This window comes from Zwartia panacis (assembly GCF_030410395.1).
In the GTDB taxonomy this organism is placed as follows: domain Bacteria; phylum Pseudomonadota; class Gammaproteobacteria; order Burkholderiales; family Burkholderiaceae_B; genus Zwartia; species Zwartia panacis.
In genome coordinates this window covers 1-107,265 of record NZ_JAUHHF010000012.1, presented here as the reverse complement: position 1 = coordinate 107,265, position 107,265 = coordinate 1, and the positions used below count along the sequence as shown (strand labels likewise).

94 protein-coding genes are annotated in these 107,265 nt (G+C 47.8%); 56 read left to right on the top strand and 38 right to left on the bottom strand.

Annotated elements, in window-relative coordinates; all coding sequences use genetic code 11:
- The coding region (locus QWY30_RS13895; RefSeq protein WP_494338498.1) for an excinuclease ABC subunit UvrA at positions 1 to 1,086 on the bottom strand (1,086 nt) is incomplete at its 3' end.
- Positions 1,087 to 1,171: 85 nt separating this feature from the next.
- On the opposite strand from QWY30_RS13895, the gene QWY30_RS13890 reads away from it, so the two are divergent.
- The gene (locus QWY30_RS13890) at positions 1,172 to 2,368 is read left to right on the top strand and encodes an MFS transporter (protein ID WP_290241965.1); all 1,197 of its coding nucleotides are present in this window, start codon (positions 1,172 to 1,174) and stop codon (positions 2,366 to 2,368) included.
- 14 nt (positions 2,369 to 2,382) lie between these two features.
- Here QWY30_RS13890 and QWY30_RS13885 read toward each other — a convergent pair whose 3' ends face one another.
- From QWY30_RS13885 to QWY30_RS13875, 3 genes are read right to left on the bottom strand one after another with little or no spacing between them, the layout of a single operon-like run.
- Entirely contained in the window at positions 2,383 to 3,540 is a 1,158-nt protein-coding gene (locus QWY30_RS13885) for an alpha-hydroxy acid oxidase (RefSeq protein ID WP_290241964.1), read from the bottom strand.
- Positions 3,541 to 3,543: 3 nt separating this feature from the next.
- Positions 3,544 to 4,521 carry a Bug family tripartite tricarboxylate transporter substrate binding protein gene (locus QWY30_RS13880; protein ID WP_290241962.1) on the bottom strand — a complete coding sequence of 326 codons (978 nt, stop codon included), beginning with the start codon at positions 4,519 to 4,521 and terminating at the stop codon, positions 3,544 to 3,546.
- Positions 4,522 to 4,578: 57 nt separating this feature from the next.
- Positions 4,579 to 5,454 (bottom strand): TauD/TfdA dioxygenase family protein, encoded by an 876-nt coding sequence (locus QWY30_RS13875; protein ID WP_290241960.1) that lies wholly within the window; start codon positions 5,452 to 5,454, stop codon positions 4,579 to 4,581.
- Positions 5,455 to 5,580: 126 nt separating this feature from the next.
- On the opposite strand from QWY30_RS13875, the gene QWY30_RS13870 reads away from it, so the two are divergent.
- From QWY30_RS13870 to QWY30_RS13845, 6 genes are all read left to right on the top strand, one after another.
- The gene (locus QWY30_RS13870; RefSeq protein WP_290241958.1) at positions 5,581 to 6,492 is read left to right on the top strand and encodes a LysR family transcriptional regulator; all 912 of its coding nucleotides are present in this window, start codon (positions 5,581 to 5,583) and stop codon (positions 6,490 to 6,492) included.
- 120 nt (positions 6,493 to 6,612) lie between these two features.
- Positions 6,613 to 7,092 carry a single-stranded DNA-binding protein gene (gene ssb / locus QWY30_RS13865; RefSeq protein WP_290241957.1) on the top strand — a complete coding sequence of 160 codons (480 nt, stop codon included), beginning with the start codon at positions 6,613 to 6,615 and terminating at the stop codon, positions 7,090 to 7,092.
- Between the two features lie 178 nt (positions 7,093 to 7,270).
- The gene (locus QWY30_RS13860) at positions 7,271 to 8,050 is read left to right on the top strand and encodes an SDR family oxidoreductase (protein ID WP_290241955.1); all 780 of its coding nucleotides are present in this window, start codon (positions 7,271 to 7,273) and stop codon (positions 8,048 to 8,050) included.
- A 68-nt stretch (positions 8,051 to 8,118) separates the two neighbouring features.
- Entirely contained in the window at positions 8,119 to 9,885 is a 1,767-nt protein-coding gene (locus QWY30_RS13855) for an IlvD/Edd family dehydratase (RefSeq protein WP_435433412.1), read from the top strand.
- Positions 9,886 to 9,940: 55 nt separating this feature from the next.
- Positions 9,941 to 10,222: a nucleotidyltransferase domain-containing protein gene (locus QWY30_RS13850; RefSeq protein WP_290241954.1), complete on the top strand. Its 282-nt coding sequence runs from the start codon at positions 9,941 to 9,943 to the stop codon at positions 10,220 to 10,222.
- Positions 10,219 to 10,674, top strand: coding sequence for a hypothetical protein (locus QWY30_RS13845; RefSeq protein ID WP_290241952.1), 456 nt, complete (start codon positions 10,219 to 10,221; stop codon positions 10,672 to 10,674). Before QWY30_RS13850 ends, QWY30_RS13845 begins: the two co-directional genes overlap by 4 nt.
- A gap of 49 nt (positions 10,675 to 10,723) precedes the next feature.
- On the opposite strand, the gene QWY30_RS13840 is transcribed toward QWY30_RS13845, so the two are convergent.
- Positions 10,724 to 12,829: an acetate--CoA ligase family protein gene (locus tag QWY30_RS13840; RefSeq protein ID WP_290241950.1), complete on the bottom strand. Its 2,106-nt coding sequence runs from the start codon at positions 12,827 to 12,829 to the stop codon at positions 10,724 to 10,726.
- A 121-nt stretch (positions 12,830 to 12,950) separates the two neighbouring features.
- Between QWY30_RS13840 and QWY30_RS13835 the strand changes: the two genes are divergently transcribed.
- Both QWY30_RS13835 and QWY30_RS13830 read left to right on the top strand, forming a co-directional pair.
- On the top strand, positions 12,951 to 13,304 hold the full coding sequence (locus QWY30_RS13835) for a RidA family protein (RefSeq protein ID WP_290241948.1): 354 nt from the start codon (positions 12,951 to 12,953) through the stop codon (positions 13,302 to 13,304).
- 27 nt (positions 13,305 to 13,331) lie between these two features.
- Positions 13,332 to 14,582, top strand: a complete 1,251-nt coding sequence (locus QWY30_RS13830; RefSeq protein WP_290241947.1) for a TIGR03862 family flavoprotein — start codon at positions 13,332 to 13,334, stop codon at positions 14,580 to 14,582.
- A gap of 13 nt (positions 14,583 to 14,595) precedes the next feature.
- Here QWY30_RS13830 and QWY30_RS13825 read toward each other — a convergent pair whose 3' ends face one another.
- From QWY30_RS13825 to QWY30_RS13815, 3 genes are all read right to left on the bottom strand, one after another.
- Positions 14,596 to 14,907 carry a nucleotidyltransferase family protein gene (locus QWY30_RS13825; protein WP_290241945.1) on the bottom strand — a complete coding sequence of 104 codons (312 nt, stop codon included), beginning with the start codon at positions 14,905 to 14,907 and terminating at the stop codon, positions 14,596 to 14,598.
- The gene (locus tag QWY30_RS13820) at positions 14,904 to 15,314 is read right to left on the bottom strand and encodes a nucleotidyltransferase substrate binding protein (RefSeq protein ID WP_290241943.1); all 411 of its coding nucleotides are present in this window, start codon (positions 15,312 to 15,314) and stop codon (positions 14,904 to 14,906) included. The genes QWY30_RS13825 and QWY30_RS13820 overlap by 4 nt, the downstream gene beginning before the upstream one ends.
- 73 nt (positions 15,315 to 15,387) lie before the next feature.
- Complete coding sequence (locus QWY30_RS13815) at positions 15,388 to 16,185, bottom strand: IclR family transcriptional regulator (RefSeq protein ID WP_290241941.1); 798 nt, start codon at positions 16,183 to 16,185, stop codon at positions 15,388 to 15,390.
- Positions 16,186 to 16,386: 201 nt separating this feature from the next.
- Here QWY30_RS13815 and QWY30_RS13810 point away from each other — a divergent pair, with 201 nt between their 5' ends.
- The 8 genes from QWY30_RS13810 (at position 16,387) to QWY30_RS13775 (ending at position 25,414) form a co-directional block, all read left to right on the top strand.
- Positions 16,387 to 16,881 (top strand): GAF domain-containing protein, encoded by a 495-nt coding sequence (locus QWY30_RS13810; RefSeq protein WP_290241969.1) that lies wholly within the window; start codon positions 16,387 to 16,389, stop codon positions 16,879 to 16,881.
- A gap of 35 nt (positions 16,882 to 16,916) precedes the next feature.
- Positions 16,917 to 18,563 (top strand): GMC family oxidoreductase, encoded by a 1,647-nt coding sequence (locus QWY30_RS13805; RefSeq protein ID WP_435433414.1) that lies wholly within the window; start codon positions 16,917 to 16,919, stop codon positions 18,561 to 18,563.
- Between the two features lie 126 nt (positions 18,564 to 18,689).
- Positions 18,690 to 19,961 carry a putative Na+/H+ antiporter gene (locus QWY30_RS13800; protein WP_290241937.1) on the top strand — a complete coding sequence of 424 codons (1,272 nt, stop codon included), beginning with the start codon at positions 18,690 to 18,692 and terminating at the stop codon, positions 19,959 to 19,961.
- A 16-nt stretch (positions 19,962 to 19,977) separates the two neighbouring features.
- Positions 19,978 to 21,393 (top strand): amidase, encoded by a 1,416-nt coding sequence (locus QWY30_RS13795; protein ID WP_290241936.1) that lies wholly within the window; start codon positions 19,978 to 19,980, stop codon positions 21,391 to 21,393.
- A gap of 164 nt (positions 21,394 to 21,557) precedes the next feature.
- The gene (locus tag QWY30_RS13790; RefSeq protein ID WP_290241934.1) at positions 21,558 to 21,980 is read left to right on the top strand and encodes an FmdB family zinc ribbon protein; all 423 of its coding nucleotides are present in this window, start codon (positions 21,558 to 21,560) and stop codon (positions 21,978 to 21,980) included.
- A gap of 49 nt (positions 21,981 to 22,029) precedes the next feature.
- Positions 22,030 to 22,659 (top strand): DUF502 domain-containing protein, encoded by a 630-nt coding sequence (locus QWY30_RS13785; protein WP_290241932.1) that lies wholly within the window; start codon positions 22,030 to 22,032, stop codon positions 22,657 to 22,659.
- 82 nt (positions 22,660 to 22,741) lie between these two features.
- The gene (gene aspS, locus QWY30_RS13780; protein WP_290241930.1) at positions 22,742 to 24,538 is read left to right on the top strand and encodes an aspartate--tRNA ligase; all 1,797 of its coding nucleotides are present in this window, start codon (positions 22,742 to 22,744) and stop codon (positions 24,536 to 24,538) included.
- Entirely contained in the window at positions 24,539 to 25,414 is an 876-nt protein-coding gene (locus QWY30_RS13775; protein WP_290241929.1) for an endonuclease/exonuclease/phosphatase family protein, read from the top strand. It abuts the gene before it with no gap.
- A 19-nt stretch (positions 25,415 to 25,433) separates the two neighbouring features.
- Here the strand turns inward: QWY30_RS13775 and clsB are convergent, their stop codons facing one another.
- Together clsB and QWY30_RS13765 are read right to left on the bottom strand one after the other, a co-directional pair.
- The gene (gene clsB, locus QWY30_RS13770; RefSeq protein ID WP_290241927.1) at positions 25,434 to 26,780 is read right to left on the bottom strand and encodes a cardiolipin synthase ClsB; all 1,347 of its coding nucleotides are present in this window, start codon (positions 26,778 to 26,780) and stop codon (positions 25,434 to 25,436) included.
- A gap of 234 nt (positions 26,781 to 27,014) precedes the next feature.
- Positions 27,015 to 27,890, bottom strand: coding sequence for a DMT family transporter (locus tag QWY30_RS13765; RefSeq protein ID WP_290241925.1), 876 nt, complete (start codon positions 27,888 to 27,890; stop codon positions 27,015 to 27,017).
- A gap of 131 nt (positions 27,891 to 28,021) precedes the next feature.
- On the opposite strand from QWY30_RS13765, the gene galE reads away from it, so the two are divergent.
- Entirely contained in the window at positions 28,022 to 29,053 is a 1,032-nt protein-coding gene (galE, locus tag QWY30_RS13760; RefSeq protein ID WP_290241924.1) for a UDP-glucose 4-epimerase GalE, read from the top strand.
- Positions 29,054 to 29,086: 33 nt separating this feature from the next.
- On the opposite strand, the gene QWY30_RS13755 is transcribed toward galE, so the two are convergent.
- Positions 29,087 to 30,475, bottom strand: coding sequence for an MFS transporter (locus QWY30_RS13755; protein WP_290241922.1), 1,389 nt, complete (start codon positions 30,473 to 30,475; stop codon positions 29,087 to 29,089).
- 217 nt (positions 30,476 to 30,692) lie between these two features.
- On the opposite strand from QWY30_RS13755, the gene QWY30_RS13750 reads away from it, so the two are divergent.
- On the top strand, positions 30,693 to 31,796 hold the full coding sequence (locus tag QWY30_RS13750; RefSeq protein WP_290241920.1) for an MraY family glycosyltransferase: 1,104 nt from the start codon (positions 30,693 to 30,695) through the stop codon (positions 31,794 to 31,796).
- A 2-nt stretch (positions 31,797 to 31,798) separates the two neighbouring features.
- The gene (locus QWY30_RS13745; RefSeq protein WP_290241918.1) at positions 31,799 to 32,920 is read left to right on the top strand and encodes a glycosyltransferase; all 1,122 of its coding nucleotides are present in this window, start codon (positions 31,799 to 31,801) and stop codon (positions 32,918 to 32,920) included.
- A gap of 11 nt (positions 32,921 to 32,931) precedes the next feature.
- Here the strand turns inward: QWY30_RS13745 and QWY30_RS13740 are convergent, their stop codons facing one another.
- Genes QWY30_RS13740 through gmd form a run of 6 tightly spaced genes read right to left on the bottom strand, consistent with a single transcriptional unit; the run spans position 32,932 to position 38,967 of the window.
- Positions 32,932 to 33,540 (bottom strand): hypothetical protein, encoded by a 609-nt coding sequence (locus QWY30_RS13740; RefSeq protein ID WP_290241917.1) that lies wholly within the window; start codon positions 33,538 to 33,540, stop codon positions 32,932 to 32,934.
- Positions 33,541 to 34,530, bottom strand: coding sequence for a hypothetical protein (locus QWY30_RS13735; protein WP_290241915.1), 990 nt, complete (start codon positions 34,528 to 34,530; stop codon positions 33,541 to 33,543). It abuts the gene before it with no gap.
- On the bottom strand, positions 34,527 to 35,798 hold the full coding sequence (locus QWY30_RS13730; RefSeq protein WP_290241913.1) for an NAD-dependent epimerase/dehydratase family protein: 1,272 nt from the start codon (positions 35,796 to 35,798) through the stop codon (positions 34,527 to 34,529). The genes QWY30_RS13735 and QWY30_RS13730 overlap by 4 nt, the downstream gene beginning before the upstream one ends.
- 35 nt (positions 35,799 to 35,833) lie before the next feature.
- Positions 35,834 to 36,958, bottom strand: a complete 1,125-nt coding sequence (locus QWY30_RS13725; protein WP_290241912.1) for a glycosyltransferase family 4 protein — start codon at positions 36,956 to 36,958, stop codon at positions 35,834 to 35,836.
- A gap of 2 nt (positions 36,959 to 36,960) precedes the next feature.
- Positions 36,961 to 37,878: an NAD-dependent epimerase/dehydratase family protein gene (locus QWY30_RS13720; protein ID WP_435433413.1), complete on the bottom strand. Its 918-nt coding sequence runs from the start codon at positions 37,876 to 37,878 to the stop codon at positions 36,961 to 36,963.
- A gap of 21 nt (positions 37,879 to 37,899) precedes the next feature.
- On the bottom strand, positions 37,900 to 38,967 hold the full coding sequence (gmd, locus tag QWY30_RS13715) for a GDP-mannose 4,6-dehydratase (RefSeq protein ID WP_290241907.1): 1,068 nt from the start codon (positions 38,965 to 38,967) through the stop codon (positions 37,900 to 37,902).
- A 244-nt stretch (positions 38,968 to 39,211) separates the two neighbouring features.
- Between gmd and QWY30_RS13710 the strand changes: the two genes are divergently transcribed.
- The 11 genes from QWY30_RS13710 to QWY30_RS13660 all read left to right on the top strand — a co-directional run bounded on the left by QWY30_RS13710 (position 39,212) and on the right by QWY30_RS13660 (position 52,949).
- The gene (locus tag QWY30_RS13710) at positions 39,212 to 40,627 is read left to right on the top strand and encodes a mannose-1-phosphate guanylyltransferase/mannose-6-phosphate isomerase (protein ID WP_290241905.1); all 1,416 of its coding nucleotides are present in this window, start codon (positions 39,212 to 39,214) and stop codon (positions 40,625 to 40,627) included.
- A 48-nt stretch (positions 40,628 to 40,675) separates the two neighbouring features.
- A complete protein-coding gene (locus tag QWY30_RS13705) occupies positions 40,676 to 41,467 on the top strand; it encodes an ABC transporter permease (RefSeq protein ID WP_290241903.1) in 792 nt (263 codons plus the stop codon).
- Positions 41,467 to 42,687 (top strand): ABC transporter ATP-binding protein, encoded by a 1,221-nt coding sequence (locus QWY30_RS13700; protein ID WP_290241901.1) that lies wholly within the window; start codon positions 41,467 to 41,469, stop codon positions 42,685 to 42,687. The genes QWY30_RS13705 and QWY30_RS13700 overlap by 1 nt, the downstream gene beginning before the upstream one ends.
- The gene (locus QWY30_RS13695) at positions 42,684 to 43,952 is read left to right on the top strand and encodes a class I SAM-dependent methyltransferase (RefSeq protein ID WP_290241900.1); all 1,269 of its coding nucleotides are present in this window, start codon (positions 42,684 to 42,686) and stop codon (positions 43,950 to 43,952) included. Before QWY30_RS13700 ends, QWY30_RS13695 begins: the two co-directional genes overlap by 4 nt.
- Entirely contained in the window at positions 43,952 to 46,474 is a 2,523-nt protein-coding gene (locus QWY30_RS13690; RefSeq protein ID WP_290241898.1) for a glycosyltransferase family 4 protein, read from the top strand. The genes QWY30_RS13695 and QWY30_RS13690 overlap by 1 nt, the downstream gene beginning before the upstream one ends.
- Positions 46,475 to 46,482: 8 nt before the next feature.
- Positions 46,483 to 48,525: a hypothetical protein gene (locus QWY30_RS13685; RefSeq protein ID WP_290241896.1), complete on the top strand. Its 2,043-nt coding sequence runs from the start codon at positions 46,483 to 46,485 to the stop codon at positions 48,523 to 48,525.
- A 172-nt stretch (positions 48,526 to 48,697) separates the two neighbouring features.
- Complete coding sequence (locus QWY30_RS13680; protein ID WP_290241894.1) at positions 48,698 to 50,050, top strand: UDP-glucose dehydrogenase family protein; 1,353 nt, start codon at positions 48,698 to 48,700, stop codon at positions 50,048 to 50,050.
- A gap of 2 nt (positions 50,051 to 50,052) precedes the next feature.
- Positions 50,053 to 50,994, top strand: a complete 942-nt coding sequence (locus QWY30_RS13675; RefSeq protein ID WP_290241967.1) for a UDP-glucuronic acid decarboxylase family protein — start codon at positions 50,053 to 50,055, stop codon at positions 50,992 to 50,994.
- On the top strand, positions 50,991 to 51,950 hold the full coding sequence (locus tag QWY30_RS13670) for a glycosyltransferase (protein WP_290241893.1): 960 nt from the start codon (positions 50,991 to 50,993) through the stop codon (positions 51,948 to 51,950). The genes QWY30_RS13675 and QWY30_RS13670 overlap by 4 nt, the downstream gene beginning before the upstream one ends.
- Positions 51,951 to 51,963: 13 nt before the next feature.
- On the top strand, positions 51,964 to 52,356 hold the full coding sequence (locus tag QWY30_RS13665; protein ID WP_290241891.1) for a GtrA family protein: 393 nt from the start codon (positions 51,964 to 51,966) through the stop codon (positions 52,354 to 52,356).
- Positions 52,353 to 52,949: a hypothetical protein gene (locus tag QWY30_RS13660; protein ID WP_290241889.1), complete on the top strand. Its 597-nt coding sequence runs from the start codon at positions 52,353 to 52,355 to the stop codon at positions 52,947 to 52,949. Before QWY30_RS13665 ends, QWY30_RS13660 begins: the two co-directional genes overlap by 4 nt.
- 37 nt (positions 52,950 to 52,986) lie before the next feature.
- Here QWY30_RS13660 and QWY30_RS13655 read toward each other — a convergent pair whose 3' ends face one another.
- The 3 genes from QWY30_RS13655 to rfbA are packed head-to-tail and all read right to left on the bottom strand — an operon-like array spanning position 52,987 to position 56,526.
- Entirely contained in the window at positions 52,987 to 55,071 is a 2,085-nt protein-coding gene (locus QWY30_RS13655; RefSeq protein ID WP_290241888.1) for an O-antigen ligase family protein, read from the bottom strand.
- Positions 55,064 to 55,615, bottom strand: coding sequence for a dTDP-4-dehydrorhamnose 3,5-epimerase (gene rfbC / locus QWY30_RS13650; RefSeq protein ID WP_290241886.1), 552 nt, complete (start codon positions 55,613 to 55,615; stop codon positions 55,064 to 55,066). Before rfbC ends, QWY30_RS13655 begins: the two co-directional genes overlap by 8 nt.
- A 26-nt stretch (positions 55,616 to 55,641) precedes the next feature.
- Positions 55,642 to 56,526, bottom strand: coding sequence for a glucose-1-phosphate thymidylyltransferase RfbA (gene rfbA, locus QWY30_RS13645; protein ID WP_290241884.1), 885 nt, complete (start codon positions 56,524 to 56,526; stop codon positions 55,642 to 55,644).
- Between the two features lie 157 nt (positions 56,527 to 56,683).
- On the opposite strand from rfbA, the gene QWY30_RS13640 reads away from it, so the two are divergent.
- The 24 genes from QWY30_RS13640 to QWY30_RS13525 all read left to right on the top strand — a co-directional run bounded on the left by QWY30_RS13640 (position 56,684) and on the right by QWY30_RS13525 (position 85,580).
- Positions 56,684 to 57,622, top strand: a complete 939-nt coding sequence (locus QWY30_RS13640; protein ID WP_290241882.1) for a glycosyltransferase family 2 protein — start codon at positions 56,684 to 56,686, stop codon at positions 57,620 to 57,622.
- A gap of 25 nt (positions 57,623 to 57,647) precedes the next feature.
- On the top strand, positions 57,648 to 58,481 hold the full coding sequence (locus QWY30_RS13635; protein ID WP_290241880.1) for a DUF5672 family protein: 834 nt from the start codon (positions 57,648 to 57,650) through the stop codon (positions 58,479 to 58,481).
- 241 nt (positions 58,482 to 58,722) lie between these two features.
- Positions 58,723 to 59,685 (top strand): MraY family glycosyltransferase, encoded by a 963-nt coding sequence (locus QWY30_RS13630; RefSeq protein ID WP_290241878.1) that lies wholly within the window; start codon positions 58,723 to 58,725, stop codon positions 59,683 to 59,685.
- A 100-nt stretch (positions 59,686 to 59,785) separates the two neighbouring features.
- The gene (fcl, locus tag QWY30_RS13625) at positions 59,786 to 60,754 is read left to right on the top strand and encodes a GDP-L-fucose synthase (RefSeq protein WP_290241876.1); all 969 of its coding nucleotides are present in this window, start codon (positions 59,786 to 59,788) and stop codon (positions 60,752 to 60,754) included.
- A gap of 41 nt (positions 60,755 to 60,795) precedes the next feature.
- Positions 60,796 to 62,640: an ABC transporter ATP-binding protein gene (locus QWY30_RS13620; RefSeq protein WP_290241874.1), complete on the top strand. Its 1,845-nt coding sequence runs from the start codon at positions 60,796 to 60,798 to the stop codon at positions 62,638 to 62,640.
- A gap of 5 nt (positions 62,641 to 62,645) precedes the next feature.
- Entirely contained in the window at positions 62,646 to 63,611 is a 966-nt protein-coding gene (locus tag QWY30_RS13615; protein WP_290241872.1) for a glycosyltransferase family protein, read from the top strand.
- Between the two features lies 1 nt (position 63,612).
- Positions 63,613 to 65,595, top strand: a complete 1,983-nt coding sequence (asnB, locus tag QWY30_RS13610; RefSeq protein ID WP_290241870.1) for an asparagine synthase (glutamine-hydrolyzing) — start codon at positions 63,613 to 63,615, stop codon at positions 65,593 to 65,595.
- 95 nt (positions 65,596 to 65,690) lie between these two features.
- Complete coding sequence (locus QWY30_RS13605) at positions 65,691 to 66,848, top strand: hypothetical protein (protein WP_290241868.1); 1,158 nt, start codon at positions 65,691 to 65,693, stop codon at positions 66,846 to 66,848.
- On the top strand, positions 66,845 to 68,119 hold the full coding sequence (locus QWY30_RS13600) for a glycosyltransferase (RefSeq protein WP_290241866.1): 1,275 nt from the start codon (positions 66,845 to 66,847) through the stop codon (positions 68,117 to 68,119). The genes QWY30_RS13605 and QWY30_RS13600 overlap by 4 nt, the downstream gene beginning before the upstream one ends.
- A 17-nt stretch (positions 68,120 to 68,136) precedes the next feature.
- On the top strand, positions 68,137 to 69,351 hold the full coding sequence (locus QWY30_RS13595) for a hypothetical protein (RefSeq protein WP_290241865.1): 1,215 nt from the start codon (positions 68,137 to 68,139) through the stop codon (positions 69,349 to 69,351).
- A 14-nt stretch (positions 69,352 to 69,365) separates the two neighbouring features.
- On the top strand, positions 69,366 to 70,292 hold the full coding sequence (locus QWY30_RS13590) for a glycosyltransferase family 2 protein (protein ID WP_290241864.1): 927 nt from the start codon (positions 69,366 to 69,368) through the stop codon (positions 70,290 to 70,292).
- Positions 70,289 to 71,425 (top strand): glycosyltransferase family 4 protein, encoded by a 1,137-nt coding sequence (locus QWY30_RS13585; RefSeq protein ID WP_290241863.1) that lies wholly within the window; start codon positions 70,289 to 70,291, stop codon positions 71,423 to 71,425. Before QWY30_RS13590 ends, QWY30_RS13585 begins: the two co-directional genes overlap by 4 nt.
- A 3-nt stretch (positions 71,426 to 71,428) precedes the next feature.
- A complete protein-coding gene (locus QWY30_RS13580) occupies positions 71,429 to 72,520 on the top strand; it encodes a glycosyltransferase (RefSeq protein WP_290241862.1) in 1,092 nt (363 codons plus the stop codon).
- A 185-nt stretch (positions 72,521 to 72,705) separates the two neighbouring features.
- The gene (locus QWY30_RS13575) at positions 72,706 to 73,467 is read left to right on the top strand and encodes a glycosyltransferase family 2 protein (protein ID WP_290241861.1); all 762 of its coding nucleotides are present in this window, start codon (positions 72,706 to 72,708) and stop codon (positions 73,465 to 73,467) included.
- A 6-nt stretch (positions 73,468 to 73,473) separates the two neighbouring features.
- Entirely contained in the window at positions 73,474 to 74,712 is a 1,239-nt protein-coding gene (locus QWY30_RS13570) for a glycosyltransferase family 9 protein (RefSeq protein ID WP_290241860.1), read from the top strand.
- Positions 74,713 to 74,727: 15 nt separating this feature from the next.
- Positions 74,728 to 75,885 (top strand): glycosyltransferase family 4 protein, encoded by a 1,158-nt coding sequence (locus QWY30_RS13565; RefSeq protein ID WP_290241859.1) that lies wholly within the window; start codon positions 74,728 to 74,730, stop codon positions 75,883 to 75,885.
- Entirely contained in the window at positions 75,885 to 77,600 is a 1,716-nt protein-coding gene (locus QWY30_RS13560; RefSeq protein WP_290241858.1) for an O-antigen ligase family protein, read from the top strand. Before QWY30_RS13565 ends, QWY30_RS13560 begins: the two co-directional genes overlap by 1 nt.
- 189 nt (positions 77,601 to 77,789) lie before the next feature.
- Complete coding sequence (locus QWY30_RS13555) at positions 77,790 to 79,010, top strand: glycosyltransferase family 4 protein (protein WP_290241857.1); 1,221 nt, start codon at positions 77,790 to 77,792, stop codon at positions 79,008 to 79,010.
- Positions 79,011 to 79,031: 21 nt separating this feature from the next.
- Positions 79,032 to 79,940 carry a dTDP-4-dehydrorhamnose reductase family protein gene (locus tag QWY30_RS13550; protein WP_290241856.1) on the top strand — a complete coding sequence of 303 codons (909 nt, stop codon included), beginning with the start codon at positions 79,032 to 79,034 and terminating at the stop codon, positions 79,938 to 79,940.
- A 6-nt stretch (positions 79,941 to 79,946) separates the two neighbouring features.
- Positions 79,947 to 80,957: a polysaccharide biosynthesis protein gene (locus QWY30_RS13545; RefSeq protein WP_290241855.1), complete on the top strand. Its 1,011-nt coding sequence runs from the start codon at positions 79,947 to 79,949 to the stop codon at positions 80,955 to 80,957.
- Complete coding sequence (wecB, locus tag QWY30_RS13540) at positions 80,950 to 82,086, top strand: non-hydrolyzing UDP-N-acetylglucosamine 2-epimerase (protein ID WP_290241854.1); 1,137 nt, start codon at positions 80,950 to 80,952, stop codon at positions 82,084 to 82,086. Before QWY30_RS13545 ends, wecB begins: the two co-directional genes overlap by 8 nt.
- Complete coding sequence (locus tag QWY30_RS13535) at positions 82,087 to 83,055, top strand: UDP-glucose 4-epimerase family protein (RefSeq protein WP_290241853.1); 969 nt, start codon at positions 82,087 to 82,089, stop codon at positions 83,053 to 83,055.
- Entirely contained in the window at positions 83,055 to 83,615 is a 561-nt protein-coding gene (locus QWY30_RS13530; protein ID WP_290241852.1) for a sugar transferase, read from the top strand. Before QWY30_RS13535 ends, QWY30_RS13530 begins: the two co-directional genes overlap by 1 nt.
- Before the next feature lie 12 nt (positions 83,616 to 83,627).
- Positions 83,628 to 85,580, top strand: coding sequence for a polysaccharide biosynthesis protein (locus QWY30_RS13525; protein ID WP_290241851.1), 1,953 nt, complete (start codon positions 83,628 to 83,630; stop codon positions 85,578 to 85,580).
- Positions 85,581 to 85,946: 366 nt separating this feature from the next.
- Here QWY30_RS13525 and QWY30_RS13520 read toward each other — a convergent pair whose 3' ends face one another.
- From QWY30_RS13520 to QWY30_RS13460, 13 genes are all read right to left on the bottom strand, one after another.
- Positions 85,947 to 86,828 (bottom strand): transketolase family protein, encoded by an 882-nt coding sequence (locus tag QWY30_RS13520; protein ID WP_290241850.1) that lies wholly within the window; start codon positions 86,826 to 86,828, stop codon positions 85,947 to 85,949.
- Positions 86,821 to 87,639, bottom strand: coding sequence for a transketolase (locus tag QWY30_RS13515; protein WP_290241849.1), 819 nt, complete (start codon positions 87,637 to 87,639; stop codon positions 86,821 to 86,823). The genes QWY30_RS13520 and QWY30_RS13515 overlap by 8 nt, the downstream gene beginning before the upstream one ends.
- A 1-nt stretch (position 87,640) precedes the next feature.
- Positions 87,641 to 88,705 carry an NAD-dependent epimerase/dehydratase family protein gene (locus tag QWY30_RS13510; RefSeq protein WP_290241848.1) on the bottom strand — a complete coding sequence of 355 codons (1,065 nt, stop codon included), beginning with the start codon at positions 88,703 to 88,705 and terminating at the stop codon, positions 87,641 to 87,643.
- A gap of 3 nt (positions 88,706 to 88,708) precedes the next feature.
- Positions 88,709 to 90,061: a lipopolysaccharide biosynthesis protein RfbH gene (rfbH, locus tag QWY30_RS13505; protein ID WP_290241847.1), complete on the bottom strand. Its 1,353-nt coding sequence runs from the start codon at positions 90,059 to 90,061 to the stop codon at positions 88,709 to 88,711.
- A complete protein-coding gene (gene rfbG / locus QWY30_RS13500) occupies positions 90,058 to 91,131 on the bottom strand; it encodes a CDP-glucose 4,6-dehydratase (protein ID WP_290241846.1) in 1,074 nt (357 codons plus the stop codon). The genes rfbH and rfbG overlap by 4 nt, the downstream gene beginning before the upstream one ends.
- Positions 91,128 to 91,901 carry a glucose-1-phosphate cytidylyltransferase gene (gene rfbF / locus QWY30_RS13495; protein ID WP_290241845.1) on the bottom strand — a complete coding sequence of 258 codons (774 nt, stop codon included), beginning with the start codon at positions 91,899 to 91,901 and terminating at the stop codon, positions 91,128 to 91,130. Before rfbF ends, rfbG begins: the two co-directional genes overlap by 4 nt.
- 14 nt (positions 91,902 to 91,915) lie before the next feature.
- On the bottom strand, positions 91,916 to 92,926 hold the full coding sequence (locus tag QWY30_RS13490) for a 2Fe-2S iron-sulfur cluster-binding protein (protein ID WP_290241844.1): 1,011 nt from the start codon (positions 92,924 to 92,926) through the stop codon (positions 91,916 to 91,918).
- A gap of 210 nt (positions 92,927 to 93,136) precedes the next feature.
- Positions 93,137 to 94,138, bottom strand: a complete 1,002-nt coding sequence (locus QWY30_RS13485; protein ID WP_290241842.1) for a glycosyltransferase family 2 protein — start codon at positions 94,136 to 94,138, stop codon at positions 93,137 to 93,139.
- 25 nt (positions 94,139 to 94,163) lie between these two features.
- Complete coding sequence (locus QWY30_RS13480; protein ID WP_290241840.1) at positions 94,164 to 95,048, bottom strand: alpha-1,2-fucosyltransferase; 885 nt, start codon at positions 95,046 to 95,048, stop codon at positions 94,164 to 94,166.
- Entirely contained in the window at positions 95,045 to 95,794 is a 750-nt protein-coding gene (locus QWY30_RS13475) for a class I SAM-dependent methyltransferase (RefSeq protein ID WP_290241839.1), read from the bottom strand. The genes QWY30_RS13480 and QWY30_RS13475 overlap by 4 nt, the downstream gene beginning before the upstream one ends.
- Before the next feature lie 82 nt (positions 95,795 to 95,876).
- Positions 95,877 to 96,914, bottom strand: coding sequence for a hypothetical protein (locus QWY30_RS13470; protein ID WP_290241837.1), 1,038 nt, complete (start codon positions 96,912 to 96,914; stop codon positions 95,877 to 95,879).
- 2 nt (positions 96,915 to 96,916) lie between these two features.
- Positions 96,917 to 97,903: an FkbM family methyltransferase gene (locus QWY30_RS13465; protein ID WP_290241835.1), complete on the bottom strand. Its 987-nt coding sequence runs from the start codon at positions 97,901 to 97,903 to the stop codon at positions 96,917 to 96,919.
- A 4-nt stretch (positions 97,904 to 97,907) separates the two neighbouring features.
- A complete protein-coding gene (locus tag QWY30_RS13460) occupies positions 97,908 to 98,834 on the bottom strand; it encodes a hypothetical protein (RefSeq protein ID WP_290241833.1) in 927 nt (308 codons plus the stop codon).
- 101 nt (positions 98,835 to 98,935) lie between these two features.
- On the opposite strand from QWY30_RS13460, the gene QWY30_RS13455 reads away from it, so the two are divergent.
- Positions 98,936 to 100,735 carry an ABC transporter ATP-binding protein gene (locus QWY30_RS13455; RefSeq protein ID WP_290241831.1) on the top strand — a complete coding sequence of 600 codons (1,800 nt, stop codon included), beginning with the start codon at positions 98,936 to 98,938 and terminating at the stop codon, positions 100,733 to 100,735.
- A 37-nt stretch (positions 100,736 to 100,772) separates the two neighbouring features.
- Here the strand turns inward: QWY30_RS13455 and QWY30_RS13450 are convergent, their stop codons facing one another.
- The 5 genes from QWY30_RS13450 to QWY30_RS13430 all read right to left on the bottom strand — a co-directional run bounded on the left by QWY30_RS13450 (position 100,773) and on the right by QWY30_RS13430 (position 106,971).
- Positions 100,773 to 102,356: a hypothetical protein gene (locus QWY30_RS13450; RefSeq protein ID WP_290241829.1), complete on the bottom strand. Its 1,584-nt coding sequence runs from the start codon at positions 102,354 to 102,356 to the stop codon at positions 100,773 to 100,775.
- 333 nt (positions 102,357 to 102,689) lie between these two features.
- Positions 102,690 to 103,631 (bottom strand): glycosyltransferase family 2 protein, encoded by a 942-nt coding sequence (locus tag QWY30_RS13445; RefSeq protein ID WP_290241826.1) that lies wholly within the window; start codon positions 103,629 to 103,631, stop codon positions 102,690 to 102,692.
- Complete coding sequence (locus QWY30_RS13440; protein WP_290241825.1) at positions 103,628 to 104,794, bottom strand: class I SAM-dependent methyltransferase; 1,167 nt, start codon at positions 104,792 to 104,794, stop codon at positions 103,628 to 103,630. The genes QWY30_RS13445 and QWY30_RS13440 overlap by 4 nt, the downstream gene beginning before the upstream one ends.
- A 12-nt stretch (positions 104,795 to 104,806) precedes the next feature.
- Positions 104,807 to 106,237: a protoporphyrinogen/coproporphyrinogen oxidase gene (locus QWY30_RS13435; RefSeq protein ID WP_290241823.1), complete on the bottom strand. Its 1,431-nt coding sequence runs from the start codon at positions 106,235 to 106,237 to the stop codon at positions 104,807 to 104,809.
- A complete protein-coding gene (locus tag QWY30_RS13430; RefSeq protein ID WP_290241821.1) occupies positions 106,228 to 106,971 on the bottom strand; it encodes a WbqC family protein in 744 nt (247 codons plus the stop codon). Before QWY30_RS13430 ends, QWY30_RS13435 begins: the two co-directional genes overlap by 10 nt.
- Positions 106,972 to 107,265: the final 294 nt, after the last annotated feature.

The window sequence follows — 107,265 nt, the reverse complement described above, 5'->3', positions numbered from 1 at the left end:
GTTTTCATTCAAATAGAAAAAGGGAATCTCGACATCGCCAGAACCATAAAGCACGATCTGACGGATTGCCTCGGGCAAGCTTTCCCAGCTCGCCTCAATATCGAACTCATAGTGTGTCGATAAGCTCGACAGCATTGAAAACGTGAAGGCATTGCGTTTATCCCAGCCTCTGATCGCACCGGAACCAAGACTGAGCTCTGGAAAGGCCACCACACGTTTGGGATCAAAAAAGCCCACATGTCCCAAACCGTCACAGCTAGGACAAGCGCCGACCGGATTATTAAAGCTGAACAGACGCGGCTCGAGTTCAGGCAGACTATGGCTGCAGACTGGACAGGCATAGCGACTGGAAAACAGGTGCTCTTCGTTGGTGTCCATGTCGAGCGCGACAACGCGCCCCTGCGCCAAGGTCAGCGCGGTCTCAAAACTTTCGGCGAGGCGTTGCTTGCTCTCGGGTTTGATGCGCAAGCGGTCAATCACGACATCGATGTCGTGTTTTTCATTTTTATTGAGCTCGGGCATGCTGTCGAGGTCGACCATCTGACCGTCGACGCGCACGCGAACGAATCCTTGCGCCTGCAAGCTGGCGCATTCGTCATCAAAACTACCTTTGCGCGTCCGGGCGATGGGGGCGAGTATGGCGAGCCTGCGTTCTGCCGGCCAGTTCAGTACGCTGTCGACCATCTGGCTCACGCTTTGCGCGGCGAGTGGCAGGCCATGCGAGGGACAATAAGGCGTACCGACGCGGGCATACAACAACCGCAGATAATCATGAATTTCGGTGATCGTGCCAACGGTCGAGCGAGGATTGTGACCCGCGGCTTTTTGTTCGATTGAAATCGCAGGCGATAGACCCTCGATCAGGTCCACATCCGGCTTATCCATCAACTGCAAAAACTGCCGGGCATAGGCCGAGAGACTCTCGACATAGCGGCGCTGCCCTTCGGCGTACAAGGTGTCAAAGGCGAGCGAAGATTTGCCCGATCCCGACAGGCCCGTGACGACCACGAGCTTGTGTCTGGGCAGGTCCAGAGACACGTTTTTGAGATTGTGGGTGCGGGCACCCCGGATTCGGATTTCGTCCATGACACGTTTTTGAAAGCCAACTTGGTACTATACCGTGCTGGCGCGACAATCGCCGGATAGCCCTTCACTCTGATTCAAGTCTTTGATGTCCGAACCAACGCCTTTGCCTTTGTCTTTGACCCCGACTGAACGCCGTGCCAGCGTGGCGCTGGCCGGTCTGTTTGCCGCCCGCATGCTTGGCTTGTTCTTGTTGTTGCCGGTTTTTGCCGTGGCGGCACAAGGGCTCAAAGGCGGTCATGACCCCTTGTGGGTAGGCGTAGCCCTCGGCATGTACGGCTTGACCCAGGCCTTCATGCAAATCCCTTTCGGCCTGGCCTCGGACCGTTGGGGGCGTCGTCCGGTGGTGTTGGCGGGTCTGTGTCTGTTTGTTGCCGGGAGTGTCGTCTGTGCCGTATCCGATGACATTTTCTGGGTCACCATTGGTCGTGCGATTCAGGGTTCGGGTGCCATTTCCGCGGCTGTCACGGCATGGCTGGCTGATGCCACCCGGCCAGAGGTGCGCACCCGCGCTATGGCGATGGTGGGCGGCTCGATTGGTCTGTCCTTTGCCTTGTCACTGGTCATCGCCCCCCTGATCGTGGGCTCGACCGGACTGGCAGGACTGTTTTGGACAATCGCCCTTTTAGGCGTGGTTTGTCTGGCGGTTGCCCGGTTTGTCGTACCAGTCGTGGCACCTGCTCCCAAGCCTTTACATCCTGCTCGGCCGATGCAAGTGCTTACTCACACTGATTTATTGAGACTGAATTTTGGCGTGTTTTGCCTTCACCTGATTCAGATCGCGATGTTTGTGGTGATCCCGCCGCTTCTGCTCAGACTGGGCAACTTGGACGCCGCAGAGCTCTGGAAGGTGTATCTCCCTGTTATTTTTGGCTCCTTTGTTTTCATGGTGCCGGCAATTTTTGTCGCGGAAAAGCGTCGCGCGCATCGTGCCATGTTGCGCATGGCTGTGGCGGGACTGGTGCTGGTCTGTGCGTTTTTACCTTGGGCAAGCCACAATTTCTATTTGTTGGCTTTTGGACTGACGGGCTTTTTTGTCATGTTCAACGTGCTTGAGGCCTTGCAGCCGTCGCTCGTATCCCGCGTGGCCCCGCCCGAGCTCAAGGGACTCGCATTGGGCCTCTACAATACTTCGCAGGCCGCCGGATTATTTTTGGGTGGCATGCTCGGTGGCACGCTTGCCGTCTTGGGCGGTGCGAGCAGCGTATTTTGGGCAGCCTGTGGGTTGTCAGCGCTCTGGCTTTTGGTCACGTGGGGCTTAAAGCCGCTCGGACCTAAGCACTGAGCAGCACTCGGACATCAACGCTTAAAAATTAGCTCCTGATCAATTTCTGCGACTCTGCTCACGCCGCTGAGCTGCATTGACCGGACAAACTCATCCTTCAAAATCTCCAGCGCTCGGGTGGCACCTGGCAATCCGGCTGCGGCTGCGCCAAATAGCGTTGCCCGCCCGGTCAGCACGCCTTGCGCACCGAGTGCACGCGCTTTCAAAATATCCACGCCGCGCCGGATGCCGCCATCGACCAACACAGGGACGCGACCGGCCACGGCTTTCACCACTGCAGGCAAAGCTTCCACCGTCGCAGGCGCGCTGTCGAGCTGACGCCCGCCATGGTTGGACACCACGATCGCATCCACACCCATTTGCACTAAACGTTCGGCGTCGCTTGGACGCATGATCCCTTTGACGATTAATTTGCGCGGCCAGTTGTCGCGCATGATTTGCAGTTGTTGCCAGTCAAAAGCGGGATCGTAATTTTTCCCTACCGACGAGGCGAGTTTCTTGCCACCCTGATTGTCGCGTTTGAGTTCTTTGATGTTTTCCATTTCAGGCGCGCCTTTGAACAACATGGGCAGCGACCAGCCTGGATGCAGGGCAAAGTCCAGCACGTTGCGAGGCGTGTACTTGAACGGAAAGACCAGATGATTGCGGAAATCACGTTCCCTCTTGCCGCCAACTGGCAAGTCCACTGTGATCATCAAGCCTTCATAATCCGCCGCATGCGCGCGGTGAATCAAAGAGGCGAGTTTTTCTTTATTGGCCAGGATGTAGGCCTGAAACCAAAGTCGCCCGGGAGCGGCATCGGCGATCTGTTCGATGGACGCCGTCGCAGAGGTCGAAAGCGAATACGGAATCCCCATGGCGGCGGCCGCGCGGGCAATCGAAATATCCGCGCCATGGCGACCAAACGCTGCCGCACCGGTCGGAGCGATCGCCAACGGCATGGCGGAGGGACCGCCAACAAGCTCGGTCGACGTGTCGACCTTGGAGACATCGTTCAGTACTTTTGGCGCAATACGAATGCGACGAAAAGCCTCGATGTTGTCGCGTAGCGTGACTTCTTCTTCGGCACCGCCGTCAAAAAATTCAAAGATCGCGCGCGGCAAACGGCGTTTAGCCACCGCGCGCAGATCTTCCACACTAAACGCACTTGCTGCTGTGCGGTCCAGGCTCACGATTTATTCTGCTTTGATACCAGAGGCCTTGATCACACGGTCCCAACGTTCCTGATCCTTGACCAGGAATTCACGGAACTGAGCGGGAGAATCGCCAACAGGCTGTGCACCCAGGTCTTTCATGCGCTTGATGACTTCGGGATTGGCCATGGCTTTTTTGATCGAAGCATTGAGCTTGTCGACGATGGGCTGTGGTGTGCCAGCAGGTGCGAGCATGCCGACCCAGGGTGCGGTTTGTTCAAAATCGGGAAAGCCCGAAGCATCCATCGTGGGCACACCGGGAAACTCAGGCATGGGCTTGGACGAACCCACCGCCAGAACACGGATGCGCTTGTTTTCAACATGACCTGCGATACCAATCATCGGATAGAACATGAACGACACACGACCTGACATCACCTCGGTCAGCGCAGGCGCATTGCCGCGGAAAGGAACGTGAACCATTTTGACTCCCGCAACCGTCCCCATCATGGCTGCGGCCAAGTGAGCAGAGCCGCCATTACCGGCTGAGCCGTAGCTGATCGCGTCGGGGGAGCTCTTGGCTTTATCCAGAAGCTCTTTGAGATTTTTATATGGAGAGTCGTACGCAGTGACAATCACGAGTGGCAGGTTCGCGACGAGTGAAATCGGCGCAAAGTTTTTGAGCGGATCGTACTCGGACTTATCGCCAAGCAAGAGCTTGTTGACGTTGTGCGAAAGTGAGGCGAACAACACGGTGTATCCGTCAGGCTTAGCTTTGGCGACTTCGCGCGTGGCGATCAGCGAGTTGGCGCCTGTCCGGTTTTCAACCACCACCGATTGGCCCAGATCAGCCGACATGTGTTGTGCCAGTATTCGACCAATCACATCAGTTGGACCACCCGCAGCAAAACCGATCACGACTTTGATGGGTTGAGTCGGATAGGCCGCTGTTTGCGCCACACCTGTCAATGGCAGCACTGAGGCAAGCGCCAGGCAGGCGCTGATAAGGGTCTTTTTCATTTGTCTTCCAGTGATAAAAATAATGCGGTGAGCTTAACAGTCCGCTCACCCGCCGCGCTACGCTGCCAAGGGAAAATACCGATCCGCCATGACTTGGCAACGCTTGATAAAGCGATGCTCGTCCGGGCCGTAATCGGCGACAGCGTTGTGGATCGTGCCCATGTTGTCCCACATCAGCACGTCCCCCGCCGTCCAGCGATGCTGATATCGAAACTGTGGTTGCAACTGGTGCGCGAATAAAAAGTTCAGAATCTCGTCGCTCTCTTTTTGTGGCAACTCATTAATCTGAATGGAATAACCAGGGTTGGCATACAAAATTTTGTCGCCCGTAATCGGGTGCGTCAAAAAGATTGGATGCGAAACCGGTGGTTTGGCCTTGCGCTGCGCTTCTGTCAATGGTGGGCGGGTGCAACCGGGTTGCTTGCGCATGTTTTCCCAAAACTTGTTGAAATCATGCAGCACCGTCATGCCATCGAGTTTTTTCTTGAGTTCTTCGGGCAATGCCAGATAGGCGGCCCGCATATTTGAAAATTCCGTGCTACCCAATGGCTGTCCATTGCGATGTGGAATTTCGATGCCATACAACACGTTGGTGAAGGCGATCATCTTGCTGTAGGACATATCCGTGTGCCAGTCTTGTCCCGCATCACCGAGGCCAATGGGTTTGCCGTCCACTTTTTTATTCGACAGGATCATGACCTCGGGGTGACCTGGCTCTTGATACATGTTGGCAACGTTGACTTCGAGGGTCCCGAACTTGCTGCTGAAATCCTTGAGCTGAGCACCGGTCAGGTTCTGTTTTGAGAAACACAGAACACCATATTGACCCAGCAAACTCTCGATTTTCTTGTAGTCCTCATGGGACAGGGGTTTTGAGACGTCAAACCCCTCAACGCGTGCGCCGAGTCCTTGTCCACTTGGTGTGACTTGCATGATCGTTCCCCTGCTGATGTCTGAAAGATGCGAAAGTCTAGCGGTTTAGTGCCGTCCAGAATAGCGTTGAATTGTGAAATGAGTGTTCTCGAAATGGAAACAATGCGGCTACAATTGCGCTAGATCATGGACAAACTCAAAGCAATCGAGGTTTTTATCGAGGTCGCACAGGGCTTGAGCTTTTCAGGAGCAGCCCAGAGACTTGGCATGGCCAAGGGAAACGTGACCAAGCATGTCGCCTGGCTCGAGCAAACCCTGGGTGTCCAACTTTTAACGCGCACGACTAAAAGCGTGAGCTTGACCGAATCTGGGCTGTCGCTGCTTGAGAACGGTCGCGAGCTGCTTGACCGCGTTGAGAGCATCGATGCCGCTGTGCGACAGTCCGTCAAAGAGCCCAAGGGCATGCTCAGATTGGGGGCGCCGCCTTCATTCGGCGCGTTTCATCTTGTGCCGATCATCACCGCTTTTTCCTCTGCACATCCCGACATTCAAGTCGTGCTCTACCTCGATGATGGGCGTACCGATCTGGTCGCCGAGGGGTTGGATATGTCCGTGCGGATCGCGACTTCGCTCAAAGATACTTCACAGGTGGCTCAGCGCCTGGCTGTCGTGCCTCAGCTCCTGGTGGCATCGCCTGCCTATTTGAAACGGCGCGGAACGCCGCAGACGATTGCGGACCTTGCGGATCATGAGTGCATGGTGCATGCGCTCAAGTCACCGACGAACATCTGGACCTTCATGGGTGAGCCAAAAGGTGTTCGCGTCCATGGGACGATCCGTGCGAATTACGGCGATCCGTTGCGCCATGCCGCCTTGCTAGGCCATGGAATCTCCATGCATCCTACATATATGGTGATGCAGGATATTCAGGAAGGCCGGCTCGTGAGTGTTTTGCCGCAGTTTCGTCCCGTAGGCGTTGATATTTATGCAGTTTTCCCCAGCCGTAAAAACCTGCCTGTTCGCGTGCGGACATTTTTAGACTTTTTGCGTCAATGGTTTGCCGCCGAGGACTGGCATGCCTATCAAAACGTGCCGTAAACTGTCTGCAATGCGTAGTTTTGCGTCTGGCGTTGAAAGGCGGACTGGACAATGATGGCGCCTCGTACGAGCCCCACAGGGCATTGATGAATCACGATATTTTTTAAAACGGAGATCGGCATGGCATCGGTCAATAAAGTAATACTGGTTGGCAATCTTGGGCGCGACCCCGAAGTCCGCTACAGCCCGGATGGCGGCGCCATTTGTAACGTGTCGATTGCAACGACCAGCAGCTGGAAAGACAAAACTTCCGGCGAGCGTCGCGAAGAAACCGAATGGCACCGTGTGGTGTTTTACAACCGCCTGGCCGAAGTTGTCGGCGAGTACATGAAAAAAGGTCGCCCCATGTATATCGAGGGTCGACTGAAAACACGCAAGTGGCAAAACAAAGAAGGGGTTGATCAGTACACCACAGAAATCATCGCCGACCAGATGCAGATGCTGGGTGGCCGCGATGGTAGCGACGGTGGCTCGATGGGCGGTGGCGGTGGTGGCGAAAGCGCGCCACGTCCGGCACGTGCGCCTCAGGCGCAGCGTCCAGCGGCTCCGGCTGCGAGCGGCGCGAATCTGACGGACATGGATGACGATATTCCGTTCTGATCGATAGTTGGAGTGTGTTCAGTCTTTGTTGATGCAGTAAGTAGGCGGTGTGACTCTCGGGTTGCACCGCTTTTTTACGATCGATCAGCTCGATGATTAGACTCGCACACCTCTTTTGAACTCTTTTGAATTAAGCTGCTGTATCAACAAAATAAATCAAAAACTCAGGAGACAAAACATGGACTTAGGCATTCGTGGACGCCGCGCGATCGTGTGCGCCTCAAGTAAGGGCTTGGGTTTGGGCTGCGCCCAGCAACTCGCGCGTGAGGGCGTCGAGCTTGTGATGCTCGCCCGCGGGCAAGAAGCGCTTGAGGCAGCGGCAGCAGCTATTCGCGCTGAAACCGGTGTCAAGGTGACGACGGTTGCCACCGACATCACGACGCCGGAAGGGCGCGCCAAAGTCCTGGCGATTTGTCCGAACCCTGACATCCTGGTGACAAACGCGGGTGGGCCCAAACCAGGTGATTTTCGTGACTGGAGCCGTGACGACTGGATCGCCGCGGTGGATGCCAATATGCTGACGCCGATCGAGCTGATCAAAGCGACAGTCGACAAGATGATCGCACGCAAGTTTGGTCGCATCGTCAACATCACCTCCGCTTCGGTTAAACAGCCGATCGAGAGCCTGGGCATGTCCAACGGTGCACGCGCAGGATTGACAGGATTTGTGGCGGGTCTGGCGCGTCAGATTATTTCGCATAACGTGACAATCAATAATCTTTTGCCTGGCCCTTTTGCAACGGATCGTATTTTACAAACGGCGGCCGCGCGTGCTAAAGACAGCGGACAGACGGTCGATGAGATTTTGAACGCGCGCATGGCGGCGGTTCCAGCCAAGCGCTTTGGTACGCCCGCCGAGTTTGGTCAGGCGTGCGCATTTTTGTGTAGCGCGAGCGCTGGTTTTATGACGGGACAAAACCTTGTGCTGGATGGCGGTATTTATCCCGGTACACTTTAAATCCATTACACAATTACTCAATTACTTAATCAATCATTCATTCATTCATTCATCATCAGGTGCGCACCATGTCGGACGACAAGAATAAAGAGAATAAAGGCCACTCACTGAATCCCGCCGCGAGCAGCGAAGGGATGTCCAAAGGTTTGGCGAATTATGGCGATCGCGGTTTTTCCTTGTTCTTGCGCAAGGCGTTTATCAAAGGTGCGGGCTTTACCGACTCCGCGCTGGAGCGTCCGGTCATTGGCATCACCAACACAGGGAGTGCCTACAACCCCTGTCATGGCAATGCGCCTCAGCTGATCGAAGCCGTCAAGCGCGGCATCATGTTGGCGGGCGGTCTGCCAATGGACTTTCCGACGATCTCGATTCACGAGAGTTTTTCCAACCCCACCAGTATGTATCTGCGTAACCTGATGTCGATGGACACAGAGGAGTTGTTGCGCGCTCAACCGATGGATGCGGTGGTGTTGATTGGTGGCTGTGACAAAACAGTCCCTGCCCAATTGATGGGTGCGGCCTCCGCAGGTTTACCTGCCGTGCAGTTGATCACGGGTTCGATGTTGACGGGCTCGCATCGTAGCGAGCGTGTGGGTGCTTGTACGGATTGCCGTCGTTACTGGGGAAAATTCCGCGCCGAGGAAATCGACGCTGAAGAGATCGCCGATGTGAATAGCCAGCTCGTGGCCAGTGTCGGAACCTGTTCGGTGATGGGGACCGCGAGCACGATGGCCTGTATTGCAGAAGCGCTTGGCATGACCGTGCCCGGTGGTGCTTCCCCACCAGCTGTGACAGCCGACCGTATCCGCGTGGCTGAGCGCAGCGGTGCACTGGCCGTGGAAATCGCACGCAAGCGTTTGACGATCGACAAGATTCTGACGGAAAAAGCTTTTGAAAACGCGATGCGAGTGTTGCTCGCAATTGGTGGTTCGACCAACGGTATCGTGCATTTGACAGCGATCGCGGGCCGGATGGGTTTTGAAATGGACCTCAAGGCGCTTGATCGCATGGGCCGCGATACGCCAGTGCTGCTGGACCTGAAGCCTTCGGGTCAGCACTACATGGAGGACTTCCATCATGCCGGCGGAATGGCGACATTGCTTCGCGAGCTCAAGCCTTTATTGCATCTGGATGCGATGACCGTCACAGGTCGCACGCTGGGTGAGGAAATCGAGGCCGCAGGTCCCGGTTTCAAACAAGACGTGGTACGTACTGCGAAAAATCCGATCTACCCGCAGGGTGGCATCGCAGTGCTGCAGGGCAACCTCGCGCCAGGCGGTGCGATTATCAAGCAGTCTGCCGCGCATCCCAAGTTGATGGAGCACGAAGGTCGCGCGGTCGTATTTGAAAACCTCGAGGATATGGCCAACCGCATTGACTCGCCTGATCTGGATGTGACTGCGGACGACATTCTGGTGCTCAAGCATATCGGCCCCAAGGGGGCGACCATGCCTGAAGCTGGATATATGCCGATCCCTAAAAAGCTCGCCACAGCTGGCGTCAAGGACATCGTTCGCATCTCTGATGGTCGCATGAGCGGGACGGCCTTCGGGACGATCGTGTTGCACGTCACACCCGAGTCGGCGATTGGCGGACCCTTGGCCTACGTGCAAAACGGTGACCGTATCCGACTGAGCGTGGAGAAGCGCGAGCTGGCGTTACTGGTCAGCGACGAAGAGCTCGCCAAGCGTCGCGCGGCGAAACCTGTCGTGATCCCGACCGCGCAACGTGGCTATCGACGGCTATTCCTCGAAAGCGTGACCCAGGCAGACAAAGGCGTCGACTTTGACTTCCTGATGCCGCCGATGACGGGTAAAGTGCCTAAGGCGAAGTAAAATCAGGCACGGTAGTGATTATTTTATTGTCAGCACTGATTGTGGGAGGATTGAGATGCGCTTAGCCATACCAGAACAAGTTGCGATCCATGATGCCATCCATCAGGCTGACATCGATGCAGAGGTCTATTTGTTTGGCTCCCGAATAGATGACACTGCGCGGGGCGGTGACATTGACCTGCTTGTCTTATCAAAGCGTATTGGGTTGATGAAAAAACTCGAGATTTTGGCGCAGCTGCACGAAAAACTTGGTGAGCGGAAAATTGATTTAGTCGTTTTTCCTGACTCCAACAGGCCGTTTGCAAAGATCGCACTTGAAAGGGGCATTCGATTGTGAGTGCGGCCAATGTTCAATTCCTTAAAGAAGAGCTCGTTGGGCTTTCTCTGGCAGCTCAGCATCTAGAGTATTCACTCGAGCGTTGTACCGAGCTTATTGGTCAGAAGGACTTGCCTCCAGAAAAGCTCGAGCGTTTGGAGTCTCTGACCAGCCGTTTTGCCAGATTGGCTGACTTGTTGATTCAACGGATTTTTCGATTAGTGGATGAAATCGAACTGGTTGGCATTGGAACTGTGCGAGACCGTATTGATCGAGCTGAAAAACGTGGGTGGGCTGACGCGAGCAAGCTGGTTAAAATCCGCGAACTGAGGAATATGATTGCGCACGAGTACGCAGCAGAAAAAATGCTCGAGATTTATTCTGTTGTTTATCAATTAGCAAAAGAGCTTTTGGCGATCGTGCCAAAAGTCACTCAGGACGCTCAAGCGTTAATGAACAAGTACCCGAGTTAATTTGAAGCGGACGAGATCATCATCATCTCGCCCACTCCAGTCAAAATGATTACCCCTGCGTGACCTCAATCACGGCATCCACGGCGTACGCGCCCTGTCCTTGCGGCATTGCGAGGACAGGATTGAGGTCGATGGATTGCAGGCGCGGGCCAGCGGCCACGGCAAAGGCCGACAGCTGAGAGAGCATCTCAGAAAGTGCTTTGATGTCCGCCACGGGGCGTCCGCGCGCACCGAGTAGCAACGGCGAACCTTTGATCGAACGAATCATTTCCTCGGCGACATCGGGTCCGAATGGACAGCGGTGCAGCACAACGTCTTGCAAGATTTCCACAAAAATCCCGCCGAGTCCAAACATCGCGACTGGGCCGAACACGGGGTCTTGATGAATCCCGAGGATGCATTCGACACCGCCTTTGAGTTGTTTGGCGACTAGCACACCCTCCAGACGTGCTTGAGGCGCTGCGGTTTTGCCACGTTGCATCAACAGCGCGAAACCCTCTCGCACATCCGCTTCATGATGGATATCGAGCAGTACGCCGCCGATCTCCGATTTATGCAGAATATCGGGCGAGACGATTTTCATGACAACGGGAAAACCGATCTTTTGCGCGGCGGTGACGGCAGCTTCGATCGTTGTGCACACCTCTTCAGGAGCAGAAGCAATGCCCGCTTGCGCAAGGAGTTGTTTGGCCTGTGCCTCGGAGGGGTTGTGAGTGGGCAAGGAGATCGGGGCAAGCTTGGGTGCGGGCAAAGCAGGTGCCTTGGCAAATGCGCGACCAAATTGTCCCATCGCTTCGATCGCCACAACGGCGCGCGAGGGATCTTCGAAGACGGCAAAGCCATCGTTTTCATATTCCCGGATTTGTTCACGCGAGGCCATCAACGACAATGCAAAAATACAATCAGGATGTTTGCTGCGGGTGATCTTGAGCTGTTCACGCAAGCGTGGTGCGACGCTTGCGACGCCGCCTGTGTAGGTAAAGAAACCGAGTATGGAGGTGTATTTGCCTTCGGCGATCAGCGCATCGGTAAAGGTACTGATCAAGGACATCTCGTTGAGAAACTGAGCCGTGACATCGACGGGATTACGTGGAGCGGCGAAGGGCAGCAGCTTGAGTAGTCGCTCTTGCGCGTCCAGTGGCATTTCAGGCATGGGTAAACCGACCGCATCGGCCGCATCCGAGATGATGACCCCAGCGCCACCGCTGACGGTAATGACACCGAGCGTGTTGTGAGCGGGATAGATGCCGCGCGTCGCCAGACGTGCGATATCGAGCATTTGCTCGGTCGTTTGTACGCGCACGACGCCAAACTCTTTCAAGACTGCATCGGTGACACGATCGTCTCCTGCGATGGAGGCAGTATGGGATTGCGCAGCTGCACTGCCGATTGCGCTGCGACCGACTTTCATCATCAGGACCGGTTTGCGGGCGCGCCGGGCGGCGTCCAGGCCCGCGAGCAAACCTGCAGACTCTTTGATGCCTTCGGAGTAAAGCATGATGACTTTGGTTGCCGGATCCTCGACCACCATTTGCAACATATCACCGACTGTCAGGTCGGCTTCGTTACCCGTCAAGATCACGGCCGAAAGACCAATATCGTTTGCGGTCGATACCGCCATCAAGTGCGCACCATAGGCGCCGGACTGACTGATGATCGCGACACCGCCCGCTTTGGGAAAGGCCAGTTCACAGCCTGTCGCAAACGTGCCATAAAAATGATTGCAGGGATTGATCAGGCCCAGCGAGTTCGGACCAATCAGGCGCATGCCGTGCTTGTGCGCGGCATCGACGAGTTTTTGTTGCTCACGCGCACCCTCAGGTCCTGTTTCCGCAAAACCCGCTGTGAATAAAATGGCCGCCGCACAGCCTCGCTCGGCGAGCGCTGTGACGGAGTCGAGTGCCGCGGAGGCCGGCACGATCACGATGGCGATATCAGGTGTTTCAGGCAATGCGGCGACACTGGGGTAGGCGGTCAGACCCTGCACTGTCGTCCGATTGGGGTTCACAGGAAAAATTCTGCCTTGATAGCCTTGGCCCAGCATGTAGGAAATGGGTCGTCCACCAATGCGCGAGGGGTCATCGGAGGCGCCGATGACGGCGACGGATTGTGGGTTGAGGAGTTTGGCAATTCGGGCAGGATCGTGTGGGCGCATCGTTGTCTCAGTTTTATCTTTGCGTAAATATTACAGCTACACTGCATGCAGGTTTTAAGTTTGCCGCGGTTTTGAGTTTTATTTTTTAAGTTGTATTTTTTATTCAATCAGGAGAATAACGATGGGTGCAATTACTCGCATTGATTCCAATGAACGTTTGAGCCGTGTCGTGATCCATGGCGACACCGTGTATGTCGCAGGCATCACCTCGAGCGTCAAGGGTGACATCGTTGCCCAGACACGCGACGTGTTCGCAAAAATCGACGGTCATCTGGCAAGCGCAGGAACAGATAAACATCATCTGTTGACTGTACAGATCTGGTTGAAAGACATCACCAAGGACTTCGAGGGCATGAACTCGGTTTGGGCCGAGTGGGCGCCTAAAAACGCGTTGCCCACCCGCGCGACCGGTGAAGTCAAACTGGCCGCACCGGACTTGCTCGTTGAAGTCATCGTGACCGCGGCCAAAAAGTAATCATAAAAATATCCATCAGGAAATCACTTGTCATCAGAAAAACGCTTGGTTGTCGCCGTCATCGGAGCAGGTCCCGCAGGTTTAATGGCTGCGGAAACACTTGTCCGCAAGGGTTTGACGGTGCAGGTCTTTGAGGCAAAGCCTTCGGTGGGTCGCAAGTTCCTGATGGCAGGACGGGGTGGGCTCAACATCACCCACTCCGAACCCTCTGATAAATTTGTCACGCGTTATGGTGCCCGCTCGCCGGAAATGGGACGTATGCTCGAGCAGTTTGATGCCCAGGCGCTGCGTGACTGGGTGCATGCGCTTGGCATCGAGACTTTTGTGGGCTCTTCGGGCCGGGTGTTTCCTGATGAAATGAAAGCCGCACCGCTTTTACGAGCCTGGATGCATCGCTTGCGCGTCGAGGGCGTGCAGTTTTTGATGCGGCATCGCTGGTTGGGTTGGGATGATGCGCAACAACTGCGTTTCGATACTCCCAAGGGTGAGATCACGACATCCCCCGATGCCACAATCCTCGCGCTCGGAGGCGGGAGCTGGGCCAGGCTGGGTTCGGATGGCGCGTGGTGGCCATGGCTAAAAGAGCAAGGTGTGCCGCTGAGTCCTTTATTACCCAGCAATGGTGGCTTTGAGACAAACTGGTCCGCACATTTTCTGGAAAAGTGTGCGGGAGAGCCCATTAAAACCGCACAGTTCCGAATTGAAGGCAGCAAAGCTGCGCCGTTGCGTGGCGAATGCATGGTGACGCAGCATGGACTCGAGGGTGGCGCGATTTACGCCTTGTCAGCCAGCTTGCGAGATTTGATTTTGACGCGCGGCAAAGCGACGTTGTTGCTGGATTTGTTGCCTGACCACAGTCCCCAACGCGTGCTTGATGAGGTCTCACGTGCGCGCGGGACACGATCGATGTCATCTCATTTGCGCACACGACTAGGTTTACAAGGTGTGCGTGCTGCGTTGTTGCGCGAGCGTTTATCTGCAGAGGTATTCAACGCTCCACAAAAACTCGCGTATGGTATTAAAAATCTGCCTATCGTGTTGTCTGCGTGTCGTCCAATCGATGAGGCCATTAGTACGGCAGGTGGTGTTCAGTTTGAAGGGATGACAGAACACGGAATGCTGAAAAATTTGCCAGGCGTGTTTTGTGCCGGCGAGATGCTCGATTGGGAAGCCCCGACAGGTGGGTATTTGCTCAACGGCGTGATGGCGTCAGGGCAATGGACAGCCAGAGGGGTGTTGAGCTGGCTTCAGAGCCGGTCTTGTGGTGAAACAGATTAAGGTTGGGATAATTTCAAAGTTGAATGACAAGTTTTTGTTTTTCAATGATTTCTTTAAATGCCTCAGAAGTGGATGCCCAATCGACGATATCCACTTTGAAAGGTAAAGTAGAGTTTGAAAGAGCCTCGTTAAGCGCAGCACGCGTTTCGATTGCAATTGGCTCATCACCGACTAAGGCTAAATCTAGATCAGAGAACGGTTTGTGCATTCCAGTCACTCTTGATCCAAAAGCCCAGACTTTGAAGTCTGGAACATAACGCTTCAGAATGCTTTGTAGCAAATTCAGCTCTTCTGCCGTTATGGCTAAGCTAGTGCTGGGGATCATGCGATACGCTCCTGAAGTGATTCAAGAAGGGCTTTAGCCTCATCTAAAAAGGCTGGGATTCCCCTTACGACTTGAACGGCTATTGCTTCATCATAGGTATGGCTTGTCTTGCTGCGCATCTCACGGTAGGTACGCCAGTCGCTCCAGTCGCCCTTGAGCAGACCTTGCTCGTTGGCAGTGCGTATCAGGTCCGCAAAAGGCATGCTGTCGAACTGACTTGGATTAGCAGAGCTCATTTCAAGGTAGCGTTTCAGCATTTTGTGGCTAATTTCATAGGTGAACTCAAAACGTTGCACCAAGCCATCGCGTAATTGCGTGTCAAGAGGTTCAGAAAAATGCCGAGTCAAGCCAGCATCCAGTCGGCTCACAGCATTCTTTAAGGCAGACAAATCAAGTGGTATCGGCATTGTTTGCAGCCCAAGTAGCAAATCGTTGTCAATAATCGATTTTAGGCCAAGCAATGCATTTCACCTTTAGCCTTTAATTTTCAGTTTCAATATTTAACAAATTCGGTTGAATCTGTTCAATCGCTTTGTTGATGCAATCCAGAACGAGTTCGCTGCGGTCTTTGTCCAGGCGGGTGTTGAGCGTGGCGACGCTGATGGCGGCGACGGGATGACGGTTTTTGTCAAAGATGGGGGCGGCGATGGTTCGCACACCCGGTAGTTCGACGACGTCGCTGACCACATGGCCGCGAGCTCGGGCGCGTGCGATATTTTTGCGAACCTCAGCTTCGGAGTAGTTGGGAAATTTCTCCATGCAGCGATCTTTGTTGATCTTGAGGATGCGTTCGATCTCGTTGTCGTCGAGAAAGCTCAAAATGGCCAGCGCACCGCCGCCGATGTTGATCGGACGACGACGGCCAACCTCGAGGACAAACACCTTGATGGGAAAGGCGCCCTCGGCGCGATCGATACAGACACCATCAAAGCCCGCGCGAATCGTCAAAAAGACAGTGTCACCTGTGCACTGCGCGATTTGCTGCAGGTGAGAGTGACAGAGATCGCGCATGTTCGTGCGGGGGCTGGCGGCCAGACCCATTTCGTAGACCACGTTACCCAGAAAATAACGTTTGGTGGACTCGTCCTGACGAATGAGCCCTTCGGACACTAGGCCTTGCAAAATCCTGTGCGCTGTCGGACGCTCGATATTGATTTCGGTGCAGAGATCAATGAGTCGGGCGCCGACCCGGTTGCGTGCGGAAACTCCGCGCATGAGTGCTGCGACGCGTTGAACGACTTGGGTGCCGGATTTGATGGCAGGGGTAGGAATTGTCATGATGGTTCAATATATGGACGAATGTGCAAGGCAAAACTCGGCGTCAATCCTTTAAAGGCCAACGTTATTCCCATCGTGCGGGCTCAAGCAGACTTTCGGTTTGATCATATTTGTTCCACATTATGGCTTGTGGTTTCGCTGCTGTCCATACGTTTCGAGGTGGATAAAATCAAAGCTCCTGTAGCCCACCCCAAAGTGATCATGTTCGATACAACACCTCTCTTTTCTTTGCCAAAAGTCGAGCAATATCAGCGGCTTGCCCAACAAGCGCGGGTGCTGATGGAGGGGGAAAAGGACCGAATCGCCAATGCGGCGAATTTGTCCGCGCTGGTGATGCACGCTTTGCCGGATTTGAATTGGGCTGGTTTTTATTTTTATGACGGCACCGAGCTCGTGCTTGGACCGTTCCAGGGCAAGCCTGCGTGTTTGCGTATCCAGCTCGATCGTGGCGTGTGCGGTGCAGCGGCGCGGACACGAACGACACAGCTCGTGCCCGACGTCCATGCTTTTCCCGGCCATATCGCCTGCGATGCTGCTTCGCGCTCGGAAATCGTGGTACCGCTGGTACACCAGGGCCGTTTGGTGGGTGTCTGGGATGTGGATAGTCCCATTCCGGCTCGCTTTGATGTACAAGATCAAAGCGGCATGGAGACGCTGTGCCAAATTTATCTCGACTCGGTATTTGGTGTTCGATGAGTACAACAAAAAATAATCACACTGACTCTCAGCTGATGTTTGACTACGTGATCGTCGGCGCAGGTTCTGCCGGTTGTCTCTTGGCCAATCGCTTATCCGCGGATCCGAACAATCGAGTGTTGCTGCTCGAAGCGGGCGGTCCTGATAACTGGCACTGGATCCATATTCCTGTCGGGTATTTGTACTGTATTGGCAATCCGCGCACGGACTGGTGTTATCGCACCAAAGCTGATCCTGGACTGAATGGCCGCGAGCTGGGCTATCCCCGGGGGCGCGTGCTCGGCGGTTGTTCGTCGATTAACGGCATGATTTATATGCGAGGCCAACGCGCGGACTACGATGGTTGGGCCGCGCTGGGTAACAAAGGATGGGGCTGGGAAGATGTGCTTCCGCTTTTTAAAGGCATGGAAGACCATCATGCTGGCGAGAGCCCGTTTCATGGTGCGGGGGGCGAGTGGCGTGTCGAGCCCGCGCGCCTGTCTTGGGAAATCCTAGATGCTTTCCGCGAGGCCGCTGCGCAGGCGGGCATCGCACCAACACCAGATTTCAATCGTGGTGATAACGAAGGCAGCAGTTATTTCGAGGTTAATCAGCGCGCTGGTTTTCGCTGGAATGCGTCCAAGGCTTTTTTGCGTCCTATCAAACACCGCCGCAATCTGACGGTGTTGACCGGTGCGCGGACAACGCGCTTGTGCATGCAAGGCAAACACGTCACGGGTGTGGAGTTTATCCGCGAGGGTCAGATCCATATCGCCCAAGCGCAGCGCGAGGTCGTCATGGCGGCGGGAGCGATTGGCACACCGCAGATATTGCAAGCGTCCGGCGTGGGTCCTGCGAATGTACTCAGCCCTCTGGGTGTCCCACTGGTGCATGACCTGCCCGGTGTGGGTCAAAACCTTCAGGATCACCTCCAGCTGCGCATGATTTATCGCGTGGAGGGCGCTCGCACGCTCAATACCCTGGCGAACTCCTGGCTTGGAAAGGCGCGGATCGGACTTGAGTATCTCTTGACGCGCCGCGGTCCGATGAGCATGGCGCCCTCTCAGCTCGGCGTGTTTGCCAAGTCAGGCCCTGAACAGACGCGGGCGAACGTCGAGTATCACGTGCAGCCTTTGTCGCTTGAACGCTTTGGTGAGCCGCTGCATGATTTTCCGGCGTTTACGGCATCGATTTGCAACGTGCGTCCGACAAGCCGCGGTCATGTCAATATTGTTTCGCCTGACACCGCCGAGGCTCCTGAGATTTTGTGCAACTACCTGTCAACGCCAGAGGACAGGCATGTTGCGGCGGACAGTATTAGATTGACCCGCCGCATCGTCTCGCAGTCTGCTTTGGCGCGCTTCAAGCCAGTGGAAATTAAGCCCGGGCTGACGGACTCGAGTGGCAATAACGGTGCAACGAACGAGGAAGAAGCAAAAGAGGAAGAAGCAAAACAGGAAGAAGCACTTGCCCGCGCAGCCGGAGACATCGGCACGACGATTTTTCATCCCGTCGGGACATGCAAAATGGGCCATGACGCGATGGCGGTCGTGGATGACACCTTACGTGTGCATGGGCTGACGGGCTTGCGCGTGGCCGATGCCTCGATCATGCCAACGATCACCTCAGGCAATACCAATTCGCCCACGATGATGATTGCCGAGAAAGCCGCTCGCATGATCTTGAATGGAACTGCCCGCTAGCCCCGAGCGTGTAACTGTATGCAAAATACTTGGGCGAAAGTGTCTTGCTACGGTATAGTCATTAGCACCCAAGGCAGCCGCACGTGGTCAGCGGCTGTGCCCATTGACTTTTTGTAAGTTGAGCTCATGACCGTTCCACATTCCGTTCAAATTCTCGCGACCGTTTTATTCGCGATCGCGATCATCCACACGTTTTCAGTTCCCGTTTTTGCCCGCCTGGCGCATAAAAACGGACCTCATGCGGGCGTGTGGCATTTCTTGTCCGAGGTCGAAGCGGTATTTGGCGTCTGGGCGTTTGTGTTGCTCGTGCTGATGGCTGTGGTGGCAGGCATCCCCACCATGGTCGAGTACATGGATACGCGCAACTTTACCGAGCCCTTGTTTGTGTTTGCCATCATGGTGGTGGCCGGCAGTCGCCCGATTATTGAGCTTGTGAGCATGATTGTCCGATGGATCGCGCATGCCTTGCCCGTTCCCCGGCAGCTCGCCACGTTTTTTGTGGTGCTGACGTTTGTGCCACTCGCCGGCTCGTTGATTACAGAGCCTGCTGCGATGACTCTCGCGGCCTTATTACTGCGCGATGGCTTTTACAAGCGTCCAGGCCATCAAGGTTTCAAATACATGGTGCTGGGCGTGTTGTTTGTGAACGTTTCAATTGGTGGCGTGCTGAGTGTCTATGCCGCGCCGCCCGTCCTGATGGTCGCTAAAACCTTTGGCTGGGACACGAGCTTTATGCTGGCAAATTTTGGCTGGCGCGCGGTTGCGGCTGTTGCGCTGAACGCGCTGCTGTTGACGCTTATTCATCGCAAGCTACTGTTGAGCGGAGAGGCTGAGACACATCGTGGCGTGACGCAAAACCACAGCGCCCGCATGCCCGCTTTTGTGATCCTGGTTCACGTACTTTTCCTGATTGGCATCGTCGTTGCTGCACACCATCCCGCGATTTTCATTGGTCTGCTTTTGCTCTTTATTGGCTACTGCCAAGCGTATAAAACCTACCAGTCGCCACTGATGATTCGCGAGGGTCTGATGGTGGGCTTCTTTCTGGCGGGTTTGGTGTTGCTGGGTGGTTTGCAAAAATGGTGGCTCCAAGACCTGCTCGGCAGTCTTTCGCCGTTCGTCTTGTTCTGGGGCTCCACTGCGTTGACCGCGATTACAGACAATGCAGCGTTGACGTATCTGGGTTCACTGGTGGATGGCACTTCCGCCGAGTGGCGCTATATGCTGGTCGCGGGTGCGGTCACGGGTGGTGGTCTGACCGTGATTGCCAATGCGCCCAATCCCGCTGGCTTTGCGATCTTAAAGTCCAGTTTCAAGGACGAGACCATTGCGCCCGGTCCTTTGTTTTTATCCGCCTTTGTTCCTACCATGATCGCCGCGACCTTCTTTCTGATTTAACGCACACGGAGTCACCATGTCTGATCTCGCTTTTTCGTCCCTCACCCAGCTTGCGCAGGGTTTACAGCAAAAAAAATATAGCTCCGAAGAAATCACTCGCGAGTATTTGACGCGGATTCAAAAAGCGAACGGCAAGCTACACGCCTATGTGAGCGTGAACGAAGAAAGCGCCCTGCAGCAAGCGCGTGCGGCCGATACGCGTCGCGCTTCGGGCTATACCCTCAGCCCAGTTGACGGTTTGCCACTTGCGGTCAAGGATTTGTGCGACATCGAAGGGCAGATCACGACAGGTGGTTCGCAGGACTGGATCAATCGTCGCAGCCCGACGACTTGTACTGCAGTCGAGCGCCTGATGCGCGCCGGGATGGTGATGCTGGGCAAGGTCCACATGGTCGAGTTTGCCTTTGGCGGTTGGGGGACCAACCCTGTCATGGGCACGCCCTGGAACCCCTGGGATCTCAAGACACATCGTGTGCCGGGTGGTTCGTCCAGCGGCTCGGGTGTGGCGGTTGCTGCCGCGCTTGCGCCCGCTGCGCTGGGCTCTGACACCGGTGGTTCTGTGCGTATTCCTGCTGCGCTCAACGGCATCACTGGGCAGAAAACCACTCGCGGCCTCATCAGTTTGCACGGCGCGCTCGCCTTGTCCGGGACGCTGGATTCGATCGGACCGATGACGCGTGACGTCCGGGACTCGGCGATTTTGACCGGGCTCATGGCAGGTGAGGATCCGCTTGATCCCACCAGCTGCAACCGCCCCATGTTTCATTGGAAAGCACCGGCCGCGGGTCCCAAGCCTCTGGCAGGTTTCCGCATTGCCATGTTTCCGCCCGAGCACTATCCGATTGCTCTGGGCAAGGATGTCATCAAGATGCTCGACGACACCCGTCGCGTCCTGGTAGATCTCGGCGCGCAGATCGTTGAGAAGCCTTTCCCGTTTGATTTCAACGATATGATGATCCGCAATGGTCAAATCATCGCCTCCGAGGCCTACGCCATCCACCGTGCCTACATCGACGATGCCTCGCGACCCTTTGGGGAATTTGTGCGCAAGCGTGTGCAGTCGGGCCGTAACATTTCCAGCGCCGACTACATCGACGCGATCGCCGATCATCGCCGCACGATCGCGGCCTGGACCGACTGGATGAGCAATGTGGACGCCTTGTTGTCGCCCAGCGCACCGATTGGCGCGTGCCCGCTGACCGAGGTGGACGAGTCCAAAACACCGATGGCCGCGTTCACTCGTGCCGGTAATTACATGGGCTGCTCGGGTATGTCCCTGCCAGCCGGTTTTGCCGACAATGGCATGCCGCTGGGTGCGCAATTGCTGGGCAAGCCTTTCGATGATGGCACGCTTGTCACCGTCGGGATGGCTTTCCAGCAAGCGACGCAGTGGCATCTCAAGCGCCCTGATTTGTCGTCCCTGGGTCTGTAAGGAACACCAAACCCTAAAAAAGCCAGTGTTTGAGGGTAATTTGGGCAGGATTGCACGGTAAGCGGGCGTGAAATCAGAGTTTGCTTTGTATGGACTGAGGGTTTTGGCTGAAAAACCGTTAAAATACAAAGCTTTCCCTCGTTTTCGCGTCTAAGAGTTTTATCGTGCCAATCTACGCTTATAAATGCACTGCCTGTGGTCATGCCCAAGACGTGCTGCAAAAGATTTCAGACAAGCCCTTAACGGTCTGCCCCGAGTGCCATCAGGAGACCTACGCCAAACAGGTCACTGCCGCGGGCTTTCAGCTCAAAGGCTCCGGCTGGTATGTCACTGACTTCCGTAATAACGGCGGTGGGGACAAGGGCAGCTCCAAAACCAGTGAACCCGCACCTGCGGTGACGGCGGCTGATAGCGCCGCGACATCGTCAGCCTCGACGGGTTCAGAGGGTGGATCAGCTGGTTCGGGTGGTTCGGGTAGTTCGACTTCCGCGCCTGCCGCAGCCTCCGCCTCGAGCGCTTCGACGACCGGCGCATCCACATCCAGCGCTGCGTCGAGCAAGCCCGCGACAGGTGGTTCGGCGGCTTAGTTTTCGCTGACAATCAAGCATTAGCTCTCATTCAAAGCCCACCCACATCATGCGATCCTTTAAAAAGTACTTCATCACTGGTTTGCTGATCTGGGTGCCGTTGGTCATCACCCTTTGGGTCTTGAGTCTGGCGGTTAATACGCTCGAGAGCGTGGTGCCGACTTTTTTGTCGCCCCAGGCGCTTTTTGGTCGCGATATCCCCGGCTTTAGGGTGCTGCTCGTCATTGTGGTGGTATTGGCCACGGGTATTTTGGCGGCCAACTTTCTGGGGCGCGGGATTCTGCAGCTCTGGGAAAATATCCTAGGCCGCATCCCGCTTGTGCGTTCAATCTACAACTCGGTCAAGCAGGTCAGCGACACACTGCTCGCGCCCAATGGTCAGGCCTTTCGCCAGGCTGTGCTGGTGCAATATCCCCGCCCGGGCAGCTGGACGATTGGCCTGTTGACAGGCACACCGAGCGGAGAGGTCGCTAGCTATCTACCAGGCGAGCATGTGAGTGTTTACATACCCACAACGCCCAATCCTACCTCGGGTTTCTTTTTGATGATGCCGCGCAGTGAAGTCCAGCCGCTGGAGATGTCGGTCGATGCCGCCTTGAAATATATCGTTTCGATGGGTGTCGTGGCGCCAGTATCCAATACGGCCGGAAAGAAAAAAGCCCTGCCGCCAAATGAGTAATATCTAAGTATCAGAATTTACCGAATCAGCATTTACCGATTAATTATTGTCAGATCTTTTTGTACGATCTTTTGGAGTTTGCATGCGTACCTGCTACACCGGTCAGGTTTGTCGTGACCACCTTGGTCAAACTGTCACCCTTTTTGGTTGGGTGCATCGTCGCCGCGACCACGGTGGCGTGATTTTTATCGATCTGCGCGACCGCGCTGGTCTGGCCCAGATCGTGTTTGATCCTGACAATGCCGAGGGCTTTGCCACGGCAGAGCGCCTGCGTAACGAATTTTGCATCCGCATCACTGGTCTCGTGCGCGAGCGCCCCGCTGGCACGACCAACGCCGACCTCGCTTCCGGCGAAGTCGAGATCCTGTGCCGCGAGGTCGAGATCCTCAATCCGTCGGTCACGCCACCGTTCCAGCTCGATGATGAAAACCTCTCCGAGACGACGCGCCTGACCCATCGTGTGCTGGACCTGCGTCGTGGCCAGATGCAACGCAACATGATGCTGCGCTATCGCGTGTCGATCGAGGTGCGCAAGTTCCTGGACCAGCTCGGTTTCATCGATATCGAAACGCCCATGCTCACCAAGAGCACGCCCGAAGGCGCGCGCGACTATCTCGTGCCCTCGCGCGTCAATGCCGGCGAGTTTTTCGCGTTACCCCAATCCCCCCAGCTCTTTAAACAGATGCTGATGGTGTCCGGTTTTGACCGTTACTACCAGATCACAAAGTGCTTCCGCGACGAAGACCTGCGTGCGGATCGTCAGCCTGAATTCACCCAGATCGATTGCGAAACCTCATTTCTGAACGAAACCGAGATCCGCGCGATTTTCGAGGACATGATTCGTCACGTCTTTAAGTCTGTGCAAAACGTCGACTTGCCCGCAAGCTTCCCCATCATGGCCTACAGCGAAGCCATGAGACTGTATGGTTCGGACAAACCCGACCTGCGCGTCAAGCTCGAGTTTACGGATCTGACCGACGTCATGAAGGACGTGGACTTCAAAGTGTTCGCACAGGCGGCCACTACTGAAGGCAGCCGTGTCGTCGCCCTGCGTATTCCTGGTGGCGGCGCGATCTCGCGTAGCGAAATCGACAACTACACCAAGTTTGTTGCGATCTACGGTGCCAAAGGTCTGGCTTGGATCAAGGTCAATGACACTACTGCTGGTCGCGATGGCTTGCAGTCACCCATCGTTAAAAACCTCCACGATGCCGCACTGTCGGAAATGATCAAACGCACGGGCGCACAAAATGGCGATCTGATTTTCTTTGGTGCCGATCGTGCCAAAGTCGTCAACGATGCGATTGGTGCCTTGCGCGTCAAGATCGGCCATAGCGAGTTTGGCAAAGCCAACGGCTTGTTCGATGACGTCTGGAAGCCACTGTGGGTCGTGGACTTTCCGATGTTTGAGTACGACGAAGAAGCCGATCGTTACGTTGCCGCTCACCATCCGTTTACCAGTCCTAAAGACGGTCACGAAGATCTCCTCACTACCGACCCATCCAAGGCGATCGCAAAAGCCTACGACATGGTGCTCAACGGTTGGGAAATCGGTGGCGGTTCCGTGCGTATCCATCGCGAAGAAGTCCAGAGTAAGGTGTTCCGTGCCCTGAAAATCGACGCAGAGGAAGCACAGCTCAAGTTTGGTTTCTTGCTCGACGCCTTGCAGTATGGCGCGCCTCCACACGGTGGTATCGCCTTCGGTCTGGATCGTATCGTCACCATGATGACCGGTGCCGAATCGATTCGCGACGTGATTGCTTTCCCCAAGACACAGCGCGCGCAGTGCTTGCTCACGCAAGCGCCCTCACCCGTCGACGAGAAACAGTTGCGCGAACTGCATATCCGCTTGCGTCAGCCAGAGGTTAAGCAGGGGTAAATGTCACTGCTCCGCGTCGTCAGCTACAACATCCACAAAGGTCGCTCCCTCGCGGGACGCGACTCGATGGGAGAGCTGCGACTCGGGCTGCATGGCCTTAGACCCGATGTGATGTTTTTGCAAGAAGTACAGGGCCGCAACGACAAACATCTTCGCTTGCATGCACAGCACGAATCGCTCGCCGCGGCTTTGCACATGGAATGCGCGTATGGCTGTAACGCCATACGGAGCAAAACCGATCACGGCAACGCGCTGCTTTCGCGCCACCCCATCCTCACCTACGAAAACCAGGACATCTCGGACCATCGGCTCGAGCAGCGCGGCTTGCTGCATGGCGTGATCGACGTCGGGGGGCGAGAGGTGCATTGCTTTGTCGTGCATCTGGGTTTATTCGCTGGCGGGCGCCGCAGACAGATTGAAGTGATGGCCGAGCGGATTAATCGCATGGTTCCCGAAGGCGCACCGATCTTGATCGCCGGTGACTTTAATGACTGGAAAGACACGCTCGCGCCATTCTTTGTTGAACAGCTCGGCGTGTACGAGGTGTTTGCCAATTCACCGCGCACCCACGGAGTCGCACCCAGGCTCAAAGAGTCCATGCATCATTTAAAGGGCGTCTGGCGTGGAGAGAGCATTGAGGAAATCCGCGCGGGTGTTGTCGGTCGACAGCTGGAGCGACGCAATCAGCTCATGATGCCGGGACAGCAGAGCATGTTGCCACCACCCAGGACGTTTCCATCTGCATTTCCGATGCTGAGACTGGATCGTATTTATCAGCGCGGCTTTGCGGTGAGGAGTGCGCGCGTGTTAAGGGGTAAGCCCTGGTCACAGCTGTCTGATCATTCGCCGATTTTGGCGGAGCTCGAGTTGCCTTGAGTTTGATTCTGAGGACTGATCAGTAATGATCGCTTTTTCCAGAAAGCGCAACACCGATTCGCAGTAGCAAATAGCTTAGCCCATCTGCAATGCGCCCAAGAAATGGTCGGCGTCCATAGAGTGTGAGTTCAATAATACGGCTGCCGCGTGTCATCGCATTTTCAAGAGATTGGCGCAGCTGAGCGGTAAATCCCGTATCGTTAATCAGTACATTTGCCTCACGCGCGAGAAGCAAGCTAAAGGGATCGAGGTTGGAAGAACCTACAAACGATACGCCATCGATCACGGCGACCTTTGCATGGAGAAAGCTTGGCAGGTACTCATAGATCTCAATGCCTTCACGCAAGAACAAGTCATAAATCCAGCGCGTGGCGTGATATTGCATTTGATACTCGATTTTGCCTTGTAAAAGCAGACGAACCTTGACGCCACGCTTTGCTGCGTCGATCAATGCGCGCCGCAGTTTCCCGCCGGGTAGGAAATACGCGTTCGCGATGATGATTTCGGATTTGGCCGCATCAATATGAAATAAATAGGTTCGTTCGATCGTGCGTCTGTAGCGCAGGTTGTCACGCAAGATCACAGCGGCACGCATATTGACAGGGGTGGTGAAGGGCAACGCAGGCGAAGATGGACTCGTAGCGGATAAATGCGTTGTTTTGGATGGCCTTGAAGATCCTCTGTTTCTTTTAAAGTACCTCAGCCGCGTCCGCAAATGCTTTAAATGCATATGTCGCCAGCTACGTGCCTTTTTTGGTGTGCGATGACTGGACTTAATGTCAGGAGAGTTCCCACCGTTGTTGCTTTTATAGTACTTGGGCGTACGCAGCCACAGGAGATCTATTGCCTCGACCAGATCCGTCACAATCGGACCGGTTACACGGACTGCATAGTCATAGCGCGGGTCGGTGGTGCGAACATCGGGATCCGCAGTGGAGTAGTCGTCCTCAAAATTAATCCCTCCAACAAAGCCGACATTTCCATCGACCACCACGATTTTGCGGTGGAGCCTGCGTAGTCGCATGAAATCAAAAGACTTCAACGTCAAGCTTTTTGGTTCGGGTCGATAAATCCTGCACTGCCCTCCTGCAGCTCTTAATGCACGAGCGATCGTCTCATCCTCGGCCGCACTGCCATAACCGTCAATCACTACCCTGACCTTGAGCCCGCGTTTGGCGGCTTGCATCAAATGGTGGAGAAGTTGTTTGCCTGCAATATCGAGTCTAAAAATGTACATCTCGACATGGATGCTCGTCGTTGCAGCGTCAAAAGCTTCGCATAGAGCAGGAAAAAGTTGAACTCCGTTCTCTAAAAGTGAAACATCATTGCCAGCTTTCCAGCGCAGATGAGGATGGGCCAGCTGCATGTTGGATTAGTGACCTAGCAGCTGTTGATAGGCGCTATACAGTACGAGTAGCTCGGTTTGAGTCATATAGCAAGCAAGACGGTTGGACACTTGAATGGCTCCTTTAGTCAATACAATGCCTTCAGTCTGAGCCAACAAACCCTCAGATTCAATCCTTTCGAACAATTACGTACGTAAACACCACAGTAGCAAAATTGTAAGTAAATTTTGCTAGGTTATTGACACCACCAGAACTTAGGTATTTTTTCTCTTAGCCAAAACTCCCGTCGCCAGTGCTGTCCCCAGTAAAATCACCCCGCCGCCAAGTACCACCCTCAGGGTGATAATCTCCCCTAAAAACAACGTACCCCACAGCACGCCAAACACTGGGATTAAAAATGTCACGGTCATGGCGCGTGGAGGGCCGATGCGGATGAGCAGGCGGTAGTAGAGGACGTAGGCGATCGCCGTGCAGAGCATGCTCAAGCCAAGCAACGACGCCCATGATGAGCTGGAAATCGGCTCGGCAGGCCAGGTATAAAGGGTCAGAGGCAGCATCACGATGCCCGCTGCGATCAGCGAGCCCGCCGCGGTGGCGATCGGGTCGGCGTCCATGAGATGTTTCTTGGTATAGCTTGCCGCGATTCCATAAAAAATCGGCGCAGCCACGCCGGCTATCACCGCATAGGTCGAGGTCGTGTCGCTAAACGACAGTTTGTCCCAGACCAGTACCAAAATCCCCGTAAAACCGACCATTAGTCCAAACATACGTAGAGGTGGCAGCCGGTCCTTGAGCCAGACCCACGCAATCGCCGCACCCCAAAGCGGAGTCAGGGCGTTGATGATCGACATCGTACCGACCGGTAGAGTCATGGTCGCGAAATTAAAAAAGATGAAGGGCAGCGCGGAATTAAAAAGCCCCACGATGATGATCGAGCGCCAGTAGCGACGGATCACAGAGAGTTTGTCATTAAAAAAAAGGATAGGCAGAAGTGCAAGCCCTCCGATCAGGGTACGTGTCCCCGAGAGCGCGACAGGACCAAAGTCCTCTACCGAGAGCCTGATAAACAGAAACGAACCTCCCCAGATCGCAGCAAGTAACAACATGGTGTAGACATCGGTACGGCGCATAAGAGGGGTGAGGCTTTTGAGTGAAGATTCAGCTTTAAAAGTGCCTTGAATAGGCACAAAGCCACTATAAACTACAAGCAATTACAATCGGGCGCATAACCCATAACACTTTATTTGTTGAAATTAAAAAAATGACTTTTCAGGGAACAAAGAATATTCTGCTGACTGGTGGTGCCGGTTATATCGGTAGTCATACCGCCGTGGCTCTGTCCCAGACTGGTCATCGAATTTTCATTTTTGATAATTTTTGCAATAGCGACCGCGGCGTGATCAGGCGTCTGGAAACCATTTTGGGGCAACCCGTTGTGGTGATCGAGGGTGATTTGCGCGATACGCAATTATTAACTCAGACTCTTGATACGCATCAGATTCATGCGGTGATGCATTTTGCCGGGCTCAAGGCTGTTGGGGAATCCAGTCAAATCCCGGTTGAGTATTACGCCAACAATGTGCAAGGTACGATCAGCTTGTTGCAGGCGATGCAACGGGTCAGTCATCAGCCCCGGACACTGGTCTTTAGCTCGAGCGCCACCGTCTACGGAGATCCTCAATATTTGCCCATCGACGAAACGCATCCTTTATCCGCCACAAATCCCTACGGCCGCACGAAGGTGCACATCGAAGAAATCCTCGGCGATGTCGCAAAGTCCGATCCTTCCTGGCGGATTGCTTGCTTGCGTTACTTTAATCCAGTTGGGGCGCATGAGTCCTGCCTCATTGGCGAGAATCCCAATGGCCTTCCAAACAACTTGATGCCTTTTGTCGCCCAGGTGGCGGTTGGCAAGCTGGCGCAGTTGAATGTTTATGGCGATGACTACGATACGCCCGACGGTACAGGCGTACGCGATTACATTCATGTGATGGATTTGGCTGAAGGCCACGTCGCCGCGCTTGCATATTTGTCGGCGCATCAGGGATTAAACATTTTTAATCTGGGTACCGGTCGTGGCTACAGCGTGCTGGAAATGATCCGGGCCTTTGAGGCCGCAAGCGGCAAGTTTGTGCCCTACCAGATCGTGCCCAGGCGTCCGGGTGATGTCGGCACCAGTTTTGCAAGCGTTGCGCAGGCACATGCCGAGCTGAAATGGCATGCTCGTCGCGACTTGAAAGATATGTGCGAAAGTGGCTGGAAGTTTCAGCAAATGACAGCAGCGCAGCGCTAATTCGCTGCCCGGGCTTGCGGCGATTTAAAAGACTCAGGATCGCTCGACGTTCTTCATTTTTATTTGTGTCGAGATCCAGCCTACGATCACGCACAGGCAAACACAGAAGATTAAACCCATCTGCAAACCCAAAGAAATTGACATTCTGGCAATCAGCATACCGACAATCGCCGTGCCCAGCGCACTGCCCAGTGCGCGCATCGTTTGCACCAGCGCCGAGGCGGCGCCGACGTCCTGTTGAGCTGAAATCATCTGCATAAACAGAGTGAAGTTGGGCAGTAAAAAGCCTAATCCGATTCCTGTTGTCGTTAAAACGGTCAGTACCCACCAGGTTGGACTCGTCGCGTTGAAGGTCATGGTGAGCAGACACCCGAGCCCCAGCAAAATACTGCCGAAAATCAGCAGTCGTTCGGGTTTGTTCTGACGGGGCACGAGTTGAGCGTTTATCATACTGCCCATCGGCATGGCTGCGACCAGGGGAGTCATCAGCAGACCCGCATGCGTTGGTGAATAGCCGAAGACATCCTGTAACAGTAGTGGCAGATAAAAAATCAGTATGTACATGATGCCACCGGTTAGCAGGCCCGCCAGATTCAACAGAATCGATTCACGAGAATCCAGTATCCGTAACGGAAAAATCGGCATTTCAACGCGACGCTCGACTGGCACGAGCAACATCCCCGCGACCAAACCAGAGGTAATCAGTCCCAGCGCCCAAGCGCGCAAGTGTTGCGTTCCCTCGGCGGTCAACAGTTCTAGCCCCGCAAGTGGTGCTCCGACCGTCAACGTCAACAGAAATGCGCCTAGCCAATCCAGTCGTTTACCTGACGCATGGTTAGGACGGATCCGTGGAAAGTACTTCCAGGTGAGATAGAAGGAGATGACGGCTGCACCGGGCGTGATGAAGAAAGCCGCTCTCCAGCCCAGCGCTTCGGTGACCAAACCACCCAGCATCGGACCGATTCCGCTCGCAAAAGCGTAAGAGGCAGACGTAATCACCATCCAGCGCACGCGCTTGCGCGGATCGGGGAATAAATCAGCAGGGGCCGTAAACGTCGTCGCCACCATCATGCCGCCCCCAAGTCCTTGCAAAACCCGAAAGGCAATCAGTTGCAGCATATTTTGCGATAACCCCGCCAGCACGGAGCCGATTCCGACAATCGCCAGTGATGTCAGCATCATCGGCTTGCGCCCATATAGATCGCCCAGACGCCCAAAAATCAGTATGGTGATTGCCGAGGCCAGAAAGTAGGCCGTGCCCACCCAGGCATACAGCGCTTTGCCATCCAGAGCTTGCGCCACCTCGGGCATGGAAGTACTGACGATGGTCGAATCAAAGGCTGCCACGATCAGTGCCCAGGCGACACCAGACATCGCTAATAGCAATTCTTTGCGCGACAATTCGTCGCGAGGGGGAATCATGCTCGTACGCACTCAAAAACCTCGGGTTACTACTCGGTCATGACAGGATAGCATCGCTTTATATTTCCGGTCCGTCGAGCTTTAAGGTGCTTGTTGCGGTTGCGGTTGAGGATTGAGTAGATTTCAATGCAAAAAATGTAAAAATGCCCGCAAAACAGGGATTCCTAGCCAATCAGACAGGTAAAATGAGAAAATTGATTGATTGGGTAATCCAAGAATGGCCTACGTTTTAGGCGCTTTTATCGTTTCGTTGGTAATCACGCTGCTGTTGGTGAGATATCGCCGACTACATGCTGAATACACGGCCGATACAGATCTTTTGGGCGTACAAAAGTTTCATGCCCTTGCTGTACCGCGTGTCGGCGGGGTTGCGCTTGTCTTGGCGATGGCCTTTGTGTGCGTGATTGCCGCATTTCGGGACAGTGAAGTAGTCAGTGCCTTGACTCTGTTAATGATCTCAAGCATGCCCGTTTTTCTAGGGGGGCTCGCAGAGGACATTTCAAAAAAAGTACGTGCCCGTGTACGTTTAAGCCTTGCCTTGGCTAGCGGAGCCATCGCTTATCTATGGCTTGGAGCAGCCGTGACCAAGGTCGGTATCATTGGTTTGGACTGGGTTTTACAGTTTGGTCTGGTGTCTTTTCTCTTCAGTATCTTTGCAATTGCTGGCGCAGCCAACGCAATCAATATTATTGACGGCTACAACGGTTTGGCTTCTGTCGTATCGGCCATGATCCTAGCCGGCCTTGCTTATGTGTCTTATTACCTCGGTGATCGGCTGATTCTGGTGGCAGCGGTTGGTATGCTGGGAGCCATCGGCGGCTTTCTGATCTGGAATTATCCCCGAGGCCTGATTTTTCTGGGGGACGGGGGCGCGTATTTCATTGGGTTTGTTATCGGTACGCTTTCGATCCTGATGCTGGCGCGCCATCCGAACGTGTCGCCCTGGTTTCCGCTTTTGCTGTGCATCTACCCGGTCTTTGAAACCCTGTTCTCGATGTATCGCAAAAAGCTCGTTCGAGGTAAATCTCCCGGTGCGCCTGATGGTGTGCATTTGCACATGCTGGTCTACAAGCGACTGGTTCGTTGGGCAGTTGGCTCAAGCGAAGCCCGCCTGATTACTCAGCGTAATGCGATGACCTCGCCGTACCTGTGGGTGTTGTCTTCGATGGGTACTATCCCTGCCGTTCTGTTTTGGCAATACGAATACGTGTTGATGTTTTTCGTTGCCCTTTTCTCAATCAGTTATGTCGTCCTCTACCGGCGCTTGGTATTGTTTCGCATGCCTCGCTGGCTGGTTCTGCAAAAAAAGCGGCGCCGGTAAAGATGCGGGTTCTACATGTATTGAAAACGTTTTTCCCCGACACATACGGTGGAATTGAACAAGTGGTACATACGCTTGCAAGCCACACCCAACCGTTGGGTATTGAAAACCGTGTGTTAGTGCTGACTCCTGGCAATCCTCGAAGAGATATCCAGCCTTCTGGCTACGAAGTGATTCGCTACAAGCGCGATTTGTATATCGCCTCAACTGGATTTTCGCTTAGCTTTCTGGCGAATTTTAAAAAAGAAGCTGCCTGGGCGGATGTGATGCACATGCATTTTCCGTGGCCATATGCGGATTTTTGCTATTTGTTGTCGGGTATTAAAAAGCCTAGTCTCTTGAGTTATCACTCAGATGTTGTCAATCAAGTGCAGCTGAACAAGTTGTATGCCCCCTTGCGTGACCGTTTTTTTGCCAAGATGGATAAAATTTACGCCGCTTCGCCAGGGATCATTCAATCCAGTCCGGTGCTGCAAAAATTCAAGAATAAGACACAACTCATCACCTATGGTATCGAGCATTTTGCCCAGTTGCCTGCAGAAGATCCTGCTGTAAAGGTTTGGCAGGAAAAGTTTGGCCCACGTTTCTTTTTATTTCTGGGTGCTTTACGTTACTACAAAGGCTTACATGTTTTGCTGGATGCATTAAAAGGCCGTGACTATCCTACAGTGATTGTTGGACGTGGGGATCAGCATGATGCATTGCTGGCTCAGTCTCGGCAACTGGGATTGACGAACTTGCATTTCGTACCAGAGGTCACTAACCAAGAAAAGCGCTCGATCATGCGTGCTGCGTACGGTTTTGTTTTTCCATCGCATATGCCGTCAGAGGCCTTCGGTGTTGTTTTGGCTGAGGCTGCACAGCAAGGTACACCGATGATTAGCTGTGAGATTGGTACAGGGACGAGCTATGTCAATCTCGCTGAGCAGACTGGGTTGATTGTTCCGCCTTCGGATGCCGTGAGCTTTGGTCAGGCACTGGATACCTTTTGGCAACAGCCCGAGCGGGTCTCTCTGTGGGGCAGGAATGCGCTGGTTAGGTATGAGCAGAACTTTAAGGCTGAGACGATGGCGCGGAGGTATGCGGACGCGTACCAGGATTTACTAGGTTCTCACTCAGAATAGAAGTGGCAGTTTCAAAGTAATTTTTTTACCAATACCCGTCCAATCCGATCAGCATTAGCCATGATTGTTAACGTATGCGATTTTTCGCTTAAGGCTGACAAACTCGCCCCATCTACAACATGCACGCCCGCTAATCCAAATAGCTCACCATCGCGATTGGTTTCACCCACCCCGGGACGAATGCGCATAGGTAAGCTGCCAGCATGATGAATGTCGCCTCCGGGCTGACTTAATGTGAAGCTGCCAGGTAGTATCAACGCCCCGAGTTTCCTAAAACCTTTCCCTAGACGAACTTTTGCTTCTTGCATCAGTTGTGGTACATCATTTTTATACACACCACTAACATAAAGGATTTGATCTCTATCAAGTCGTAAACTGGCACTGGTAAAAGATCCAGGCAAATACACATTACCCACTACACAGGATGTCAGTAGTGACTTTAATACACGCAATCCAGATGGTTTGGAAAAGGGCATGTATTTTGCAAACTCAGAAATCGGGATACCTGTCGTATTAAACAGAGATCCAAAGCCAGAAACCTGGTTGTTGAGAGAAACTGAAAAAGACAACTGACCCAGGCCAAATGCAGCTGTGCGTGCTGTTCCTAATGCCGCTGGCACCTAAAGCATAAAGGCTGCTACAGGGGTTGCTTGCATTTGAAGCGGCCGGTCTATTTTGAGAGCAAGCATGGCTAACCGTGATGTTGCAAGAGTGCCCGCTGCCAGAACGACTTTGCGTGCTGACAGTGTCGGGCTATCTGTTGTTGAGTTGGATAAACGTTGACCTTGAATGCTAGGCAGGCCGTCTTTTAAAAAAACACGCTCTACAACAAATCCAGGACGATAAAAGAAATTGGAAAATGTTCGAAGTGTCTGAAGATCATCGCCGGCTGAGTACAAAGCCTTGCGATGACAGCCCCACAAACAGTTCCCAGAAAGATCGCAAGCTTTTCGATCGCCACGATCCGTACTTAAAGCCGCAACACGTGAGCGACCAAGTTTGACCCCGAGGCTGTGAAGTTGGGTGGCTTTTTTCTGATATTTTGACAAGAGACTTGCTTGAACTGAATCTATTGCAATCGGTTTGTCTGCGTAGGCATCCAAGCCAAAATATGCCGATAAATCATCTTGGACGGCACCACTCACACCCATACGACGCGCCACACTTTCGTAGGAGGGTTCGAGCTCTTCGGGAGTAAAAGGAAAATCCTTTAGTTCAGAAGCAGAGAGCTTTGCGACACCGCAGCCCCAGGCGTTCGATAGGCCGCCTCGCGCTAAGGAGCCAGTTGCCACAAATCCCTCACCCACAATTTGATTCGATTTTTCGAAGCCCTCAAAAACATGAGAATGGGTCGGCGTACGAAACTTAGGAGAGGATGCTGCAGCGAAGTGAAGTGCATGAAAATCTCGTCCGAGCATCCACTCAGATTGGCCTGAGCTACTCGCTCGCGAGTTTAGATAAGAGTTCGCAGGAGGGGGGATTTTCGCTTCGCGCCCACCATCGACCATCAACACTTTTAGACCTGCCTCAAGCAATGGAAAAGTAGTAGAAACGCCAGCAGGACCGCTTCCTACAACGATGACGTCGAAATCAGGCGCAGCTTGGGTCATGCTTGATCCTCATCTATCGCTTTATGACCAAAAGGGTTTCTGATAAAAGGCGCAGCAAGCATTCGCAATAGGCGCCAGGAAGCCTCCTGTAAAACAGCAATTGCGATGTTGATGCTACTACTTAAAAATCCGTAGGACTGACCTAACCCCAGTAATCGTTTTGCTCCAAGGGTAGATGCCTCGGCAATGACGACAGCAGCATTTAAACGCCAGACAAATTCTTGAATGTCGGTGGACTTGGCCGTTTTAGAGGTGTCAATCAAATGAAGAAGCGAAGTCCATCGTAAATAATAGGGTTTTAACTTTAGGGATCGACCATGACGTAGTAACTCAACACAGCGGACATATTTTCGTATCAGACCTTGTGTTGGGCGCACCCCTAGTACATAACGTAATAAGCCATGGCCTTCCAGTGCCAGATCGCGCTTTATTGAGTATCCAGAACGATGCAATCCACTTTCTAGCATTCTTAACTGAATACCCAGACGTTGTAAATCAGCTCGCGTCTCCATGGGTTTTAAGTCGAAAAGCGAAATCAGTCTTTCAAGCCCGAGCTTTGTTCTTAGATTGTGTCCAATCAAGTTGATCGCAAGTCTTACCAGACCAACGGGTACTGGGACAGGTATACGAAAGCGACGAACCCAGTAACGTTGAATTCCCCGCAGGAATCCGGTAAAGGAAACAGGCTGCTCAGCTCCGATGCTGAGTATGGCTGACTCAAGACCTTTCGTAGTCGCGCAGCTTAGAAGCGCTGCAACCAAATCATCAACATGAACAGGCTGGATTCGTGGGGCGGGTAAAAAAGCGGGATAGGCAGGTAGCTTGCGTACAAGAGTGGCTAGTACTCCAAAAAGACCGCTCTCAAAACCGCCGTAAACCTGGCCTGGACGTAAAACGTAGCCATTTGAAGCGATGGCAAGTTGTTCAATAAGCCATTTCGTACGGCCATAATCTGTAGGCGCGTCTTCACGCGATACTTGGCTAGATACAAAAATAATGCGAGCATCCTGCTGGACAGCTGCTTGAAACAAGTACTGAGCGGCATTAATCTCTGCTTCTGGGTTCGAGGTGCTAGAAGAGGTGACTGCAGCGAGATGAAAAACCGCATCAAAACTTTCATCCAGCTTGAGAGGTTGCGGATTGGATAAATCAAATATTACTTTGGTTGAGGAGCGTCCCGTGGTAACAACTTGATGCCCACCCTCTTTAGCCGCGCGAACAAGTCGTTGGCCAATATATCCTGTTGCACCTGTAATAAGCAGCTTCATGAGACTCCTTAGTCAGCCCTGCCGAGCTGAGATTTTCAGGCAAGCATTTTTCGATAGACTTGAAGTGTGGCATCCGCACACGCCTGCCAAGTAAATTCCTTTGCGCGCGCCAGACCTCGTTGCTTGAGTATCAAGACAAGCTTTTGATCGTCAAGAACCTGTTGCATCGCTCGTGCAATCGCATCTACATCCAGCGGATTAAGCGTGATGGCCGCATCTCCAGTCACTTCTGGTAATGAAGTCGTATTCGACGTAATCACAGGTACGCTTGCAGCAAAGGCTTCAAGTACTGGCAAACCAAAGCCCTCGCCAAGCGAAGGAAAGACAAGAGCAGAGGCCAGTTTTAGCACAGGCAATAAATTTGCATCAGGAACATGTTCAAGCCAGCGCACTGCACCAGAGACAGAGTCTTCGTTAATGAGCTGCATGACTTCTTCGCATTTCCAGCCTTCTCGACCAATAATGACTAGTGGAGTGCGTAAACGTTCGACCGGACTCAAAGTACGATGCGCGCGGATTATGCTTTCAACGTTTTTCCGAGGCTGGAGCGTACCGACAGATATAAAAAAAGTCTCAGGTAACTGGTACAACTGACGAACACGTGCAAAATCCACATTGCTTACTTCTTTAAACCATCGCTCATCTACAGCTAATGGGATGACTGTGATTTTGTTCAGTGCGATACCAGTCCATTTAGAAAGTTCATTTTTTGAATAATCCGAAATCGTAATGACTTCATCTGCCCAGTTTGCCGCTCTTTTCCATAAAAAGTTTTTGATGCCACGAAACTCACTGCGTGACCACTGAGGGTGCGAAAGAGGGATCGCATCCATCAAGGTCGCAACCATTGGCACGGGTTTGCAGCGTGGGACGTAGTGATCTGTTGCGTGAATTAAATCCACACGGCTGACTAAATCGCCCATACCAAAGAAATTAGTGCCTGTTGCAACGGATAAAGCTGTATTGACTGAGTAACGACCGAACTGAACGCTATGGCCCATGTCAGAGGGAATCGCGGCTCGAAACGAGAAGGGGACCAACTCAACCTGAGGCTCAGAGACCATTCGCGACATGATTTCGCGCGTGTAGTTGCCGATGCCATCTAATCCGCCACCCGACAAACCATTGCACAGGGCGGTGACTCCAAAGCCAATGCGCATATCTAGGCCTTGTTGACGTTTGTTTCAGCAGCAATCATCCACGCGAGCGTTTCGCGTAAAGGGCGAGGGTGCCAGTCTGCAACAAAAGTTTCAAGCAGCGCCGGATCGCCCCCAAGCTGGAGAACTTCGTTGGCGCGCACAAAAACTGGATTGACGCACGCCTTGAGTTGATGACCAGTCAATTCGGATGCTAAAACTAATGCATCGCGCAAGGAGACCAGATTGCCCGAGCATACATTAACTGTTTGACCCACCGGTGCTGCTTCGATCAGCTTGCGATAAGCGTGCACCACATCACGCACATCATTGAACTCACGCCAGACATCCATATTGCCAAGTTCGATTGTGTCGCGCTTGTGAACAAAATGAGAAATGATCTTGGGGATTAAAAAGCTGTCGGACTGACCCACACCGGTATAGTTAAAAGGGCGAGCGATGACGACTGGAATGCGCGGGATCCAAATCCTGGCCATGTATTCCATTGCCAGTTTGCTGACGGCATAATCGTTGGCGGGATTTGTTGGGTTGAGTTCACTTAGCAAACCACTTTGCAGGTTACCGTAAACGTTTGCACTGCTTGCGAGTAGGACACATTTGAGTTTGTCAGCCACAGACGCGAGCGCTTCGAGCAAGTTTCGCGTTCCAACTAAATTGATGTCGTAGAAAGCTTTCGGCTGTCCGTGACCTACAAATGCAATACCCGCAAGATGGATGACATATTGCGGTTGAATTGTCTGAACCGCTGCAAGGAGCGAGGCAGTATCAATCAGGTCTGCCTCTAAGGTCCGAGGCTCACCGGGCGTTGCGCTCCCAATCCCCCAGACCTCATAACCGTTTTGCTCTAGCTCGGTCGCCATGTGGCGACCGGTAAAGCCTTGCAAGCCAGTAATGAGTACGCGCGCAGGTTGTGTGGTGCTCAGCGCGGTAGATGCAGCGGACATTTAGAAGGAGAATCCACGCTCATTGCGAGCCAGATCGGCAACGACCATCATGCGGCAAAGCTCTTCAAGCGTTGTGTGTGGCGCCCAGCCGAGTTTGGCTTTGGCTTTTTCGGGATTGCCGATTAGCAGCTCGACTTCGGCAGGACGGTAAAACTTTGGATTGATCTTGACCAGAGCTTTACCGGTCTTGGCGTCGAGGCCTTGTTCGGCCTCTGCGGTACCTTTCCAGTCGATTGCGATATCGGCAGCTTTGAAAGCCATCGTGACAAAGTCGCGCACTGTTTCAGTGCGATTAGTAGCCAGTACAAAAGTATCGGGTTCGTCAGCCTGTAGCATACGCCACATGCCTTCCACGTAGTCCTTGGCATAACCCCAATCACGTTTAGCATCCATGTTGCCCAATTCGAGTACATCGAGCTTTCCAAGTTTGATCTTAGCAACCGAGTCTGTAATTTTACGGGTCACGAACTCGCGGCCGCGCAATGGTGATTCGTGATTGAAGAGAATCCCGCTCGTACCGAAAATGCCATAACTTTCGCGGTAGTTGATTGTCATCCAGTGCGCATACAACTTGGCGACACCATAAGGACTGCGCGGATAGAAAGGGGTGCTTTCAATCTGGGGAATCGCCTGTACTTTGCCAAACATCTCGGACGTACTGGCCTGATAGAAGCGGATTTTAGGATTGACGATGCGGATAGCCTCGAGCAGGTTGACTGGACCAATGCCGGTAATGTCCGCAGTGGTCAGAGGCTGATCGAACGACACACCAACGAAACTTTGGGCGGCGAGGTTATAGACTTCGGTTGCTTGAGTTGCTTGAAGCAGGCGGATGCTGGAAGACAGGTCCGTCAAGTCATACTCGACTAGATGAAGTTTGGGGTGTTTTTCAATGCCTAGCTCTTCAATTCGCCAAAAATTGACTGAGCTTGTGCGGCGATAGGTGCCGTAAACCGTGTAACCCTTGGTCAGGAGCAGTTCTGACAGATAAGCACCGTCTTGTCCGGTGATGCCAGTGATTACTGCCACTTTTGAATTTGCTACGCCATTTGCCACGTCTAGCCCCATCGCACTAAGTAAAACCCCTATTATACTTGGAGAGTGACCGAAAATCCTTGCGTTGTACCCAATGTCCTATATAGATGCAGCCGCTTAAACGCCTGAAAATGCCTCCGTCCTTGTTATGATGGAGTTATTTGCTAAAAGAGCCAACCCAACTCCAAAACTCAATCATTCTTAAATTGTTGTCAAAATAAAGATTATTGGTTCTGGTAAACGATTGGCAAATGTTCCACTTTTTTGACGGTTGATCATGCAATTAATCCCCGTGATTCTCTCAGGTGGTGCCGGGACTCGCCTGTGGCCCGTATCGCGCGAGTTACATCCCAAGCCCTTTATCAGACTGTCCGACGGGCAAAGCCTGTTGCAAAAGTCGTTTTTGCGGGCAAAAGGCTTGCCTGGGGTAGTTGAGGTTCTGACCGTCACAAACCGGGATTTATTTTTTAAAACTGCAGATGAATATCGCGAAACCGGCGATATCCCCATGCCGCTTGGCTTCATACTCGAGTCCGAGGGACGCAACACGGCACCAGCCATTGCCGCAGCCGCACTGACCATCAGTAAAACCTATGGTCCAAAGGCAATCATGCTGTTTTTGACGGCGGATCATTTGATTGGCGACATCTCTGCTTTCACTGTCGCAGTCAAGCAAGCTGTCGAGCTCGCTGAGACAGGCAAAATCACTACTTTCGGAATTCGGCCAGAAGGCCCCGAGACAGGCTACGGCTACATTGAGGCGGACGGCACTCATGTGCGCCGCTTCGTTGAAAAGCCGGATTTGGAGACCGCTCAAGCCTACGTTGATAGCGGTAAATATCTCTGGAATTCAGGCATGTTTTGCATGACCGCAGAGACGGCCATGACAGAACTTAAAAAATATGCACCAGAGGTGCTTCAAGCCGTCGCGAACAGTCTGGAGGTGTCGCGCCGTGTAGAAGGAAAAGGTCAGTACCAGATTGAACTGGATGCAAAGACGTTTGCGCAGGCCGAAAGTATCTCGATCGATTTTGCGCTGATGGAAAAAACAAACCAGGCTGCAGTCGTCTCCTGCTCGATTGGCTGGAGCGACATTGGCTCCTGGAACGCTCTAGGGGATCTCGTCCCGCCAGATGCCCAAGGCAATAGTGTAGAAGGCGAGGCTTTTCTACATGATGTCAAAAATTGTTACATTCAGGCGGATAATCGTATCGTGGCGGCGGTGGGGGTCGAAAACCTGATTGTGATCGATACGCCGGATGCCTTGTTGATTGCGGATAAAAATCGCTCGCAAGACGTCAAACAGATTGTGGGCCAGTTAAAGAAAATCGGCCATGAAGCCTACCGCCTGCATCGCACGGTTCATCGCCCCTGGGGTACCTACACTGTGCTCGAAGAGGGTCCGAACTTTAAGATGAAGCGCATCGTCGTCAAGCCTGGCGCCTCGCTGTCATTGCAAATGCACCATCACCGCAGCGAGCATTGGATCGTGGTGGATGGCATGGCTAAAGTTGTCAATGGTGAACAAGATTTGCTCATCGCAACAAACGAATCGACCTTTATTCCTGCCGGACACAAGCACCGGCTTGAAAACCCGGGCAAGATTGATCTGGTTTTGATTGAAGTACAAAGCGGGCAGTATCTTGGCGAGGACGACATCGTGCGCTTCGAAGATCATTACGGTCGAGTTTAATTTGTAAAACACACATAAAAAGTCTGCTAAAACTGAAATGAAGGCCTAATGCAAATGTTCAAAGCCTTGTGGGCGTACCGCGGATTTATATTCGGTAGCGTCAGGCGTGAGTTCCAGGCCAAATATAGTAATTCTTTGCTTGGCTTCGCTTGGACAGTAATCAATCCATTAGCCATGATTGCTGTTTACACACTTGTTTTTTCGCAGATCATGCGAGCTAAGTTGCCAGGCATTGATAGCCAGTTCGCTTACAGCATTTATTTGTGTGCAGGCGTATTGACTTGGTCATTCTTTTCGGAAACTGTTAGCCGGGCGCAAAATGTTTTTTTAGAAAACGCTAATTTGCTCAAGAAAATCAGTTTTCCGAGACTATGTTTGCCGGTCATTGTCGTGGCCAATGCAAGTTTGAACTTTTCAATTATTTTTGGACTGTTCTCAATTTTTTTGATTATTTCCGGAAGTTTTCCCGGAATAGTCTACTTAGCCATTTTTCCAGTACTACTTGTCCAGGTGCTCTTTTCAGTCGGTTTAGGCATCACACTGGGTGTACTCAACGTTTTTTTTAGAGACGTAGGACAACTCTTCGGTGTCATTCTGCAGTTTTGGTTCTGGTTAACGCCGGTGGTGTACCCGATAAACATACTACCGGTGTCAGTAAGTGATGCCATGCGCTACAACCCGATGACAAACATTATTACTGCCTATCAAAAAATTCTAGTTAACGGTCAGTGGCCTGATTGGGCGTCATTATTGCCAGTCAGTGTGATTGCCATCTTGCTATGTTTTTGGGCAATGCACTTATTTCGCAAACACGCTGGTGAAATGGTGGATGAACTCTAATGGGCTCGATTACAGTTGCTCAATTAGGCAAAGCTTATAAACAGTACCCTAGTCGGTGGTCGCGCCTTGCAGAATGGCTCATCCCATTCAGTAAAAAGCGACATACGTTGAAATGGGTTCTTAAAGATTTGAACTTCAGTGTCAGCCCAGGCGAGGCAGTTGGCATTGTGGGGATCAATGGTGCAGGTAAAAGCACATTGCTCAAGATGATCACCGGCACGACTCAAGCCACGACGGGATCGGTATCTGTCAGTGGCAGTGTCGCGGCTTTGCTCGAGCTTGGAATGGGATTTCATCCTGATTTTACAGGCCGACAAAATGCCATCATGGCTGGTCAGTTGCTCGGCTACAGCCTTGAAGAGCTAGATAGGTTAATGCCTGAAATTGAATCTTTTGCAGAGATTGGTGACTACATCGATCAGCCTGTCAGAGTGTACTCAAGCGGTATGCAGATGCGATTGGCATTTAGTGTGGCAACAGCGCGTCGACCCGATATCTTAATTGTTGATGAGGCGCTTTCGGTTGGTGATACCTATTTTCAGCATAAGAGTTTTGACCGTATTCGAGCGTTCAATAAACTGGGCACGACATTGCTCATTGTGTCGCACGATAAAGGTGCAGTGCAAGGAATTTGCGATCGAGCAATTTTGCTTGACAGGGGACGACTCGCGATGGAGGGAGACCCTGAGGCAGTGATGGATTATTACAACGCCATGCTTGCAGAAAAAGGTAACCAAACTGTGCGTCAAGAGCTTTTGCCTGACGGGAAAGTAAAAACGATTTCTGGAACGGGTGAGGCGACAATTATTGAAGCGGTGCTTGTCAACGATCAAGACGAAATGATTGAGATCGTGGATGTTGGTCAATCTGTTCGAATTAAAGTCAAGGTCAGTATTAGCAAAGATATCCCCGAGGTGGTGCTTGGCTACATGATCAAAGATAGATTGGGTCAACCTATATTTGGCACCAACACACATCATTTGCAACAACCTAGTCAAAATCTCAAGTCTGGTGAAAACATTGACTTTATTTTGAGCTTTCCAGCCAATTTGGGTGAAGGCTCGTATTCTGTTGCTGTTGCTTTGCATACTGCTGATACACACGTTGCGAACAATTACGAATGGCGAGACCGTGCGATTGTGTTCAATGTAATCAATATCAATAAAGACCGGTTTGTGGGTGTAGCCTGGTTGCCGACCACGTTGGAGACACATCGATGAGTGTTGGTTTTTATAGAGCTTTTGAGGATGAGCATAGAGGCTCACGAGACCTTATCAAGGAAAGACAACGCGTCTATCTGCCATTTATCCAGCCATTAAAAGAGCTCTATCCGAACAGCGAAGCGATAGATTTGGGCTGTGGACGCGGTGAGTGGCTAGAGTTATTGATCGAGTCAGGGTTTCAAGCTCAGGGCGTTGATTTAGACGACGGCATGCTCGCTGTTTGTCGTGAGCGTGGTTTAACGGTACAAACAAAAGATGCGATTGCCGGCTTAAAGGAATGTGCCGATCAGAGTCAAGCGGTTGTTTCGGGGTTTCATCTTGCCGAGCATATACCTTTCGACGTGCTGCAAACCCTTGTGAGCGAAGCATTGCGTGTTTTGAAACCTGGCGGTGTCTTGATTCTTGAAACACCTAATCCAGAAAATATTGTTGTAGGAACAGCGAACTTTTATCTTGACCCGACACATAAGCAGCCTATTCCGCCATTGCTACTCTCTTTCCTTGCAGAACACTTGGGATTCTCGCGAGTAAAAGTGATTCGTCTGCAAGCTCCTGTCGATCTGGCTGTGGGTCGAAAGCTTTCAATACACGATGTGCTTGGCGGGGTGAGTCCTGACTATGCAATAGTTGCCCAAAAATCGGCGTCAGAGAATATTATCCGACAGATTAGTTCTGCTTTTGAGCCTGAGTATGGGGTCACGCTTGGCATGTTAGCGGGAGGATATGATCAGCAGATTGATGTCAAATTCGCAGATGCATTGGCCGCTGCAAATGCCGCATCGTCCGCTGCTGAGCGTGCTGCAGTTCTGGCTGAGCAAGCCATGAACAAAGCCATCTTCGCGGAAAATGCTTTGAATGCGATTTACCTTAGCACTTCTTGGCGCATTACTGCGCCTGTTCGCTGGGCTGGCAACCAGGTCAAGTTGTTGCGGGAGCGCGGCTTGATGGGACGTTTTCGCGATCTCGTTAAAAAAGTTTGCAAACCATTACTCATTTGTGCGATCAATTATTTTGATGCGCATCCTAATTTGCGTGCGAAGCACAGCGGAGCTTCTAGCAAGTTAAAAATATATGACAATTTGCGAGCTTTATATTTGAGCATTACATTCGTAGATAACTTGAATGCCGATACTGCAGAGGTCACAGATTCGCCCGAATCGCCATATTTGCCCGTGTTGATCTGCACGCGGCCAACGCCTCTAGCGCAGCATATTCATCATGAATTAAAGACAGCCTTAGTCAAGAAAAGGGCTTGTGAATAATGAAAATAGTGATTGACCTTCAAGGGGCGCAAAGCGAGAGTCGTCATCGTGGCATTGGACGGTATAGCATTTCGTTGACTAAAGCCATCCTTCGTCATAAAGGAGCCCATCAAATCATTGTTGCTCTGAATGGTATGTTCCCCGAAACTATTGAGCCTATTCGTACCGCACTTGATGGACTCATTGCTCAAGAGGATATTCGTGTATGGTTCGCTCCCGGGCCCGTGAAGGCTTGTGCAGAAAATAACCATGGTAACAGTCAAATTGCAGAGCTCATCCGTGAAGATTTTATGATCGGGTTACAACCTGAAGTTGTATTGATTACAAGCATGTTTGATGGATTTGGGGATGACGCAGTAACAAGCATTGGCCGATTATCAGTTAAATATAAGACGGTTGCGATTTTGTATGACTTGATACCTTTAGTGCAGTCCGAGATCTATCTTGAGTCCAACCCAGCGTACGAAAAATTTTACAAAACAAAGCTTGAGTACCTCAAGCGAGCAGATGCATGGCTCACAATATCAGATAGTTCCTCGCGAGAAGCAGTCGAACATCTTCAGCTAGATCAAAATAAAATTACGAATATTTCTGGCGCGTGCGATCCGGTTTTTGTTAATACAGAAATATCAGATTCCGTTCTGAAGTCTCTTCAAAAGCGTTTCGAGATTGCCGGAAAATTTGTTTTGTATTCTGGCGGTGCAGATGCAAGAAAAAATTTGAATCGTTTGATCAGTGTATATAGCCAGTTACCTAAAGAGCTGGTTAAAGAATACCAATTAGTCATCGCAGGAAAAATTCCCGAAGCAAATATTCAAGCCTTGCGGTTACATGCAAAGTCTTGTGGTGTTCCGGACGGTAGGTTAGTGTTTACAGGGGGAATTTCAGATACGGACCTGTGCCACTTGTACAACCTATGTCATATATATGTTTTTCCCTCTCTGCATGAAGGGTTTGGTTTGCCTGTGTTAGAGGCAATGTCGTGTGGCGCCCCAGTGATTGCGTCAAACACCAGTAGCTTGCCCGAGGTCGTTGGCGATGCTGATGCACTGTTTGATCCAACATCTGAGCAGGATATTCTGTCCAAGTTGACCCGCGTGCTGACGGACAAGACTTTCCGAGAAAAACTGATTGATCAAGGTGCTCAAAATGTAAAGCATTACTCATGGGACGCCTGCGGGAAAAGGGCTCTGCAAGCATTGAATAACATTGAGACACAGCAAAATGTGGATGATTATGCTGATAGACAGGTTAGATTGGTTGAAGCAATCGCTGAATTGAAACCAAACTTGACAGGCGATGAGCTGATGCGCTGCGCTTCAATGATTGCGCTGAATCAGCCTAGACCAGGATTAAAAAAACTCTTTGTTGATATATCTGAACTTGTTACTAAGGATGCTGCAACTGGAGTCCAGCGCGTCACCCGAAGCATATTGTTTCAACTCATCCAAAACCCTCCAGCTGGATATTTAGTTGAACCTGTTTACGGAACCACAGCAGAGATTGGCTATAGAAGGGCAAATAGATTCTTAGAAAAATACTTTAACGATGACGGTATGAAAATGTTCAGTGTGGCGGACGATGTCATTGAATCGTCACCTGGAGATATTTTTCTGGGCCTTGATCTTCAGCATCAAGTAACAAGATACCAATTGCCTTATCTCAATGGATTGAGATCAAGAGGTCTTGCCGTTTATTTTGTTGTATATGATTTATTACCAATACAGTTTCCACATTTTTGGCCTTCAGGTTTAGGAACTGTACATGCAGACTGGCTTCGTATTCTTGCAAAATTTGATGGTTCAATTTGTATATCTAAAGCGGTAGCAAACGAATTGATCGAATGGCGTACTGAAAATGTACAAAAGCTATCCAGACCCTATAAGATAGGTTGGTTTCATTTGGGGGCGGATATCGATAACAGTGTGCCCTCTGTTGGCGTGCCTGAAAATGGTTTGGCCGTACTTGCAAAACTTTCCACCAGGCCTACTTTTTTATCCGTTGGTACCATCGAGCCTCGCAAAGCGCATCAGATCACTCTTGATGCTTTCGAGATCTTGTGGTCACAGGGCGTCGATGTCAATCTAGTATTAGTTGGCAAGCAGGGGTGGTTGGTCGACGAGTTCGTGAGTAGATTAGAAAGTCATCCTGAAAAAGAGCGCCGGTTGTTTTGGCTCAAGGGAGTAAGTGATGAGTATTTGGCAAAGATTTATGAGAGCGCAACCTGTCTAATCACCTCAAGTGTTGGCGAGGGCTTTGGATTGCCGCTGATAGAAGCTGCCCAACATAGTAAACCTATCATTGCGCGCGATTTGCCAGTGTTTAAAGAAGTTGCTGGTGACTACGCTACGTATTTCAATGGCGATGGGCAGGCTTTGGCTGTGGCTGTTCAAAGCTGGCTGCAAGCAAATCATTCCGGGCGGATTCCAGATATTTCGAAAATGCCGTGGCTGACGTGGGAACAGAGCGCAAATCAATTAAAGAAAGTCATATTTGAAAATAACTGGATGACGCAAATATAAAGGTTTTGATGTATCGATATTCTAAAAAAACAGTTGAATGGTTGCTGCAAAGTGGATTGCTTGCTGCAATTTTTTCTGCTGGTTTTTTTGGTTACATCATGCATACAACGGATTGGCTACGAGCCATTCCCGGCGACTTGTTCGATGCTAGATTTAACAGTGTCATTCTCGAACATTTATATCAATGGGTAAGGGGCGAAGTTCCGAAACTTTGGAGCCCCGCTTTTTTTTATCCATTCGAGAATGTATTGGCTTTTAGTGACAATCATTTCGGGTCGGGTTGGGCTTATATTTTTTTCCGACTTGCGGGCTTAGGTCGTGAATACGCCTATTTAGGCTGGTTCATTGTTGGAAATCTACTTAACTTTTGGGTGACCTATTACGTTTTAAAACGACTTGGATTTTCAATCCTTGCCGCGGGCGTTGGAGCATTCGTATTTACTTTTGCATTACCAGCGCTACCAAAAGAAGCGCATGCACAGCTGACGTATCGCTTTGCAATTCCACTTGCTTTTTTCGCAATGTATCAATTTTTACAAAGTAAGAATATTTTTATTTTTGTAAGAGTTATTTTCTGGCTATTGATTCAATTCTTGTGTTCGATTTACCTGGGAATGTTTCTAATTTATCTGTTAGGAATCATGACGCTGGTATGGTTATTGGTCAACAAAGAATTTTCATTCAGCTGTTGGCGCATGAATCCGTCACATTCAAAAACGGCAATTGCGATTGCACTCATTCTTTTGATTCTGTTATGTGGTGCGATTTTATCTTTGCTGCATCAATATCAAATTATTTCGTCGGTTTATGGATTTAATCGTTCACTGGACGAAGTTAAATCGATGATACCAACGATGGGAAGCTATTTTATTGCCGACGGATCACTTCTAACTAAAAGAATTGGTCAGTCATTTACTCAAATTCCAATGCGGCACGAGCATCAAATGTTTTTGGGTCTTGGTCCTCTAGTGACTGTGACTATCGGTATTTATTACATATTTAAATTAGGCGTGTATGAGCGACTAGGACGAGTTGCGGCATGGACACTTTTTGGCTTGATTGCCCTGACACTTTCCATCAATGGATACTCAATTTACAGGGTTTTACTTTCTGTGCCAGGAGTGGGCTCAGTTCGGGCTGTAACCAGAATCGTCTTAGTCATGTTATTACCGTTAGGTATTATTGCCGCCATCGCCATCGATAGTGTGCAGCAGAGATTTCCAACATGGCAAGCCCGATGGGCAGCGTTGGTTACGCTGGTGTTACTCGTTATTATTGAGCCGATTTATTATCAGCCCTACAGCACAGCTGTTAGTCAATGGCTAGACCGACAAAACCAACTCAAAGCACGATTGCCCGCAATCGATTTGAAAGATCGCATCATATTTGTCACGGGTAGACCAGATGATCAGCATGTTAGGGCAGTTGAGCTGGATGCAATGATATTTGCACAAGACAGGCATTTGCCTACTCTCAATGGCTATTCGGGAAATGTACCCCCAGGCTATCTTGACCCTTTGCCCTGTATCAGTTTTCAGAATAGGCTGAGTGGTTATTTCGATTTGTTTAAAAATACAAAGCTGGAAAATGATTCGATAGGGAACCGTCTTGTCTTGCTACCTCTAGTGCCTTGCTCTGGTGATTTTGTATTGGCGACTAATCAAACAATCAGCGCTGAGTTGGCATCAAAAATCAGACTGAGTATACAAGTTGAGACTCATATTTCAGATCTTGATGTCGCTGTATCGATAGAAAATACCTCAGATGAAACTTTGAGAGCCTTATCGACCATAGGACCTATTCGACTTTCATGGCGCTTTGTTCAAATTGATAAAGAGATGCTTCTCAAGGAAAATCCAGAATGGTTAGGGCGTAAAGATCTGAGCTTTGCACTTAAGTCTGGACAAACAGAGACGGTAAAACTCAAAATTGCTTTGCCTGCTCGGGCGGGGCGCTACCAGTTAGAAGTCAGTCTTGTGCAAGAGGGGGTCGCTTGGTTTCATGATTTGGGCATGGTCGTACCGAAATATCCGGTAGAAGTCTCCAAATGAATGGTTAAACAGGCATAAATCCAAGATAAAGGCTGTAAACCTGGAAAAAACGGTAACTTTAAAATATGTCTGTTTACCAAGTATTTATAATGTCCACGCAAAGGGGCATCCATTTTTTCAACGCTGCTGAGGCTTACAGTGTTGACCGATTGTTAGTGAAAAGTAGATTCTCATGAAAATATTAGTCGTTGGTGCAGGTTATGTCGGTTTGGTGACCGCAGCGTGTCTTTCAAGCAAAGACAACACTGTTGTGTGCGTTGACACCGATCCTTCGAAGATTGCACGCCTTGAAAAAGGTATTATCCCAATCTATGAGCCCGGTTTGAAAGAGGTGGTGGATGCCTCGATCGCCAGTGAGCGACTAAAGTTTGCGGATGGCATCAAAGCTGGCTTTGCCCGTCTGGGTTCGGATGGTGATGTGCCAACGCTGGTTTTTATTGCTGTGGGTACCCCCCAGGGCGAGGATGGCTCAGCCGACTTGCGCTATGTGCTGGCCGCGGCCAAAGAAATCGGTCAGGCACTCACGGGACCAGCCATTATCATCAATAAATCAACGGTTCCAGTTGGTACGGCAGACCTGGTAAAAGGTGAAGTCGCCTGGCAATTATTCCAGCGCAAGTGCTTCATAGACTTCGATGTCGCGAGTAATCCTGAGTTTCTCAAAGAAGGCGCCGCGATCGATGACTTCTTTAATCCAGACCGTATTGTGATCGGTACTGAATCCGAAAAAACACGCGAGCAAATGCTCAAGCTCTACAAGCCTTATGTCAAACAGGATAGCCAGCTACTGACGGTTGGCGTCAAAGAGGCAGAGCTGATCAAGTACGCGTCCAATGCCATGCTCGCCACGCGTATTTCCTTTATGAACGAAATCGCGAATGTATGCGATCGTTTCGGCATCAACGTAGAAGACGTTCGAATGGGAATGGGGACCGATTCACGGATTGGTCCCGCTTTTTTACGGCCAGGTTGTGGTTATGGCGGCTCGTGTTTCCCTAAAGATGTTCAGGCACTGGTGCGCATCGCACAAAGCGTGGGTGTCGACCCCATTGTGTTAAATGGTGTGGAGGCGCGCAACAAAAAGCAAAAACAGTATTTGTTTGAGCAGATCGTAGCCAAGATGGGTAAAGATCTGGCTGGTCGTCATATTTGCGTATGGGGGCTTGCTTTCAAGCCCGATACAGACGATATGCGCGAAGCTTCTTCTATCGATCTGATCCGTGCGCTGTGCGCGGCCGGTGCGACAGTATCCGCCCATGATCCGGTGGCCAAAGAAGTCGCAGAGCATGTCTTTGCTGATTTGTTGCGCAACGCAAAGTTAAAACTCGTCGAAGATGAAGTGGACGCTGCACAAAATGCCGATGCAGTTGTTTTGGTGACTGAATGGGCACAATATAAAACAATTGATTTCAACCAAGTCAAAAACGTCGTGCGTCAGCCTCTGATTTTTGATGGTCGTAACCATCTTGATCCGGCCGCTTTAAAGTCCCTTGGCTTTACGTATTCTGGTGTGGGGCGCGCTTGATGATGAAAAAGATATTAGTGACTGGTGGCGCTGGATTTTTAGGGTCGCATTTATGTGATCGCCTGATCGAGCAAGGTCATGAAATTATATGTTTGGATAGTTTGTTCACAGGTAGCCAAAAAAATATAGAGAGCTTGCTTAAACATCCCAGCTTCACTTTCATCAAACACGACGTCGTTGACCCGATTGATTTTGAAAAGTTAGATGAGATCTATAACCTCGCCTGTCCAGCCTCTCCGGTACATTATCAGTTCAACCCGATTCATACGATGAAAACATCGGTGATGGGTGGTTTAAATATGCTGGAGCTTGCTAGGAAAACTGGCGCAAAAGTCTTTCAAGCATCGACCTCCGAGGTCTATGGTGACCCTTCCGTTCATCCCCAGCCCGAGGAGTACTGGGGCAACGTCAATACGATCGGTATCCGTAGCTGCTATGACGAAGGTAAGCGTGCGGCAGAGACGCTGTTTTTTGATTATCAGCGTGTGCATGGCGTCAAAATCAAGGTCGTCCGCATTTTTAATACTTATGGTCCTCGCATGGCAGCGGATGATGGTCGTGTGGTGAGTAACTTCATTGTCCAGGCCCTGAGAGGTCAGGACCTGACAGTTTATGGCGATGGTTCGCAGACACGCAGTTTTTGCTATGCAGATGATTTGGTTGCAGGTTTTATGCAATTGATGAATGCAGGTGACGAGATCGTGGGTCCAATCAATATGGGAAATCCAGGCGAGTTCACCATGATCGAGTTGGCAGAGAAAGTACTGCGGTTGACAGGTTCGACCAGCAAGCTGATTCATATGCCGTTGCCCCAGGATGATCCCAAACAACGCCGTCCTGATATCACCAAGGCCAAGCAATTATTGGGTTGGGAACCTACTGTCGCCTTGGAGCAAGGTCTTGAGCGCACAATCGATTATTTTAAAAAGGTTGTGACGCAATGACACAACTCGCTGCCAACATGACTGACTCGCGCTTTGCGGTCGTGATGCCGATTTATGAGGATCAAGAGGCCTCGACCAGGCTCTTTAGAGAGTTGTCTGCTGAGTACGGCGATCGTGTTTATGTGGTAGCGGTAGATGATGGCTCGGTGAATCAGCCTGTACATATCGAAGCGCTCAAAACCAATGCTTTGAATGGCGTTGTCATCCAGTTGAAGAGAAACGTCGGTCATCAGAGAGCGATCGCGATTGGTATTAATTATGTGGCTGACCATTTCCCCGATATGCCGTGCACGGTGGTGATGGACTCAGATGGCGAAGACACGCCGCAGTCCATACGTGAACTAGTGGCTCCCATGCAGTCGCCCAAAGTCGACGTGGTTGTAGCGCAGCGTAAAAGTCGTGTCGAGACATTACGCTTTAAAACTTTTTATCTAATTTATAAATTACTGTTTCAGTTTTTAACAGGCCGAAAAATCAGCTTCGGTAACTTTATGGCGCTTAAGCCTTCTGCGCTGAAACGACTCGCGGCAATGCAAGAGCTTTGGATGCATGTGGCCAGTTGTGTCTTGACTTCAAAGTTGCGTATTCAAACATTGCCTGTCGAACGTGGACCCAGATACGCAGGTAAGAGCAAAATGAATTTTGTTGGTTTGGCACTTCATGGATTCAGGGCTCTAATGGTGTTTGCAGAAGATGTATTGGTCAGAGTCGGGATTGTTTGTGCCCTTGTTGCTGTTGCAACCGTTATAGCCAGTGCAGTGGCCATTGTTCTCAAATTAGCAGGCTTTGCAACGCCCGGATGGTTTTCAGTCGCCCTTGGCATCTTGTTGTTGGTGCTTTTACAAACAGGAGCTTTGACCCTGATGACACTGATGTTAACGGGGGTTGTTCGCTCGGGCGCACCGAATCAGATTGATTACCGTTCATATATTGCAGACATCAAACATGTTCAATAGTCTTCGACCGAACATGTTGACTGCCAGTTTGAATAAACAATCGATTCGATACATTATTAATGGACTGGTTGCGACAGCGATTCATTTCTTAGTTTTAACGTTTTTTTTAAAAATACTAGATTGGGATTCTGCAGGCGTTGCCAATCTAATTGCTGCTGTGTTTGGTATTTCTGCATCATTTATTGGTAGTAGATATTATGTTTTTAATGGATCGCTAGAGCCATTAGTCAAACAACTCTATCGATTCACTTTTTTATATGTAGCGATAGCAGTGTTGCATGGGCTATTCATGCATGTATGGGTAGATTTATACCTACAAAACTATATCATTGGATTTGTCATTGCAACAGCGATGCAAATTTTATGTAGCTATTTTGGAAATAAAGTATTGGTGTTCAAGGTATGAAATACATCAAACTGCTCTGTAGCACCCTGTGTTTTGGCCTGTTGCTGCTGGTCACTTATTTTATTCATATTAAATTTTTCAAGGTAGGCGTTGTTTTTTACAGCGCATTATTTGATGCTGTGGTTGCTTCCTTCCTGGCTTTAATCATCACTTATCGCGTGAAGTGGCTTAGAGTTTTTACATCCTTTGAAACATCACAACTTTTGTTGATCTGGCTTTTGTTGGGATATTCCTTTGCTATTTCAGTGCCAACAGTCATCGACAGATCTTTATCTTTTTACATTTTAGAAAAGCTGCAACAACGTGGGGGTGGTATCAAGCTTGCGGACTTTGATCAGGTCTTTACTAAGGAGTACGTCAAAGAGCATCGCTTAGTGGATGTTCGCCTGACAGAGCAACAGCAGTCGGGAACCATAATCATTCAAAACGGATGCGTGAAATTGACTGCTTGGGGACAAACTCTTGCAACAAGCAGCCGTTTTTTTAGAAATCATTTTTTACCTAAACAGCGTCTTTTGATGGGTACGTATTCTGATGACTTAACAGATCCATTTAGAAATAGTCCTGTCAACGTCGACTATCTCTGTCGGTAGCTTGGTGATTCAACACGCCTGATAAAGAAAACAATCATCAATGGTTGACTTTAATGGACTCAATTTGAATTCCAAGTCTTCTCCCGTCTGCATTCATATTTAAATTTCTAGGAATAAAGCATCTCTCTAGGCGGAGTTCAGCTCTGTATTCCCCATCATCAGCAACAGCACCTCGATCAAAATTAATTGATATTTGATAAGGGCCATCCTTATTAAATAGTATTTGGGATGACTGAATGCGTCGCGATTGACCATGCATGATATTTAGGTCAGCTGCTAAGGGTCGTTTTGTTACGTAGGGCTGTGTCCCTTTGATGTTGAGTGTGATGCCTCTCGCACCTTGAGGAATTGCAACGTTGAATACACCAGAGGTCCAGCCGTCGGCGTCTAGCTTGCGTTCTTTGAAACATTGCACGTCTTTCAGGAAAGGTACGGATCGGAATGAAGTATAAATTTCTCGAAAAGCCGAAATCATTACAAAAATAGTGAATATAGCAATCAGATAGGGATGCTTGAGGAGTTTTACTTTAGCTGAGCTTGCCGAGAACTTCGGCTCTTTGTTATTAGAGTAAAAGTCGGCTGACCTTGCTGAAGTTTGTTCGCCTTTTAGGCATGCGTACATCAGACCGATAAAGCAAGCGGCTATAAAAAGGGTGTCACGTACAAGCATGGAGTGCGCAAAAATATTACCTAAAAAAAGTGCCCCAAGTGCTACGCCTGCCGGGATGAGCAGCCGTCTATTTTCAATGCGAAAGAGAGGATAAAAAATCAGAAGAGCATAGACCGCTATACCAACAAGGCCTGTTTCCGCGAGTGTTTGCAGAAAATAATTATGTGCATTTTCACCATTTTGGTTGATGCTTAAATAATAAGAATTTGTCAAAGCATGATCGGCGGACTGGCGATAAAACTCACTTTGACCGAGACCTAGGATTGGATAAAGCGCAAAAAACTTAAGTGCGGCCAGATACACTTCTGGACGATATGACAATTTAAAATTAATAGCATCAAGATCCGGTAGTTCAAAATAACGAGTGAGTTTCACTAGGCTAGAAAACCATGCATCGTGGAAAAAAACTACACTTAAAATCACTACTACAAAGAAGAAAAGTGCGGGTTTGAGAACGGGCAACAGTAAACGTGAACGTCTAAACAGCCAGATAGAAAAAATAAAAACTAGAGAAATAACAGCGATCGTAAAATTTGATTTCGATTTACTCAAAAATAAAGCAATCCAAAATACGGGTATGCAGGACAAAATAAATAACTTGGATTGGATGCTTTTGGCGTAATACAAATACCCCCACAGTCCGATCGCTCCAATCAGCATTTGGCCGGCAAATGCATGAATGTCGTGTTGAAAGCCTAATGCCATATACCCAAAGCGATCAACGCGAAAGTTAATCTGATCGAGTGATAGACCAAACCCGTATTTTGACTGTTTGAAGCCTACATATGCAGCGATTAGCAAGCTTATGATTAAAGGCTTGAAAATGTATTCATTACGATTATGCAATGATGCCAGCGCAGTGATGATGATATAAATAAGTGACGACGCACAGCCAAATACCACCCAGTCCACTAACGGTCGGTAATCATCGTGCCAACCGATGGATCTCAGATGCATCGCGTTATAAAAGAAACTAGAGAGCTGAAACGGTGAGCCAGTTTGTTGAAGATTGCGCGCGATCGCTAAGGAAACAGATGCCGTTAAAACGAGCATCAAAAGACCTAACTGCCATGGGAAAGAGGATTTAACGCTTATTTTTTTATTTGTTAGCCACTGATTGACGAGCCCACCTAGAAAAAGGCCAGCCACTAAATCTAAGCCACTATTATGCAAAGAGAGAATTCGACCGTAACCAAAATGCTGCTGAATTTGCCATGCAAGATTCGGGAGTAGCGGAAGCGCGAAGACGCAAGCAATGATTCCCCATCGAAGATTGATCGTCGACACGATGAACGAAAAGGCCAAACACAGAGCTGGTATCGTGATGCGGTAAAAGGGATCTAAGCCCTTTAATGACTCAAACTGATTGAAAACAATAATGAAAGAGACGAGTAACGAGATTGCAAAGCCTAGGTTTGCGCAAGACTCTTTAAGTATGTATCCCTTACTCATAGACATCTGCATCCGCCAATCGAGAGCCGCGACGATCTTTGTCCGTCAGAATGGGCTCGTTCTCCTCGGGCCACTGAATGGATATTGCCGGATCATTCCATAGCAGGCAGCGCTCATCTGGGTGTGAATAATAGTCCGTCGTTTTATACAAAAAATCTGCTTCATCACTCAGCACCAAAAAACCGTGCGCAAATCCCGGTGGTATCCAGAGCTGACGATGATTTTGATCACTTAGGTGCACCCCCGTCCATTTTCCAAACTCTGGATGGTGGCGCTGCAGATTAACGGTCACGTCATAGACCTCACCCTTCACGACGCGCACTAACTTTCCTTGGGCGTGTTGTATTTGATAATGCAACCCCCGAAGCACCCCTTTTTTACTCTGGCTGTGATTGTCCTGAACGAAGGTTGGATTTAATCCCGTTGCGTGAGCAAAATCTTGTTGGTTAAAGCTTTCGTAAAAGAATCCTCTGTCATCCTTGAGCACTTTCGGTTCAAGGATGAGAACACCAGATAAAGAAGTAGGTGTGACGTGATAAGGCAATCTGGACTCCGAAAACGTGAAGGAATTTAGGCTCGTGATCTAAGGAGCCGCATCAAATATTGACCATAGTTTGTCTTTATAAATGGCTGCGCCAAATTTTCTAATTGTTCTTCATCAATCCACTTTTGTGCAAATGCGATTTCTTCAGGACATGCGACTTGTAAGCCTTGTCTTTTTTGTAAGGTTGCGATGAAGCTCGACGCCTCCAACAAACTATCGTGGGTGCCTGTGTCCAACCAGGCAAATCCTCTTCCCATGATCTCAACATTGAGCATCTCCAACTCAAGATAGCGTTGATTGACATCGGTGATCTCTAGTTCGCCACGTGCACTGGGTTTCACAGTTGCAGCAATGTCGCAGACTTGATTGTCGTAAAAGTAAAGCCCTGTGACGGCGTAGTTACTTTTAGGCTGTGCGGGTTTCTCTTCAATGCTGAGTGCTTTTTGAGCTGCATCAAAGTCCACGACACCGTAACGCTGAGGATCTGGGACGTGATAAGCAAATACTGTAGCTTGATCTGCTGTTTGATCTGCATGTTTTAGTTTACGAACTAAGTCATGTCCATAAAATATGTTGTCTCCTAGAACAAGAGTGCTAGGATGATGATTAATAAAGTGTCGGCCGATAATGAATGCCTGTGCAAGCCCGTCAGGACTCGGCTGAACGGCATACTCGATTTGCATTCCCCATTGCGACCCATCGCCGAGTAGCTCAGCAAATCGTGGCGTATCCTTAGGTGTTGAAATAATCAATACCTCTTTTATTCCCGTCAACATCAAGGTTGAAAGCGGGTAATAAATCATCGGTTTGTCGTAAACCGGTAATAACTGTTTTGATATAGATTGCGTTGCTGGATAGAGTCGAGTACCCGAGCCACCGGCTAAAATTAGACCTTTACGTGATGTGTGCATATTTTTCTAAATTGTTAGACGATGCGAATGAAGTCGAGTTTCGCTATTGTATTCACATGACAAGGGGTAAATCGATCTTTAAAGGCAGGGGGTTTAATGTTTTTACTGATCCCGTCAAACTCAAGGTCCCTGACAATCGAACAGATACAATCTAGTCATGACAGATATTTCAATCGCTTATATCGTTTTTAATCGTCCCCGCCACACGAGAGAAACCTTTCAGGCTATTCGTGCCGCCCGTCCGGCGCGTTTATTTATTATCGCTGATGGTCCTCGTCCAGGGCATCCCACGGATGAGGAGCGGTGTCTGGCGGTGCGTGAAGTCGTTTCTCAGATCGACTGGCCCTGTGAGGTACAGCGAAATTATGCGGATCAAAATTTAGGATTAAAAAAACGCGTATCTAGCGGACTAGACTGGGTATTTAGTCAGGTTGAGAGCGCAATCATTCTGGAGGATGATTGTCTGCCACATCCCGATTTTTTCCCTTTCTGCCAAGACTTGCTTGAGCGTTATAAAGACGATGATCGCGTCTGGACCATTACCGGTAATAACAACCAGAATGGTAAAAAAAGAAGCAATGACGCCTATTATTTTTCAAAATATGGTCATTGCTGGGGCTGGGCGACCTGGCGACGAGCGTGGGCACAATATGACGGTGACATCACGTTTTGGCCTGAGTGGAAACTTTCTCAGGATTGGCGTAACAAGGTCCCTGACCCTTATGAGCAAGCGTATTGGATTGATATATTTGATCGTATTTATCTTAAAAAAATTGATTCTTGGGCGTACCCCTGGATGACTTGCCTCTGGTATCACGGGGGGCTGACCGCTACACCGCGTGTCAATCTTGTGACCAATATCGGTGTGGGTCCTGATAGCACGCACACATTGGCGGATGAGGATCAACCAGGTGTGCCTGTTAAGCCGCTGGGTCCAATCACGCATCCACCTGAGGTCACGCAACATCTAAAAGCGGATCAGTATGTGTTTGATCATCTGTTGGGTGGCTTGTACATGAAATTTCCTCGTACCTTATTGAAATTTCCAATTCGCGTGAAAAATAAACTCATCAGAATGTGGAAAGGTCAGCCTTAGCTGGATGACAATGCGATCGGTCAATATGCCACTCAAAAAAAATGCGGTCGTCATTCCGATTTATCAGACGTCCTTAAGTCCTGAGGAAATGTTTTCTATCAGTAATGCTGCGCGTGTTTTAGCTAAACACGATTTATATTTTGTCGGTCCTGAAAAACTTGAAGTATTTCTAGCAGGCCTTTCAGCCCAGTTTGGTAGATCGATTGGCTATAAAACTTTTCCAGATCATTACTTTGCTGGCATTGATGGCTACAACCGCCTGATGATGTCCAGCATGTTTTATCGGACTTTTATCGATTATCAGTACGTTTTGATTGCACAGACAGATTCTTTAGTATTTAGGGACGAACTCGATGCTTGGGCAGCTAAGGGCTTCTCTTATATTGGTGCCCCCTGGTTTGTGGGATACACGCAGCCGACCAAACCCTTGCAGTTAGATTGCGTTGGAAATGGTGGATTTTCATTGAGGAGCATCCCGGATTTCCTTAGGGTTCTCGAGCGCCCTAGGCTATTTAAAAACACACTCATGGAGTCCTGGCCCGGTAGTTGGATCTCAAATACTTATCGCTACCTCAAGGATTACCATTCTTTTGTGTATAAAAACTTCCAGATCAATATTGATGTCAATGAGGACTTGTTTTGGAGTCTCTTTGTCGCGCCGCGATGCGCGTTTTTTACTGTCCCTAAAGCAGTCGAGGCCATCGCATTTGCCTTTGAAGCACACCCCGAGTATTTGTTTGAACTGAATCAGCACCAGCTTCCCTTTGGATGCCACGCCTGGCAGCGTTATAATCCTGAATTTTGGCAACGTATGTTTGAGAAAAATGGGCTCATACAAGATTTAATGAAATCTCAATAAAATCAATAGCCTAGCGACGATTTTTCATCGTTATAAAGAATAGTTGTCGTGTTATGATTCAAGGCTAATCTAATGCACGTTTTTGAGTGCACATTGATCCCTTAAAGGCTCAAAAATAGTGCTTTTTGCCATACCTCATCTTGCGCTCACTACAGCGGGCTTGACCTCCTTCGCAATATGCTTGGCCATTATCTGGACAAAGCACTTGCATGGTGCACACACTCTGGACTCTGAGTCGGGTGTGCAAAAAATACATGAGGAACCTACCCCTCGGATCGGTGGATTAGCGATCTTGATCGGTTTAGTGGTCGGCTTTTTTTTTGCTCCGCCCGAGGTGGCCGTTGTTTTAGGTCCAATTTTGCTTGCTTCATTACCAGCCTTTCTGGCCGGTGTGATAGAGGATGTTTTCAAGCGCGGTCGTGTCACAGAACGATTGCTTGCAACCTTTGCGAGTGGCGTCTTAGCTTGGTGGTTAACAGGCGATAGCCTGACACGCATTGGCATAGGCGGTGTGGATTGGTTATTGGCGATTACACCCGTATCTGTTTTGTTTACTGCTTTTGCAGTAGGCGGAGTGGCCAATGCCATCAATATTATTGACGGGTTAAATGGTTTGGCGAGCGGGATTGTTTTGCTGTGTATGTCTACGCTCGGTCTGATCGCCTTTTTGGCAGGCGACGCCGAAATGGCTAAGATATGTTTTATATTGGGTGGTGCAGCTTTTGGTTTCCTGCTAATTAACTATCCTTATGGCAAGATTTTTATGGGGGATGGCGGAGCTTACTTGCTAGGGTTCTTATTGGGTTGGGTTGCGGTGATGGTCGCAATGAGAAACCCCTCGGTATCCCCTTGGGCACCTTTGTTGGCCTGCGGGTATCCGATCATTGAGGTGTTGTTTTCTATGGCGCGACGTAGGGCGCGCGCGTTAAAATTAGGCCATCCGGATAGGTTGCATCTCCATAGCTTGATCTGGGCGCGCGTCACTCGCAAGTGGCTTGCTGGGCGTTCTCCCATTGTTCAAAATGCAGCGGTTTTACCCATTATGTTGCTGTATGCACTGATTCCTGCCGCCATGTCGATTGTGTTTCGCAAAAGTGCGACGATGCTAATTATTAGTTTTTTTGTGTGCGTATTTATTTATGCGCTCATCTATGCTCGGTTAGTGCACTTTCGCTGGACGATGCCCTCGCTTGGACTAAGATAAGTTTCGGGTTAATGCAAAGTATTTATGTACTTCGAGCATTAACTATTAATTATTACGAACCAAATTAAAAATACCTACGATCATGGCGATACAACAAGCAATGCCAAAGATATATGTCGCGGGACACCGTGGAATGGTTGGCTCGGCCATCGTACGTAATTTGATTGCAAAAGGACATGACCCGAGTCGGATCATTGGACGCACGCATGCAGAGCTAGATCTGACTGATCAAGCCGCAGTCAGACAATTTTTCGCGATTGAAAAGCCAGATCAGGTTTATTTGGCTGCTGCGAGAGTCGGCGGTATACATGCCAACAATACCTACCCTGCTGAATTCATCTACGACAATTTGATGGTGCAGGCAAACGTCATCGATGCAGCCTTTAGAAATGGCGTCAAAAAATTATTATTTTTAGGTAGTAGCTGTATTTATCCAAAGTTGGCACCACAGCCAATGTCGGAAAATGCACTGTTGACAGGTTTTTTAGAGCCAACAAACGAGCCTTATGCCGTTGCCAAGATCGCCGGCATCAAGATTTGCGAAAGCTACAACCGTCAGTACGGCACCGAACACGGTGTGGACTATCGCTCGGTGATGCCTACAAACCTGTACGGCCCTGGCGATAACTACCATCCTGAAAACTCGCACGTCATTCCTGCGCTCATTCGCCGATTTCACGAGGCAAAAGTGAATAAAACACCCACTGTCACGATCTGGGGATCTGGCAAGCCCTACCGTGAGTTTTTGTTTGTGGATGATATGGCCTCCGCAAGTGTATATGTGATGAACTTGCCTAAAGCTCAGTACGAAGAGCATACAAAGCCAATGCAAAGCCATATTAATGTGGGTTATGGGTCAGACATCACCATTGCGCAACTTGCGCAGACGGTAGGGAAGGTCATCGGATATACGGGGCAAATAGACTTTGACTCAACCAAGCCAGATGGCGCACCACGAAAACTGATGAATAGCACCTTGCTAAAAACCTTAGGCTGGAATCCGAGTGTAGATATCGAAGAAGGGTTGAGCATTGCTTACCAAGACTATTTAAAAAAAGTGCTTGAGTAATTGGCTGGAGCTAATTACGCAGGCAATCATTTAGGTCAATAGTGAATATTGTTTCAGGCGTCGTTCTACCATTTAAGCAACTCTACAAAATCTTGCCTCAGTCCAGCAAGAGAGGTTTGCCATTTGTCGTTTTTGTTAGTTTGATTGCTGCCATCTTTGAGACCGCGAGTGTTGCATCGATCTTGCCATTTATGGCGATCGTGATGGATCCTAGCATTTTGTCAAAGTATCAGTGGCTAGACCAATCACTGAAACTCTTAAATATACAGACGCAACAAGGCGCAGTCATTGGCGCAGGTGTTTTGACAGTGACAGTGCTTGCAATCGGTAACATGGTGACCGCTGCGAACCTTTGGATGCAGACTCATTATTTGGCGCTTGCACGCAAAGAACTCTCTTCAGAGTTATTCACAGGTTATCTATATCTCCCGTATTCATTTCATGTGCAAAGAGACACTACGTCCTTGAGCAGAGTCATCGGTGGCGATGTGGAATCCGCTTTGGGCGGCTTTTTAGCCTCTCTATTGGCTGTCGTTTCAAAAGGACTCAGCGGTCTTGTCCTGATCAGCCTCATTATTTTTGTTGATCCGACTGTCGCTCTTGGAACGGTTTTGGTACTTGGTTGTGGTTATATGTTTGTTTATCGATTGATTCGCGCCAGACAGGTGCGGCTTGGCGCAAAAATGATCGAAGCGAGCTTGACCGTTGGGCGCACGACATTAGAAGGTTTGCACGGTGTTAAAGAACTGCGCGTATTGGGGCGAGAGTCTGCCTCAACTGCAGAATTCAAGCAGTCATTTTCAGCGCTCACAGAGACACAAGCATCGAATCAGTTGGCCTCTGCCTTGCCAAGATATGTCATCGAAGTGTTTGCGTATGCAGGTATCGTGGCGGTCACACTTGCTTTTGTTTTAAAGGGCGAGGGGACTGCAGCGATTCCTTCACTAGCACTCTATGCATTAGCCGGAAATAGATTGGTTCCCATATTTCAGCAGTTTTTTGCATCGGCCATTACGATCAAGTATCACACGCGGGCAGTCGAATCGCTGGAGGCGGATCTGGCGGTTGTTCGAAACAGCACAAGTCGAAACTTCATTGAACAAGACCAGACCCTTGTGTTTAAAAAGGAGATCATGCTTGAAAATCTGACGTTCCAGTATCCCTCTGCGAATAGACCTGCATTAAATCAAGTCTCGCTGACGATCCCGCAAAATCAAAGTATCGGGTTAGTGGGTAGAACGGGGTCGGGAAAAACAACGCTCGCGGATGTGATACTAGGTCTTTATCCTCCTGCCAGTGGAACCATCTCAGTGGATGGGGTGAATCTGGTGGAGTCCAATGAACGTGCCTGGCGCAAACGGGTCGGATACGTTCCGCAGAACGTATTTCTCACCAATGCTTCTGTTGCACGCAATATTGCACTTGGTATACCAGAGGGCCAAATTGATCACGCTGCGGTCAAACTTGCGGCGCAAATGGCGCAGGCAGAAGAATTCATTTCACAGCTTCCTGATGGTTATGACACCATGGTGGGCGAGCGCGGCGTGAAGTTATCGGGGGGCCAGCGTCAGCGACTCGGTATCGCTCGTGCGCTTTATCACAATCCCGATGTTCTCGTCTTTGACGAGGCGACGAGCGCACTGGATGGCATGACCGAAGATGCCGTGATGCAGGCAGTACAGAGCTTGAGTGCAGAGCGGACAATGATTCTGATTGCTCACCGCTTAAGGACTGTGCAGGCATGTCATCGAATTGTGATGCTAGAGGCAGGTCGAGTTGTTGCAGATGGTACTTATGATGAATTGATGCGTTCCTCTGCTGCGTTTAAGCAATTGGCCGGTCAGGCTGCGGAACAACCCTCCACGACGCTTCACGCTCAAGAGTAAATGTGATGCTGAATGCACCGATTGCCTTCATCATATTCAACCGCCCTCGTCATACGAGGCAAAGCTTTGAGGCGATACGCGCCCAGCGCCCCTCTAAGCTTCTCATTATTGCTGACGGTCCAAGGCCGGGGCATCCAACAGACTTTAATCGCTGCCGTGAGACTAGAGAAGTTGTGGCAAACATTGATTGGCCCTGCGAAGTTTTACGTCATTATTCTGATGACAATATGGGCTGTAAATTACGTGTCAGCTCTGGTCTGGATTGGGTATTTAGCCAAGTTGAGCGTGCAATCATCCTTGAAGATGATTGCATTCCACACGAAGATTTTTTCTCGTACTGCGATGCCTTATTAGACCGCTATGAAAATGATTCTCGTGTATGGGTCATCACCGGAAACAATTTTCAGCATGGAAAAAAACAAGGCGATGCGTCGTACTATTTTTCAAAATTCAATCATTGCTGGGGTTGGGCGACCTGGCGAAGGGCATGGAAACATTACCGCGTAGATATTCCCTTTTGGCCAGAGTGGGGATCGACAGCAGACTGGCGTAGAAAACTCCCTGACCCCGTCGAGCGGACAGTCTGGTCAGGATTGCTGGATAGAGTCAAGCGCGGTGAAATTGATACTTGGGACTACCAGTGGACAGCTTGCGTCTGGTATCACGGAGGGCTGACCGCTACGCCCAACGTTAATCTTGTCACCAATATTGGCTTTGGACCTGATGCCACACATACGGTGACATCAGGGGATGAAGAAGGTTTGCCAATCTATCCTTTGGGCGAACTGATACATCCCCAAAAGGTTAAACAAAACGTATCGGCAGACCGTCATGTGTTTAACCATAATTTTGGTGGGCTGAATCATCCAGATCGATTCATGAATCGTCTCAAAAAGAGACGAGACCAGTTCCTGCGCTCTCCACAATGGATAGTGAAAAAATTCCGTCAAGTTTTCAATCGGCAGGCTTAGCATGTGCGGAATCATTGGACGCATTCATAAAAGATCATTTGATGCATCAAGCAATGCATCAAATGACGTCCATACATCGCACACGTCACATTGGCCAGCATTACCTGAGAAAGATATTCTCAGACTGTCACATCGTGGACCTGATGGGATAGGGCAGTATTCAGATGAGCATATTCAATTTGGTCATGCAAGGCTATCGATCATTGACCTAAGTGACGCTGGTCACCAGCCGATGCTGAGCCAGGATGGCAGATATGTAGTGACGTATAACGGTGAGATCTACAACCACCTAGAGCTTCGCTCAGAGCTAGAGTCTCTGGGTGAAACGTTTATCAGCCATTCAGATACAGAAGTTTTATTGGTTGCCTATAAAGTCTGGGGCAACAATTGCGTGAAGCGCTTTCGTGGCATGTTTGCTTTTGCCATTTGGGATAGGCAAGAAAAGCTTGTTTATTTAGCAAGAGATCGTTGCGGTGAAAAGCCGCTGTTCTATCATTTCGATCAACAGTCTTTGATTTTTGCTTCTGAGCTCAAAGCGCTGATTCCATTGCTGGATAAACGACCGGAGCTAGATTCATCCGTTGTAGATATGTATCTACATTATCAATATGTTCCTGAACCCTACACCTTATTGCAGGGTGTGCATAAACTCGCTGCAGGTCATTCAGTTTCCCTCCATGTGAAGCAGTGGACGTTCGATCCCCAAGCATATTGGTCTGTAGAGAACGTGATCGATCCCATCCCAAGTTCAACAGATTCCAAATTGATTCTCCCGGCCATTCGAGACGCTCTGGAGGATGCGGTCAAAATGACCTTGCGGTCTGATGTCCAGGTAGGGGTTGCTCTATCTGGTGGTATTGACTCAGGGATGATCGCTGCGCTGGCACAAAAAAACTACCCAGAGCCTATGCACGCATTTTGTGTTGGCTATCCCGGCCGACCTGCCTATGATGAGCGTGCGCAGGCTCGCACGTTAGCAGAGTCTTTGGGCATGATTGTTCATGAGGTCGAGTTGCCGGTAGATAGCTTTGTTGATTTTTTTCCAGAGCTCGTCACGGTGATGGATGAGCCGATTGCGGATCCTGCTGCCTTTGGCCATTATGCTGTCCCGCGCGCTGCAGCTGATCAGGGTATCAAGGTTTTATTGTCAGGGATTGGTGGTGATGAGGTTTTTTGGGGCTATCCCTATGTGACACAGTCTGTTGAGTTAAATCAGCAGTTGCTGGATCACCCTTCGATCAAGTTTGCAGCGCAGTGGCTGGGTTCGACCAGCGCACAGCTGTTTTTGAATAAAGTCGCACACTATCCGCATGCACATCCAACGATTAAGAAATGGGCAGCTATCCTGCAAAAAGTAGGTGATACACACAACCCCTCTGAGCAGTTGATGTATTACATGCTCCATCCGGATTTTGATGGTCCTTTTGCGCTTAAAGCGGAAGTATATGGGTCTGCGATGCACTCGCTTGGCCCGGATTCGCTTTTCAAGCCAACCGCCATTGGTTTGCGCTCGAGAGAAAAAATCCCTGCTGCCGTCATCCGTATGTTGTTTGATACTTGGTTGACTTCAAACTGTTTGTCGCTAGGTGACCGCGTTGGGATGGCGGTTGGGGTTGAAACCCGAATGCCGTTTTTAGATGCAAAGTTAATTGAGCTCGTGATGCAACTCAGGGCCAATCATCCTGATCATGCACTCGGTCAAAAAGCCTGGTTGCGTGCTGCATTAAAGGGCGTTTTGCCAGATGAGGTACTCAGTCGACCCAAAGCCGGTTTTCAGCCTCCTTTACAGGAGTGGCTTTCCGGAGTGGTTGGCCGGTATGGGGAGATGCTGAGCAACGGGCAACTCGTTCACTCAGGTGTACTGGCTGCAGATAAAGTTGCACATTTGCTTGAAAACATAGCCAAACGCAATTGGACTGGGTTGTTCTTTACCTACAAGCTCTTGCTATTGGAGATGTGGTACCAAAGGGTGGTGGCGAGATGAATCATCTATCAATGACCCAGCCAACATCAAGGTTGCCAAGTATTCTCCTTTACAACCCCATCTCAGGTCACGGCCATTTGGACTCGTGGAATGCGATGTTTATCTCGATCTTGCTGGATGCCGGATGGTACGTCAATGCGATGACACCAGATGCACAGGATTTAACACGGCGGCTCAAGTCTAAAAACCAAGCATACTTGGAAAGACTGTGTGTGTTGGACTGGAATGTGTTGCGCCCAAGTTTTGCTCAACGCGTATTGGGTCGATTGCAGAGAATGATTGGTATCCAATCTCGCAATCAACACAATACAAATGATTTAGACCCCAGATTTCTGGATCCTGTTGAATTCGGACGTCGTATCAACGCTTCGATCAAACAATGTAAATGGCCACCTTCGTTTGTGTTCAACATGTACATGGATATGTATCCCAGTGACGGGGCGAGATGGTTGCAGTTTGAAAGCTCAAATAAACTGCCATGGGCGGGTATTCGATTTGTACCGACACCCGAGTATTCGGAAATTTATTACGCTCAAACAGCTCTCAAGGGAATGTGTTTCCTAGACGAGAGCGTTTGCGAGCAGGCGCAGCGGGCAATGCCTCGCAAAGTATTTGGTTACCTACCTGATATTACTGAAAACGCGTTGCCTTTAACTGAAAGTGCACTTGTTCGTGAGATCAAGGATAAAGCACGAGGCCGCAAAATCGTATTTATGGGCGGCACGATCGGTGGCAATAAAAATCTTGCATGCTGGTATCAGCTGATTCATCAGGCAGATGCACGAGAGTTTTATTTTGTACAGATTGGAGAAATGTTTGAGGACACCTTAACAAGTGAAGATGTGCTTGAGTTGGCAAAAATCAAAAGACAATGCCCAGAAAATCTATACATCAAACTTGAGTACTTGCCTGATGAGGCAATGTTTAACGAGGTCATCCAGACAAGCGACATCATTTTTGCTGTCTATCGAAACTTTAAAATCAGTAGCAATATGCCTGGCAAAGCTGCCGCTTTTAGTAAGCCCATCCTTGTCGCTGAAGGATATTTAATGGGCGAGCGCGTTTCACAGTATGGCATTGGCTTGACAGTCCCTGAGCATAACGTTGACGCGATGTTGACTGCCATGACTACCCTCGTTCAAACAGCAGGATCGATGGGAAATCAGTTTGAATATTATCGGCGTGATTTTAGTCTTCGGGCGCTGGGCCAGCATCTGATCGGCTTTCTTAAAAAGTGTATGTCAAACGCATGAAGATCCTTCACCTTTCAACGGACGACTTTAGTGGTGGAGCCTCGAGAGCCGCATATCGTTTACATACTGCGCTGTTGCAACATGGTATCGACAGCACCATGCGCGTACTGTCGCATCAGACGGCGAATGACAAGGTTATCGCAGGCCGAGGTCCACGCACTTTTATTGAAAAAGTAAAAGGTCGTATTCAGAAAAAACTACGCGCCTTCACCGAGCGTAACTGGAAAACAGATAACTTGATCATGCACTCGTTTGGTCTGGTGAGCGCAGGGATTGTTGAGGAAATTAATCGTTGCGATGCGGATGTGGTGAATCTGCACTGGATCGTCAATCTGCTCTCGATCGAAGATGTTGGGAATATCCGCAAGCCTATTGTTTGGACCCTGCATGATATGTGGGCGTTTTGTGGTGGAGAGCACGTCGCGGATGATGACAAAGCCTCCAGGTTCAGAGTGGGGTACCTACCCGATAATAGGCCTGCAGGTGAGTCCGGCCCAGACCTCAATCGTCAGGCCTGGGAGTCCAAGAAAAAATGCTGGGTCGATCAGAACTTCAATATCGTGACACCTGGGCGCTGGATGGCAGGTTGCGCAAAAGATAGCGTGCTGTTTCGAGATGCTTCGATCACAGTCATTCCTAATCCAATCGAGATGGAGCATCTTTGGCGACCAATCCCAAAAGATTTTGCACGGCGTGTGTTGGGATTGGATCAAAGCAAGAAATATGTTTTGTCTGGCTCCGCAGGGGGAATGCCTCATCTCAAAGGCGAGGATCTCCTCAAGCAAGCGATGGCCAAGGTGGTTGCAAGTGAACCTGACAACATTGAGTTGTTGATTTTCGGTCAGTATCAGCCGGTCATTTCACATGATTGGCCTTGCAAAGTACGTTGGCTTGGTCCTGTTCGCGATGATCATGTCATGACATTGATTTACTCTGCAGCAGATGTGATGATGGCGCCATCGAGAGTCGATAATTTACCCAATACTGCAATTGAGGCCCACGCCTGTGGTATTCCTGTTGTTGCTTTCAATATCGGTGGTCTGCCCGATATCGTTGATCACGAGCAGAGCGGTTGGTTAGCGCCTGCCTTTGACATCGATAGCCTTGCAAAAGGGATGCTTTGGGTACTAAGTGATCCCGTGAGATGGAAACACCTTTCCCATACAGCTCGAAAAATAGCAGAAGCCCGTTTCTCCCCTAATGTCGTTGTAGAACAGTATTTGCGTACTTACGAGCAAGCACTGGTCAGATCGTCACATAGGGCAAATTAAGCGGGATCTTAAAACGTATGAATAAAAACGGATACATCCTGCTCTATAACCCGATTTCAAATGAAGGCCATCTTGACTCCTGGCATGTACTGTTTATTGATTTAGTGTCGAAATCCGGTTTTGGGGTGATTGCTGTTTGCAATGATCCTGAGGGCTTGCGTTTAAAGCTCAAGCATAAGGGCATCAATGAGTCAGATTATCTGGTCGTTTTAGATGCAACGGGTCGAACGACAGGCCCTCACTCAATGCTTAAAAAGTTTTGGCATAGGTGTCATGCTTTGTATGGCAGGTTGATGTTTCGCCAACGTAAAACATCTCTCGATCCCGCTTTATTCTTTGATCGCGTTAATCAGCTGATCGATAGGTATACGGGACAAATCCGTCTTGTTTTTAATATGTATGTTGATGCCTATCCTTCAGATCCCCAGTATTGGAAGAACCTGAATTTTTTAAATAGTTTGCCGTGGGTAGGGCTTTGCATTACGCCAGGTGCCCACCCTTCTGAAGGATACTATTCCCTGCATACTTACAAGGGAACGTGTTTGCTTGATGAGGCTATTTGTAAGACCTATCAGCAGGAAATGCCAGGGCGCATTTTTGAATTTTTACCAGACATCACTGAAACCGCCCTTCCTGAACAACGAAGCGCATTGGCAAACGAAATTCTTTCATTCGCTGCAGGTAGAAAAATCGTTTTTATGGGCGGATCGATTGGCAAACAAAAGAACTTGGCCCGTTGGTATGATTTGATCGGTCTCTCTGATCAAAGCCAGTGGTTTTTTGTTCAAATGGGTCGGATTAATACAAACAATCTGACGCTTGAGGATGAATCCGCACTAAAAAAAATACAGGACCATCCACCAGAGAATCTATTTATTTATCCAGAATACGTGAAAGACGAACGGATTTTCAATGAAATCATCTCAATTTCAGATGTGATTTTTGCTGTGTACCGTGATTTTTCACGCAGTAGCAATATGCTTTCAAAGGCGGCGTATTTTGAAAAGCCGATAATGGTTGCTGAAAACTGCTTGATGGGGCAACGTGTCAGTCACTACAAAATTGGGCTAGCTGTAGATGCAGATGAGACTTCTAGCATTTATAGCGGTTTAATATCGCTATTGGATCTTGATAATATTAAAGATAACTTTGCTGCGTATCGAAATGATTTCAGTGAAGTTGTTGTCCAAAACAAGCTTTCAGCGTTTATTCACAAAAGTTTACAAAATTAAAAACGAAAGGCACTATGGCTGATTTTCAGCTCACGACACCTGTCGCTTTATTAATCTTTAATCGTCCTGATACAACCGAGCGTGTATTCAGAGAGATTGCAAAGGCTAAGCCACCCAAGCTATTGGTTGTGGCGGACGGACCGCGCGCGAATAGAGCTGGAGAATACGAAAAATGTCAGCAGACACGCGCAATTATTCAGAAAGCTGATTGGGACTGTGAGGTCATCACAAACTTTTCTGAAAATAATATGGGCTGTAAATTACGAGTCGCGAGTGGGATTGACTGGATTTTTGAACAGGTTGAAGAGGCCATCATTCTCGAGGATGACTGTTTGCCAGAGCCCAGTTTTTTCCGGTTTTGCGAAGAAATGCTTGAGCGGTACAGACACAATGACCGTGTCAGTATGATTTCTGGCGGAAATCTACAGTTCGGACGACAGCGTGGCGGCGGGAGTTACTATTTTTCTCGCTACACCCACATATGGGGCTGGGCTTCCTGGCGCAGAGCCTGGCAGCACTACGATAGAGATATCAAGCAGTGGCCGCAGTTTAGAGACGAGGGCTGGATTGAAGTCTTATTCCCTAATAAAGGTGAGCAAGAGTACTGGCGCAATTCATTTGAGATGGTCTACGACGGATCACTGGATACATGGGATTGCTCTTGGACGTTCACTGCTTTATTAAGAGGCATGCTCCAGGTTGTGCCTAACGTGAATTTAATTTCGAATATTGGTTTCGGGCCAGAGGCTACGCATACCCATGAGGTGGGTATTCATGCAAATATGCCGACGCAGCCGATCGCCTTTCCACTTGCTCATCCAAATTTCGTGTTGCAAGACCCTGAAGGTGATCGCTTTATCTCTGAGGATCAGATTGCTCCATCATTTGTAAAAAGACAGCTTCGTAAAATTAACAAACAATTTTCACGGTTAATTAAATGAAAATTGCTTTTGATCATCAAGCGTTTACCTTACAAAAAACGGGTGGAATTTCACGGTATTTTTGTCGGCTGGCAGATCACTTAAGTGACTCAAATGACTCAGGTGTTTGTAATGTAGATGTTGGTATTTTTGCTCCGCTATATAGAAATCAATATCTACGAAAACTCCCGCAGTCGATCGTTCATGGCTATGCGATTACTGATTACCCACTTAAAACAGCTACGGTTTGTGTGACAGCTAATCGTTTGCTCGCAAGAAAATCAATTAAAAACTGGCAGCCTGATATTGTTCATGAGACATATTATTCATCAAAGATAATCGCTCCGCCTGCCTGCCCAGTAGTGTTGACAGTTTTCGATATGATTAGTGAGTTAGATTTGCTTGCTAAAGGCTATTCAAATTCCGAATTGAAAACTACTGAAAAATATAAGTCTGTGATGCGTGCAGACCATGTGATTTGTATTTCACACAGTACTAAGAAAGATCTTATGGATATATTTGAGATCTCTTCTGAAAAAGCTTCTGTTGTCTATCTGGCTTGTGATCCTCCAGAGAATGAAGAGGCTTGCATCTCTAAAGAATCAAATCAACGTCCCTATCTCTTATACGTTGGGTTGCGCGAGGGCTATAAAAACTTTACTGGATTATTGCGTGCAATATCGTCATCACAGAAAATAATGAAAGAGTTTGATTTAGTTGCCTTTGGCGGCGGGAATTTTAATGCCGAGGAACAGAATTTAATTAAAGAGTTAGGCTTCAGCGTAGGCCAAGTTAAGCAACTCGGTGGTGAAGATGAGGTATTAAATAACTTGTACAAAAAAGCCGCAGCACTTGTATACCCGTCCATCTACGAAGGCTTTGGTTTGCCGCCACTAGAGGCAATGTCGCACCAGTGCCCAGTCATTAGCAGTAACACTAGTGCTATGCCTGAAATTATCGCTCAAGCGGGGGAATATTTTGACCCTCGTTCAACTGAGAATATGACTGCTGCGATTGAAGCCGTTGTGTTGTCCTCATCACGAACGCAAGAACTTATAAATATAGGATTAGCTAGAAAAAAACATTTCAATTGGGAGCGATGTGCACAAGAAACTCTCGGCGTTTATCGTGCATTAGCACCCGTGGTTCAATAGATCATGAAAGTTCTCTACTTGTATACAGAACTTCTCGGCTATAACCTGCCGATTTTTGAAAAACTAGTGAATGACTACGGCGCGACGGTTGACGTTATTCACTGGAGTCAAAATAAGCTAACTCCATTTGTACCAAGCGCGAATACAGACAGTACAAAAATTACATTTCATGATCGATCTGCTTTCACTCCCAAAGCAATCGTTGATTTCGTCACTGAGCTTTCACCTGATCTGGTTTACGTGACGGGTTGGATGGATCGTGGCTATTTCCCAGCCTTGCGCAAGTTAAAGTCAAAGGGAGTGACGATCGTTGCGGGTTTGGATAGTCAGTGGACGGGATCTGTGCGGCAACAAATAGGCGCTTTATTAATTCGCTGGGTTTATAAAAAACTCTTTTATAACTATGTGTGGGTACCTGGCCCTTTACAGTACGAGTATGCAAGACGTATTGGCTTTAAAAAAACAGAAATCATTTGTAATTTGCTGAGCGGAAATTCCGATTTGTTTAGCCTGGCAGCTGCAGCACTAGATCAGGAAAAACTGAACAATTATCCTGAGACTTTTCTGTATGTCGGTCGCTTTGCGAAGGCAAAAGGTATCGATATCTTGATTCAGGCCTTTGATCTGTATAAAGAAAAATACAAAGGGACTTGGAAACTAAACTGTATCGGAAATGGTCCACTGCATGACGATTTAATAAGTGCTGCCAAACGGAATGACGGTATTACTGTAGAGTCATTTTTGTCTCAATCAGACCTCGTCACGCGTGCGAAAAATGCAGGCGCTTTTATATTGCCTAGTCGCTATGAGCCGTGGGGTGTTGTCGCCCACGAGTTTTCAACGGCTGGATTACCTCTTATATTTTCAGAGAGAGTGGGTGCGAGGCCCCAGTTTTTGATTGATCATTTAAATGGTTATACCTTTTATAATGACTCACCCCAAGACCTTGCTTACCAAATGCATTTGATGTCGAGCCATAATGTCACAAAGCTCATACAGATGGGTCATATGAGTGCGCATTTAGCAAGCCAAATCACACCTGAAATCACGACGGCTAGTTTGATGTCAGTAAAAACTAGAGAAATGAGGTATTAACGATATAAATACGCATAGCTTTTGCGAAGAAAGATAACGATAACATTGGTATACAACATCGGTTGATCTTGCAGATGCAAACGCGTTCATTTTAATTCGCGTATAAAGTTTTTTATCTCATCATTCTCAAAAAATAAATTAGCTTTTCACGTTCATATAAATAAAGTCGCAATCACTCACTCAAGATGAAAATCTCAATTGTCACTATTTCTTTTAATCAGAAGAAATATCTTAGGGAATGTATTGACTCAGTCCTCGAGCAAAAGGAGTGTGAGGTTGAGTATATTGTGGTCGATCCTGGGAGCACGGATGGAAGTAGGGAGTTGATCGAATCTTACGGTGATCGGATAGTGAAAGTTTTTGACTCGGACAGTGGACCTGCCGATGGATTACACAAAGGTTTTAGTCACGCAACAGGCGATATATATGGATTTATCAATTCTGATGACTATTACTTGCCAAATGCACTAAGCAAAGTTAAAGAATTCTTCGATTGTCGCAACACAAATTGTTTCATGACAGGACAAGGCTATTCAGAAGATGCGTTTGGCATAAGAACACCGATTGCTCCTAGTGTCTTATCTGCCCGAGAAATGCTACATCGTTCGGCTGTCGTGTTTCAACAATCCACATTTTTCCCTGCGTCGTTGTATGAGAAGGTTGGAGGTATCAACACTCTAAATCGTACATGCTGGGACTATGAATTATTTTTAAATTTTCTACAGCATGGAGCCGAGCATTTTATTGATAAAAATGAACTTGCTGTTTTTAGGCTTTATGCAGATTCGATCTCAGGATCTGGTAGATTGAAAAAGCGATATTTTCAGGAACTTGATGAAATTTTCTTAGGAGCTCTTGGCAGGAAGCGAAGTTATTTTGACAAAATACTCACAATTTATCTCAGAACGAAACGTCAAATTTTGAAACGATTCATACAGGTCTCTTAAAAATCTATGCGAATCGTAACCAATGTATTGATCAAATTAAAAAAAGTACCGCCACGACTCCATAAAATACGGCGTATGTTTTTTGTATGGTTTTATCATCGTATTACTTTGATATTGACTGAGCAATACTGGCTAATTGATTATTTGCCAAAAAAGAAAGCCGTTTGTGAAACTGTTCTGCTTGTTAGACTTGACTTGATTGGTGATTTTGTTATTTGGCTTGATGCAGCGAAAGAACTTAAGAATTTGTATCCAAATAAGCGACTTGTTTTATATGCAAATAAAACTTGGTCAGTACTTGCAACACGCTTGCCATACTGGGATGAAGTTGTCGCAGTGGATGTACCGCGGTTAAGAACAGACGAGTCATATCGACTCAAATTATTATGTGCCACGCGAAGGCTGGGCTTCACGACAGTCATACATCCAACCTATTCGAGAGAATATGTTGTTGATCTCATTGTTCGCGCATCTGGCGCTTCGAATCGAATTGGACACCTAGGGGATTTAAACAACATTTCAGCTAGTCACAAAATGATTACTGATACTTGGTACACAACACTGGTGCCATGTGGCACTTCTCCTCCAATCGAGCTAAATACAAATGCTGAACTGATTAGGAAGCTAGGCAATATTAACTTCCGAAGTCACATTCCTGTGATTCCGGCGTTTGATGAATTTCCCCATGCATTAGATTTACCCGAACGCTATAGTGTCATTGTGCCAGGTGCGTCTTGGGCACCAAGAATGTGGCCCATTGAAAATTTCGTCGAAATTATTCTGTATTTACAGAAACAAGGACTCACTACGGTATTGTGCGGAACAGACTCAGAGCAAGCGCTTTGTAAACAAATCGCGGCTCAAGCCGAGATCAAGGTGATGAATATTGCGGGTAAAACAACATTACTTCAGATGATAGAAGTTATTCGTCACGCACAATTGGTTATTGCAAATGAGTCGTCTGCCATTCATATTGCGGCGGCTGTAGCAGTTCCGTCAGTTTGTATATTGGGAGGCGGGCATTTTGGTAGATTTCTTCCATACAATCCTGAGGCGGAGGACATTAACCGACCCAAGCCAATATCCGTGTTCAGTTCAATGGAATGTTTTGGTTGTAGATGGCGCTGTCATTACCCGCTGGACGAGCTGGGTGCGGTGCCGTGCATCGCTCATGTCGGTACAAAACAAGTTATCGATGCATGTGGTATGGCTCAGCGACATGAAATCCACATCAATCAGTCATGAAAACAGGAGTCATTCATGCGGGCAATAAATGTTGCTGTTGATGCTTCGCGCGTTCGCTCGGGCGGCGGCATTGCCCATTTAGTTGGAATACTTGATTTAGAGAGAATCGATATTTATGGAATTAAATTCATACACTTGTGGGCATATCAAAAGCTATTAGATTCTGTGCCAAATAAGCCGTGGCTCATCAAACATCATCCTCCTGAAACAGAGATGTCCATTGCTCATCAACTGTATTGGCAATCTAAGAAGTTAAGTTTAGAAATCAAGGCTCAAGATTGCCAAGTATTATTTACAGCGGAAGCAAGTACTGTATGCCAATTCAAACCAATGGTTGTCCTAAGTCAGAACTTATTACCATTTGAAAAAGGTACTTTACGTTTATTTGGTTTGAGTATGAATAGATTTCGCCAGGAATTTATTCGTTTAGTACAGAAAAGAGCATTTCGCTATGCAGATGGAAATATTTTTCTTACACGCTATGCTGCGAGCTGTGTACAAGATGTGACGGGAAAACTTTCTGAGACAAGGGTTATCCCGCATGGGGTGAGCGACGTTTTCAGAAGGGATGTCGTGCCAAGAATCTGGCCAAAGAGCTCCGATCATCCGATTCGATGTTTGTATATCTCACCCGTGTTTGAATATAAACATCAATGGGTTGTTGTCAGCGCTATCAAGCGATTGCGGGATCAGGGTCATAACTTACAACTGACTCTTGTAGGCGGTGGGGGACAACGCGCTAAAAAAATACTCGAAAAACAAATATCAATTTCAGATCCAGATAATGAGTTTGTTGAAGTCCTGGAGTTCTTGCCCCCCGACAGAATCCCAGATTTTTTTGCTCAAGCTGATCTTTTTATTTTTGCTTCTAGTTGTGAAACTTTTGGCATCACCTTATTAGAAGCGATGGCGTCCGGATTGCCGATTGCATGCTCAGATCGGAGCAGTTTGCCCGAAGTATTGCAAGATGGGGGTGTTTATTTTGATCCTACAGAGGACACGTCAATAGCAGAAGCTGTTGGAACGTTAATTTCTAATTCAGAGTTAAGAAAAAATTTATCAGTTAAAGCGAGAGCGCTCTCAGAGGCATATACCTGGCCAATCTGTGCAAAACAAACGTGGCAGTACATCGTTGAAGTTTATAAAAAAACAGTTAATGGACAAGTTAAATAATGTTTAATACCGCAGGCCATTCTGCCAATCGTTTAACTTATCCAGTGCGTATTTGCCAACAAATAGGCATCTATTTATCTTGGAGTGCCTTGCTCATAACGGGTTTATCACTCGCTGTAGTGCTAAGTAGTTATGTGTTTTCACTCTTTCAGCCTGTGAGATGGCCGACGCTCACTTACTTTAATTTAGCTTTACTGATTGGTGTTGTATCAAGGAAGTGGTCAATTTTTTTTGTGATTTTTTCATTACCACTTGCAACGGCCTTCCATGAACAAATTCAACATTTTTACAAACCTGCTGTTCCATACTTTGTTGCTTATCCCAGTATAGATATTATCGCTGGCTTCACTGTGGGTGGTTTTTTAAGAGAAATATTTCAATATAGGAAATTTTCAATTTCCAAATTAGCGCCACCTTGGCCGCTGGGGCTGTTATTGATCATACTCGTGTGTTCAACTGCAGTCGCTATTTCTAGAAATTTTTGGCAATCTGCATCATCCTTTAATTGGCAAGAATTAATTTTAAGTCTTTTGCATTTTAAGCTGCTTAGCAAAAGCAATGACTTTGCACCCGTAGCAGATATGATTGTCTACAGTTTTGCAGGTTTGGTCGTCATTATTATTTCAGAGGCACTACGTAATAATAGGGATAGAGATGCAATTGTTTTTAAACCGGTAGTAGTCGCAGTAATAGTCTCTGCCAGTTATGGGATATTTCAAGCATTTTCAAAGATAGGATTGCCTGCCGCAACAATTGCATATCGTCCCGAAAGCATTGGCTATGGCGCGGTTGGTTTTCAGTCAGATATTCACTCATTTGCTGCGCATATGTTACTTGGTGCGGTAGGACTCATTGGATTTCTTGTTCGGGCCGATCACAAATATTGGCGGTACATCACGATTAGTGCAATTGTATTGAGTTGGATCGCCATTGTTTTAAGTAAATCAAGGGCTTCACTTTTCTTAGCCTGTATAACAATATTTATTATATTTATATATAGGTTAAAAGAAAAGCGAGAAAATTTATACAAGAATGGAATTTATTTTTTAGTATTAATCGCTTCTGTACTGATCATTATTTTTTATTCAGGTCATTATTTATGGATAAAGGAACTGTATAGTGCGATCACTAATCCCGATTTAAATGGTTTTGAAGCGTTTAATGAGCTTTCTAGATGGAGATTAGAGTTTCACTCGGCGGCAATACGCATGTCCAGTCAGTACCCTTGGTTTGGTGTGGGGAACGGTGAGTTTTTTAGGCTTTCGTCTGTGCTTGAGTTTAGTAACTCCCTCGCCATGGTGCGAGCGGGAGGTGAGAATGCACATAACTATTTTTTGCAAACCCTAGCAGAAGTTGGGATTGTAGGAATATTGAGCTTTATGATTGTTTTCCTATGGCCATTTTTCAATGTTAAAAAAAGAGTCGTTCTTATTCCCGTCACTTATGGGATATTTTCTTTATTTCTTGGGAATCTCTATTCACACTCGTTTTTGCTTCGAGAAAATCTAATACTGCTAAGTGTATTTGTGGGATTACTTTATTCTTATGCATGGAAGCAAAAAAGAAGTATGTTTTTTTACTCCCAGACGATAGAAAGACAATATTTAATAATAATTTTTTTTGGTATTGCCTTCATATTAACCCTATTAGGTGTTGTTAACGAGGTTATACACTCCTTTGGAAAACTTCCTTTTATTTATGGATCGTATAAATAAAAATTAGTTAGGAAATTTTTTAACCTTCACAGTATGTTGCGTCTTACCAGGGAGTGTAACGATGGAAATCAAGTGGCATCAGTCTGTCTTGAGACGTAGTCATAAAAATATTCTTATGCACATCCTTAATATCGATCTTGATATTAAACATCTTAATTCACCGAATACATACGCAAAACAGTGTCAAACATGAAGGTTTTAGTTTTAACTCAATATTTTTGGCCCGAATCATTTCGTATAAACGAAGTTGTGGAGTCATTAATTGCCGTTGGATGCCAAGTCACTGTATTGACTGGACAACCGAACTATCCACAAGGCAAGGTTTTCAAAGGATATCGAGCCTTTGGTTTTGGATCAGAGTTGCACAAAACTGGCTACAAGATTGTGCGTGTGCCCCTTGCTGCTCGCGGTAAGGCCGGAGCATTTGGATTAATTGCTAACTATCTGTCATTTGTTTTCAGCACATCGCTCATTGGCCCAATGCTACTGAAAGGCCAGCAATTTGACATTATTTTTGTTTATGCGCCGTCTCCCATCATCCAAGCAATTGGTGCCCTATTAATAGGCAAAATTAAAAAGGCTAAAGTAGTTGTTTGGATTCAGGATCTTTGGCCTCAAAGTCTTGAAGCAACTGGCTTTGTTAAAAATAAATTTCTTTTAGCATCCGTTTCTAGTGTTGTGAGGTGGATTTACCGTAAAAGTGATTTGTTACTTGTCCAGTCGCAGGCATTTAGTCCTTCGGTACAAAAAATGGCCGGAACAACGCCAGTCCGCTATCATCCAAACCCAGGTGAAATTGCTTTTGCTAGCTTTGACAACTCTCAGACTGTTGCCTTGCATCTAGACGATGGCTTCAACGTCGTCTTTGCAGGAAATCTCGGAACAGTGCAGGCGCTCGATACAGTCATCAGCGCCGCTCAAATTCTATTGCCCTATCCTGAAATTAAAATTATTTTAGTTGGTAGCGGAAGTTTGAGCGCATGGCTCGCATCAGAAATTCAGCGAAGAAACATTAGTAACGTTGTTATGCCCGGAAGATTTCCCGTTGAAGCAATGCCCGGCATATTGAATCAGGCCTCCGCACTTCTGGTGAGCTTGTCAAAAAATCCGATCATGAGTCAAACAGTACCTAGTAAAATTCAGGTATATCTCGCAACCGGTAAGCCTATCATCGCCTGCCTAGATGGCGAAGGTGCAAGAATCATTGAGCAAGCAGGCGCAGGTTTAGCATGCGAGGCCGAAAATGCCCCTGAACTTGCTCAACGTATCCTGACTTTATACCAATTACCAAAAGAAACACTAAAGGAAATGGGCAATGCAGGTCTCAAATTTTACGAGTCTCACTTTGAGCCCAACACGCTAGCTGAAAACCTAAAAAAACATTTTGAATTAGTTTTAACTAATAAATAACTAAATAGCCTCATATTGATTATGCATTCCAAATCCGTCGGGACAAACTTAAAAACGAAAATCCTTGTTTTAGGTGTATCGGGGATGCTTGGTAGTGCAATCTTTCGTGTCTTTTCTCAAGACACGCAAAAATTTACGCTCTCAGGAATGGCTAGATCTGATCGCGTCAAAAGCTACCTGCCTAAGGAGTTGCAACAAAATATAGTTTGGGGGATCGATGTAGAAAACATTGATGCTCTTACTCAACTACTCGCGAGAACAACACCTGACATTGTGATTAACTGTATTGGGTTAGTCAAACAACTAAAGGAAGCAAATGATCCCTTTAGTAGCATTTCAATTAATGCTTTGTTTCCCCATAGGCTTGCGAGACTTTGCAAACTCGTCGATGCAAAACTCATTCATATCAGTACCGACTGCGTTTTTGACGGTTCGCGTGGCATGTACTCAGAAAATGATAATCCTGATGCACAAGATTTATATGGCCGTAGCAAATTACTTGGTGAAGTAGATTATTCAAACGCTATCACCCTCCGAACCTCAATTATTGGTCACGAAATGCAAAGTGCTCATGGTTTGGTCGGATGGTTTTTATCACAATCAGGTTCTGTAAAAGGTTACAAACGCGCCTTATTCTCGGGACTACCCACAGTTGAATTAGCAACAGTCATCAGAGACTATGTTATTCCACGTCCTGAATTGCATGGCGTCTTTCACGTTTCTGCATCCCCAATCAATAAATTTGATCTTCTCAGTCTAATTGCTGAAATCTATCAAAAATCTATCGTGATAGAGCCCGATGAAAATCTTGTCATTGATCGCTCTCTTGATTCAAGTAGGTTCCGAAATCTGACCGGTTACAAACCACCTTCCTGGGCAGAGTTAATTCGTCGCCAGCATGCATTCCATTTAAATGATCCTACGGGCTAGAAACAAATGTTTAAAGACAAAATTCTTTTAATCACTGGCGGTACCGGATCATTTGGAAATGCCGTACTGAGTCGACTTCTCAATTCTGACCTCGCCGAAATTCGCGTTTTTAGTCGTGACGAAAAAAAACAAGAGGATATGCGTCTCCATCAGAAAAATGACAAATTAAAATTTTATATTGGAGATGTTCGGGAGTACGACAGTATTTACGACGCATTGCGAGGCGTAGATTTTGTGTTCCATGCGGCTGCGCTCAAGCAAGTTCCTTCTTGTGAGTTTTATCCGATGGAGGCCATGCGCACCAATGTTCAGGGCGCTGAAAATGTGATGCGAGCTGCAATTGACCAGCGTGTGAGCCGTTGCGTCTTACTTAGCACTGATAAAGCTGTGTACCCAATTAATGCAATGGGCATATCCAAAGCGCTCATGGAAAAAGTCATGGTGGCAAAATCTCGGTTGTGTGATCCCGCCACAACCGTGTTGTCTGCGACACGTTACGGCAATGTCATGGCTTCGCGCGGTTCAGTCATTCCTCTTTTTCTTGATCAACTACGACAAGGAAAGCCAATCACCGTGACAGACCCGAATATGACGCGTTTTCTAATGTCGCTTGAAGAGTCGGTCGATCTGGTTTTATATGCTTTTGAGCATGCGCGTCCAGGCGATATTTTTGTTCAAAAGGCGCCTGCTTCAACGGTAGGAGATCTTGCTCATGCCATGACATCATTATTTCCTAACAAAAGTGAAATTAAAGTGATCGGTACAAGACATGGTGAAAAACTGTATGAATCACTCGTATCACGGGAAGAGATGGCAAGAGCTGAAAATCTTGATAATTACTATCGAATCCCTGCAGATGCACGAGATTTGAACTATGACAAATATTTTGTAGAAGGTGAAACACAAATTGCTAATTTTGATGATTACACCTCGCACAATACACAGCGACTGAATGTTCAACAAGTGAAAGATGTTTTACTAAGCTTGCCGATGATTCAGGAGGCAATCGGTGAATAAACTCAAAGTAATGACAGTAGTTGGAACGCGGCCAGAAATCATTCGTCTATCAAGAATCATTCCAAAACTTGATCAGTTTTTTGATCATCTTCTTGTCCATACAGGTCAAAATTATGATTATGAGTTGAATGAAGTTTTTTTCTCTGAGCTTGCCATCCGAAAACCTGATGTTTTTATGGAGGCAGCTGGAGAGACCGCGGCCGAAACAATAGGTCAAATTATTATTGCTACCGACAATCTCATTGAAAAATACTCACCGGACGCTATTTTGATTTTGGGCGACACCAATAGCAGTTTGTCAGCTATTTCTGCAAAGCGCCGCAAGGTCCCAATTTTTCATATGGAAGCAGGTAACCGTTGTTTTGATTTTCGTGTCCCCGAAGAAATTAATCGTCGCATCGTAGACCATATCGCGGATATCAATCTTACCTATAGTGAAATTGCGCGAAACTACCTCCTTCGCGAAGGTCTTCCAGCAGATCAAATTATTAAAACAGGCAGTCCATTACGTGAGGTGATTGAATACTATCGCTCCGAAATCAACGCATCACAGGTCCTGTCGACGTTAAACTTACAAGAGCAACAGTATTTTTTAGTCAGCGCTCATCGAGAAGAAAACGTTGATTCTCTTGAAAATCTGCGTAAATTATTTTTATTGTTAGACAAGCTCGTTGAAAAATACAATTTACCTGTGATTGTTTCAACGCATCCAAGAACGCGTAAACGCATTGAGGAAGCCGGTCTGGTTGCCGCACCGCTTGTAAAGTTTCAAAAACCTTTTGGTTTTCTGGATTATATTCATCTACAACAAGGTGCGCGAGCAGTTTTGTCTGATAGTGGGACAATCACTGAAGAGTCCTCGATTTTAAATCTACCTGCACTCAACCTTCGCGAGGTACATGAGCGTCCCGAGGGCTTTGAAGAAGCCGCGGTCATGTTTGTAGGCCTAGATATCGATCGTGTCATGCAGGGCCTCGCTGTTCTCGAACAACAGTCTCGCGGAGATGACAGATCGTTAAGGCTTGTCGCTGACTATTCGCCCGACAATGTTTCTGACAAAATCGTCAGAATCATACAAAGTTATACGGACTTTGTTAACCGCAGGGTTTGGCATAAAGTGCAACATTAAATGACTGCAGTTATGCACAATTCAAGAATCCTAGTAACTGGCGCTTCTGGCTTTATTGGCAAGGCGCTCACCTCACGCCTACTAACATTTGTCGATCCTTCCAACATTGTCGTTACGACACATCAAAATTTCATGCATGATCTGCCGTGCAGGCACTTTAATCTTGCACTCGCTTCAACGACCCAATGGGATGCCGCGTTAGATGATGTAAAAGTCATTATTCATTGCGCTGCCAGAGTCCATGTCATGAATGAAACATCAGCAGATTCTCTTGGCATGTTTCGCGCCATCAATGTTGAAGGCACACTAAATCTTGCACGCCAAGCTGCAGCCAAGGGTGTCAGGCGGTTCATTTATTTAAGTTCTGTAAAAGTAAACGGGGAATTAACCACAGCAAATCATTTTTTTTCCCCCGATGACACGCCTGATCCAAAAGATGCTTATGGAATTTCAAAAATGGAAGCGGAATACGGATTACAAGTCATCGCGAATGAAACGGGTATGGAGTTGGTTATTATTCGACCACCACTTGTGTATGGACCCGGTGTTAAAGCAAATTTTTTAAGTTTGATACGCTTGATATCTAAGGGGATTCCATTACCACTAGGCGCTGTTTTGCATAATCGCCGTAGCTTCGTTTCCCTCGATAATTTGGTAGATCTTCTTATATGCTGTGTTGATCATCCTGCTGCCGCAAATGAAATATTTATGGTGAGTGACGGAGAAGATATCTCCACCACAACCCTTCTTATTGCATTAAGCAACGCAATGGGTAAGAGACCAAGGCTACTACCCATACCCCCTATATTGTTGAGATTTTTCGCACGTCTCCTTGGAAAAAAATCCCTCACCGACAGACTACTTGGAAATTTGCAAGTGGATATTTCAAAAACGACACAACGCCTAAATTGGAGACCTTGCATGAATACCCGCGAAGGTTTGGAGCTCCTTTTTATGAAGGCAAGTTAATGAAACGTTTTTTTGACATATTTCTATCTCTACTAAGCATGATAGTTTTATTGTTACCGATGCTTATAGTTGCCTTACTAGTAAAACTAACATCTAAAGGGCCTATCATTTATCTTAGCGAGCGCGTGGGTCAAGGTAATAAATTATTTCGCATGCCAAAATTTAGAAGCATGCGTATCGATACACCGGTAGTTGCCACTCACTTACTCCAGAATCCAACAGATTTTTTAACTCCAGTTGGTTCTTTTATCAGGAAAAGTAGTCTTGATGAACTCCCTCAGTTATGGAGTATTCTGATTGGTGACATGTCCTTTGTTGGTCCACGACCGGCACTTTTCAACCAAACTGATTTGATTGAGTTACGCACAAAGCATGGCATCCATAAATTAGTGCCCGGTTTGACAGGATGGGCACAAGTTAACGGGCGGGACGAACTTCCTATCGTTGAAAAAGTTGCACTTGACGCAGAGTATGCTAGACGTAAATCAGTGCGTTTTGATATCTTAATACTATCGTTAACGGCGCAAAAAGTTTTGCGCCGTGACGGCATCTCTCACTAATTGGCAATTTTTATGCTCAGCACAAGTGCAACATCCTCCATTCTTGAATTACCTCGCGCTGCGAAACGCCTGGTAGTTGTCGCCGTGGATGCTTGTCTTTGCGTATTAACAGTCTGGTTCGCTTTTTATTTACGTTTAGGAGAATTTGTTTCTCTTTCCGGACCTCCAATCAAAGCAGCCATTTTTTCTATCGCTTTGGCGCTGCCAATATTCATGTTCTGGGGTTTGTATCGCGCCATTTTTCGATATTCCGGATGGCCAGCTCTCAAGGCTGTCACAAAAGCCACTGCATTATATGGGTTGGTGTATGCAACTATTTTTACTGCTATTAGTTTCGACGGTATTCCTAGAACAATTGGATTAATACAGCCTATCCTGCTCCTCTTGGCTATTGGTGCATCGCGCGCCATTGCAAGTTATTTTCTTGGTGGTGCGTATCAGAACTTACTCAAAAGATCTTCCTTGCCGAGAGTCTTAATTTACGGTGCCGGCACTTCTGGTCAACAGCTTGCTGCTGCAATGGCAAACAGTCAAGAAATGCGTGTCGTTGGCTTTTTAGATGACAATTTGCGACTTCATGGGCATGTCATTAACGGACTGCCCATTCATAACCCAGCCGATTTGAATAGAATAATTGTTTCATTACGCATTAGTGATGTCTTACTGGCGTTACCTTCAATTAATCGAAAAAGGCGAAATGAAATCCTCAACGAGATGCTCAAAGCGCGTGTTTCTGTTCGCACGCTTCCAAGCGTCACGCAGTTAGCGCAAGGTAGAGTAAGTACATCTGATTTAATTGAGTTGGATATTGATGATCTTCTTGGTCGTGAAATGGTCGCACCTGATGACGCCTTATTAAATCTTCACGTAAGTGCTAAGGTTGTTCTCGTCACTGGAGCGGGTGGATCCATCGGAGGTGAAATCTGTCGACAAATTTTTAAACTCCATCCCTCGGTTTTATTATTGATCGAACAAAACGAATATTCTCTTTATACAATTCATCAGGAACTCGTTTCTGCAGCTACACATTCAAATGTCGAAATAATTCCTTTACTTTCATCCGTTCAAAATACCGTACGTATGAGTGAAATCATGCATACGTGGAAGCCGGATACTGTTTATCACACGGCCGCATACAAGCATGTTCCGCTCGTTGAACATAATCCTGTCGAGGGCATAAAAAATAATGTCATAGGCACATTAACCGTTGCCAAGGCTGCTGTAGCTCATGGCGTATCTAATTTTGTTTTGATTAGTACAGATAAAGCTGTCCGCCCCACGAACATCATGGGAGCCAGTAAACGTCTTGCCGAAATGATATTGCAAGCAATGGCCCAAATGTCTAACTGCAATAGCCTAGATACTTTTGCTCAAAGCACTACTTTTTCGATGGTCCGTTTTGGCAATGTCCTTGGATCCTCTGGTTCAGTTGTCCCAAAATTTCGTCAACAAATCCGTGATGGAGGGCCTATTACTCTTACCCATCCTGAAATCACCCGTTACTTCATGACGATTTCCGAGGCTGCACAGCTAGTTATTCAGGCTGGCGCTATGGCTCAGAGTGGTGATTTATTTGTTTTAGATATGGGTGAGCCCGTAAAAATTATCGATCTTGCAAAGAGAATGATTGAGCTTTCCGGCCTAACGTTAAGAAGTGCTGACAACCCCGATGGGGATATTGATATTCAAGTCACAGGTTTACGCCCTGGAGAAAAGCTATATGAAGAGCTTCTGATTGGCGAGAATCCAAAAATAACGACACATCCAAGGATTATGAAGGCTCATGAAGAGTACCTTCCATGGCAAGAGTTAGAAACAAAACTCGAGTTATTGAAATCTGACTTGGATAAAAACGATATCGTAGCGCTAAGAGCCATATTGGTTGAGTTGGTGTCAGGCTATGTTCCTGATGGCAAGATTGTTGACTGGATCACACTTGAGCAAATAGACCCAAGGTGGCATTAAGCGAGCTTAAGAGGCTCTAAAAAAGCGGTTGTTATGTAGAGTTTCCTAAGTGTGAGGGAGTTCTTCATTAATAAGTCGCGATATACCAATAGTCAGATTATGGCTGCTTTGATGTAGATCTCTTACTGCTGCCAGTGCGGGCGATTAGGGTATTAAGACAATCTATGACTTGGCAAGGTAAGCTATCGATTACTTGTTGCGACAGCGGACCTAAATATGTCAGTGCTCAAATCTAGGGTTGGTCGATGTCTTGGGTAATCACGACAGACTTAATATATCCTTGGGTGGATTAACAGCAAAGCAGCGGTTGACCTTGGCCGTATAGATTCTGCCTTGATCGACTCTGAAAAGAGGAGGATTAACCCGTCACTCGCTTAACCCCCCATAAAGATTAAGCACTGCTTGGGATCCCACAGTGCCACAGACGCGGGGATCAAGCGCCTCAATCTTGAGTCGTTCCGTTGGACCACCATTTTTAGCGACCGCCTCGAGCAACCACGAACCAAAACCACCATCGTAAAGATGATCCTCCATTGTCGTTACGTACTTATAGCGTGTGACCTGTTGTGCCTGCATCGGTTTATTCTCCATGCTCCAAAGTGGCAGCGAATGCACGGCAGGACGCGTGCCCTCTGTTTTTTTCTGGAGCTCAATCGCATGGGCGAGCGTAGCGCCGGTTGTCAAGAACGTTGCTTCTGAGCTGCCAGGTGAAACTTCAAGCCACAAACCTGGTTGTACAGCAGGTACCTGTTCATGGAAGCACGGCTCTCCAGCTTTACCCAAGCGGAGGTATGAAGGACCTGGATTCTCGACCAGATAGCGCATACAGGCTCGGGTCTCCATCGGATCACCCGGCGCAGCGATTAGCATGTTAGGAAGCGTGCGCATTAGCGCGTAGTCCTGCACTGCATGATGTGAGTAGCCTAAAGCACCGTAGGCCAAACCGCCTCCCACCGCTACTATTGTTACCGGTAGATTGTGATACGCCACATCGTTGCGGATCTGCTCTGCGCAGCGGAAGGTGGGAAAGTTAGCAATTGAGTAGGTAAAGACATGATAGCCCTCTGATGCCATGCCGGCGGCTAATCCAGTCATATTCTGCTCGGAGACGCCTGCGTTTATAAAGCGGTGAGGGAATTCGTCAGCGAAAGGCTCTACAACCGAATAGCCCAAGTCGCCCACGATCAGTGCGATCTTTGGATGCTGGCGTGCTAGCAGCACTAACTCCTGAATGAAGGCATTACGCATGGTTCAACTCTCCCAGTGCCAAAGCAAGCTGGTCCGTTGACGGTGATTTGTAATGCCATTCGACGCTATTCTCCATAAAGCTGACGCCCTTGCCCTTTATTGTGTGGGCAATCAAGAAGGAGGGCTTGCCAGCCTTCAAGTTGAGCTGTGAGAAAAGCTTTCGTAATGCGCGATGGTCGTGGCCATCAACTTCGTGGACAGCCCAGCCGAATGCGCGGGCCTTGTCGGCCAGAGGCTCTATCCGTAGCGTCTTGTCTACAGTCGTCAGACTCTGTAACTTGTTGTAATCGACGATTGCAACAAGGTTATTCAGATGATGATGGGCCGCGAACATCATTGCCTCCCAGTTCGATCCTTCTCCCAGTTCACCATCACTAAGTAGTACAAAGGTGCGCCAGTCCTGTTTAAGCCGCTTTGCTGCCAGTGCTTTGCCGGCACCAAAGGGTAAGCCATGGCCGAGCGAACCAGTCGAGAATTCAACGCCCAAAACTTTGTGACTGATATGGTTCATTAGCGCCGAATGGTCTTGTCCGTAGGTTAGTAGATCCTTGATGGGAAAGAAGCCAGTTTCTGCCAATGCAGCGTATACGGCTACACAAGCGTGGCCTTTGCTCAAGATAAAGCGGTCGCGCCAAGGTGCTGTCGGTTCACGTGGAGCTAGCTTGAGTGTTTGAGCGTACAGGACGGCCACGATGTCGCAGATGGAGAGGGCTGACCCGATATGGGAAGCCTTCGCGCGGTGTACCATCTGCAGCGCCTGAACACGCATGCGGCGCGCTAAATCGCTGCTGTCGATATTGAGAATATTCATATCAGTCTCGTGAGGTTTGGCCGACCCAACGGGCCGTGCGCAGTATGGCATCGTCTAAGCCAACTGATGGGACCAGACCTAGTTCGACGGCAATTCGATCGACCGACGGCACATAGGCCTGCGGCGCAATACTTGGACAGGGCGTCTGAGTAATCCGAACCTCGACATTGCTACCCAAAGTGCGGTTGACGCGATGCGCCAAAGCACCAATCGATAGCCTTTCGACACCGCCGACATTAAAGGCTCGGCCGCTCGGCGCGTCGAATAGCATCACCCATAGCCAGTGTGCAAGGTCTGACGCATACAGATATGTCCGCAGTGGCGTGCCGTCACCCTGAATGCGGATGTCCTCTCCACGCAATGCAGCACTAATAAAGTTACCAATCGCAAAATGCTTATCGAGGGGCAGATACGGCCCAACGAACGCGAAGCACCTTGCTATCGAGACCTCCAAATTTGGTATCTCTGAAGCCGCCATTGCACAAAGCATTTCACTTATACGCTTTCCCTCACCGTAAGCGGAAGCAGGCGTCAGTGGATCGGGTGCTCCAGCCCACTCTTCAGGAATGACTGATAATTCAGGTGGTGTGCGCCCGTATATAGCTCCAGAACTTAATAGCAGTAGGCGTCGCGCAGTTGCGCCGCGTACCATCGAGTCCAAAACACGGCGCGTACCAGCTATGCAGGAGTCCAAGATATCGGTCGGAGTGCATGTTGTGGCGACGTCCGTAGCTGCATGAATGGCGAAGTTGCAGTCACCGGGGGCATCGGGCGCGAGATCTCGCACATCGCCGCTCAGCCAAGTAACATCATTGGAGTCGTGAAGCTCGGGGAATTCTTCAAGAAATGCCTTTGGCCGCCGGCTAAGCACAACTATGTGTGCTGACAGAGCCAGTTTTTGGTTCGCGTGCAGGAAAGTCGCGAGTAGCCACTTGCCGATGAAACCCGTGCCTCCAGTCAGCAGCAATCGCTGGCCGCGTAATCGCTCCCACCTTGGACCAACTGCGTTGAAAACCCGGTCGAGATCGTCAATAGGGAGGCGTAACCAAAAAAGATTATCGCTCATGGTTCAGAAGTTCAAACCGAAGAACTCTTCCAGCTTATCCGCGATGTAATCCAGCTGTGGCTCATCCAACCCAGGGAAGGTCCCTAACCAGAAGGTGTTATTCATAACAATGTCGGTGTTGGTGAGCTCGCCGCTGACACGGAAGTTGCGGCCTGCCATGTAGGGTTGTTTAGTTAGATTGCCTGCGAAAAGAAGGCGAGTCCCGATCTTATTCTGATCCAGAAAGTTTATCAGATCAGTTCGCTTTACACCCGCCGTTTCCTTAAGCACCAGCGGGAAACCAAACCAAGACGGTTCGCTTTTTGGGGTGGTTTCCGGGAGGTGAAGGAACTGCCCGACATTGATCAGACGACTCTTGAGGTAAGTGAAATTGGCGCGGCGTTTTGAGATAAATTCTTCTAACCGATCCATCTGAGCAAATGCACAGGCCGCCTGCATATCGGTAATTTTAAGGTTGTAACCCAAATGACTATAGGTATATTTGTGGTCATAGCCGTCAGGAAGGTCTCCGCCCAGTTCTTTCTTTGTCCAACAAAAGCGGTTATTGCAGGTGTTATCCTTGCCTGGTGGGCAGTAACAATCGCGACCCCAATCCCGGAAAGACTCTGCAATTAGTTTCAACTCGGCGTTGTTAGTAAACACCGCCCCACCTTCGCCCATGGTGATATGGTGAGCGGGATAGAAACTCAATGTAGCAATATCTCCAAAGGTTCCGACCAATTGCCCATTGTAAGTCGCACCCAAGGCATCACAGCAGTCTTCGACCAACCACAGGTTGTGCTTTTTGCAGAGCGCAGTGACCACATCTAAATTGAACGGGTTACCGAGGCTATGGGCTAACATAATAGCCTTGGTTTTCTTTGTGATAGCCGCTTCGATTTTGGTTGCATCAATGTTATGCGTCCCCAGCTCCACATCGACGAAGACAGGCACTGCCCCGAACTGAATGATTGGATTAACTGTTGTAGGAAAGCCGGCGGCAACGCCAATCACTTCATCACCTTGCTTAATCGCGCGATCGCCTAGCTTTGGGCTGGTTAGCGTAGAGAAAGCAACAAGATTAGCCGATGAGCCGGAATTGACCGTGATCAGGTGCTTGATCCCTAAAAATTTTGCTAATCGTTGCTCGAACATTTCGTTGAATCGACCCGTAGTGAGCCAGCCGTCTAGCGATGCTTCCACCATAAGCTGCAGCTCTTTTGCGCCAATCACCTTACCAGATACTGGCACAACGCTCTCTCCCGGGATGAAAGTCTTAGGGGCGTAAGCAATGTCTGCGTATTGTTGAACTAGCTCTGTTATTTGGTTACGAAGCTTATCAAGCTGAGGCTGAAAGTTCACATAGGTTGTCGTCATTGCTTTGATCCGTAAAGTGAAATTTGATTGAGACAAACTGCGCGGACATCATCCTTTGATAGCCAAGCTTGCTGCCAGTCAATAATGTGGTCTAGTGCGGCCTCAAGTGACCATCGAGGAGCCCAATGAAGACGCTGTCGAGCTTTTGAAATATCCAATTTCAGAAAGTTCGCCTCATGAGGATGATCGCCAGGTTGTAGCTTCCAAGTTGCATCTTTACTCCACTTTTCACAAAGATAGTCAACAATCCACTGAACAGGACGCGCGTCCTCATCGAGAGGGCCAAAATTCCAACCTTCTGCATCTCTTTGCCCATCGCTGTAAAGTCGCTCTGCTAGCAGTAAATAACCGGAAAGTGGTTCAAGCACGTGCTGCCAGGGGCGAATAGCGTGGGGATTACGGATTAATACAGGCTCGTTTTTAATGAGTGAAAGCAGAATGTCAGGCACTAGTCTATCAGCCGCCCAGTCTCCCCCCCCAATTACGTTCCCTGCGCGTGCAGTGGCCATTGCAATGCCAGCATCCTTGAGGAAAGAACTGCGGTAGGCTCCGCTTATCAACTCCGCGCATCCCTTGCTACTTGAGTAGGGATCATGCCCCCCCATAGGCTCGTTCTCGCGATACCCCCATATCCATTCACGGTTCTCGTAGCATTTATCTGTAGTGATGTTGACAATGGCTTTTACGGAACGGCAGTGTCGTGCTGCCTCGAGGACGTGTACTGTACCCATCACATTCGTAGCATAGGTCTCGATTGGCTGCTGATAGGACGTTCTCACCAACGGCTGAGCAGCCATATGAATCACGATTTCAGGTTTGAACTCATCAAACTCTGACTTCACAGCATAAAAATCACGTATATCAACAATACGATGTTCCATTCCTTCGTATACTCGAGCGGATTCAAAGAGTGACGGAACCGTCGGAGGTGGAAGTGCAATGCCACGCAAGATAACTCCGAAGGATTGAAGCCATAGGCTCAACCAACTTCCTTTAAAGCCTGTATGACCAGTTAATAAAACCCTTTTTTCCCGCCAAAATGCTGGATCGGTTTGTGCAACGATGTTCATTCCCATGTCTTCCATGGCGCACTACCAGTAGCCCAAAGTTCTTCCAAATAGGTTTTATCTCGCAGGGTATCCATAGGCTGCCAAAAGCCGTGATGCTCAAACGCCATCAGCTCTCCGCCAGTTGCTAAGCGCTGGAGAGGTTGTTGCTCCCAAACAGTTGCATCGTTCTCTAGATAATCTAATACTCGAGGTGAAAGTACGAAGAAGCCACCATTGATCATGCCTCCATCACCTTTCGGTTTTTCCATAAAACGTTTAACTTGGTTATCAGTGATATCCAATGCTCCGAAGCGTCCCGGCGGAAAAGTTGCAGTTAAGGTCGCTGACTTTCCATGATTCTTGTGAAATCCAATTAAGGAAGTGATGTCAACGTCACTTACTCCATCGCCATACGTAAAACAAAATGCGTCATCTTCGCGAACGTATTCGGCCACACGGCGGAGACGTCCACCAGTCATCGATTCATCGCCTGTATCGACTAATGTGATGTTCCAAGGTTCAGCTCTTTTTTGGTGCACTTCCATCCGATTGTTACGCATATCAAAGGTTATATCGGACGTATGAAGAAAATAGTTAGCAAAATATTCCTTTATTACATATCCCTTATAACCACAGCAAATCACGAAGTCATTTACCCCATGCTGTGAGTACATTTTCATAATGTGCCAAAGGATAGGCTTGCCGCCAATTTCAACCATTGGCTTCGGGCGAGCAGAGGTTTCTTCGCTTAATCTTGTTCCAAGACCGCCCGCAAGAATTACAGCTTTCATAAGTATCCTTTGAATTAAGGCCTAGCTGAGCACACAAATGCATCCGACATAAAACATCCTTCACGCAGGCCAGCTGCACTAAGTTTAGCTTCCGCTGATTTAATCATTGCGTTACTTCCACATGCGTACACCATCATATTAGATAGATCGCTACGCTTACTGAGCAATACATCCTGAACATATCCTACTTCCCCTACCCAAGAAGATTCAGGTCTTGATAAAACGGGGATAAAGCTAATTAATTTGAATTGAAAATCGAGATTAAAATAAAGGTCAGCACTGGATCGCCCTCCCCAGTAAACGCTCACAGTTTCTGGCCAATCTTCGGGGGGCAACTCATATAAACCTCCCAAAATCGACGTGACGGGTGCAATTCCCGTTCCCGTTGCCAAAAATACAAGCTCCTTTCCCTTAACTCCTCGTAAAAAAAATGTTCCTGATGGGCCATGAAGGCGTAAGAGATCATTAACTTTCGCCGTTTCAAACCAATAAGCACTAAAAAGTCCATCATTCACTGACCGAATATGTAACTCAAGAATCTTGTCAGTTGCGTAGGAGTTTGCTAATGAATAACTTCGGCGCTTACCTCCGGGACCGATGACATCTACGTATTGCCCTGGGAGAAATTTGAAATCTGCAGATGGTGGCAATCTTAATTTCACACTCAATACGTCCGGAGCCAAGTTCTTAATATCATGGATTCGACAAGGCAAGGTCTGAGGTGCTGGGATGTCGAAATCCTCAACGGTATTCGCAACAAGCATCAGGTCTGAGAGTGCTGTTCTGACGCAAGCCAGGACCCAACCACTTGATACTTCCTGTTCGGTTAACCCTAGCTCAGCAGTTAAGCAATCTGTATCACCTGAAAGCACTTTGCATTTACAACTGCTGCATCTTCCAGTGCGACAGCTATACGGAAATGCCACACCAGCAGCAGCGGCGGCATCCAAAAGGCTAACGTTCTTCTTGCAGGTGAATGCAACACCATTGTTCAGAGTAATCGTAAATTTTTCTGTATCAATCATGGTAAGTAAATTTTCCCTTTCTTAGCGGGAGTTAAAACTAGTCAGAGCAGAGCCAGTTCAACATCGAACTTTTTTCAGGGACGATTACTATCGCTTTTAGGATAATTCCAGCTTACAACCCCTGCAACAACTCTCAGCAGGGCGATACGCCTGACACTGCCGGTCGCCTTTAGATTCTCTCGCCCAAATATTGACTAAAGAGCAAGACTCTCATTGCAGGGATTTGCGTACCCAGTTTTTGAAACTGGTCGATGCGACCTGATTGCCATCGATGTGCTCCCGCATCAGTCTCAACATATTAAATGGATGAATCAAAGCTTGTTTAAGTAAACTTAAGTATTGAACTGACTTTGGTCTATACATAGACTCGGCAGAGCGCCATGATTTTTTCCAATCTCTATATTCAATCATTTTTGAAAGCTTAACTTGATGGCTGATGTACGCTAAAAAGTCATTCCAAATAGTTTCATCCTTCGAGCTGGATGGATCAAGCAGGCCTTGATTTCTGAGTAATTCGCATACGCTAGCTGCCGTCGCGTAGTCTAAATGAATATAGCCTTTTCTTTCAGCAAAGCTTGATGCATTATTTTCATGGATACGATATTTAATTAGAGGCTCTTTGAGGCAGGCAAATGCCCCGTGATTGCGTAAACGAAGCCAAAGATCTAAGTCCTCTGCATGTGAAAACCGTACATTAAATCCATGGAGCGCTTTGACGGTCGAAGCCCGGTACATGAGTGACGAGTGCGGTGGAAAAGGTACGTGTCCAATCAGGCGATTTTTTAGTGCTGCCGAACTTGTTGGATATAGATGGATTGATTGGATTTTGTTATTTCGATCAATGATGTGGCAACCTGTGCCTAGCAACACCAGTTGGGGATCGCCATTATCGATGGCAGCGATTTGTTTTTCTAACTTTGTTGGCATAAACACGTCGTCAGCATCCAAAACTGCCAACCACTCACCTGTAGCTAAACCGAACGCTAGGTTTCGCGTAGCACTTGCGCCAACGTTTTGCAGGTTCGCGTGAATTTTTACCCGAACGTCTCCTTTGGCAACCGAGCGCGCAATCGCCAAACTTTGATCTATCGAACAGTCGTCGATAAATATCAATTCAAAATCGGTAAAGGTTTGAGAAAGAACGCTCTCTATTGCTTCGCCAACAAATTGTTCAGCGTTGTGACACGCCATAATGATCGAGATTCTGGGCATAATGATATGTAACTCGATAGAGGGCCTAGACTTTTATCCAGCTGGCTGGCAACAGTCCATTAAACCCCCATGCAGTTTTACCCTCACGAATTTGTAAACTTGGGGCAAAAATCTTTTTATTCTCGTGCTCAGCGAGCCAGGCACCCCACCAACTAAAAGTGCTGTTGGCGATAATGAAATGCTTGCAAAGCGACATCAACCATAGGTCAGCATATGCGTTAGCGTCACCGCGATTATGTGCGACGAGCGTGATTTTTGTATCGGGCAATGCGATCAACGCTCGCGCCGCGGTTGGATTGTCAGAGAATAAAAAGTAATGCGCATTCGGTACAAACGCCTCAATCATGGAAATTGCTTTGTTGTAGTATTCATGAGGTGCATTGTTGCCGCTCAAACTGGTCGGAGCATCGAAAAATCTGACGTGAACAGCTACTGCAACGCAGTTTTGTATTTGCGCTGCCATGCACAAATTAACAGAGTCATTAGGCGAAATAATTTTCAGGTCTGATCGAATGATTGGCTCAATATCCTTGAAGTAGCCCTCACTTTGCCAGTATCCCTCAAGGTAAACAGTATTCGACAACTTCACTTGTAATAGTCTAGGTTCAAAATCGTTACTTTCTTGTTGAATATAATGACGCTCTTCAAACGAAGATTTGCGACTGACTCTTCTCTTGATATAACGGCGAATGCGTGAGAACGGTTCAAGTCGCTCGGCAGCAGTGGCACAACGGGCCTGTATATGAAAGTGATCTAACTGGTACTTCTGCTGATATTCGAGATCGTAGCGAAATCCACTTACGTTATCCAGCACGAGCTCAGCGTTATTTGCGAGAGCTAAGCGCCGCGCTGCGCAATAAGAGAACAGCTGGTTACCTAGCCCACCAAGAATACGAGGAATTACCTTCATAGTCGAAGTAAAAGTTGATATTTGTGGGCTAGTACCTCGCCGCGACCCGTTGATTGGATCATTTGCTTCACGAGAGCACCTTTGCCCGGTGCAAATCCGAATCTATCGAAAAATGCTTGAAAATCTCTGGCGACACCTGGATGGGCTTTTGTCGCATTCGCTAGATCCCTGGGCGTGTCATCAATCAGAACGAGTGAGCCTGGCTTCAGTTTGGGCATTGCGGCTAAAAACTCATTAAGACCATGAATGGCACTGGGCATCGGGTCAGCCCAATTTACGTCCCAAGAGTCGAGGTAAAGCAGATCAATCTTTGCACTATCGCTGGGTAATGTTAGGTTTTTTAAAAATGCGACCGAGTCATCACAGTACATACGTGTTCGGTTCGATGTGATGTATTGCAACTGAAGCATTGGTTCAAGTCTAATGTCGACGCTGTAGCAGGCTCCACCAAAACTGTTGCAATAAGAATCAAGCAGCAATGTGCTGTTAGTGCCCCAGGCAGATGAGCCCGTTTCGGCAATCAAAGCAGGTTGTTCATTTAACAGCTCTAGTGCCAGGGTCAGCGTCGCTTTACAAGGATGATCGGGAGTCGAAAACTTTGTAAAATGCTCGTCGATTAAGGCATTGATGTTTGGATAAGTGTCAGCCTTGAGCCTGCCTGAGATAGAAACTCTGCCACGCAACAGTGACGCTGTGATACCAAGAACACCGAGACGTCGGAGGATTTTTATGGCAACTGAGTTCATTAAATAAGTTAAACCTTTAAATATAATAAATCTCGAAGTAAGAAATAGTGTTAACTCAATAACTGTGAAAACGACCAGTTGCCTATCGCATTAGTCTGGATTGGATTGATTTAAACAGTCTATTTTGCAAAATATTAATGGCTATCAGGCTTTTTTCGCCCATGTTTGCCTTTTTTAATACGTCATTAAAGCGTCCCGGGTCTTGTAACTGCAAAAACTGCTTGCTATGAATGTGTAGATTGTAGACATTAAAAGTAAGATCGTGCTCTCGGTTCGTAATTGAAAACTTACGATCTGCAAACTTTGGGGTGAATTTAAGCTGACTTAAGTTGCAACCCTTATTTTCGTTTTCAAAAAAGTTAAATAAAAACACGCCACTATTTTTTGGATCAATTCCAAAAAGATACTGACCTAATGCAGCAGCATCAAAGATCCCCCCGAGCTTATCAACGCTTAGTGAAGACCAGCCTGGGCACGTTCCTTTATTAAATGCATTCTCAGTTGGTAGCGAAAAAAACTTAGTTGAATATTGGAGCATGTGACCCAAGAGCACCATGTCGTTCGCAAAAAGTGTAGAGTTCTGCGATAGCTGTAAGAGCATATCTCTCAAGGCATCTACTTCGTTGATGTAAACAAGTGAAGCAATGCCACGATCCAACGCGTCGCGAGGACAAAAGACCCCTTTCCCGAAAGAGTCTAATTTTGGTGCCAGCGACGACACATCAAAGATAAGATTGTCGAGTTCTGCGTGAAACAAGGCTGGGCAAGAGAATTTGTCCATAAATTGTTCAAGGACAAAAAAACGCTCGGTTGTCTTAATCCAAAAGCCGTCCCGAAACTTTGGGCTCACGTTTCCCATTTGTACATTCAATTCACGCGGTGGCGTATAAAAATCTTCAATAAATATTTGCTGCTCAACTGACGGCAGACGTCCTGCCAATTTGCTCGAAATCAAAATGCACGAGATTCCGCAAAGCTTACTGTTCATGGCTAAGGCAGTAGAAAGCCAGCCAGGAAACTTATCCCCCAGCCAAACAAAAACTAATGGTGGTGTCTTATCGCTAGGTAAGCTGAAAGCGGAGGCGTCTTTAACGATCGCGCAAGCGTCAGTTAGTGGCATGATTAAATAATCAACAGGTCAGTAAAGCCACTCGTGATACCAATTTTGGTATACAAATTCTGAAGGTTTTCTTCTGTCAAAGGCAACGGACCGTCTTGGGTCTCAAGATCATAAAATGAAGTGTATCCTTTGCCGAGTAAAGAAGCTTTCAATGCTGGAAACGAGCCGCTTCGATTCATTCCATAAGGCCAAAACTCGACAACAAGGGGAATATTCTTTACTAAATTCAAACTTGCCCCCGCTAAGATATAACCCTCGTACCCTTGGGTATCTATCCAAATCAAGGTCTCATTTGGGTCTAGGTTAGGAAATAAATCGTCAAAGCGTTCAGACTTTACTGAAACAGTTTTTCTTGTGCTTTCGCCATGGAGTCCTGCTTTATCTGAAGTTCGTATCCGATGATCACCGAAATTGGTCTCTGACAATTCAAAAAGTATTTCTTGATTTGCACTTTCTCCAAGCGCAATATTGTGAGTGGTAATTTCTTTAGCCAATCCATTGAGGTGGATATTGGTTTGTAGCAAAGAGAAATTGAACGGCTCTGGCTCGACTGCGATTGCATATTTAAAAAACTCGCGTTTCACGGCGGGTATGCAAATCGTACCAATATTGGCACCAATATCAATAAGCAGCTTTTTTTGATGTGTTGGTGCCAGTAGTTTAACGACACGCTCTACGCTCTCAAAGTCTTTGACTCCTCGCGAATAGATCATTCTGCTGATGGATCGGTCTTGTGCTGAAATCACAAAGACCTCTTTTCCAGTATTCGCCAACAACAAATCCGAAGTCGGTGTTGTGTCGAACACCAATTCACGTAGTGTGTGAGTACGAAAAAGCGGCGCCCAAATTGCTGACCTGAGGACGGCAAAGACTATTTTCGCCAACTTGTACGTGCCCAGCCAGAGGTGCCGTTTAATAGCAATCAGAAACGGGATTTTTTTTAAGAGACTCTTAATTCGCGTCAACAACATATTACGGGTCTGAGACATCTAGTTACCTGGATATTGGCGCGATAAGGGGTCGCAACCTTTGTCGATAAATCTGTTTGGCAATAAAAATTAATAAAGAGATCCAGCCTTGTTTTTTATATAAAATATTTTCTACATTTTCAAAGGTAATATGTTTAAAACCTAATAGTTTTATTAAACGCATTTGCCTAGAACTGACGAGACCACTAAATCCCCAACGAAGGTAAGTCAGGGTGCGCTGTCGTTCACCGTTCGCTAACATGTGAGACAGACCTACAAGTTCTTGCTCGCTGAAAAGAGATCCTTCAAAAGTCTGATGAGTATTGTAAACACTTTGAATGATAATTTGGGACACCCATTCAGCGACCGAAGCGTTTTCTGGTTGTGGCAGGAATTGCTGGAGACGCTCACGAAGACATAGCAATTCTTGATCGGTACATGTGAAAAATTGAATCGTGAAAGCCGAAAATCTTTGGGGAAGCACTCCGTATATTTTCTGCATCGTTTGAAAGTATGGGAGATGAAACTCAAGTGCCGATCCGTACAAGATTGAATGATTATTATTAAAAAACCTAATCTTTTCTACTGGAATTGTATCGGCATCCCACATGACGAGGGGAAAACATCTGAGTGGTTGGCTCATTAAAAAAGCTAGTTTTAATGCTTGCTGATAATACCAACTGAGTCGATTATGTATCTCAGTGGGGGAATTAAGCGACGTGAGATATTGACTAACATGCTTCTTAAAATCCGATAGGTCTAATATCGAAGATTCACACAAAATTTGAATATTATCAAATTTAGCAAGGCTTTCAATAAATAGATGCGCTGAAACGTCAGGGCAGATAATAGTAAAGGGTGGCGACTGATAAAAATTATTGAGCTGCTCAAGTGATACTTTTAGCGTCGGTATGTTTTCCGGCAAAGAAACGGTAAAAAAATTTATTTGCATTGTGATGCCATTAACGTTGGCGGAACTCGCCTGTTAAACTAAACCCATCAAGCAATGATTGTCTTTTGCTTGAGTCTGCGCTAAACCTAGGGCACTGTGTAATGCTAAATCCTACCAACACGTCATTATTAAACCTTTTAAAGCGCTTGTGGCCGCATATTACTGACAAAAGGCGAAAGCAGTTTTCAGTACTGTTTTTACTAATGATCGTTTGCTCGTTAGCGGAAATGATCAGTATCGGGGCAATACTGCCCTTTTTGGCTGTTCTAACCGCGCCTGAGAGGTTATTTGAAGTTGATTTTGTTCGCGCAGTTGCGCAATATGCAAATATTACAGACCCCCAAAATCTTTTGTTGCCTTTGACAATACTATTTTCTGCCGCTGCCGTGATCTCAGGTGGCCTAAGGTTGTTATTACTTTGGGCGCAGACGCGGATTAGTCATAGCGTGGGTGCCGACCTTAGCATAAGCATTTACCGACGCAGCCTCTATCAGCCCTACATGGTGCAAATCTCTCGGAATAGTAGCGAGTTAATCGCGGGCATTTCAGGCAAGGCGAGTAATGTAGTGCATTGTGCCATTGTGCCTGTTTTGGTGTTAGCAAGCTCATTTTTGATGCTCGTTGCGATCATTTCAACTTTGATCGCTTTACAACCCACTGTCGCATTGGCCGCATTTGTGGGGTTTGGTGCTATTTACGGGTGCGTCATTTTCTTTGTTAAGAAAAAGCTTAAACGCGAGGGCGACCGACTGAACGAATCTTCTGCCCAGGTTATTAAAGCTTTACAAGAGGGTTTGGGTGGGATTAGAGACGTCTTACTTGATGGTACACAAAATGTTTATTGTGATATTTATAAAAAAGCAGATATGTCTTTTCGTGCATCCCAAGCGAATATCAGTATTATCAGTAATAGCCCACGCTTTGCAATTGAAGCGCTCGGCATTGTGTTGATCGCTTTTCTCGCGTATGCACTCGCGAGTCGGGCCGAGGGTGTCGCGGGCGCTGTTCCTTTGCTAGGTGCCTTAGCCTTGGGTGCGCAGCGTCTACTTCCTATCTTGCAGCAGTCTTATTCAAGTTGGTCTGGCATGAAAGGCGGTCAAGCTTTGCTTGAAGATGCGATAGAGCTGTTGGAGCAGCCGCTACCTGCTCATGCGGATGAGATTACTCCTAAGCCGCTACCGTTTGATAAACAAATCGTGCTCAACACAGTATCTTTTCGTTATCCCACTCAAAATAAAAATGTATTAGAAGGTATTAGTTTCGCTATACCCAAGGGAGCAAGGGTAGGTATTATCGGTTCGACAGGAAGCGGAAAGAGCACCATATTGGATGTATTAATGGGTCTCCTGATTCCAACGGAGGGAGAGCTGCGTATTGATAATCAAGCGATTACCGCCTCAAATTACCGTTCTTGGCAAGCCCATATCGCCCACGTCCCTCAAGTCATTTTTCTGGCGGATACCTCGGTAGCGGCTAATATCGCGTTTGGTGTTCCTTTAGATCAAATAGATATCGAACGGGTAAGGCTAAGTGCCCGTCAGGCACAATTAGCAACTTCGATAGAATCGTGGCCCGATGGTTACAACACGATGGTTGGCGAACGAGGTGTTAGGCTTTCTGGCGGGCAACGGCAAAGAATTGGCATTGCCCGTGCTCTTTACAAAAAAGCTGACGTGATCATCTTTGATGAGGCAACAAGCGCGCTCGATAACGAAACTGAGGCGAGCGTAATGTCTGCTTTAGAAGCATTATCAACAGACTTAACAATAATTAGCGTCGCACATCGGATCACCACTCTGCAAAACTGTTCTCAAATTATCGAAATCGATAACGGAAGAGTGCAACGGATTACGAAATATGCCGATATTGTAAAGACTACTGAGTCACACTCAAAAACTTGAGTCGATTTGTGCGTTGTAATGGTAGTGACCTCCTGAGCTACTTAACAAGACATGTCTCTGGCACCATCAACATAAGTGTGTGATCAACTGGGATAAATGCCATAGAAGGGGTTAGATATTTTTTATAAATTAAGTAGCCCTCCGGAGCGACAAATGATTCGACCTCTTCATTCGGGAACAAGCGCATTATCATGATATCGAGATCTTTTTGCTTTTCTTCAATGGGTAAAAAATCAGGACGGATCGTCTTAAAAGCTGGGTACATTAAGGGTTGATCAAACGGCAGAACTTGATACTTTTTAAATGGACTGATGACGTGTAGAAACACGTCGATTGAATAGTTAAAGTGATATTTCACACCACAATTTAGGTTTTTGATCGATGCCATGTCATTTGATAATTGGGTGTAGTACTTGGTTACAGGCTCGGGCCAAAGTTGGTACTTAAAAATTGCGGGTTCGTGTACCATTTTTGCAGTCGATACCGTTTGTTTTGAGGGGGCAAAGTAATTGCCAGAATCTGCAGTGGTAGGAGGCAAGATAAAAATAAAAACGATACTAGTTAATATAAAAAATATTTGGTCTAACTTTACTTTTTTGAGCAAGACGTATACAACTACAAGACCGATGATAGAGCCCGTTGCAACTCTGAATATTTCAGTTAGATGCAATACTTGGCCTAAACAAAGCAGGGACAGGATAGAAGTCTTAACTAAGCTAGCTTGGTTAGACAGACTAGAACGCTTAAAGAAATACGTTAGACAGAAGATGATGTTGATCAGAATCATCAAATAAATAACGATTAACCGTAAATTCAGTTGAGATAAACCTAATACTGCTGACTTGAAAAAGCTATTAAAAACACTAAAACCACTCATGTGTTGAAAAAGCTTCGGTGTTGCATCGAACGGTAAAGTCCAAGCTAGACCAAACCAATATTCGACTAAATTATTAGTGCTCAAATAAATGCCAAAGATACTTAATGGAAGAAGAAAACCGCTCAATGAAAAGAAAAGTTGTACAGCACGGTTAGGCAAAGTAGTGCGCTTTGTAAATAAATCAATAATAGGTGCTATAAAAAAAATAGCGATCGCCACAATCAAATATTCTGCTCGTGCCAGCGCAGCTAAAGAAAAAAGAGCACCACTTATGAAGCATTCGATTTTAGTTGGATTATTTTTGACCGCATAAAAAATTCCACCCATCAAGAATGGAAAAGCAATGTAGTTAGGCCACGGATAGATTACGATCGGATGAATGAGGACACAACTGCACAAAACATAAAAAGAAAGTCTTGAGTCTTGCGTTAAGCTAAATGCTAGTCGAAATAAGACCCATAAGCCTACGGCATAACAAGCAACAGTAGCAACCTGGATCGAAATAAGACTTTGCGAAGTGAGTTTGAACAGAGTTCCTTGAATAATTGGCGTGAGAATTCCGTAATTAATGGAAATATCGCGATAGGGGGCAAGTCCATTGAGCAGGTCTTTGGTATTGCTTAACATTAACCCCCAATGATGGGGGTCAATGGAGTAAAACCCCTGCCACAGTGAAATACCGCTTGCAAGGCAGACAACTAGGATAGCCCAGAAGTTGTAGCGTTGATAAAACTGACAGTTCAATTTTTGCTCCATCGTGACGTGTGAGCTAAGTGTTTATCGCTCTAAAGGTTAGTCTCTAAATGCACTCAGGTTTGGCCTCTTTTGCACAGAATAAAGGCGCCCTATAAGCGCACTAGATTAGATTATTAATGGTTGGGGTGAGCTCGAACCTTGGAATCTTTTCACTCTTTCGCATGCTTTGCGCTTATTTGAAAGAGATTTTGGCACTTTTGACTGTCAGGACTTTGCACGATTGTCCGTATCGTAAAGAGTATTTTGTAGCCTTTAAATAGTGGAAAATTTAAATCTTGATTATCGAGACATGTATATGTAAAGAGATTACGCGCTAATTTTCTACTCTTGAGGCAGGTTTATATGTTGTCGAACAATGAAGAGTGGTCGTTGTTTAACCTCGGTGTAGATGTTTGCAATGTATCTGGCTAACAAGCCTAATGTGATTAAATTGCTACTTCCAAAAAACATTACAAGCAATACTAGGGTTGTGAAACCAGGCAACACATCGTAGGTTAAGTACGAATATAGGTAAGCCAATCCCAACAAACCAGTAGCTAGCATTATGACTAATCCGGTATAAAAAAGTACATTCAACGGATGATTTGAAAAGTCGAAGATGACATCAATGGCTAGGTTTAATCGCTTTAGCGTACTGTAGTTACTTTTTCCTGCGACTCTTCGCTCATTTTTAACTTCAATTACAGATGTTTTCATACCGATGTCGTGGCTAATAGCTGCAACCGTACGAATTCGTTCTGGATAACGTTTGTAGTGCTCAACGACCCTCTCTGACATTATGCGCATCATGAGCTGGTTTCGGACAACCTGCATATTTGCAATTTGGTTCAGAAATCTCCAAAACAACCATGAAGTTAGTTGGTCAATCCAGTTGTTACGAACTCTGGCAGTCGTGTATACAACGTCATATCCCTCTAGAGCCTTTGCATACAATTCGGGAATAGCTTCCGGAGGGTTTTGCAAATCGCCGTCCATAATGAGTACGTGTTTGCCACGAGCATGCGCAACCCCAGCGCTCATTGCAATTTGTTGACCAAAGTTTCTACTCAATATCAAGACTTGCACACTCGAATTGGCCAAGGCCTCAGACTCAAGTACGAAGGCCGAGTTATCAGTGCTCCCATCGTCAACAAGTAGAATATCAAAAGAAATACCCATAGTTGAAACAGCTTTAATGATGCGCTGAACAAGACTAGGTATAACGGTTTCGCCGTTATAAATTGTTGCGACAATCGATAACTCGGGCTTGATTGGTTTATTCATTGGTTTGTGCGATGAGCGACTTCTGATAGTGACATCACTTGGATCGTTTCTCCAAATTCAGCATGAATTTTTTTACGAATAATATGATCAAAAGTTAAACTCATAATAATGATGTGGGTTACTGGCCGTGCCCTCAGGTCCTCAAAATTTTCAACTCTTACGTCTACGCCATCGAATTCTCGATGATGCCAGTGAGGGGTATCGTCAAAAAATCTAAAAGGATAGTGAATTTGTAATGTGGCGATATAGGGAAGACTTCGCAGCGGCACGTAGAACCCCAGAGTATTTTCTGAATTGCTCGTGATTTCTTTAATCAGGCTGCGCATGGCGTCGACCATTTTAATTGCTTTAGCAATAAAAGCTTCATAAACCTCTTCATGGAACCTAGCATAGACATTTGCTGCGTGTGAAGTTTGGGCCCTACGTCGGCCAATAGCGTAAAGTGAGCCACCGTATTTAGCTTTGTCCACTGAAACCACTTCAAAATCAGCTGCTTGCAGTGTGCGTGCTAGCGACTTTAACGTGAAGTAATTCAGGTGTTGATGCATCGCCATGGAAATGTCACCAAGTTGAATGCTTTCAGTGGCGTCAGGAACATTTACAACCACCAAGCCGTTGTCGTTAAGTCGGGTGTAGTGATGCTTCAGGAACGAAACAGGATCTTCGATGTGCTCAAGTACGTCCACATGAAATATAAGATCGTAAGTTCCTTCGATCCGCTGACTTGGAAAAAAGTCTGTCAGCACCTCTACTCCCTTTTTTGTCCCCTCTAAGGCAGCGAAGGGACTGGAGTCGATTCCCAGTACGTCGAAGCCGCGGTTCTTGAGATCAGCTAGCACAACGCATCCACCACACCCGATCTCAAGAATACGGCGGATGTTTACATTCTTAACCAGAACGTTATTAAGGTAACGAATGAAATCCGTACCGTAAGGGCGCGCAAGCTCATTCGCATCCTGCAAATAGCCTATGTTATGACCTAGCTGATAGATTTTTTCTAGAGCAGCAAGGACCTGAGTATCACGTCGTTGTATCACTAGTCCTAGCTCGCGATTGAAGTCAAAAGAAAAAGGATATTTACTGTCAACTATGCCATCGACTTTTTCCTCACGGCTAACAAGTCGCCAGTAGAAAGGAAGCTGAGCAATTTTGATGTTTTGCATATGATAGAACACCTATAGTTTTGCTATTTTTTTAAAGGCATCCTTTAGGATGTCGGGCAGAAAAAATAAGCTCGGCTCGGCCAGCAGGCCCGTCACAACAATATTGTTCGGTAGAGTTTCCTCCACCTTATTTCGCAATTGCTGCAGTTGTCTCGCGTTATCAAGACTTGGCAATGGAAACTCAGCGGCGTCTCGATGAATCTGACCAAACAGTAATTGGTGGTTCCCTATGACGCCAAAAGCTTTTAACTCCTTTAGGGATAAGTCAAGCAACTGCTCATCAGTGGCGCTTCTCAATTCATCTCCTAGACGCTCAGGCCATAGCTCCACGCAGACGGGAAATGTGCCGTCTGCACAAGCTGCAGGGCAATAGTTGCTGTAATTGGTTACACGGAATGTAGCGAAACCAGCGTCATAACAGTAAAAGTAATAGAGCCGATCCATCTGTGGCATGCGGTCAAATACTAGGTTCGCGAAGACGATCTTTCTCTTGCCTTTAGGTTTTGACGGTAGGTTCTGGGTGTTTACTTTTAAAGCATGGGCAAGAGCTGGCCAACCGACTGTCCAAATTAGGGCGTCAGCAAAAATATGCTCATCCGAGAGAGCGTCGAACGATAGGGTTACAGACTCTACACAACCGTCATTGCAGTGCACCTGCTTTAGGTTGGCTCCAGTCTTTATCTCAACTCCACGCGATAGCAGAAGTTGTTTTAATCGATCTACAAAATTCCCCATACCAAACTGCTTCGGGTATAACCCCTTTTGCGAGTTGGTTCGATAAGGCGGTAGATTTATCTGGTCCGGATATGCTACGCGGGCTCGAAGCGGGTCAGACTTCATAAGCTCTAGGGTAGTCGGAGCATCGAACAAGCAAACCCTCTCGAGGGCGGTTAAGCGCACAGCAAGCTGTGCTAAATCCCTGGAAGACATCCCGTACAGCGAGTTCAGTAGGGGGTCGTGAACTGCCCTCACCACCTCGGATCCAAATTGAGCTATTAGTAAATCCTCGCAGGACTCTGTGGCAGGGACCGTTTGCATTGATACAGCCTGCATTACACTTCCCATGAACTCGCGCTGCTGGTCATCGGGATATGAGCGCAGGTCTACGTAGTGAGAATGAGTTTGCAATTTCCCGCGAAAAAAGGCCCCAGCAATATCTTTATGATTTTGCTCCAATATGTGCCAATCATCAGCCGGCATGATTTCCAAATATAAATCATCAATCTCAGGGCAGCAGGACTCGTAGATAATATGCATGCCATGATCAAATACGCGGCCATTGGCATAATTTATGGTTGCGTAAACTCCACCAACCTCTGCCGCGCGATCGAAAACAACGATTCGACTATCCGGTTTGGTGTTCACCAATCGTAAGGCAATCATAAGGCCGGGAATGCCCGCTCCGGCAATTACAATATTTTTGGACTCAGACTTTATTGACATTGCAAACTCATAATTTTATCTTGGTTGTCATGCTTTGCATGCTTCATAAAATCGGGAGCACTTTTCCCTGTATGCAAAATTAGATCTACTATTGAGACACGATGATCAAAATCGCCGTGCAATTGGTGGTATGTTCGATAACACGCATAATCCATCCATTCAATCGAGATCGCCTCACTTTTGAATAACTCTAAATCAAGATATGACTGAGCTGAAGACCCCGATAAATATGTATCTCCCTTAGCCGCTTTACAGAGGGAAAGAACCCTCATCGATTTGTCGCCTTCGTAAGAATAATCAGAAGCCCATGATATTTTAGTGTCTATTCCTAAAAATCGACTAATTTCGTAAATAAAAAAATAATTTATTTCGCTAATGTAACAGTACTTTGCTCGGGCATATAAATCACCAAGAAAGTCGCAAGTATCTGCAAATGCGGCAGCCTTCTTATAATTATGCTGTAGCGTTTTCCAGTGCTTGACATTCCAATTTGATTGCGAGATTTTCACATCTTTAATGCGGTCAGTGATGCTATGAAACACTGGGATAGTCAGCCATTGAGCGCCGGTCGAAGTTTTGATTTTATTCCTGTTGCGCCAATCGTTTTTTGTAAACTGCACATCATCATACAGAATGAATTCGTCTACTGATGCAATCATGTCGAAGTAGCCTTTCCATGGAATGTAGTTCGACTGAACGATTGCAACCCTCTTGCCATTTGTCTTTGTAACCATTTTTGCGATTGAATCGTGCGTAGTTATTGGGGACTTAGCGCACCTCGTCTCGATCGGTTCATTCCTTGAAGACATTTTCTCTCCCAAATCCATTCTTAAATCACCTCTAATTATGCAACCGACTTCAGCGATCCAATGTAATCAAATTTTTTATTTTTTAATTAAAATCAGTAGCGTCCGGTTAATTTCCGAATAAATTCAATTGGTTAGCGGAGTCGAGTAAATCAGATGTGAGTGTATCGCCCTGAAAGGCGCTTGAAAGCTCAGTTTTCTCAAATACCGACACCGATAATA

Coding starts and splice junctions, on each gene's coding strand:
- QWY30_RS13600 (WP_290241866.1), top strand. CDS start 66,845: ATGAAGATCCTTCACCTTTCAACGGACGACTTTAGTGGTGGAGCCTCG.
- QWY30_RS13735 (WP_290241915.1), bottom strand. CDS start 34,530: ATGACCCAAGCTGCGCCTGATTTCGACGTCATCGTTGTAGGAAGCGGT.
- QWY30_RS13445 (WP_290241826.1), bottom strand. CDS start 103,631: ATGAATAAACCAATCAAGCCCGAGTTATCGATTGTCGCAACAATTTAT.
- QWY30_RS13660 (WP_290241889.1), top strand. CDS start 52,353: ATGAAATACATCAAACTGCTCTGTAGCACCCTGTGTTTTGGCCTGTTG.
- QWY30_RS13675 (WP_290241967.1), top strand. CDS start 50,053: ATGAAAAAGATATTAGTGACTGGTGGCGCTGGATTTTTAGGGTCGCAT.
- QWY30_RS13605 (WP_290241868.1), top strand. CDS start 65,691: ATGTTTATCTCGATCTTGCTGGATGCCGGATGGTACGTCAATGCGATG.
- QWY30_RS13490 (WP_290241844.1), bottom strand. CDS start 92,926: ATGATTGATACAGAAAAATTTACGATTACTCTGAACAATGGTGTTGCA.
- QWY30_RS13775 (WP_290241929.1), top strand. CDS start 24,539: ATGTCACTGCTCCGCGTCGTCAGCTACAACATCCACAAAGGTCGCTCC.
- QWY30_RS13560 (WP_290241858.1), top strand. CDS start 75,885: ATGTTTAATACCGCAGGCCATTCTGCCAATCGTTTAACTTATCCAGTG.
- QWY30_RS13665 (WP_290241891.1), top strand. CDS start 51,964: ATGTTGACTGCCAGTTTGAATAAACAATCGATTCGATACATTATTAAT.
- QWY30_RS13655 (WP_290241888.1), bottom strand. CDS start 55,071: ATGAGTAAGGGATACATACTTAAAGAGTCTTGCGCAAACCTAGGCTTT.
- QWY30_RS13815 (WP_290241941.1), bottom strand. CDS start 16,185: ATGACAATTCCTACCCCTGCCATCAAATCCGGCACCCAAGTCGTTCAA.
- rfbA (WP_290241884.1), bottom strand. CDS start 56,526: ATGCACACATCACGTAAAGGTCTAATTTTAGCCGGTGGCTCGGGTACT.
- QWY30_RS13585 (WP_290241863.1), top strand. CDS start 70,289: ATGAAAATTGCTTTTGATCATCAAGCGTTTACCTTACAAAAAACGGGT.
- galE (WP_290241924.1), top strand. CDS start 28,022: ATGACTTTTCAGGGAACAAAGAATATTCTGCTGACTGGTGGTGCCGGT.
- QWY30_RS13670 (WP_290241893.1), top strand. CDS start 50,991: ATGACACAACTCGCTGCCAACATGACTGACTCGCGCTTTGCGGTCGTG.
- QWY30_RS13575 (WP_290241861.1), top strand. CDS start 72,706: ATGAAAATCTCAATTGTCACTATTTCTTTTAATCAGAAGAAATATCTT.
- QWY30_RS13725 (WP_290241912.1), bottom strand. CDS start 36,958: ATGCGCATTGGCTTTGGAGTCACCGCCCTGTGCAATGGTTTGTCGGGT.
- QWY30_RS13880 (WP_290241962.1), bottom strand. CDS start 4,521: ATGAAAAAGACCCTTATCAGCGCCTGCCTGGCGCTTGCCTCAGTGCTG.
- QWY30_RS13580 (WP_290241862.1), top strand. CDS start 71,429: ATGAAAGTTCTCTACTTGTATACAGAACTTCTCGGCTATAACCTGCCG.
- QWY30_RS13685 (WP_290241896.1), top strand. CDS start 46,483: ATGTATCGATATTCTAAAAAAACAGTTGAATGGTTGCTGCAAAGTGGA.
- QWY30_RS13805 (WP_435433414.1), top strand. CDS start 16,917: ATGTTTGACTACGTGATCGTCGGCGCAGGTTCTGCCGGTTGTCTCTTG.
- aspS (WP_290241930.1), top strand. CDS start 22,742: ATGCGTACCTGCTACACCGGTCAGGTTTGTCGTGACCACCTTGGTCAA.
- QWY30_RS13810 (WP_290241969.1), top strand. CDS start 16,387: ATGTTCGATACAACACCTCTCTTTTCTTTGCCAAAAGTCGAGCAATAT.
- QWY30_RS13705 (WP_290241903.1), top strand. CDS start 40,676: ATGCAAATGTTCAAAGCCTTGTGGGCGTACCGCGGATTTATATTCGGT.
- rfbH (WP_290241847.1), bottom strand. CDS start 90,061: ATGACGACAACCTATGTGAACTTTCAGCCTCAGCTTGATAAGCTTCGT.
- QWY30_RS13795 (WP_290241936.1), top strand. CDS start 19,978: ATGTCTGATCTCGCTTTTTCGTCCCTCACCCAGCTTGCGCAGGGTTTA.
- QWY30_RS13470 (WP_290241837.1), bottom strand. CDS start 96,914: ATGCCACTAACTGACGCTTGCGCGATCGTTAAAGACGCCTCCGCTTTC.
- QWY30_RS13695 (WP_290241900.1), top strand. CDS start 42,684: ATGAGTGTTGGTTTTTATAGAGCTTTTGAGGATGAGCATAGAGGCTCA.
- QWY30_RS13635 (WP_290241880.1), top strand. CDS start 57,648: ATGCCACTCAAAAAAAATGCGGTCGTCATTCCGATTTATCAGACGTCC.
- QWY30_RS13590 (WP_290241864.1), top strand. CDS start 69,366: ATGGCTGATTTTCAGCTCACGACACCTGTCGCTTTATTAATCTTTAAT.
- QWY30_RS13840 (WP_290241950.1), bottom strand. CDS start 12,829: ATGCGCCCACACGATCCTGCCCGAATTGCCAAACTCCTCAACCCACAA.
- QWY30_RS13565 (WP_290241859.1), top strand. CDS start 74,728: ATGCGGGCAATAAATGTTGCTGTTGATGCTTCGCGCGTTCGCTCGGGC.
- QWY30_RS13545 (WP_290241855.1), top strand. CDS start 79,947: ATGTTTAAAGACAAAATTCTTTTAATCACTGGCGGTACCGGATCATTT.
- QWY30_RS13535 (WP_290241853.1), top strand. CDS start 82,087: ATGACTGCAGTTATGCACAATTCAAGAATCCTAGTAACTGGCGCTTCT.
- QWY30_RS13745 (WP_290241918.1), top strand. CDS start 31,799: ATGCGGGTTCTACATGTATTGAAAACGTTTTTCCCCGACACATACGGT.
- QWY30_RS13570 (WP_290241860.1), top strand. CDS start 73,474: ATGCGAATCGTAACCAATGTATTGATCAAATTAAAAAAAGTACCGCCA.
- QWY30_RS13860 (WP_290241955.1), top strand. CDS start 7,271: ATGGACTTAGGCATTCGTGGACGCCGCGCGATCGTGTGCGCCTCAAGT.
- QWY30_RS13465 (WP_290241835.1), bottom strand. CDS start 97,903: ATGTCTCAGACCCGTAATATGTTGTTGACGCGAATTAAGAGTCTCTTA.
- QWY30_RS13640 (WP_290241882.1), top strand. CDS start 56,684: ATGACAGATATTTCAATCGCTTATATCGTTTTTAATCGTCCCCGCCAC.
- QWY30_RS13485 (WP_290241842.1), bottom strand. CDS start 94,138: ATGCCCAGAATCTCGATCATTATGGCGTGTCACAACGCTGAACAATTT.
- QWY30_RS13460 (WP_290241833.1), bottom strand. CDS start 98,834: ATGCAAATAAATTTTTTTACCGTTTCTTTGCCGGAAAACATACCGACG.
- QWY30_RS13690 (WP_290241898.1), top strand. CDS start 43,952: ATGAAAATAGTGATTGACCTTCAAGGGGCGCAAAGCGAGAGTCGTCAT.
- QWY30_RS13755 (WP_290241922.1), bottom strand. CDS start 30,475: ATGATTCCCCCTCGCGACGAATTGTCGCGCAAAGAATTGCTATTAGCG.
- QWY30_RS13710 (WP_290241905.1), top strand. CDS start 39,212: ATGCAATTAATCCCCGTGATTCTCTCAGGTGGTGCCGGGACTCGCCTG.
- QWY30_RS13700 (WP_290241901.1), top strand. CDS start 41,467: ATGGGCTCGATTACAGTTGCTCAATTAGGCAAAGCTTATAAACAGTAC.
- clsB (WP_290241927.1), bottom strand. CDS start 26,780: ATGCAGCTGGCCCATCCTCATCTGCGCTGGAAAGCTGGCAATGATGTT.
- QWY30_RS13455 (WP_290241831.1), top strand. CDS start 98,936: ATGCTAAATCCTACCAACACGTCATTATTAAACCTTTTAAAGCGCTTG.
- QWY30_RS13750 (WP_290241920.1), top strand. CDS start 30,693: ATGGCCTACGTTTTAGGCGCTTTTATCGTTTCGTTGGTAATCACGCTG.
- QWY30_RS13530 (WP_290241852.1), top strand. CDS start 83,055: ATGAAACGTTTTTTTGACATATTTCTATCTCTACTAAGCATGATAGTT.
- fcl (WP_290241876.1), top strand. CDS start 59,786: ATGCCAAAGATATATGTCGCGGGACACCGTGGAATGGTTGGCTCGGCC.
- QWY30_RS13850 (WP_290241954.1), top strand. CDS start 9,941: ATGCGCTTAGCCATACCAGAACAAGTTGCGATCCATGATGCCATCCAT.
- QWY30_RS13835 (WP_290241948.1), top strand. CDS start 12,951: ATGGGTGCAATTACTCGCATTGATTCCAATGAACGTTTGAGCCGTGTC.
- QWY30_RS13615 (WP_290241872.1), top strand. CDS start 62,646: ATGCTGAATGCACCGATTGCCTTCATCATATTCAACCGCCCTCGTCAT.
- QWY30_RS13890 (WP_290241965.1), top strand. CDS start 1,172: ATGTCCGAACCAACGCCTTTGCCTTTGTCTTTGACCCCGACTGAACGC.
- asnB (WP_290241870.1), top strand. CDS start 63,613: ATGTGCGGAATCATTGGACGCATTCATAAAAGATCATTTGATGCATCA.
- QWY30_RS13520 (WP_290241850.1), bottom strand. CDS start 86,828: ATGCGTAATGCCTTCATTCAGGAGTTAGTGCTGCTAGCACGCCAGCAT.
- QWY30_RS13525 (WP_290241851.1), top strand. CDS start 83,628: ATGCTCAGCACAAGTGCAACATCCTCCATTCTTGAATTACCTCGCGCT.
- QWY30_RS13480 (WP_290241840.1), bottom strand. CDS start 95,048: ATGAAGGTAATTCCTCGTATTCTTGGTGGGCTAGGTAACCAGCTGTTC.
- QWY30_RS13870 (WP_290241958.1), top strand. CDS start 5,581: ATGGACAAACTCAAAGCAATCGAGGTTTTTATCGAGGTCGCACAGGGC.
- QWY30_RS13515 (WP_290241849.1), bottom strand. CDS start 87,639: ATGAATATTCTCAATATCGACAGCAGCGATTTAGCGCGCCGCATGCGT.
- QWY30_RS13555 (WP_290241857.1), top strand. CDS start 77,790: ATGAAGGTTTTAGTTTTAACTCAATATTTTTGGCCCGAATCATTTCGT.
- QWY30_RS13825 (WP_290241945.1), bottom strand. CDS start 14,907: ATGATCCCCAGCACTAGCTTAGCCATAACGGCAGAAGAGCTGAATTTG.
- ssb (WP_290241957.1), top strand. CDS start 6,613: ATGGCATCGGTCAATAAAGTAATACTGGTTGGCAATCTTGGGCGCGAC.
- QWY30_RS13440 (WP_290241825.1), bottom strand. CDS start 104,794: ATGCAAAACATCAAAATTGCTCAGCTTCCTTTCTACTGGCGACTTGTT.
- QWY30_RS13475 (WP_290241839.1), bottom strand. CDS start 95,794: ATGAACTCAGTTGCCATAAAAATCCTCCGACGTCTCGGTGTTCTTGGT.
- QWY30_RS13800 (WP_290241937.1), top strand. CDS start 18,690: ATGACCGTTCCACATTCCGTTCAAATTCTCGCGACCGTTTTATTCGCG.
- QWY30_RS13435 (WP_290241823.1), bottom strand. CDS start 106,237: ATGTCAATAAAGTCTGAGTCCAAAAATATTGTAATTGCCGGAGCGGGC.
- QWY30_RS13550 (WP_290241856.1), top strand. CDS start 79,032: ATGCATTCCAAATCCGTCGGGACAAACTTAAAAACGAAAATCCTTGTT.
- QWY30_RS13510 (WP_290241848.1), bottom strand. CDS start 88,705: ATGAGCGATAATCTTTTTTGGTTACGCCTCCCTATTGACGATCTCGAC.
- rfbF (WP_290241845.1), bottom strand. CDS start 91,901: ATGAAAGCTGTAATTCTTGCGGGCGGTCTTGGAACAAGATTAAGCGAA.
- QWY30_RS13730 (WP_290241913.1), bottom strand. CDS start 35,798: ATGAAGCTGCTTATTACAGGTGCAACAGGATATATTGGCCAACGACTT.
- QWY30_RS13785 (WP_290241932.1), top strand. CDS start 22,030: ATGCGATCCTTTAAAAAGTACTTCATCACTGGTTTGCTGATCTGGGTG.
- gmd (WP_290241907.1), bottom strand. CDS start 38,967: ATGGGGCTAGACGTGGCAAATGGCGTAGCAAATTCAAAAGTGGCAGTA.
- QWY30_RS13765 (WP_290241925.1), bottom strand. CDS start 27,890: ATGCGCCGTACCGATGTCTACACCATGTTGTTACTTGCTGCGATCTGG.
- rfbG (WP_290241846.1), bottom strand. CDS start 91,131: ATGAACATCGTTGCACAAACCGATCCAGCATTTTGGCGGGAAAAAAGG.
- QWY30_RS13820 (WP_290241943.1), bottom strand. CDS start 15,314: ATGCCGATACCACTTGATTTGTCTGCCTTAAAGAATGCTGTGAGCCGA.
- QWY30_RS13680 (WP_290241894.1), top strand. CDS start 48,698: ATGAAAATATTAGTCGTTGGTGCAGGTTATGTCGGTTTGGTGACCGCA.
- QWY30_RS13595 (WP_290241865.1), top strand. CDS start 68,137: ATGAATAAAAACGGATACATCCTGCTCTATAACCCGATTTCAAATGAA.
- QWY30_RS13430 (WP_290241821.1), bottom strand. CDS start 106,971: ATGGTTACAAAGACAAATGGCAAGAGGGTTGCAATCGTTCAGTCGAAC.
- QWY30_RS13875 (WP_290241960.1), bottom strand. CDS start 5,454: ATGCAAGTCACACCAAGTGGACAAGGACTCGGCGCACGCGTTGAGGGG.
- QWY30_RS13855 (WP_435433412.1), top strand. CDS start 8,119: ATGTCGGACGACAAGAATAAAGAGAATAAAGGCCACTCACTGAATCCC.